The 105738-nt window shown below is 58.6% G+C and carries 95 protein-coding genes and 12 pseudogenes; 71 read left to right on the top strand and 36 right to left on the bottom strand.

Features of this window, described 5'->3' with window-relative positions:
• The 5 genes and pseudogenes from ACSQ36_RS43960 to ACSQ36_RS43940 form a co-directional block, all read right to left on the bottom strand.
• Positions 1-251, bottom strand: a pseudogene (locus ACSQ36_RS43960) (MaoC/PaaZ C-terminal domain-containing protein); the annotation flags it as partial.
• A gap of 28 nt (positions 252-279) precedes the next feature.
• On the bottom strand, positions 280-2067 hold the full coding sequence (locus tag ACSQ36_RS43955; protein WP_436187103.1) for an acyl-CoA dehydrogenase: 1788 nt from the start codon (positions 2065-2067) through the stop codon (positions 280-282).
• A 31-nt stretch (positions 2068-2098) separates the two neighbouring features.
• Positions 2099-2224, bottom strand: a pseudogene (locus tag ACSQ36_RS43950) (electron transfer flavoprotein subunit alpha/FixB family protein); the annotation flags it as partial.
• Positions 2223-2462: pseudogene (locus ACSQ36_RS43945) on the bottom strand (electron transfer flavoprotein subunit beta/FixA family protein); the annotation flags it as partial. The pseudogenes ACSQ36_RS43950 and ACSQ36_RS43945, both read right to left, overlap by 2 nt.
• Before the next feature lie 33 nt (positions 2463-2495).
• The gene (locus ACSQ36_RS43940; RefSeq protein ID WP_436187102.1) at positions 2496-4136 is read right to left on the bottom strand and encodes an acyl-CoA synthetase; all 1641 of its coding nucleotides are present in this window, start codon (positions 4134-4136) and stop codon (positions 2496-2498) included.
• A 521-nt stretch (positions 4137-4657) separates the two neighbouring features.
• Here ACSQ36_RS43940 and ACSQ36_RS43935 point away from each other — a divergent pair.
• Positions 4658-5329 carry a hypothetical protein gene (locus tag ACSQ36_RS43935; protein WP_436187101.1) on the top strand — a complete coding sequence of 224 codons (672 nt, stop codon included), beginning with the start codon at positions 4658-4660 and terminating at the stop codon, positions 5327-5329.
• A 92-nt stretch (positions 5330-5421) separates the two neighbouring features.
• On the opposite strand, the gene ACSQ36_RS43930 is transcribed toward ACSQ36_RS43935, so the two are convergent.
• The 6 genes from ACSQ36_RS43930 to ACSQ36_RS43905 form a co-directional block, all read right to left on the bottom strand.
• Positions 5422-6552, bottom strand: coding sequence for an ABC transporter permease (locus ACSQ36_RS43930; protein WP_436187100.1), 1131 nt, complete (start codon positions 6550-6552; stop codon positions 5422-5424).
• Positions 6553-6558: 6 nt separating this feature from the next.
• Positions 6559-7695, bottom strand: coding sequence for an ABC transporter permease (locus ACSQ36_RS43925; protein ID WP_436187099.1), 1137 nt, complete (start codon positions 7693-7695; stop codon positions 6559-6561).
• Positions 7692-8645: an ABC transporter ATP-binding protein gene (locus ACSQ36_RS43920; protein ID WP_436187098.1), complete on the bottom strand. Its 954-nt coding sequence runs from the start codon at positions 8643-8645 to the stop codon at positions 7692-7694. The genes ACSQ36_RS43925 and ACSQ36_RS43920 overlap by 4 nt, the downstream gene beginning before the upstream one ends.
• A complete protein-coding gene (locus ACSQ36_RS43915; RefSeq protein WP_436187097.1) occupies positions 8642-9586 on the bottom strand; it encodes an ABC transporter ATP-binding protein in 945 nt (314 codons plus the stop codon). The genes ACSQ36_RS43920 and ACSQ36_RS43915 overlap by 4 nt, the downstream gene beginning before the upstream one ends.
• Positions 9583-10596, bottom strand: a complete 1014-nt coding sequence (locus ACSQ36_RS43910) for an HlyD family secretion protein (RefSeq protein WP_436187096.1) — start codon at positions 10594-10596, stop codon at positions 9583-9585. Before ACSQ36_RS43910 ends, ACSQ36_RS43915 begins: the two co-directional genes overlap by 4 nt.
• Positions 10597-10658: 62 nt before the next feature.
• Positions 10659-11837 (bottom strand): alkene reductase, encoded by a 1179-nt coding sequence (locus tag ACSQ36_RS43905; protein ID WP_436187095.1) that lies wholly within the window; start codon positions 11835-11837, stop codon positions 10659-10661.
• Between the two features lie 335 nt (positions 11838-12172).
• Between ACSQ36_RS43905 and ACSQ36_RS43900 the strand changes: the two genes are divergently transcribed.
• The 6 genes from ACSQ36_RS43900 (at position 12173) to ACSQ36_RS43875 (ending at position 15685) form a co-directional block, all read left to right on the top strand.
• Positions 12173-12301: a hypothetical protein gene (locus tag ACSQ36_RS43900; RefSeq protein ID WP_436187094.1), complete on the top strand. Its 129-nt coding sequence runs from the start codon at positions 12173-12175 to the stop codon at positions 12299-12301.
• On the top strand, positions 12298-12828 hold the full coding sequence (locus tag ACSQ36_RS43895; RefSeq protein ID WP_436187093.1) for a flavin reductase family protein: 531 nt from the start codon (positions 12298-12300) through the stop codon (positions 12826-12828). Before ACSQ36_RS43900 ends, ACSQ36_RS43895 begins: the two co-directional genes overlap by 4 nt.
• A 44-nt stretch (positions 12829-12872) precedes the next feature.
• Positions 12873-13469 carry an NAD(P)H-dependent oxidoreductase gene (locus ACSQ36_RS43890; RefSeq protein WP_436187092.1) on the top strand — a complete coding sequence of 199 codons (597 nt, stop codon included), beginning with the start codon at positions 12873-12875 and terminating at the stop codon, positions 13467-13469.
• A 571-nt stretch (positions 13470-14040) separates the two neighbouring features.
• A complete protein-coding gene (locus ACSQ36_RS43885) occupies positions 14041-14190 on the top strand; it encodes a hypothetical protein (protein ID WP_436187091.1) in 150 nt (49 codons plus the stop codon).
• A gap of 94 nt (positions 14191-14284) precedes the next feature.
• Positions 14285-14575: a hypothetical protein gene (locus ACSQ36_RS43880; RefSeq protein ID WP_436187090.1), complete on the top strand. Its 291-nt coding sequence runs from the start codon at positions 14285-14287 to the stop codon at positions 14573-14575.
• A 726-nt stretch (positions 14576-15301) separates the two neighbouring features.
• Positions 15302-15685 (top strand): hypothetical protein, encoded by a 384-nt coding sequence (locus tag ACSQ36_RS43875; RefSeq protein ID WP_436187089.1) that lies wholly within the window; start codon positions 15302-15304, stop codon positions 15683-15685.
• Positions 15686-15919: 234 nt separating this feature from the next.
• Here ACSQ36_RS43875 and ACSQ36_RS43870 read toward each other — a convergent pair.
• Positions 15920-17279 (bottom strand): annotated as a pseudogene (locus ACSQ36_RS43870) (bifunctional enoyl-CoA hydratase/phosphate acetyltransferase).
• Positions 17280-17717: 438 nt separating this feature from the next.
• On the opposite strand from ACSQ36_RS43870, the gene frc reads away from it, so the two are divergent.
• From frc to ACSQ36_RS43840, 6 genes are all read left to right on the top strand, one after another.
• Positions 17718-18968 (top strand): formyl-CoA transferase, encoded by a 1251-nt coding sequence (frc, locus tag ACSQ36_RS43865; RefSeq protein WP_213767668.1) that lies wholly within the window; start codon positions 17718-17720, stop codon positions 18966-18968.
• A 94-nt stretch (positions 18969-19062) separates the two neighbouring features.
• Positions 19063-20775, top strand: coding sequence for an oxalyl-CoA decarboxylase (oxc, locus tag ACSQ36_RS43860; protein ID WP_436187088.1), 1713 nt, complete (start codon positions 19063-19065; stop codon positions 20773-20775).
• A gap of 112 nt (positions 20776-20887) precedes the next feature.
• A complete protein-coding gene (yfdE, locus tag ACSQ36_RS43855) occupies positions 20888-22063 on the top strand; it encodes a CoA:oxalate CoA-transferase (RefSeq protein WP_436187087.1) in 1176 nt (391 codons plus the stop codon).
• A gap of 151 nt (positions 22064-22214) precedes the next feature.
• Positions 22215-22922 carry a YoaK family protein gene (locus ACSQ36_RS43850; protein ID WP_436187086.1) on the top strand — a complete coding sequence of 236 codons (708 nt, stop codon included), beginning with the start codon at positions 22215-22217 and terminating at the stop codon, positions 22920-22922.
• Between the two features lie 72 nt (positions 22923-22994).
• Positions 22995-23495, top strand: coding sequence for a DUF3562 domain-containing protein (locus tag ACSQ36_RS43845; RefSeq protein WP_436187106.1), 501 nt, complete (start codon positions 22995-22997; stop codon positions 23493-23495).
• 188 nt (positions 23496-23683) lie between these two features.
• Positions 23684-24043, top strand: a complete 360-nt coding sequence (locus ACSQ36_RS43840; RefSeq protein ID WP_436187085.1) for a hypothetical protein — start codon at positions 23684-23686, stop codon at positions 24041-24043.
• Between the two features lie 290 nt (positions 24044-24333).
• On the opposite strand, the gene ACSQ36_RS43835 is transcribed toward ACSQ36_RS43840, so the two are convergent.
• On the bottom strand, positions 24334-24669 hold the full coding sequence (locus tag ACSQ36_RS43835) for a CoA transferase (RefSeq protein ID WP_436187084.1): 336 nt from the start codon (positions 24667-24669) through the stop codon (positions 24334-24336).
• Between ACSQ36_RS43835 and ACSQ36_RS43830 the strand changes: the two are divergent.
• The 3 genes and pseudogenes from ACSQ36_RS43830 to ACSQ36_RS43820 form a co-directional block, all read left to right on the top strand.
• Positions 24650-24760 (top strand): annotated as a pseudogene (locus ACSQ36_RS43830) (IS6 family transposase); the annotation flags it as partial. The gene ACSQ36_RS43835 and the pseudogene ACSQ36_RS43830 overlap by 20 nt on opposite strands.
• A gap of 197 nt (positions 24761-24957) precedes the next feature.
• Entirely contained in the window at positions 24958-25227 is a 270-nt protein-coding gene (locus tag ACSQ36_RS43825) for a CopG family ribbon-helix-helix protein (protein WP_436187083.1), read from the top strand.
• Entirely contained in the window at positions 25224-25544 is a 321-nt protein-coding gene (locus tag ACSQ36_RS43820) for a type II toxin-antitoxin system RelE/ParE family toxin (RefSeq protein WP_436187082.1), read from the top strand. The genes ACSQ36_RS43825 and ACSQ36_RS43820 overlap by 4 nt, the downstream gene beginning before the upstream one ends.
• A 784-nt stretch (positions 25545-26328) precedes the next feature.
• Here the strand turns inward: ACSQ36_RS43820 and ACSQ36_RS43815 are convergent.
• A protein-coding gene (locus tag ACSQ36_RS43815; RefSeq protein WP_089165898.1) for an IS5 family transposase occupies positions 26329-27086 on the bottom strand; the annotation gives its coding sequence in 2 pieces (ribosomal slippage) (positions 26329-26771 and positions 26771-27086; 759 coding nt in all).
• A 771-nt stretch (positions 27087-27857) separates the two neighbouring features.
• Between ACSQ36_RS43815 and mdcA the strand changes: the two genes are divergently transcribed.
• The 7 genes from mdcA (at position 27858) to mdcH (ending at position 34642) form a co-directional block, all read left to right on the top strand.
• On the top strand, positions 27858-29516 hold the full coding sequence (gene mdcA / locus ACSQ36_RS43810; RefSeq protein WP_436187105.1) for a malonate decarboxylase subunit alpha: 1659 nt from the start codon (positions 27858-27860) through the stop codon (positions 29514-29516).
• 4 nt (positions 29517-29520) lie between these two features.
• On the top strand, positions 29521-30480 hold the full coding sequence (locus ACSQ36_RS43805; RefSeq protein ID WP_436187081.1) for a triphosphoribosyl-dephospho-CoA synthase: 960 nt from the start codon (positions 29521-29523) through the stop codon (positions 30478-30480).
• 12 nt (positions 30481-30492) lie between these two features.
• The gene (locus tag ACSQ36_RS43800) at positions 30493-30786 is read left to right on the top strand and encodes a malonate decarboxylase subunit delta (protein ID WP_436187080.1); all 294 of its coding nucleotides are present in this window, start codon (positions 30493-30495) and stop codon (positions 30784-30786) included.
• Positions 30783-31646, top strand: a complete 864-nt coding sequence (locus tag ACSQ36_RS43795; RefSeq protein WP_436187079.1) for a biotin-independent malonate decarboxylase subunit beta — start codon at positions 30783-30785, stop codon at positions 31644-31646. The genes ACSQ36_RS43800 and ACSQ36_RS43795 overlap by 4 nt, the downstream gene beginning before the upstream one ends.
• Complete coding sequence (gene mdcE / locus ACSQ36_RS43790; protein WP_436187078.1) at positions 31643-32491, top strand: biotin-independent malonate decarboxylase subunit gamma; 849 nt, start codon at positions 31643-31645, stop codon at positions 32489-32491. Before ACSQ36_RS43795 ends, mdcE begins: the two co-directional genes overlap by 4 nt.
• Before the next feature lie 194 nt (positions 32492-32685).
• On the top strand, positions 32686-33642 hold the full coding sequence (locus ACSQ36_RS43785) for an AEC family transporter (RefSeq protein WP_436187077.1): 957 nt from the start codon (positions 32686-32688) through the stop codon (positions 33640-33642).
• 70 nt (positions 33643-33712) lie between these two features.
• Positions 33713-34642, top strand: a complete 930-nt coding sequence (gene mdcH, locus ACSQ36_RS43780; RefSeq protein ID WP_436187076.1) for a malonate decarboxylase subunit epsilon — start codon at positions 33713-33715, stop codon at positions 34640-34642.
• 110 nt (positions 34643-34752) lie between these two features.
• Here the strand turns inward: mdcH and ACSQ36_RS43775 are convergent, their stop codons facing one another.
• Positions 34753-35451 carry a transposase gene (locus ACSQ36_RS43775; protein WP_436187075.1) on the bottom strand — a complete coding sequence of 233 codons (699 nt, stop codon included), beginning with the start codon at positions 35449-35451 and terminating at the stop codon, positions 34753-34755.
• A gap of 278 nt (positions 35452-35729) precedes the next feature.
• Positions 35730-36449: an IS6 family transposase gene (locus ACSQ36_RS43770; protein ID WP_436187104.1), complete on the bottom strand. Its 720-nt coding sequence runs from the start codon at positions 36447-36449 to the stop codon at positions 35730-35732.
• A 143-nt stretch (positions 36450-36592) separates the two neighbouring features.
• Here ACSQ36_RS43770 and ACSQ36_RS43765 point away from each other — a divergent pair, with 143 nt between their 5' ends.
• Complete coding sequence (locus tag ACSQ36_RS43765) at positions 36593-37546, top strand: IS5 family transposase (RefSeq protein ID WP_436187074.1); 954 nt, start codon at positions 36593-36595, stop codon at positions 37544-37546.
• 1105 nt (positions 37547-38651) lie between these two features.
• Here the strand turns inward: ACSQ36_RS43765 and ACSQ36_RS43760 are convergent.
• Positions 38652-38786, bottom strand: a pseudogene (locus ACSQ36_RS43760) (IS6 family transposase); the annotation flags it as partial.
• Between the two features lie 174 nt (positions 38787-38960).
• Here ACSQ36_RS43760 and ACSQ36_RS43755 point away from each other — a divergent pair.
• The 11 genes from ACSQ36_RS43755 to ACSQ36_RS43705 all read left to right on the top strand — a co-directional run bounded on the left by ACSQ36_RS43755 (position 38961) and on the right by ACSQ36_RS43705 (position 50732).
• Positions 38961-39683, top strand: a complete 723-nt coding sequence (locus ACSQ36_RS43755; protein ID WP_436187073.1) for an IS6 family transposase — start codon at positions 38961-38963, stop codon at positions 39681-39683.
• Positions 39684-40424: 741 nt separating this feature from the next.
• Positions 40425-41123, top strand: coding sequence for a GntR family transcriptional regulator (locus ACSQ36_RS43750; RefSeq protein ID WP_436187072.1), 699 nt, complete (start codon positions 40425-40427; stop codon positions 41121-41123).
• A 44-nt stretch (positions 41124-41167) separates the two neighbouring features.
• Positions 41168-42331: a hypothetical protein gene (locus ACSQ36_RS43745; protein WP_436187071.1), complete on the top strand. Its 1164-nt coding sequence runs from the start codon at positions 41168-41170 to the stop codon at positions 42329-42331.
• 9 nt (positions 42332-42340) lie between these two features.
• Positions 42341-43225 carry a 4-hydroxy-tetrahydrodipicolinate synthase gene (dapA, locus tag ACSQ36_RS43740; RefSeq protein ID WP_436187070.1) on the top strand — a complete coding sequence of 295 codons (885 nt, stop codon included), beginning with the start codon at positions 42341-42343 and terminating at the stop codon, positions 43223-43225.
• 127 nt (positions 43226-43352) lie between these two features.
• Positions 43353-44420, top strand: a complete 1068-nt coding sequence (locus tag ACSQ36_RS43735) for an amino acid ABC transporter substrate-binding protein (RefSeq protein WP_436187069.1) — start codon at positions 43353-43355, stop codon at positions 44418-44420.
• Between the two features lie 32 nt (positions 44421-44452).
• Positions 44453-45634, top strand: coding sequence for an amino acid ABC transporter permease (locus ACSQ36_RS43730; protein WP_436187068.1), 1182 nt, complete (start codon positions 44453-44455; stop codon positions 45632-45634).
• Between the two features lies 1 nt (position 45635).
• On the top strand, positions 45636-46775 hold the full coding sequence (locus ACSQ36_RS43725) for an amino acid ABC transporter permease (protein WP_436187067.1): 1140 nt from the start codon (positions 45636-45638) through the stop codon (positions 46773-46775).
• Positions 46776-46808: 33 nt separating this feature from the next.
• Positions 46809-47555 carry an amino acid ABC transporter ATP-binding protein gene (locus tag ACSQ36_RS43720; RefSeq protein WP_436187066.1) on the top strand — a complete coding sequence of 249 codons (747 nt, stop codon included), beginning with the start codon at positions 46809-46811 and terminating at the stop codon, positions 47553-47555.
• A 119-nt stretch (positions 47556-47674) separates the two neighbouring features.
• A complete protein-coding gene (locus tag ACSQ36_RS43715; RefSeq protein ID WP_436187065.1) occupies positions 47675-48022 on the top strand; it encodes a RidA family protein in 348 nt (115 codons plus the stop codon).
• Positions 48023-48444: 422 nt separating this feature from the next.
• Entirely contained in the window at positions 48445-49644 is a 1200-nt protein-coding gene (locus ACSQ36_RS43710) for a porin (protein ID WP_436187064.1), read from the top strand.
• Between the two features lie 95 nt (positions 49645-49739).
• Positions 49740-50732 (top strand): D-2-hydroxyacid dehydrogenase, encoded by a 993-nt coding sequence (locus ACSQ36_RS43705; protein ID WP_436187063.1) that lies wholly within the window; start codon positions 49740-49742, stop codon positions 50730-50732.
• Positions 50733-50767: 35 nt separating this feature from the next.
• On the opposite strand, the pseudogene ACSQ36_RS43700 reads toward ACSQ36_RS43705, so the two are convergent.
• Positions 50768-50983: pseudogene (locus ACSQ36_RS43700) on the bottom strand (IS110 family transposase); the annotation flags it as partial.
• Positions 50984-51541: 558 nt separating this feature from the next.
• Positions 51542-52459, bottom strand: coding sequence for a LysR substrate-binding domain-containing protein (locus tag ACSQ36_RS43695; RefSeq protein WP_436187062.1), 918 nt, complete (start codon positions 52457-52459; stop codon positions 51542-51544).
• Positions 52460-52580: 121 nt separating this feature from the next.
• Between ACSQ36_RS43695 and ACSQ36_RS43690 the strand changes: the two genes are divergently transcribed.
• Positions 52581-53102 carry a phenolic acid decarboxylase gene (locus tag ACSQ36_RS43690; RefSeq protein ID WP_436187061.1) on the top strand — a complete coding sequence of 174 codons (522 nt, stop codon included), beginning with the start codon at positions 52581-52583 and terminating at the stop codon, positions 53100-53102.
• Between the two features lie 150 nt (positions 53103-53252).
• Here ACSQ36_RS43690 and ACSQ36_RS43685 read toward each other — a convergent pair whose 3' ends face one another.
• The 4 genes from ACSQ36_RS43685 to ACSQ36_RS43670 form a co-directional block, all read right to left on the bottom strand.
• Complete coding sequence (locus tag ACSQ36_RS43685) at positions 53253-53855, bottom strand: hypothetical protein (protein ID WP_436187060.1); 603 nt, start codon at positions 53853-53855, stop codon at positions 53253-53255.
• A gap of 410 nt (positions 53856-54265) precedes the next feature.
• Entirely contained in the window at positions 54266-55381 is a 1116-nt protein-coding gene (locus ACSQ36_RS43680; RefSeq protein ID WP_436187059.1) for a branched-chain amino acid ABC transporter substrate-binding protein, read from the bottom strand.
• Between the two features lie 160 nt (positions 55382-55541).
• The gene (locus tag ACSQ36_RS43675; RefSeq protein WP_436187058.1) at positions 55542-56606 is read right to left on the bottom strand and encodes a proline racemase family protein; all 1065 of its coding nucleotides are present in this window, start codon (positions 56604-56606) and stop codon (positions 55542-55544) included.
• Positions 56607-56784: 178 nt separating this feature from the next.
• Positions 56785-57690 (bottom strand): LysR family transcriptional regulator, encoded by a 906-nt coding sequence (locus tag ACSQ36_RS43670; protein ID WP_436187057.1) that lies wholly within the window; start codon positions 57688-57690, stop codon positions 56785-56787.
• A gap of 164 nt (positions 57691-57854) precedes the next feature.
• On the opposite strand from ACSQ36_RS43670, the gene ACSQ36_RS43665 reads away from it, so the two are divergent.
• The 7 genes from ACSQ36_RS43665 to ACSQ36_RS43635 all read left to right on the top strand — a co-directional run bounded on the left by ACSQ36_RS43665 (position 57855) and on the right by ACSQ36_RS43635 (position 63088).
• Positions 57855-58421 carry a cupin domain-containing protein gene (locus ACSQ36_RS43665; protein ID WP_436187056.1) on the top strand — a complete coding sequence of 189 codons (567 nt, stop codon included), beginning with the start codon at positions 57855-57857 and terminating at the stop codon, positions 58419-58421.
• Positions 58422-58428: 7 nt separating this feature from the next.
• Positions 58429-59238: an alpha/beta fold hydrolase gene (locus ACSQ36_RS43660; RefSeq protein WP_436187055.1), complete on the top strand. Its 810-nt coding sequence runs from the start codon at positions 58429-58431 to the stop codon at positions 59236-59238.
• Entirely contained in the window at positions 59235-60089 is an 855-nt protein-coding gene (locus tag ACSQ36_RS43655) for an aspartate dehydrogenase (RefSeq protein ID WP_436187054.1), read from the top strand. The genes ACSQ36_RS43660 and ACSQ36_RS43655 overlap by 4 nt, the downstream gene beginning before the upstream one ends.
• A complete protein-coding gene (locus ACSQ36_RS43650) occupies positions 60079-60393 on the top strand; it encodes an NIPSNAP family protein (protein WP_436187053.1) in 315 nt (104 codons plus the stop codon). The genes ACSQ36_RS43655 and ACSQ36_RS43650 overlap by 11 nt, the downstream gene beginning before the upstream one ends.
• A 28-nt stretch (positions 60394-60421) precedes the next feature.
• Entirely contained in the window at positions 60422-61363 is a 942-nt protein-coding gene (locus ACSQ36_RS43645) for a 3-hydroxyacyl-CoA dehydrogenase (RefSeq protein ID WP_436187052.1), read from the top strand.
• Positions 61364-61365: 2 nt separating this feature from the next.
• Positions 61366-62709, top strand: a complete 1344-nt coding sequence (locus ACSQ36_RS43640) for an NAD(P)/FAD-dependent oxidoreductase (RefSeq protein ID WP_436187051.1) — start codon at positions 61366-61368, stop codon at positions 62707-62709.
• An 82-nt stretch (positions 62710-62791) separates the two neighbouring features.
• Entirely contained in the window at positions 62792-63088 is a 297-nt protein-coding gene (locus tag ACSQ36_RS43635) for a 3-keto-5-aminohexanoate cleavage protein (RefSeq protein ID WP_436187050.1), read from the top strand.
• 723 nt (positions 63089-63811) lie between these two features.
• Here the strand turns inward: ACSQ36_RS43635 and ACSQ36_RS43630 are convergent.
• The gene (locus ACSQ36_RS43630; RefSeq protein ID WP_436187049.1) at positions 63812-65125 is read right to left on the bottom strand and encodes an MFS transporter; all 1314 of its coding nucleotides are present in this window, start codon (positions 65123-65125) and stop codon (positions 63812-63814) included.
• A gap of 148 nt (positions 65126-65273) precedes the next feature.
• On the opposite strand from ACSQ36_RS43630, the gene ACSQ36_RS43625 reads away from it, so the two are divergent.
• Entirely contained in the window at positions 65274-66182 is a 909-nt protein-coding gene (locus tag ACSQ36_RS43625; RefSeq protein ID WP_436187048.1) for a LysR substrate-binding domain-containing protein, read from the top strand.
• Here ACSQ36_RS43625 and ACSQ36_RS43620 read toward each other — a convergent pair.
• Both ACSQ36_RS43620 and ACSQ36_RS43615 read right to left on the bottom strand, forming a co-directional pair.
• Complete coding sequence (locus ACSQ36_RS43620; RefSeq protein WP_436187047.1) at positions 66179-67936, bottom strand: IlvD/Edd family dehydratase; 1758 nt, start codon at positions 67934-67936, stop codon at positions 66179-66181. The genes ACSQ36_RS43625 and ACSQ36_RS43620 overlap by 4 nt on opposite strands.
• A 249-nt stretch (positions 67937-68185) precedes the next feature.
• Entirely contained in the window at positions 68186-68674 is a 489-nt protein-coding gene (locus ACSQ36_RS43615) for a MarR family winged helix-turn-helix transcriptional regulator (RefSeq protein WP_436187046.1), read from the bottom strand.
• Between the two features lie 101 nt (positions 68675-68775).
• Between ACSQ36_RS43615 and ACSQ36_RS43610 the strand changes: the two genes are divergently transcribed.
• A complete protein-coding gene (locus ACSQ36_RS43610) occupies positions 68776-70185 on the top strand; it encodes an FAD-dependent oxidoreductase (RefSeq protein WP_436187045.1) in 1410 nt (469 codons plus the stop codon).
• Here the strand turns inward: ACSQ36_RS43610 and ACSQ36_RS43605 are convergent.
• A pseudogene (locus ACSQ36_RS43605) lies at positions 70180-70434 on the bottom strand (tannase/feruloyl esterase family alpha/beta hydrolase); the annotation flags it as partial. The gene ACSQ36_RS43610 and the pseudogene ACSQ36_RS43605 sit on opposite strands and share 6 nt — an antisense overlap.
• A gap of 146 nt (positions 70435-70580) precedes the next feature.
• On the opposite strand from ACSQ36_RS43605, the gene ACSQ36_RS43600 reads away from it, so the two are divergent.
• A complete protein-coding gene (locus ACSQ36_RS43600; RefSeq protein WP_436187044.1) occupies positions 70581-70943 on the top strand; it encodes a hypothetical protein in 363 nt (120 codons plus the stop codon).
• Here the strand turns inward: ACSQ36_RS43600 and ACSQ36_RS43595 are convergent.
• Complete coding sequence (locus tag ACSQ36_RS43595) at positions 70937-71449, bottom strand: MarR family winged helix-turn-helix transcriptional regulator (protein WP_436187043.1); 513 nt, start codon at positions 71447-71449, stop codon at positions 70937-70939. The genes ACSQ36_RS43600 and ACSQ36_RS43595 overlap by 7 nt on opposite strands.
• Before the next feature lie 424 nt (positions 71450-71873).
• On the opposite strand from ACSQ36_RS43595, the gene ACSQ36_RS43590 reads away from it, so the two are divergent.
• From ACSQ36_RS43590 to ACSQ36_RS43555, 8 genes are all read left to right on the top strand, one after another.
• Positions 71874-72464 (top strand): carboxymuconolactone decarboxylase family protein, encoded by a 591-nt coding sequence (locus ACSQ36_RS43590; RefSeq protein ID WP_436187042.1) that lies wholly within the window; start codon positions 71874-71876, stop codon positions 72462-72464.
• A gap of 117 nt (positions 72465-72581) precedes the next feature.
• On the top strand, positions 72582-74186 hold the full coding sequence (locus ACSQ36_RS43585; protein WP_436187041.1) for an AMP-binding protein: 1605 nt from the start codon (positions 72582-72584) through the stop codon (positions 74184-74186).
• A gap of 71 nt (positions 74187-74257) precedes the next feature.
• Positions 74258-75439 (top strand): lipid-transfer protein, encoded by a 1182-nt coding sequence (locus ACSQ36_RS43580; protein WP_436187040.1) that lies wholly within the window; start codon positions 74258-74260, stop codon positions 75437-75439.
• Between the two features lie 24 nt (positions 75440-75463).
• Positions 75464-76222, top strand: a complete 759-nt coding sequence (locus ACSQ36_RS43575) for a 3-hydroxyacyl-CoA dehydrogenase (protein WP_436187039.1) — start codon at positions 75464-75466, stop codon at positions 76220-76222.
• 447 nt (positions 76223-76669) lie between these two features.
• Entirely contained in the window at positions 76670-77722 is a 1053-nt protein-coding gene (locus ACSQ36_RS43570; protein WP_436187038.1) for a porin, read from the top strand.
• Between the two features lie 88 nt (positions 77723-77810).
• Positions 77811-78185, top strand: coding sequence for a BON domain-containing protein (locus ACSQ36_RS43565; protein WP_436187037.1), 375 nt, complete (start codon positions 77811-77813; stop codon positions 78183-78185).
• 102 nt (positions 78186-78287) lie between these two features.
• Entirely contained in the window at positions 78288-79121 is an 834-nt protein-coding gene (locus tag ACSQ36_RS43560) for an SDR family NAD(P)-dependent oxidoreductase (protein WP_436187036.1), read from the top strand.
• Between the two features lie 3 nt (positions 79122-79124).
• The gene (locus ACSQ36_RS43555) at positions 79125-80276 is read left to right on the top strand and encodes an acyl-CoA dehydrogenase family protein (RefSeq protein ID WP_436187035.1); all 1152 of its coding nucleotides are present in this window, start codon (positions 79125-79127) and stop codon (positions 80274-80276) included.
• A gap of 14 nt (positions 80277-80290) precedes the next feature.
• Here ACSQ36_RS43555 and ACSQ36_RS43550 read toward each other — a convergent pair.
• Positions 80291-80751: pseudogene (locus ACSQ36_RS43550) on the bottom strand (ABC transporter permease subunit); the annotation flags it as partial.
• Between the two features lie 140 nt (positions 80752-80891).
• Here ACSQ36_RS43550 and ACSQ36_RS43545 point away from each other — a divergent pair.
• The 3 genes and pseudogenes from ACSQ36_RS43545 to ACSQ36_RS43535 form a co-directional block, all read left to right on the top strand.
• Positions 80892-80999: pseudogene (locus tag ACSQ36_RS43545) on the top strand (protocatechuate 3,4-dioxygenase); the annotation flags it as partial.
• A gap of 238 nt (positions 81000-81237) precedes the next feature.
• Positions 81238-81663, top strand: coding sequence for a BON domain-containing protein (locus ACSQ36_RS43540; RefSeq protein ID WP_436187034.1), 426 nt, complete (start codon positions 81238-81240; stop codon positions 81661-81663).
• A 338-nt stretch (positions 81664-82001) separates the two neighbouring features.
• Entirely contained in the window at positions 82002-82394 is a 393-nt protein-coding gene (locus ACSQ36_RS43535; RefSeq protein WP_436187033.1) for a hypothetical protein, read from the top strand.
• Positions 82395-82527: 133 nt separating this feature from the next.
• Here the strand turns inward: ACSQ36_RS43535 and ACSQ36_RS43530 are convergent, their stop codons facing one another.
• The 3 genes and pseudogenes from ACSQ36_RS43530 to ACSQ36_RS43520 form a co-directional block, all read right to left on the bottom strand.
• Positions 82528-82800, bottom strand: coding sequence for a DUF4148 domain-containing protein (locus ACSQ36_RS43530; RefSeq protein WP_436187032.1), 273 nt, complete (start codon positions 82798-82800; stop codon positions 82528-82530).
• Positions 82801-83224: 424 nt separating this feature from the next.
• A complete protein-coding gene (locus ACSQ36_RS43525; protein ID WP_436187031.1) occupies positions 83225-83437 on the bottom strand; it encodes a hypothetical protein in 213 nt (70 codons plus the stop codon).
• A 207-nt stretch (positions 83438-83644) separates the two neighbouring features.
• A pseudogene (locus ACSQ36_RS43520) lies at positions 83645-83849 on the bottom strand (FAD-dependent oxidoreductase); the annotation flags it as partial.
• A 954-nt stretch (positions 83850-84803) separates the two neighbouring features.
• Between ACSQ36_RS43520 and ACSQ36_RS43515 the strand changes: the two are divergent.
• The 4 genes from ACSQ36_RS43515 to ACSQ36_RS43500 all read left to right on the top strand — a co-directional run bounded on the left by ACSQ36_RS43515 (position 84804) and on the right by ACSQ36_RS43500 (position 89196).
• Positions 84804-86069, top strand: coding sequence for a CaiB/BaiF CoA transferase family protein (locus tag ACSQ36_RS43515; protein WP_436187030.1), 1266 nt, complete (start codon positions 84804-84806; stop codon positions 86067-86069).
• A gap of 63 nt (positions 86070-86132) precedes the next feature.
• Positions 86133-87077 (top strand): substrate-binding domain-containing protein, encoded by a 945-nt coding sequence (locus ACSQ36_RS43510; protein WP_436187029.1) that lies wholly within the window; start codon positions 86133-86135, stop codon positions 87075-87077.
• Positions 87078-87145: 68 nt separating this feature from the next.
• Entirely contained in the window at positions 87146-87589 is a 444-nt protein-coding gene (locus ACSQ36_RS43505; protein ID WP_436187028.1) for a MaoC family dehydratase, read from the top strand.
• 11 nt (positions 87590-87600) lie between these two features.
• A complete protein-coding gene (locus ACSQ36_RS43500; protein WP_436187027.1) occupies positions 87601-89196 on the top strand; it encodes a GMC family oxidoreductase in 1596 nt (531 codons plus the stop codon).
• Positions 89197-89218: 22 nt separating this feature from the next.
• Here ACSQ36_RS43500 and ACSQ36_RS43495 read toward each other — a convergent pair whose 3' ends face one another.
• Positions 89219-90322, bottom strand: a complete 1104-nt coding sequence (locus ACSQ36_RS43495) for a LacI family DNA-binding transcriptional regulator (RefSeq protein ID WP_436187026.1) — start codon at positions 90320-90322, stop codon at positions 89219-89221.
• A gap of 276 nt (positions 90323-90598) precedes the next feature.
• Here ACSQ36_RS43495 and ACSQ36_RS43490 point away from each other — a divergent pair, with 276 nt between their 5' ends.
• The 7 genes from ACSQ36_RS43490 (at position 90599) to ACSQ36_RS43460 (ending at position 98236) form a co-directional block, all read left to right on the top strand.
• Complete coding sequence (locus ACSQ36_RS43490) at positions 90599-92092, top strand: sugar ABC transporter ATP-binding protein (protein WP_436187025.1); 1494 nt, start codon at positions 90599-90601, stop codon at positions 92090-92092.
• A gap of 58 nt (positions 92093-92150) precedes the next feature.
• Positions 92151-93587, top strand: coding sequence for an aldehyde dehydrogenase family protein (locus tag ACSQ36_RS43485; RefSeq protein WP_436187024.1), 1437 nt, complete (start codon positions 92151-92153; stop codon positions 93585-93587).
• A gap of 5 nt (positions 93588-93592) precedes the next feature.
• Positions 93593-94414 carry an HAD-IIB family hydrolase gene (locus ACSQ36_RS43480; protein WP_436187023.1) on the top strand — a complete coding sequence of 274 codons (822 nt, stop codon included), beginning with the start codon at positions 93593-93595 and terminating at the stop codon, positions 94412-94414.
• 13 nt (positions 94415-94427) lie between these two features.
• Positions 94428-95414 carry an ABC transporter permease gene (locus tag ACSQ36_RS43475; protein ID WP_436187022.1) on the top strand — a complete coding sequence of 329 codons (987 nt, stop codon included), beginning with the start codon at positions 94428-94430 and terminating at the stop codon, positions 95412-95414.
• Positions 95411-96694 (top strand): CaiB/BaiF CoA transferase family protein, encoded by a 1284-nt coding sequence (locus ACSQ36_RS43470; RefSeq protein WP_436187021.1) that lies wholly within the window; start codon positions 95411-95413, stop codon positions 96692-96694. Before ACSQ36_RS43475 ends, ACSQ36_RS43470 begins: the two co-directional genes overlap by 4 nt.
• Positions 96695-96720: 26 nt before the next feature.
• Entirely contained in the window at positions 96721-97824 is a 1104-nt protein-coding gene (locus ACSQ36_RS43465; RefSeq protein ID WP_436187020.1) for a glycoside hydrolase family 88 protein, read from the top strand.
• A 175-nt stretch (positions 97825-97999) separates the two neighbouring features.
• On the top strand, positions 98000-98236 hold the full coding sequence (locus ACSQ36_RS43460) for a hypothetical protein (RefSeq protein ID WP_436187019.1): 237 nt from the start codon (positions 98000-98002) through the stop codon (positions 98234-98236).
• Positions 98237-99352: 1116 nt separating this feature from the next.
• Here ACSQ36_RS43460 and ACSQ36_RS43455 read toward each other — a convergent pair.
• Positions 99353-99685: a hypothetical protein gene (locus ACSQ36_RS43455; RefSeq protein ID WP_436187018.1), complete on the bottom strand. Its 333-nt coding sequence runs from the start codon at positions 99683-99685 to the stop codon at positions 99353-99355.
• A 704-nt stretch (positions 99686-100389) separates the two neighbouring features.
• On the opposite strand from ACSQ36_RS43455, the gene ACSQ36_RS43450 reads away from it, so the two are divergent.
• Together ACSQ36_RS43450 and mdlC are read left to right on the top strand one after the other, a co-directional pair.
• Positions 100390-101628: a Rieske 2Fe-2S domain-containing protein gene (locus ACSQ36_RS43450; protein WP_436187017.1), complete on the top strand. Its 1239-nt coding sequence runs from the start codon at positions 100390-100392 to the stop codon at positions 101626-101628.
• The gene (mdlC, locus tag ACSQ36_RS43445; protein ID WP_436187016.1) at positions 101625-103229 is read left to right on the top strand and encodes a benzoylformate decarboxylase; all 1605 of its coding nucleotides are present in this window, start codon (positions 101625-101627) and stop codon (positions 103227-103229) included. The genes ACSQ36_RS43450 and mdlC overlap by 4 nt, the downstream gene beginning before the upstream one ends.
• 173 nt (positions 103230-103402) lie before the next feature.
• Here the strand turns inward: mdlC and ACSQ36_RS43440 are convergent.
• Positions 103403-103612, bottom strand: a pseudogene (locus tag ACSQ36_RS43440) (Tn3 family transposase); the annotation flags it as partial.
• A 345-nt stretch (positions 103613-103957) separates the two neighbouring features.
• On the opposite strand from ACSQ36_RS43440, the gene ACSQ36_RS43435 reads away from it, so the two are divergent.
• Positions 103958-104410, top strand: coding sequence for a DNA adenine methylase (locus tag ACSQ36_RS43435; RefSeq protein WP_436187015.1), 453 nt, complete (start codon positions 103958-103960; stop codon positions 104408-104410).
• 95 nt (positions 104411-104505) lie between these two features.
• On the opposite strand, the gene ACSQ36_RS43430 is transcribed toward ACSQ36_RS43435, so the two are convergent.
• On the bottom strand, positions 104506-105420 hold the full coding sequence (locus tag ACSQ36_RS43430) for a LysR family transcriptional regulator (RefSeq protein ID WP_436187014.1): 915 nt from the start codon (positions 105418-105420) through the stop codon (positions 104506-104508).
• Between the last annotated feature and the right edge of the window lie 318 nt (positions 105421-105738).

Below are 105738 nucleotides of genomic sequence, written 5' to 3'. Positions count from 1 at the left end.
CAAATAGATGGTTCCCTGTCCGGCAGCTTGTTGGCAATAGCGGCCCAGATCACGCTGGCGGTCAGAACCCCGTGCGCGATACGTCCACCGAAGGACGTGGTGGCGGCAAACTCTTCGTCGATATGCAAGGCGTTATTGTCAGCCGATACCCCGGCGAACAGCACGATGTCCGCGTCGGTGATCGTCTTGGGGAAGATCGCTGTCATATCGACCGCGAGGTCTTCGATGTCATAGCCGTTGAGCTCGTTCATGGCCTTCTATCCGGTGATTGGGGTTCGCTCAGAACAGCGACTCGTCCAGCGCGAGAACCGAGCCAGCACCGTTGACGATTGCCGCGTGGAAAGCCTGCGCATCTGGCAGCACGTGTTCCGCATAAAAAAGGGCCGTGATCTGTTTGGCCCGGTAGAAGCCATCCTCCGGAGCCTCCCGCTTTGCCGCGGCGACCTGTGCCGCGCGAGCCATGAGCCAGCCTCCCGTCACAGTACCGAGCAGCTTCAGATAAGGCACCGCGCCAGCCGCGGCACTCGCCTGGTCACGCTCGTAGGTCGAAAGCAGCCATCCGGTTGCGCTCTCCAGCGCCTCGGTGCTACCCTGAAGCGATCTAGCGATCACGCGGAGTTCCTTGTTACTCGCCACTTCGAGGGCGGCCGTGGTGGTGTTCATCTGGGCTAGCAGCACATTGACCGCGGCCCCCTGGTCGCGTGCGACCTTCCTGCCGATCAGATCGTTGGCCTGAATCCCGGTCGTACCTTCGTAGATCGTCGTTATCCGCGCATCGCGCATATGCTGGCAGGCGCCCGTTTCCTCGATGAATCCGACACCACCGTGCACCTGAATCCCGGTGGACGTAACATCGACCGCATTCTCCGTACACCACCCTTTGACGACTGGCGTCAGAAGATCCGTCATGGCCAGGCACTTTTGCCGCTCGACGGCGTCCGGATGCGACTGGGCCCGGTCTATCTGGGCGGCGGTGAAGTATGCCAACGCACGCATGGCTTCAATGCGCGCTTTCATATTCATCAGCATGCGCCGGACATCCGGATGCTCGATGATCGCCACGGACCCGCTGCTCGTCGCGCCGATGGGCCGATTTTGAATGCGCTCGCGTGCATAGCCCAAAGCCTGTTGATAGGCGCGCTCGGAAATGGCCACGCCTTCCAGCCCGACGTTGAGTCGCGCGTGGTTCATCATGGTGAACATGCATCCAAGACCTCGGTTCGCTTCTCCCACCAAGTAGCCAATGGCGCCTTCATTCTCGCCGAACACCATGACCGCAGTCGGACTGCCGTGGATACCCATCTTGTGCTCGATCGACGCACAGATGAGATCGTTGCGCGGCCCCAGGCTTCCGTCGTCGTTCACCAGAAACTTGGGCACGACGAACAGCGAGATTCCCTTCGTTCCCTCGGGGGCATCCGGCAGGCGTGCGAGCACCATGTGGATGATGTTCTCCGCCATGTCGTGCTCGCCCCAGGTGATGAAGATCTTCGTGCCGCTGATGCGGTAGTGATCACCTTCGGGTTCGGCCTTGGTGCGGACCGCGGAGAGGTCAGAACCGGCTTGCGACTCCGTGAGATTCATCGTGCCGGTCCATTCGCCCGACACCATCTTCGGCAGGTAACGCCGTTTGTCCCGCTCGAAGCCGTGATGTGCGATGGCCGCCACTGCGCCGAGCGTCAGCATCTGGCAAAGTGAAAACGCCATGTTGGACGCCTTCCACATTTCGAGCACCGCCATGGACACGAGCGAAGGCAAGCCCTGCCCTCCGAAGTCCGGGCTGCCCGGCATTGCGTTCCAGCCACTTTCGACAAACTTGCTGTAAGCCTCCTTGAACCCGTCCGCAGTGGTGACCTCTCCGTCCTTGCACCTGCAGCCCTGGCGGTCGCCTTGGGCATTGATGGGAGCGAGCATCTCCATCGCGAACTTCGCCGCCTCGTCCAGAATCGCTTCGACGAGGTCGGGCGTCACTTCTCCATTGCCGGGCAACGCTGCGATTTCGGCGAGGCCAGCCAGCTCATTCATCGCGAACAGCATGTCGCGCGTCGGTGCAACGTAAGTTTTCATGTTTATGTCCTTTGCAACGAGCCAGTCATCTTCAGTCCAGCAAATCGCATAGTTCGGGTAGGGCCTCGAATAAATCAGCCTCCAGGCCATAGTCCGTCGTCTGGAAGATTGGCGCGTCTCCATCCTTGTTGATAGCAACGATCACCTTTGAATCCCGCGCCGATCGCGAGAACGGTACGCAGCGTCTCCTGACATTTGGCGATACCACATGACACCACAACTACTTCCGTCGCGACGCCGGCCTCTTTTAGCCGTACCGCCTCTTCGACGGCGATCTCGTCGAATGGATTCATCGACATCTTGACGTTGGCGAGATCCACGCGGCTTCCATCTGCATTCACGTGAGCCTTGACGTTGGAATCGAGGACGCGTTTAACGGTCACGAGTATCTTCATGGTTCACCTCACTGTGGTGGCGGGGTCACTTCCTTAGAACGCTTTGGCTTGTTCGCGCAAAGCGAATTTCTGTATCTTGCCGCTCCCGGTTCTTGTCAATGGCCCGAAGACGATTTTCTTCGGTACCTTGAAGCGAGCCATGCGTTCGCGGCAGAACTCGATGAGTTCAAGTTCCGTGGCTTGCGAGCCTTCCTTAAGTTCGACAAAGGCACATGCAACTTCCCCCCATTTCTCGTCGGGGCGCGGCACAACCGCGGCGCCAATTACCGCAGCATGGCGATACAAAACATCCTCCACTTCGAGCGAGGAAATGTTTTCGCCACCCGAAATGATCACGTCCTTAGAGCGGTCCTTGATCTTCACATATCCGTCGGGTTCGACCACCGCCATATCGCCGCTATGAAACCAGCCTCCGGCGAACTCCTTTTCTGTCTCATTTGGATTCTTGAGATAACCCTTCATGATCGAGTTACCGCGGAACATGATTTCGCCCATCGTCTGACCGTCCCACGGTACGGGCAGCATCGTCGCCGGATCGAGTACGGTCATACCCTCCTGCATGGGCGCACGCACACCCTGGCGGCCATTAAGCTGGGCGCGTTGATCCAGAGGCAGTTCGTTCCAGCCCTCCTGTTTGGCGCAAACGGCGGCGGGGCCATAGGTTTCTGTCAGACCGTACACGTGGGTAATGTCGAAGCCGATACGCTCCATCCCCTCGATAACTGAGGCTGGCGGTGCGGCGCCGGCAATACAGCCGCTCACCCTTTGCTCGATACCGACGCGCATTTCATCCGGCGCGTTGATGAGCATACTGTGCACGACCGGCGCAGCACAGAAATGGGTTACCTTATGCGCCCTGATCGCATCGAAAATCGCCTTCGGTTCCACGCGACGCAAACATACGTTGGTGCCGGCGTTTGCCGCCATCGTCCACGGATAGCACCAGCCATTACAGTGAAACATGGGCAGCGTCCACAAATAGAGCGCGTGGTGCGGCATGCCCAATGAAAGGATGTTCGACACCGCATTGAGATATGCGCCACGATGGTGGTAAACCACGCCCTTCGGGTTGCCGGTGGTGCCGGAAGTGTAGTTGAGGGCAATCGCGTCCCATTCGTCTAGTGGCAACGACCACCCGAAGTTCGGATCTCCTTCCAGCAGGAATGCTTCGTACTCTTTTTCCCCGAGAAGCTTCCCGCCTTGATGCCCAGAGTCGTCGATGTCGATGACCAATGGCCGTGCTTCGAGCATCAGCAGAGCGCGTTCGACGATTCCAGAATACTCGCGGTCGGTAATGAGGACCTTGGCTTCGCCATGCTGCAGCATGAAACCGATGGCTTCCGCATCGAGACGCGTATTCAGGGTGTTCAACACCGCGCCGATCATCGGCACGGCAAAATGGGCCTCATACATTGCCGGCACGTTAGGCGCCATCAATGCAACCGTATCGCCAACCCCGATGCCGCGCTTCGTGAGCGCCGAGGCCAGACGCCGGCATCTGTCGTAGCATTCCTTCCAGGTAATTTGCCATTCCCCGTGAATCAGGGCGATGTGATTCGGATAAACCAAGGCAGCGCGTTCGATGAAGCTTAACGGCGACAACGGAACATAGTTCGCGCCATTCTTGTCAAGTCCAAACTTGTATGGGTCAATATGCTTCACAACAGTCTCCATCCGATTCGCTGTCGAGCCACCGGTTGTTTTCAGCAAACACGTGCGACACGAACAACCTTAGTTTGCTGCAGTATGCGTATTCTCTTATCGTTTTATATCGGCCTTGGCGGCGAAGAGAAGAGCGCTCCCTCTAGGCCCGCGTGGGCGCATGATGTGTCGCGTCATTGAGAGATCGAACGGGACTTCCGTCCTACACGGCGGACCGGAGCTATTCTGACCCATCGAGTAGTTTGAGATTAGGCTTGGACGCGCGCAGCACTTTGACGTGGATCAACTTTAGGGCCTCCGCACGTTCCGCGCGATTAACTGGTGCCGTTGATCGCGTAGTTGCCAGCGTGCCTCATCGGAGTAGCATGGTTCATGCAACAATCATCCTGCTCGGCAACGGCCCGAGCCTATCGGGCAATTCGCGATGCTAAGATGCGCCGCTTCGCAGGGGACAACCGGTTGCAAGGCTACGAAAATCGACACACGCTGTTTCACGAGAAGGACATAGTGCGTTTACGCGTTGAGGATCATCTATGAGCAGTCTTCCGACATTGGAGGTCTTTCAAGACCTTTCGTTCACACCGCCAGATAAAAACGCGGCAGCATTGCGTGCAATGTTGGTCGCCAAGGTACGAAAGCCTTGGTATCACGATACCGAGACGGAATCGCGGATCATCGGGACAAAGTCGACAGCCAGCGAAGGTATCATCGTGTTCAAGCGCGAGCGCGATGATATCGCGGAAGCTGCGATCATGACGCTCTGGCCCAACGGGGCGGGTGGCTTCAAAGTGACCAACATCGTCCCACGTGACACGCATTCACTCAATGAGCGAGAGTACAACGCCGTTCTGCGGGACTTCACAGAACGTGTCGTAAGGATTGCTTCCCCGGATAGCACCATCGACTTGTCCCCGGACCGGCAAAGTCCACTCGATTGGACGAGCAAGTCAGCGGCGGACGCGCTCTGGCACTTCAGCATCTCCGCCAATAAGTTGACGGGTTCTGCCCACCCGAGCGATCAGCAGCAGTGGATGCATTTTATTGTCAGTGAGTACAAGACTGGTCATGCGAACCTTACCCCGAGCCGTCTCGCTCATTGGTTGGCGAAAGCAGCAGGCTGGTCAGACGACGTTGCGCAGGATCTCGCAATCGAATTCGAGACCGCTATCGCGCTGCTCAAGTATTACGACAAGCATCGCGAATGAGCCTGTCCGCGTCTATTTCTATACCCTTGGGCGCTCCCTCGCCCTGGATGATGGTTCCATGCGAACTTCGGGCTAATCCGTGTGTTCGCGACTCAGTCAAGAGACTTGCGGAATCGCAGCACGCTGATTGTCAGCATGACCCCGCCCAGTATGCCCATTGCCGCGAGTTGCGGCCACAGCACGGCAAAGCCAACGCCTTTGAGGAACACCGAGCGCAGCACGACGAGAAAATAGCGTAGCGGATTGATCAACGTGATCCATTGCAATATCTTGGGCATGGCCGCGATCGGAAACGCGAAGCCCGACAGGATGAAAAGCGGATTGATCAGAAAGAAATTCAGGGCAAACGCCTGTTGCTGGGTGCGCGAGAAGGTCGACAGCAGCAAGCCGAGACCGAGCGCCGCCAGCAGGAAAAGCGATGCGCCTGCCAGCATGACGAACAGATTTCCGACGAACGGCACGTGGAACCACCAGACGCCGACCGCTGTGACGAGCGCGACGTCGCCCAGGCCGATCAGGAAGAACGGCACGGTCTTGCCGAGAATGAATTCGATCGGCCTGATCGGGCTGACCATGATCTGCTCGAGCGTGCCGATCTCCCGTTCGCGAACCACTGCAAACGCCGTGAGGCTGACCACCTGCATCAGCGAGAGCGTACCAACCACGCCTGGAATGAAAAACCAGCGGTCGTCGATGGCATCGTTGTACCAGGGGCGCTCGCGCAGCGAGACCGCCACGGTGGACGGCGCCGCTCCGGCAGACTGGGGCCAGGCCTCGCTTATCTGATCGGTCTGGAATTGCGTGACTATCTGGCTGATGTAACCGAGCGCGATGAGAGCCGTGTTGGAATTGGTACCGTCCACGATGACCTGCAGCGGCGCGCTGCGGTCGCCGTTCAGATATTGCGAGAACCCTGCATGGATCACGATTGCCATCGTGGCATCGCCGGTATCGATGTCATGGGTGATCTCCGGTTCCGAGCCGGCATTGTCCACGACATAGAATTTGCCGGTGGCGGCGAAGTGCGAGACAAGGCTACGGCTTGCCTGGCTATGGTCAAGATCGAGCACGGCGAGACTCACGTGATTGACCGTGAAGGTCGCAGCATAACCATAGACAATGACCTGGAGCAGCAGCGGCACGATAAGCCGGAACATTGCCCAGCGGTCCCGCTTGAGCTCGAGAAATTCCTTCATCAGCATGACCTGCAGGCGGTCGAACATGACAGGCTAGTCCAGGTGTTTGTGGAAGGCGCGGGCTGCCATCCAGATGATTGCGACTGCATATAACGCCAGTGCGAGGATCGGCACGGCAAGCTCGGCAACGGTGCTGCCTTTCAGGAATACCGCGCGCAAGATGGTGATGTAGTAGCGCGCGTAGACGAGCAGGGTCGCGGCCTGGATCGGTGCTGGCATCTGGTCGATCGCGAAGGTATAGCCCGACAGCATGCTGGTTGGCAGCATTGTCAGCAGTAGCGCAACCTGGCTCGCGCCGAGCTGGCTGCGGATGTGAACCGAGACCAGATAGCCGATGCCAAGCACGACAAGCGTGAAGAGCGCGGTGGTGGCGACCAGCGTGACGATGTTGCCGCGAAACGGCACGTCAAACCAGAAGATCGTGCTGAGCAGGCAGAACGCGGCGTTCGCAAGCCCAATCCCAAAGTACGGCAGCAGCTTGCCGAGCATCACTTCGAGCGCGGTGACGGGGGTCGAGATGAGTTGCTCCATCGTTCCGCGTTCCCATTCGCGGGAGACCGTCAATGACGTGAGCTGCGCGCCGACCAGCGCGAGAATCACCGCGACGACCCCGGGTATGATGAAATTGCGGCTGTCCAGTCCTTCGTTGAACCAGACCCGTGGTTCCAGATCGACGAGGCCGACTGTTTTTGGCGGCAGCCCATGCGCCTGGTTCCAGCGGGACTGAAATGCCGCGGTGGTCTGGGCGATCACACCTTGGGCGTACCCGATGGCGATATTGGTCGTATTGGCATCGGTTGCATCGAACACGGTTTGTACCGAAGCGACGCCGGTCGTAGTGAATACGCGCGAAAAATCGACCGGAATGGTGACTACGCCGGCACAGGTGCCGCGGTCCATCGCGTTGCGCAGCGCACGCTCGTTGTTCAGCGGGTGGACGGCGGAGAACCAGTTCGATGAGACAAAGTTCTGCACAAGTTCGCGGCTGATCTGGCTACGTTCCTGGTCGTCGACGCACAGCGGTATGCGTCTGATGTCCAGACTGACGCCGTAACCTAGCAGCACCATCTGCAGCAACGGCATGAGCAGCGCAATCGCGAGGCTGCGCGGGTCGCGCCAGATCTGCAACGATTCCTTGTAGGCCATTGCCCACAGACGTTTCAGGTTCATCGCGGATGGGCTCCTTTGTCCGTGCGGGAGACAATCTGCACGAATACATCCTCGAGGCTGGGACGTATGGCGCGCGGCGGCGTCGACTCGATCTGCCGTTGCGCCAGCAGGGGCACGAGCCCGGCTTCGGTCACGCCGGTCCGCATCAGCACGTGCAGCCGGTCGCCGAAGATCGCTGCATCGATCACATCCGGCGTCTCGCGTAACGCCGCAAGGGCGGCGCCAAGCGGCGCGCAAACCAGTTCGAACAGATTGCCGCCGAGGTCGTGCTCGCGCAGGGCGCCTGGGCTGCCGATCGCCACCAGTCGGCCGGCGTCGATCAGCGCGATGCGGTGGCAGTACTCCGCTTCCTCCATATAGTGCGTGGACACCAGCACGGTCACTCCGCTCGCGGCAAGCTCGTGAATCAGGTCCCAGAAGCGCCGGCGCGCTTCCGGTTCGACGCCTGAGGTCGGTTCATCGAGAAACAGCACGGGTGGGCGATGCAGGATCGCGCAGCCGAGCGCGAGCCGCTGTTTCCAGCCGCCCGCGAGCGTGCGCACGAGTGTATCGTCGCGTCCCTCCAGCCCCGCCATGGCGATGGCCCGCCGGATCCGCTCGTTGATCTCGGGCCGGGGCACCCGGTAGATGCCGCAGAAAAAGCGCAGGTTTTCGCGGCAGGTCAGGTCCCCGTATAACGAGAATTTTTGTGACATGTAGCCGATGTGCGCGCGCAGCGCCTCGGCCTGCGTACCGACATCGAAACCTGCCACCGACGCCTGCCCGGCGGTCGGCGAGAGCAGTCCGCACAGCATGCGGATGGTGGTCGACTTGCCGGCTCCGTTGGGACCGATAAAGCCAACGACTTCGCCTTTGCTGATGGACAGGTCGAGGCGATCCACCGCGGTGAAGGTGCCGAATCGTTTGGTCAGCCCCGTTGCCTTGACGACGGGATCGCCGAGATCGGTCATGCTGCGCTTCCCGAGCCGACGAGCGCGACAAAAACGTCTTCGATGCCGGGCTCGACGGGCGTAATCGTCGTGTACACGATTGCCTTGCTGGCAAGGAAAGCGCCCAGTTCCGGCGTGCGGCGCGCCGCGTCGTCGACTCGCACATGCACGCGGTCGCCCATCAGCAGTGTTCCCAGCACGCCTGGCGCGTCGACAAGGGCGTCATGCACCGCGCGTGGGTCGGGCGCCATGACGGCGAGCAATGCCCCCGGCATGGCCTGCTTGAGCCGCGCTGGTGTGTCGCATTGACGGATTTCGCCGGCATGCAGCAGCGCCAGACGTGAGCAGCGTTCGGCCTCGTCCATATACGCGGTGGACAGCACGATGGTGACGCCGCTTTCACGCAGGTTGTACAGGATTTCCCAAAAATCGCGCCGTGACACAGGGTCCACCCCGGTTGTCGGTTCGTCGAGCAACAACACGCGCGGTGTGTGAATCAAGGCGCAGACGAGACCGAGCTTCTGCTTCATGCCGCCGGACAATTGGCCGGCCAGACGCTGCCTGAACGGCACGAGGCCCGCGGCCTCGAGAAGCTGGTCGCTGCGCGCGCGTTGTGTCTTGCGCGGCACGCTGAACAGTTCGCCATAGAAAGCAATGTTCTCGGCGACGGTCAGATCCTCATACAGGCCGAAGCGCTGCGGCATATAACTGAGCGCCGCCTTGGCGCGCTCGGGCGCTGCCACGACGTCGATATCCTCCAGCCGGATTTCGCCGGAGTCTGGGCGCAGCACGCCGGCGAGCATGCGCATGATGGTGGTTTTGCCCGCGCCGTCCGGCCCGACGAGCCCGAAGATTTCCCCTCGCGCGATGTCGAAGCTGATACCGCGCACGGCATGCACAGATCCGAAGCTGCGGATCAGCGCATGCGCGTGGATGGCGGGGCCCGTTGGCATGGTGCTCATTTGCCGGGTGCCAACAGCGCGATCGACGCATCGGCGGGCATGCCCGGCAACAGTTCGTGGGTCGGGTTGTCGATATCGACACGAATCCGGTACACCAGCGTTACGCGTTCCGCGTGCGTCTCGACCGTTTTCGGCGTGAACTCTGCCTGAGGGGAAATGAAGCTGATATGGCCGTGATAGGTCTTGCCGGGGTAAGTGTCGGTCGTCACGTCGACAGCTTCGTGCAGACGAACCTTGCCGATATCAGGCTCGTTCACATAGGCGCGCAGCCAGACATGGTCGAGTTCGTCGAGCGTAAAGATGGCGACACCGGCGCCCGCAAGCTGGCCAAGTTCCGCTTCGCGCACGGCGATCACCCCATCAAAGGGGGCGCGTAGCACCGTGTAAGACAGCATCACCTGGTCGAGTTTGAGCTTTGCATCGGCGGCGGCCTGGTTCGCGCGCGCGAGCGCGATGTTGTTGCGTGCGACCTCCACTAGTGCCCGATCGTGCGCGAGCGTGGCGGCGGATTGCCGCTCGGCAGTAAAAGCAAGATCGCGCGCCTGAACGGCGACTGCATTGCCTTTCACGAGGGTTTCGTCACGCGCGAGATCCAACTGCTTTTCGGCAAGGTCGAACTGGTCGCTAATGACGCTGTTATGAGCGGCAGCCAGCGTGCTTTCGTTCGCGCTGATCTGCGCGCTGGCAACGTCCAGGTCGGTGCGGTCTATTTCGGTTTGCTGAAGATACAGGCGATCGTCGAGCCGTGCGAGCACCGTATCGCGTTTGACGGATGCGCCTTCGTCAAACGGCAGATAGACAATCGGCGCCTGCACTTGCGTGACGCTCAGGACACTTTCGTGCGCCTCGATGTTGCCGGATACGATGATCCCGCGGGCGTCCGGAGCGGGACCGAACAGCGTCGGCCAGCGCCACGCGCCGTAGCCGCCGATAGCGACAACGAGAAGCGTGAGCGCCAGCAGAACCTGCAAGCGGTGTGCTGATACAGCAGTGTGGAGTTTATCGAACACGGTTGTTTTATGTTTTGTTGTGACGAAACCGTTGGGTCATCCTCAATATCGGTGCCACCCGATCATCCCGGAGTGGCTGCGTCCTTGCTGCCGCCGCATGAGGCCCAGCGCCTCGCCGTATCGAACTCGGCTGGCGTGAGGGCCGGATAGTCTGTGTAGCCTGCCGCACTGCCACCGAAGAATGTCGTCCGGTCTGGGGCGTTCAGCCGCGCCCCGATACGCAGGCGCTCCACGAGGTCCGGGTTGGCAATGTAGAGCCTACCAAATGAGACGAGATCGGCCAGATCGTGCCGACGCGCATTCAGCGCCAGTTTCAGGTCATAGCCGTTATTCGCCATGTAGAGTCCCTTGAACAACCGCCGCAGATGCTGGAAGTCGAATCCGTCCGGATGCTCGCGCGGTCCCTGCGTCACGCCTTCAATGATGTGGATATAGGCCAGACCGAACGCATTCAGTTGCTCGACGGCGTAGCCGTACGTTGCGGCGGGATCGCTGTCGAGCGCCGCGCCGTTGACCGGGCTGACCGGTGACAGACGAATGCCGGTGCGCTCGCCGCCGCAGACTTCGGCGACCGCTTCGACCACTTCGAGCAGAAAACGCGCACGGTTTTCCCGCGAACCACCGTAGGCATCGGTGCGCCGGTTGGTGCTGTCGCGCAAGAACTGCTCGATGAGGTAGCCGTTGGCCGCATGGATCTCGACACCATCAAAACCGGCTGCCAGGGCGTTTTGTGCCGCACGGCGATACTGGTCGACGATCGCGGGAATTTCCGTCGCATCCAGCGCGCGCGGTGTCGGGCAGGGCTGGAAGCCCGACGCGGTATAGGAGGTGGCCTCCGGTCTGAGCGCCGAAGGAGCGACCGGCAACGCGCCGCCTGGCTGCAACGATGAGTGGGACACCCGGCCGACGTGCCAGAGCTGCGGAAAAATTCGGCCGCCTCGAGCATGGACGCCTTCTGTTACGTGCCGCCAGCCCTCGACCTGCGCATCGTCATGGATGCCCGGCGTCAACGCATAGCCTCTTGCGGCCGGCGAGATGTTGACGCCCTCGCTGATGATCAGTCCGGCAGAGGCCCGCTGCGCATAGTGCTCGGCAATCAGTGGACCGGGGATACCGTGCTCGTCCGCGCGGCTGCGCGTCAGCGGCGCCATGACGATACGGTTTGCCAACTGATAGGACCCGAGTCGAACCGGTTGAAACAGGTCACTGAGTGCCTGGGCCGTTTCTATCCTGCTTCCCATTGATCTCTCCTCGCGTGCAGCCCGACTCGAGGCTGGCTAGCAGTGGCCGGCAGTGCATGCACCGGAACACCACGAGCGTAGACCGTCAAAGGCAGCCCCCTTTGACCTTGGTCAACGATGGAACCCGTCAGTCCACACGGACAGTCGTGCTAATGGGTGTCATCAGCGGTGATTTACCCTGCTGAACACAGTTTGATCCAACGCAAGGTCGCTGCAAACTGTCGAGCGTCTACTTGATGGGTGCCAGATGGGTGCCCGGTTTACGTTTAAGCCATCTGGCCATCGACCGTGGCCGGGAAGCAGGTGCTTTCCGGTAATCCATGAGGAGAGTACCCATGCAGCTCCAAATCACCATGACGGCGCTTGTGGTCGTCTCCACACTGCTTACCATTGCAACGTTCAGCCGCATGGCGGTCGCCCGGCTGATCATCCAAAAAGTCGCGGTGCGGCGTCGGGTGCCGTGAAAGATCTGCCACTTTCCGATGTCTATCAGTTGCTGGAACCGGGTCCTGTAGTCCTGCTTACGACCTTTCATAACGGACGTGCGAACGTTATGACGATGTCATGGCACATGATGGTCGAATTTACGCCACCGCTGGTGGCGTGTGTGGTCAGCCGCGTGGATTACAGCTTTGCCGCGTTACGGGCGACCCGCGAATGCGTGATCGCAGTCCCGGCGGTGAAGCTTGCGCCGAAAGTGGTGAAAATCGGCAATTGCTCGGGACGCGAGATCGACAAATTCGAGACGTTAGGCTTAACGCCATTGCCGGCCGAATGCATCGCAGCGCCACTGATCGCGGAATGCTTCGCCAATCTCGAATGCAGGGTAGTCGAGATGCGGCTAGTGAATAAATATGACCTCTTTGTGCTGGAGGTGCTAAAAGCATGGCGGGATCCGGTTCAGCGCAATCCGAAGACAATCCACCATCGGGGATATGGCGTATTCGTCGTCGACGGCGAAACGATCCGGCTGAGATCACTGATGCCGTAGTGAACAGTCTATCAGGATGCGTTAGGTTAAATTTTGGAGAATATATGAAACACGTGGTCGTGGTGGCACATCCCGTCGAAGACAGCTTTACGATGGGACTCACGCGTGCCTATACCGATGAACTGGAAAAGCTCGGACATACCCAGCGGACATGTGATCTTTATCGCATGGGTTTCGACCCTGCCTTGACTGCACGCGAGTTGACGCCCGCTAGTGCCGGACAGCCGGTCTGCGCCGATGTGGCGCTGGCGCAGGATGAGATTCGCGCCGCCGATGTCCTTGCCTTGATTTATCCGCTCTGGTGGATGTCGATGCCGGCGATGATGAAAGGCTACGTCGACCGGGTCTTCGCCCGCGGCTTCGCTTACGAATCCAGTCAAGGTGTGGTGCACGGCCTGCTAGGAGGGAAGAAGGCAGTCCTGATTACCTGCTCGGGCGCGCCGCTACCACTATTGGTGAAGAGCGGTAACTGGAACGCCGTGCAGGTCCTGCAGGATACCCATATCTTCCGATCAACTGGCTTCGAATTGATCGACCATCTTCATTTCGACGAGATCGCTCCGTCTTTGCCGGAGACCGTGGCCGCGCAGCACATGGAACGCGTCCGGTCCTTCGCGCGGCAGCATTTTTATGGCTGCTAGCTTATGGCTGCTAGCGCGCTTTTACGCTACACAACGATACACACGGTCTGCAATGGAGCATCGTGAATGAGTGCATTTCCGCCAGCTGCTATCGGAACGCAAACTCACGCGCCCGGTCTTCGATTGCTCCAGGACGCGCAGTTTTGTAACCGGTAACGCGCCACAAGCGCAGTGTTGTCACCGGCGTTGATGTGGCGCAATTGCGCGCCGGTATGTCGAACTTATCCTGATATTAGACATTGCGTCAGGATGAGTAAAAGGAGCGGCAGTGATGCGATGCGCGAGTCGACGAAATCGATACCGATGGTTAGTCGTGTCAGTTAATGTAGTAATCCTTATGGTAATAATTGCGATCGGTATGACATGGGCTGGTTCGACTTATGACCATCCAATCGACAGATCGATCGTGGTCGGCATGGGGGCACCAGAGTGCGCCGAAGTTCGCGCGATGCGAGCTGGCTCTCTACTTCTCGCAAGACAGCCGGACAGCGATATTTGCCGGTCCTTTTTCCTTTACCGAACTACGTTCCCGGATGCTGCAGATGATCTGCATTCCTATATGGCGTCTGTCATGCAGGATCGGATTGGTGAATTCCGGCAACTGGTGGGTTACGTTTGCCTGCTTTGGCTCGCCGTCGCAGGTGTCGTCATTGGCTTGACGTACGCCGTTCGCTTTGGATATCAACGGTACTGGCGCGGCACACAGCGGCAAAAAGACTGAACACCCATACGACACGCGTTGTTCCGGGCGAAGCCTTCTATAGCCGCAACACTGCGCAATCTGATATCCCACACGAATTTGAAGGAGATAAGTCATGGAAGCAAGCGATCCGGAACGGCACCACGAATTGCAAACACTGCTTGGAAAGATGCGGCGTGAGATATCCGGTCCCATGACCGGCTTCGAACACCTCCACAAGGAGCCATTGCGGGTGGCTCATTATCGACGAAGCACACAAGGAGCTGATGGCTTTGTCCATAGCGATTGGGTTGCGGTGACTGTATTGCATACCATGCGCATGGCGCACTGCATGTGGGTGCCGCGCAACAGGAGACTCTTTGACACGGTAAGTGTTACCTCATCATGGGCGGCGGCCCCGCGATGATGTATGCGTGGCGATGACGCTGCGGCTTTCGAAACATCTTCTGAAGGCGCTGCGAGGCGAAGTTGGACCAGCTTGCATCGCTCGCGGCGCTCGGTGCAGGCACCGAGCGCCGGGTGTCCGAAGATCCGGCGCACTTTGCCGCATCGACGTTACGTCCGCCTTCGGATCTGGCCTTCATGGCAAAAAATAGGGCGGTTTGTTATCCGACAGTTTGACCCATAAACGTCGACTTGCGATCTGTTGCCTCGCATGCCGACCGATGCACGATCGCGTTGTGGGCTTCCCAACAAGGAATGCCAGATTAGGAGCCTGCCGCGATTCACACCGCAAGAGATTATTGCCAACTTGCTGCCCAATCCGAACGTGCGCGTCGCACAATACGCCAAAACCGGCGACCAAATGATCCTCCGAGACGCGTAGACTTTTTGGTCATATGACACAGATCAATATTGCGACTCTCGTTGCGGTAATAATTTAATAACCAACATTATCGAGCGGGTGGCCGAAGCCACCAGTGCGAAAACGAACCGATGGTCTTAGCAGCGACTCTGAAAGTCGTCGGAGAGAAACGCCCCGATAGATTGAATTGTGAATCTGGTAACGATTGACGCGGAATGCGGTGACCCAATTGGATGCACAGTTACCGTCGTGCGAAGCGGGACACACATGCTGCTGCGTCGTCTTTGTGGCAAACGAGCTAATTACCTTTATCAATGGGAGAGGAACATGTTGTTTTTAACGAAAAAGAAATTTGGGGTACTCGTAGCTACAGCTGTACTGACCGTCTGCTCTATCGCTTCGGCGACAGAACAGACTGCAAGCTCCGGTAGTCATGTCACTGATTTCGCTTCAGATGCGGCTCCAGTCGTCAATGGTGCAACCGTGAAGGCATCTCAAGCAAAGCCGACCAAGGCTGAACGCAAAGTGGCGCGAGAGCAGGCTCGGGAGGAACGCCGGGCTGAGCGCAAACAGGCCCGAGCAAAGCGAAGCGCCGAATTGAAGAAGCTTGAGGAGGCAGGATATCGTCCGGGACAAGACGACCCGAACTATCCAGATGATTTGCAGAAGGCAGAGAAGAAGGCTGGAATAGGTGCGGGCACTAGTCAGTAACTTCCTCAGAATAGCAATGCAGTTGGCCCCTTTGCAGGAATCTAGTGTCTTCGAAAGGTTTTTCGCGGTATCGTCTGAGGCGCGAGAGAGGTCAATATGCAAAGTATTCCTCATATTTCCGGATCGTATAATTTATCAGCGACGCACGGATGGATTCCGCTAGTCCCTTTGATCTGTGCTTTGACGATCACGGGCATAACCTCAATGCTGTACCGCGCAGATCGATGAAGTCACTCATGCCGTTGCTCCCTGAACGTGACGAAGGCTGCGATGCGCGACGTTGCGGGCAAGCGTCACGGACCCGAACCGCGCGCAGGCTGTTAGCCCGGCTGGTCAGGACGATCCGCGGGCGCGCGCCGAGCACTAGGCGGAGTAGATCATCTGCTTTGCCAGCATGTTGCCGGCTTTCAGGTCGGGTACGGGCAGGATGTCCGCCTGCCCGTACCCGGCGAGACGATGCCCAGGTCCTCGCGGCCTCAGGCTGATGGCGTTGTCGAAGACGAGCGGGCGTTGCCCAGCGCCTTGCATCTGGCCTCGCGCCGCCATCACGGTCAGAGCCGCGGCATTCGCGGTCTCCACTGCGGCGAGCACGGCCACGCGCGGCGTTTCGATGCCCCGCAGGTGCAGTAGGTCGATCGTGTTCTGGTAGATATCGCGTTTCTGCTTGAGCAAGAGCGTGACATTGATCGCGGCGTCGGTGACGAACGAGTGCCTTGGATAAGCCTGGACCTCCATCGTATACGCGTGGCTAATGCGCCGTTCGATGCGCAGCCTGAGGTCGTCTCACGATCGCCGCGAGCAGTTCGCTCGTTCGCAGGCTGCTCTTCATTTGCGTGGCCGCCTCGCCCGTGGCGCCCATTTCCACGACACGCGCCGCGGCCGCAAGGCTGTACTCGACCGCGTCGATCGCCACCCCTACGAGACTCATCTGCGCCCGTTCCGTGGCGGCCCTGATCTTTGCTTCCGGTCCGATCTACACGGGGCCGATCATTCCCTCGTTGCGGGCCTCGATCGCGGCTGCGATCGCTTCCGCGGAACAAGGATGCACGATGGCCGTGCGCAGCGAAGGCAGCGCTTTGGCTTCGCGGATGAACGCGGTAACGATCGTGCTGGCGCACCGAGACGTCCGGATGGGCTCTACGCGACCATGTCACAGGCTCGGCCGACGCGATCACCGTGGCCACGCCGAGCAGGACCACGTCGCCGTGCTGGTTAGTGCAACGCGTATCGAGATGCACGATCCGCTTGTCCGCGCGCTTTTCCCTCACGTTCACCGTGGCCGTCACGAGATCACCCGGCACGAACGGATGCTGGAACTGCAACTCCTGGTCGAGGTAGATCCGTGTCCGGTCCAGGCAGTCGCGTGCCCAGCAGCGCCGAGTACAGGTCCGCCGTCCACATGCCCTGCATGACCGCATGGCCAAACCTGTGATGAGCGCCGAACGCGGCATCGACATGTGCGGGATTGACATCGCCCGATATCACGGCGAACAGCTGGATATTTGTCGAGTCCGGCAAGGCGAACGAGCGAGGCCGATTCGCGGATCGCGAGTTCATCGAAGGTGCGGTTGTGAAAGAGGGGCCCTCCATGGATCGCTCTCGGTGCGCAAGCACCGGTGCATTGGCGGTATTGCTCGCGACCGCGCTGCGCCATGAGGACAACGCTAACCGCGCAGCAGCTGCGACGATTGATTGTATCAACTGCGACGGCATCGCCATTCATCGCGACCGGACATTCACGGCTTTCCTTACGAACGCCCGTCGGACAATGAAAACGATAAACAAACAGAAATAAATGCGGGAATCGCGTGTCGACCGATGTTTGATACAGGTCATATTCGCGGCCTCCTACCGCTATAGAGTCGGCCAGGTCCACCCACGCGGCGCCTTCGAAGTCGAAGCAGGCTCCGGGCATAGCTAGGCACTCGTTGGCGTTTGAGACCCGTTCGCGGCCGATCAGGCACGCGTCTTGGGCAGCAGCACCGATGGAGTCCGCATTTGCCATTCATTGCACTTACACCGGAGTTACACCATGAGCTTACCTCTTGCGGGAATCAAAGTTATCGACTTCACGGGCGTACAGGCGGGTCCTGCCTGCACGCAATTACTGGCGTGGTTCGGAGCGGAGGTGCTGAAGGTCGAGCGGCCGGGAGTGGGCGATGTCACGCGCCGTCAACTCCGTGACATTCCCGATGTGGATGCCCTTTATTTCACGATGCTCAACAGCAACAAGAAGTCGCTGGAATTGAATACCAAGACGCCGGAAGGCAAGGAGATCATGGAGAAGCTCATTCGGGAAGCCGATGTGCTGGTCGAAAATTTCGGGCCCGGCGCGATGGACCGGATGGGGTTCACCTGGGAACATATCCAGGAACTCAACCCGAAGATCATCTTCGGCTCGGTCAAGGGTTTCAGCGACAACTCCCCGTATGCGGACATCAAGGTGTATGAGAATGTCGCGCAATGCGCCGGAGGGGCCGCCTCGACCACCGGCTTTTGGGACGGCCCGCCTACCATCAGCGCGGCGGCCTTAGGCGACAGCAATACCGGCATGCATCTGGCAATCGGCATCCTGACGGCCCTGATCGGGCGTCAGAAAACGGGCAAGGGCCAAAAGGTCGCGGTCTCGATGCAGGACGCCGTGCTGAACCTGTGCCGCGTCAAGCTGCGCGACCAGCAGCGATTGGAGCGCGTCGGCTTCCTGGAGGAATATCCGCAGTATCCCAACGGCACGTTCAGCGATGTGGTGCCTCGCGGGGGCAATGCCGGCGGCGGCGGTCAGCCGGGCTGGGTGCTCAAGTGCAAGGGTTGGGAGTCGGATCCGAACGCGTACATCTATTTCACTATCCAGGAGCAGGACTGGGGCCCAACCTGCCAGGCGCTCGGCAAGCCGGAATGGGCCGAGGATCCCGCCTACGCGACGGCGCACGCGCGCCAGCCGCACATCTTCGATATCTTCGCCGACATCGAAAAGTGGCTGGCTGACAAGACCAAGTTCGAGGCGGTGGAGATTCTGCGCAAGTTTGGGGTTCCCTGCGCCCCTGTGCTCAGCATGAAGGACATCGCCTACGATCCGGCGTTGCGTTCGAGCGGCACCGTGGTCGAAGTCAAGCAGAAAATCCGCGGCACCTATCTCACCGTCGGAAGCCCGATCAAGTTCTCGGACTTCACCCCGGAGATCACCGGGTCTCCATTGCTCGGCGAGCATACGGACGAAGTGCTCGCGGGCCTCGGGTATAGCCCGGTCCAGATCGCTAGGATGCGTGAGGCGAAGGTCGTCTGACGGCGCCGTGTCATTGCCGTGAGGACCGAGCCGGACATGGCTTCGCGGTCAAACGAATTCTACGCAATCCAGTCATTGCGAAAGGTTTTTCACGATGGTTATCGAAGCGCAATCTCCACCTGCGACCGACGGGTTTCATCTCGTGGTCGACGCCCTCAAGCTCAACGGAATCGACACTATCTATGGCGTCGTGGGCATTCCCATCACCGACCTGGCCCGCCTCGCCCAGGCGGAAGGCATCAGGTACATCGGCTTCCGGCATGAGCAGTCGGCTGGAAACGCAGCTGCGATCTCGGGCTACCTGACGCAGAAACCGGGGATCTGCCTGACCGTTTCCGCCCCAGGTTTCCTCAACGGCATGGTGGCGCTCGCCAACGCGACCACGAACGGTTTTCCGATGATCCAGATCAGCGGATCGAGCAACCGGGCGATTGTCGATCTGCAGCAGGGCGACTACGAGGAACTCGATCAGATGAATGCCGCCAAGCCTTACGTCAAGGCGGCCTTCAGGGTCAACAAGCCCGAAGATATCGGCATCGGCGTGGCGCGCGCCATCCGCGCGGCCATATCGGGCCGTCCTGGCGGCGTTTATCTGGACTTGCCTGCGGATGTGCTCGGCGCCTCGCTCGACGCGGACACGGCTGCGCAATCGCTGATCCGCGTGGTCGATCCGGCGCCCCGGCAGATCCCGGCACCCGATTCCATTGCGCGCGCGCTCGACCTGCTCGCGAACGCACAGCACCCGCTCGTCATTCTCGGCAAGGGCGCTGCCTACGCGCAGGCTGACGACGATATCCGGTCGTTCCTCGAGACAACCGGTATTCCCTTTCTGCCGATGTCTATGGCGAAGGGGCTCCTGCGCGACGACCATCCCCAGTGCGCGGCCGCGGCGCGATCGTTCGTGCTTGCCCAGGCCGACGTCGTGATGCTGATCGGCGCGCGGCTCAATTGGCTGCTTGCCCACGGAAAGGGACCACAATGGTCACCCACCGTGCGCTACATCCAACTGGACATCTGTCCCACGGAAATAGACAGCAATCGTCCCGTTGCCGCGCCTGTCATCGGCGACATCGGCTCTGCCATGTCGGCGTTGCTGGCAGCGCTCAAGCCGGGGCAGGTTTGCGTCAGCCCCGCATGGCGCGACGCGATCGCCGAACATAAACGGCACAATGCCGAGCGCATGGCGGCGCACCTCGACGCCAATCCGAGCCCGATGGACTTCTACAACTCGTTTCGGGCGATTCGCGACGTGCTCGCGAAAAGGCCGGATGTCTTCGTCGTCAATGAAGGAGCCAACACTCTCGACTTCGGCCGCAACATCATCGATATGCACGAGCCGCGCAAGCGTCTCGACTCCGGGACATGGGGTGTGATGGGAATCGGCATGGGGTACGCCATCGGCGCCGCGATCGTCAGCGGCAAGTCCGTTGTTGCCATCGAAGGCGACAGTGCCCTCGGTTTCAGCGGCATGGAACTCGAAACCATTTGCCGGTACCAGTTGCCGATCGTCGTCGTGGTCTTCAATAACGGCGGGGTCTACCGGGGCGACGATGTCAATCGCAGCGGCCAATCGGACCCCGGGCCGACCGTCCTCATGAAGGATGCGCACTACGAAAGGCTCATCGAAGCATTCGGCGGAGCCGGCCACTACGTCAAGGATCCACAGAGCCTTTCCAAGGCGCTGACCGATGCGCTTGAGTCAGGAAAGCCGGCACTTATCAACTGTGTGATCGACCCTAAAACCGGGACCGAAAGCGGTCATCTCAAAAGTCTGAACCCGCAAAGCGCTGTCGGCGGCAGGAAGTAAGGCGAACCATGCACGAGCGCCGCGATGCAGGTTTCCACGCAGGTCTCGGATACGCGGGTTGCCGGCATGAAGCCATGCGAACCCGCATCACCATTCATAGAGGTAGTCTGCAATGTCATCCGCCCAAGTCGAAAGAGTCGCGGGTCCTTTTTCGGGCCTGCTCGTGATCGATATGACCCATGTTCTCAATGGTCCTTTTGGCACGACGATCCTGAGTGATCTCGGCGCGCGCGTCATCAAGATCGAGCAACCGGGTCACGGTGACGACACCCGTACCTATGGACCCTTTGTAAAGGACCAGTCTCTCTATTTCAGTTTCGTGAATCGCGGGAAAGAAAGTGTTGTGCTCGATCTTAAAGCCGAGGGCGACCGGGAGATTTTCCTGAACATGGTCCGGCAGGCCGACGTGCTGGCCGAGAACTTTCGGCCCGGCACGATGAAGCATCTGGGCTTCTCCTACGAAGAACTCTCGGCGATCAATCCGCGGTTGATCTATGCATCGTCCTCGGGTTTTGGACAGACCGGCCCGCTTGCGACTTTCCCGGCCTATGACACGATCATCCAGGCGATGAGCGGCATCATGGACGAGACCGGCTTTGCCGACGGTCCTCCCACTCGCGTCGGGACCTCCCTGTCGGATCTTTGCGGCGGCGTGTTCATGTTCAGCGGCATTGCGAGCGCGCTCTATGCACGGGAGAAAAGCGGCAAGGGCGCGCATGTCGACGTGGCCATGTTCGACGCTACGCTGGCCTTCCTCGAACACGGATTCATGGCGTACGTCGCCACCGGCCATGCACCGACGAGGATCGGCAATCGGCATCCGTACATGGCGCCGTTCGATGTCTTCGAGGCATCGGACAAGCACTTCGTCATCTGCTGCGGGAACGATCACCTGTTTAGCCGGCTGTGCAGCGCCATTGGCCGTCCGGAACTTGCCTCCGACGCCCGCTTCATAGCGAATCAAGATCGGATGGAGCATCAAGCCGTGCTGAAGGAGGAATTGCAGGTCACGCTGAAGAAGCAGGCGGCGCAATATTGGTTGAAGGTGATCCACGAAGCAGGCGTGCCCGTTGCTCCGCTCCTGAACGTGGCCGAGGCGGCCGAACTTCCCCAGACTGCGGCCCGCAACATGCTGATCGAAGCGGGCGGGGTCCGGATGCCCGGCAATCCGGTCAAGATCAGCGGCTACGAGGATCCGAAAACGAGGGTGGGCGCGCCCACCCTCGATCAACACGGCAAAGCCGTGCGAGCCGAGTTCGCCTCGCGTATTCCCGTGGCACAGAACTAGGCACCGGCGGGCGCCGCGAGCGAATGGCGCGCAGGGCGCGTGTCCTTGTCATTCGTCGCCGGAGCCAAGCCGCGTTCCTTTACGTTTACGTCAGTCGACCTACCGACCGCGAACCGGGCTCTCCCGGGACACGGAAAGCATTGGACATTCTATGCACGCGACGATTCAACCCCCGGCAGATCTGCCACTCGCCGTCTCGCTTCGACGTGTCGTGGTGCTTGCCGCCGTGGCTGGCTATGTGGAAGTCATCGGATTCATGGATGTCGGGGGAATCTATCCCGGCATCATGACGGGCAATACGGTTCAGCTCGGCATGACCTTTGCCAAAGCCCAGTGGGCCCGGTTTGGCCTCATCGCTTTCGCGGTCGGGCTGTTCTTCGTCGGCGGAATCATTTCCAGCCTGATCAAGAGGCACCTGCGGCGTCCCCCGCTCGAGTTGCTCGTGATGGCGGGGATCTTGTCCGTCGCCAGCGTCGTGCGCTTGCACGCGTCGGTGCGCATTCCTGTCGAGTTGCCTTTATTGGCGCTGGCGATGGCGATGCAGGGCGAGACGATCGCCACGTTCGGAGGGGTATCTCTGCAAACCATCGTCGTGACCAACAACATGGTGAAGTTCTCAGACGCACTGGTCGGCCGTTATCTGCCAGGACCCGCGGGACAGCAGTCGCTCAAGGTGCCCGAGCTTAAGGAAGTCCTGATGCCGGGACTGGCCTGGCTTAGTTACAGCGTTGGTGCGGGCGCGGGCGCTACAGCGGCCGCCTGGCTTCAACTACCCTTGCTGGTGCCGGCTGTGATGCTGGTATTTATCGTCGCAGACCTGCTGTTCACGAGGCGCGCGGCCGTTGGCATGGCACGTTGAAGCGCGCATGGCAGAGTCCTACGGACTTCGAGACAGACACGGGCCCTTACAGCCAGAGAGACGAGGAAACCCATACCGTGCGCGGACGTCGGCTTCATCCATTCAATCGCTATCAAAACGCAAACACCGCAGGGTACGGTATCAAGGATGTACGGGACGACATTGGCGGAGATAGGAGAGGGCACCAAGGTGCTCGACTATATCGCCCTGCTTGCGGCGAAGAGAGTGCGTCGAGAACTTCTCATCACGATTGACATCGGGTTGCACGAACTTCGGCTTGTGCCCGCTCACAAGGGCGCCGGCAACGCGGGCTTCCAGGACTTACTCGCGCTGGTGCGCGAAGGACTCGCGTGGGTCAAGCTGTCGGGCACCTATCGAAGCACGGGTGTCTCGGCTACGCCGTACGAAGACACGTGGCCATTCGTCGCTGCATTGATCGATGCGAGTACTCATGCCAGGCGACACCGATCTCGTCGACAGTCGGGCGAATGGGTCGGCGAGCCGGCGCTCAGGCAGGCGATCCTGGCCGACAACCCGGAGCGGCTGTACGGATTTGAGCGACATCTCATTTAGATGGTATCGGATTTGATTGCAAAACGGCCGCGCATAAGCGGTACCACCCGCCTCGCATCGTCGGACAGAGAGGGAACTGCAAGCCATCGCGAACCCGCCGCACACTAACCGAATAATGGACGCCGGCCATTAAAGAAAGGCTCAAGACGCCGTTCAAGAGCCTCGATCCTGTTAGGTTGTTGCAGGAAATGCGAACGGCCCAGCAGATATTGAGCAAGTTCGCGGCCTATGGCGCGAGCGCTGAAGGAGCGCCAAAGGGCGGATCAGATGGTACGGTCTTTCTCGCAAGTCTGTCCTCGGCATGGAAGGAAGGTGAAGCTCGTCTGACCCGTCGAAAGCAACCCAAGGCAAAGCATTGGTGGAGAAGTCGTGCGGATCCGTTTGCCGACGCATGGTCGGTTATTGAAGGTTGGTTGATCGCCGAGCCCGGGGCGTCGGCCACCGAGTTGATGGATCGGTTGCCAAGAATGATTCCGGACGCCGATGCAAAAAAAGCACAGTTAAGACGTTGCAGCGCCGAGTTAAAGCATGGCCCGTCGAGCGAGTGAAAGAAATGGTTCTGGGCAGCTTGCGCAAGCATACTGCCACGCCGACTGAAGCCTGATCTGCGGAAACCCTGAAAGTCGGCGGGGCCGGGCGCTATGTGCCTGGCAAACCAGGAAGAAGAAACAAAACAAACTAAAACGACAATAATCTATCGGGTAACATTCTTTCCTGAGGCAACACGGCCGGACTTGCTGATTGTCGCCGTCCACTTTCGCGCAACACAGACAGAATCGCATCGTTGTGCTCCCGAGTGCCTCAGGACGTCGGAGGCGCCAATACTTCTTTGGGCCACTCACCATCGAAAGTCACAGGCGAGCGGACTGTCCGAAAACGCCCCATGACCGGATGCTCCGTTTCTACAAGCAACCCTAGATGCTTCGGCTGCGGGTCTTCTAGTGCTTCGCTTGCGTCGTAATCGGGGCGTGGGGAACATCATCGGCCTCAAGGCGCACCATTCCTCCCGGTTACGGGTGGTGAAAAACGAACCAAGCACCTTGATAAGTTCTTCCTGATTCTCAATCCGCGCGGCGCGACTCGAAAAGCGCGGGGCTTTGAGCAACTCCGGCGCTTCTATCGGGTGTGCAAGACCAGACCGGAACTTCTCCGGAAAGCGTCGCACTCGGCCCATGCTCGGGTTTAAAACTTTCCGGTGTGCTCGCATCCTACCGAGCAGCATCGAACTGCACATGATCAAGAAGGGGCAGTTGAAAGACAGCTAGAGCAGTCAGACTTCCGCCGAGCGGTTTTATTCACTGGACAAATAAGTTATCCATATTATCTAAGCTCTGCTCGCCTAGACATCCCTATCGCAACAGAGCCACTAATCTCGTCAAACGTGCGCTTCGACATATACTCGCCAAAATCACCTTATTCGTTTAAAATAATTTCTATTTACCGCCAACAAACGAGGTTGCCCATGGTCGCAGAAACCCGAACCCTGACCGCGCAGGTGCCCGTCGAGCTCGCGCAGGAAGTGGACGCGCTTTCGGAGCAGATCGAGCGCCCCAAGCAGTGGATCATCAAGAAGGCGTTGGTTCAGTTTCTCGCGCGCGAAGCGGAAAAGCGCCGCCTGATTCAAGAGGGCCTGGACGACGTAACCGCCGGGCGGTTCGTGTCGATGGAGCAAGCTCACGCTTGGGCGGACAGCATCGGGACCGACCAGGAACTTCCGGTTCCGAAAGCGTGATCAAGGTCATTCCCACCAGCAAGGCGATGTCCGACCTTGGGGGCATCGCGGAGCACGTCAAGAGGTTCAACGACACAGCGACTGCCCGCAAGACCGTCAGCGCACTGCTCGACGAAGCGGAACGCTTGGGGCAAGACCATTTCCATCGCCTGGGCGAAGAACTCGATGGCTACGACGGTCCGCCCGCCCGCGAGGTGCATCGCTGGGTTTGTCTGGCGGGCCGCTACGAACTGCACTACGAAGTCCTGCCGCCCTACGCGGAGGAGCCCACTACCATCGCGATCCTGCGGGTTTGGGACACGCGGCAAGACCGTTGAACCAAAGGCCGCAGGGCCCTTTTCATTCGTGCGTCCAGACCTTCACCCATGTCATCTGAGGCAGTGGGTTGGTCACCAGCGGGTTGTGGACGAGTAGGCCCCGCTGCGATCTGTCGATCATGTTTCTCCCACAGGGCGCCTGCGCCCAAACCGAGCGATCCAGGTGGCGAGCGACGGCATGGTCCTCGCGCAGTGTCAGTTGCAAGTGATCGTCGTGTGTGCCAGCAACAATTCCGCTCGCCCATTATTTCGACCAGATCGCGCAGACTTAGGTTCTAGCGAAAGTACCAGTACACACACAGAAACTTCGTGCCGGCGCGATGAGCTCAGGCGCGGGATCAGCAACGCGATGTTGGACGGGATCAGACCGCGCGATGATAAAGCACGTAAACCGCGTCGTTGTCGATTTCTTCAGATGTTTGTCAGCCGCCTCCAGCATAGGGCCGGCCCAATTTACTCGGCTTCTAGCATTCAAATGCAGGTCCGATAATACGACTTATCAGACCTGGAGCCAGCCGGAAGCAGGGCGGTTTCGGTTTAAAACGGTGGCAAGGTAGATGAAAAAGCAGGGGAGGGCGAGTGGAGCGCAGCGCGACATGCGACGACGCACCAGGTCCGTATCGAGCGAATCTTCGACGCCGGCTTCAACTCGCCCCACGAATGGGGACATAAGCGCGACTCGACGTGACCGGCGAGCAGATTCGCCCTACGGCGCGGAGAGCTGAACAACGCGTGAGACGAAGCGCATGGAACGTCATCGATCACTTGCTAGGGCGTGTTCACACTACCTGAGTCCATCGACGATAAGCGCGAAATTGATGAAAGCGATGAACATCACATCCAGCTTGTCGAATCGCGAGAAGATGCGACGGAAGCCTTTGAGTCTTCGGAACAGTCGCTCCACTTCGTTTCGACGTTTGTACATTTCCCGATCGTATTCCCATGGCTCAAGGCGATTGCTTTTTGGCGGGACAACGGGGATGAAGCCCAGGTCAAGTGCGAGTTGTCGCGTCTCGTTGCCCTCATACGCCTTATCCATCAGCAAGTACAGTGGCCGATTCGGTGGCCCGAGGCTTTGTAGCAAGGCTCGTCCTTCGGGGGCATCACCGGCCTGGCCGGGAGAAAGTGAAAACGTTATGGCTGTTCGAGCATCCGAGGCAACCATATGAATCTTGGTAGTCCATCCGGCCCGGCACTTGCCGATGGATTGCGGTCCGTTTTTTTTAATGCGCCAGTCCCGTCTGGATGCACTTTTACAATCGTGCTGTCCAGCGAGACCGCCTCGATCCTGACACGAACAATCTGGGCACGCTGCAGTTCGGTAAATGCGCGATCCAGCACGCCACTTTTGGACCAACGGTTCATGCGCGTATAGACCGTGTGCCATCGGCCAAAGCGCTTTGGCAAACCACGCCATTTGCAACCATGCTCAGCAACGTAAAGAATCGCATTTAGCACTTGAAGATTCGACATGCTTACGTTGCCACGCTGACGCGGCAAACAATGTTCGATCTTTTGAAATTGGGCTTCGGTAAGTTCCATTCCCGAAGTTTACAGGTAAATTCAATTAGTGTGAACACGCCCTAGTTGTTCATCGTGTGAATCCTCCCCGGATGAGGAATTGATTGGATTCGAATTGCCAGGAACTGTATGGCCGTTTGCGAGGTGCTGCAGCCGTAGGGGCTGTCGATATAATCGGCTAAACGTCATCGCTCAGTATAGCCGCCCATGTCTGGACAATTCGACCGCTCGTGGATTGAAGTAAGCGGGAAGATTTTCGATCCATCCATCGAGGTGGGGTGAAGAAGGTCCGCTTCTGCCGAAGCGCAAGCCCGGCGCAGATTATTTGCCCGCTGTTTTCCTGCCGCGTCCGCCACGCTCGGACGACTCATCGAGGATAAGTTCGAGTCGTTCGAGATGGCATCGCTCGACGCTGACAGAAGACCCATCCCGAGTATCTTCACTTGTCGCTCCGAGTGTTCCGCCCGGGGCATCCGCGTGGCAGCGGCCTTAGCGCGCTGCTCGATGACCCGGCTCTCGCGCGTGAGCGCTACCTCGTGACTGCCCATCCCGAACGTTCATCTTGGATTACGTGAAATTGATCCATATCAACGACATCGGCTTATATGACGCTAGGGTATACCTTAAATACATGCTTCATTTCCGATCTTCATCGGACATCGCAGGTGTTCCCGGAGATGAATACGCATCGAGCGGTGCTCGGCAAAAGCCGCAATCGATATGACCGAGGCGGTTGAAGATGGCCTTCAGCCGCGTAAGCAAGCCAATCAGCCTTTGATCGAGGATGAACTTATGACGGGCAGCACCGACCTAGTTGTACTTCCGCGCTCCTGGTTCCAGCGCAGCGACGCGAAGAAAGAGAGGCTGAAAGCCGCGCGGCCTTTCAGCAGCGGTAAGATTCTCGACTCTGCGCGTCTGGTCGATGCTCTTCAGGCAATCATCAAGCCTGGCGACCGCGTCGCCCTGGAAGGCGACAATCAGAAGCAGGCCGACTTCCTCTCACGTTCGCTGGCAAAGGTCGATCCGGCGGTGATTCACGACGTGCACCTGCTCATTTCGACCATCAGTCGACCTGAACATCTGGACATCTTCGAGACAGGCATCGCCCGCAAACTCGATTTCTCCTTTGCCGGACCGCAGAGCCTGCGCGTTGCCCAACTGCTCGAGGACGGCAAGCTCGAAGTCGGCGCCATTTACACGTACATCGAACTGTATGCCCGTATGTTCATTGACCTGACACCGGATGTCGCGCTGGTCTGCGCGGTTCAGGCCGATCGGGAAGGCAACCTGTACACAGGTCCCAATACCGAGGACACGCCGACGATCGTCGAGGCAGCCGCTTTCCGCCACGGGGTCGTCATTGCGCAGGTCAATGAAATCGTCGACGTGCTGCCGCGCGTGGACATTCCGTCGTCGTGGGTGGATTTCATCGTCGAGGCAGACCGCCCGTTCGCGATCGAGCCGCTGTTCACGCGCGATCCGCGACATATCACTGAGCTGCAGATCCTGATGGCCATGATGGTGATTCGCGGCATCTACGAGCGCCATAGCGTGACCGCGCTCAATCACGGCATCGGCTTCGACACGGCTGCGATTGAACTGCTCTTGCCCACGTACGGCGAGTCACTCGGCCTTAAAGGAAAGATCTGCCGGAATTGGGCGCTCAACCCCCATCCGACGCTGATCCCCGCGATCGAGAGCGGATGGGTGCAGAGCGTTCATTCGTTTGGCAGCGAGGTCGGCATGGAGGAGTACATTCGCGCCCGCTCTGACGTCTACTTCGTCGGTCACGATGGCAGCCTGCGCTCGAATCGCGTGCTGTGCCAGCTGGCCGGCCAATATGGTGTGGATCTTTTCATCGGATCGACGCTGCAGATGGATCCGGACGCCAATTCATCGACCGTCACCCTCGGCCGGCTGGCCGGGTTTGGCGGAGCGCCGAACATGGGGCATGACCCGCATGGCAGGCGGCATAGCAGCACGCCGTGGCTTGAAATGATCACCTCGAAGGCGCCGATCGTCAGGGGTCGCAAACTGGTCGTTCAGACCGTGGAGACGTTCAGGGAAGGCGGGGTTCCGTCGTTCGTCGAGCGGCTTGATGCGATCGAGGTCGGCAAGCATAGCGGAATGGCGGTCGCGCCAGTGATGATCTACGGTGACGATGTCACTCACGTCGTCACCGAGGAAGGCATCGCGTATTTGTACAAGGTCGAAGGGGAAGAACGAAGGGCAGCCCTTGCAGCCGTCGCTGGTGTCACCGACATAGGCCGCCAGGCGGATCCGAAACGCACGGCCGGGTTGCGTGAACGCGGCGTCGTTGCCTACCCGGAAGATCTCGGCGTGAAACGGACCGACGCCAAGCGCTCGCTGCTGGCGGCACGAAGCATCGACGATCTGGTCGCATGGTCCGGCGGACTGTACGAGCCGCCGTCGAAATTCCGGAGCTGGTGAGCCGATGGATTTCGCCACGCAATACCCCAGGTGCTTTGTCTCCGAGACCGAGGGACTTGCTCTTTCCGACCCTGCGCGGGCGAGTTGCCTTTCGCCTGACGCCATGTCGCCGCCGCAGACCGGCAGCAATGCGTCCGACTATCTTGCCCGCACCGCGGTGCGGGCGCTGATCGATGAAGCGGAGCTGACGCCCAAACCAGCCTTGGTGGACCGCATGGGAAACGGCGCGCATGCGGATCTCGACCTGAAGCTGATGGTGCGCTCGGCGCAATCGTTGCACCCCGGGTTCGCTGCGATGGCGATGGCGGCAGCCGCCGAGAGCCCCGCCCAGGCCTTGCGTGAGACGCTGGGTCGAATTGGCCGGGAATCGGAAAACGCCATGCTCGCCGTCACGCACGGCAGCAACACCCACCGCGGTGCGATCTGGGTGCTCGGCTTGCTGGTGGCTGCCGCCGCCCGTGAGCGCACGCGGAACCCGGTCGATGTGGCTGCGTTCGCGGCCAGCATTTCCCGCCATCGCGATCGGTTTGCAACGCTTTCCCTGTCGAACGGCTTGCGCGTCAAGCGCCGGTATGGCGTGCGCGGGGCGCGCGGTGAAGCGGCCGACGGCTTTCCGCACGTCGTGTCCCTTGCTCTTCCGATGCTGAGGCAGTCACGTTCGAGAGGCAACGGCGAGGATGCGGCAAGGCTTGACGCGCTGCTGGCCATCATGTCGTCGCTTGACGATACCTGCCTGTTGCATCGGGGCGGGTACGAAGCGCTGTCCATTGCGAAGCGCGGTGCGACCGAGGCGCTTGCCGCCGGAGGCGCGGGCACGGCGACGGGAAGGGAGCACCTCGATCGCCTCGATTGCGCACTGCTTGCCCGTAACGCATCTCCCGGTGGTGCGGCCGACCTGCTCGCCGCCACACTTTTTCTGGACCGCATCGAGCGAGACGACCCGTCGTCGATATCGCCATCTTAAGGGGAACAGGTAATGGAAGTACTCAACTACGAATATCCGGCATCGAGGACCGTGCAACGCCGCGTCCATGTCGGTGTGGTTGGCTCGGGAGACCTTGAAGTCCTCGTCGAGCCGTTGGGAGGCAACGTCGCGAAGGTCGTGATCAACACCAGCGTGGACGGATTCGGATCGGTATGGAAAGCGGTGGTCGATCGGTTTTTTTCCCGTTTCGACGGGTGCGTGGCCATCGAGGTCAACGATTTCGGCGCGACACCCGGCGTCGTGCTATTGCGGCTCGAACAAGCCGTGGAGGAGCTCGGACAATGAATGCACCGACGGATTGGAAACACTTCCTGGCTCGTAAGAGCTTCATCGAACTCAATGCGCGGGAACGTACCATCGCCGTGCTCGATGCTGGTTCGTTTCGCGAGATCGTGGGCCCGTTCGACCGGCTGAAGTCACCGTGGCTGCCCATGCAGGGCATCGTGGCCGAAGCCGACGACGGAGTCGTGATCGGGCGGGGGACGATCGACGGCGCCCCGGCTGTTGTCGCTGCGATCGAGAGCGCTTTTCAAGGCGGCAGCATGGGCGAGGTATCGGGCGCCAAGATCGCGGGCGCGCTCGAGCGGGCGCTCGTCGACAACCAGAGCGGCATTCCGACCCGCGCCGTCTTGCTGCTCGAAACCGGAGGCGTTCGCCTGCAGGAGGCGAACCTGGGCCTTGCCGCCATCGCGGAGATTCACTCGGCCATCATCGCGTTGCGCGCCCACGTGCCTGTCGTCGGGGTTGTCGCGGGCATGGTGGGTTGCTTCGGCGGCATGTCGCTCGCGGCGGCACTCTGCAGCTACCTGATCGCGACGCGCCAGGCCAGAGTCGGCATGAACGGTCCCGAGGTGATAGAGCAGGAAGCCGGTATCGCTGAAATCGATGCTTCCGACAAGGCGCTCATATGGAGTCTGATCGGAGGCGAGCAACGTTCGCGAGTAGGGATGGTCGACATGCTCGTGGAAGACGACGCGACGCAGATCGCGGAACACGTTCGCAAGGCTTTTCAGTGCGGCATCCCGGGCAAATACCGCAGTGAAGATATCGACACGTATCTGGCGCGTATCGAGAACGTCGATACTGGCACTCAACTCACGGGCGCGCAACTGGTCACGCTCTGGGGCAACGGAGATTCGAAATGAGCAACGAAGTGACGATGCAGGAAGCGTCTGCCGCCAGCCGCGGCCGAACATGGTTCGACGGGTTGACCGAACAGGCTCCGAAGCGCCCCGGCGTGGCGGATTCAGTGCTGGTGGCGGACGCCATGCTGGGCGGGCAGAAAGCGCGCTTCATCGCGGTCGTGCCGGATCCCCGGAACCGCTTTCCCCGCGCGCGCCACGGGGAAGTGGGCCTCGAGCAAGGCTGGGCGCTGGCCAGGCAGGTACGCGAGACGATCGACGAAGCACCGGGAGCCGGGAGCGGTAAGCGTCTTCCGATCATTGCGATCGTCGATGTGATCGGACAGGCTTACGGACGTCGCGAGGAATTGATGGGCATTCACATCGCCTGCGCTGCAGCCGCCAATGCCTATGCCGACGCGCGCATGGCGGGTCATCCGGTCATCGCGCTCATCGTAGGGCACGCCATGTCGGGCGCTTTCCTCGCTCACGGCTACCAAGCCAACCGCATCATTGCTCTCGACGCTCCGGACGTGCTGGTTCATGCGATGGGACAGGCGGCCGCGGCCCGCATCACGCGTCGTAGCGTGGAGGAACTCGTGAAGTTGGGAGAGCGCATTCCTCCCATGTCCTACGACATACGCAATTATCACAAGCTCGGACTGCTCGATCGATTGATTGGAAACGTCGACGCTGATGCTCCAGACGCCGTTGCGTTGGATACGGTGAGACGGGTTCTGACAGAGACGCTCGAGTCGGTACGGGCCGACAACACGTACGATCTGTCGGCGCGTTACCGCTCCAAGGAGGCGCAAACGGCACGGGCCGCTTCTATCGAAGTGCGAAAGCGTCTCGCGGAACAGTGGTAGCGAGGACGTCCGCGTTAGCAAGGGCAGGAAACGCGCCGGGTGCTCCCGGTCCGGGGCCGCAGGCCGCTCCTGCCCTTCGTATTGACCAGTACGAAGAATCCACACAAAGAACCTAAAGGTCCGATGGACCGCAGCGATCATTTGCACGCGCAGGCGCGGTGCGGTCCTGAAAATGTCAAACCAACGGAAATCACGTGCTCAACCTTATCGTCACGGCATTGTTGCCGGTATTTCTAGTATTGGCATTAGGATATTTTGCCGGCAAACGCAAGCTGGTCGACAACCAGAACGTTTCGAGCCTGAATGTTCTTCTGATGCAGTTTGCGCTGCCGCTCACGCTATTCATATCGATCGCGAAGACGCCGCAAACAGTGATACTCGGGAACGGACCGCTTGCCCTAGTGCTGGCATTGGGCCTCGTCATCACGTACGCGATCGTAGGCTGGACGCAGCGCAGGTTCTTTGGACTGTCGCTGGGGGATGCGGCAGTCGAGACGCTCACGATCGCGTTCCCCAACTTCGCGTCGATCGGGCTTCCTTTGCTGCTGCCCATTTTCGGCGCGCAAGCCGCGCTTTCCGTGGCCATTGCGATCGCCGTCGGTTCAGTCACCATCTCACCGATGACCCTGGCGCTTCTCGAACTCGACAAGGCCCGCAAGGCGGATACCGGTCATTCGGTGTCCGCCAGCCGTCAGTTTCTCATCGCACTCGGACACTCGGTGCGCAAGCCGATTTTCGTCGGACCGATGCTCGGTTTGATTGTCGCCCTGCTCGGGATTCACCTTCCGGCGATCGTGGCGACGGCGCTAGGGCCGATAACTGCCGCCACCGCCGGCATCGGTCTCTTCCTGACGGGCCTGATGCTGTCGGCGCAAACGATCGAGATTACCGGGGACGTGGTGTTCGGCACGACCGTCAAGAACGTTCTGCAACCGCTACTCGTGTTCGGTCTCGCGAAACTGCTCGGGCTTCCGTCGGCGATCGCCGCGCAAGCCGCACTTCTCACGGCCATTCCGGCGGGCTTCTTCGGGTTAGTTTTTGGCGCCAGCAGTGGAACGAAAACCCCGGTTGCCGGTGCGACCCTGATCATTTCCTCGGTTTCGGGAATAGTCACGCTAGCGCTTGCCATCATGCTGCTCGCGCCGAAGTGATGCGTTACGATCGATCCTGTGTCGCGCCAAGCCGCAGCCATCAGGCGCATGGCATCGTCAAGGACAGACCATGAACATCGCATTTCTGTTTCCCGGCCAGGGAGCGCAGACCCCCGGCTTCCTGGCGCATTTGCCCGCGCATCGCGCCGTGACCGCCACGTTAGACGAGGCGAGCGATGTCCTCGCGCTCGACGCCCGGGGGTTGGACACCGAAGTGGCACTTGCATCCACCGTCGCGGTGCAATTGTCGGCGCTCATTGCGGGGGTTGCCGTCGCGAGGGCCCTGAACGAAGAAGGGGTGCAAGCGCAGGCGGTTGCCGGTTTGTCCAGTGGTGCCTACACGGCTGCGGTTGCCTGCGGTGCACTGGCGTTTGCAACGGCGCTTTCGCTGATGAAGCTACGCGCCGAGTTGATGCAAGGCGCTTATCCCCATGGCTTTGGAATGGCCGCTCTGGTCGGTCTTGATGAAGCGCACGTGGTCCGCCTGGTGAATGAACTTCATCGCGAAGATCGGCCGCTGTATGTTGCGAACCTGAATGCCCAAAGACAAATCGTTCTCGCAGGCAGTGACCAGGCGCTGGAAGTCGCGATCGAAGCAGCAAAGCGTGCGGGGGCGAGAAAGGCACAGAGAATGGCCGTCAGCGTCCCTTCGCACTGCGCGCTGATGGATGGTGTAGCTGCGAAGATGAGCGAGGCATTTGCGGGCGTTGCCTTGGTGCAACCGCGTATCCCCTATGTCGGCAACGTACGCGCGCGCGTGCTGCTCGACCCGCACGAGATCGCCCGCGACCTGGCAACCAACGTTGCCCACACGGTGCGCTGGCATGACTCGATGACGAATTTGTACGAGAGAGGAACTCGCTATTTCGTCGAGTCTCCACCGGGAAATGTGCTGACGGGGCTTATTCGCGAATCATTCGATGACGCGCAGGCTCGAAGCGTTGCTGATACTCCGATTGCGACCATTGCTTACCTGACTGGCTCGCAAGGTTCGATCTAGTCGCGCAGGAACCCTGAAGATGGAAGCTAATGGGAAGGAAACGGATCACGTCGAAGGCGATCCCGACGGCTTTGTTCGGAAGGGTGAGGATCTCCCCGCTGCGGACGCAACTATGCATTTTTAACGGAAACGGGTCTGCCGAATGAATTCCACAGGTTGATGATGTTGGCGATGACAACGCCTTCACTCTTCTGTGACTCGAGTTTTTGCGTCAGCAGTTTTGCGCCGATGCATCGCTTGATGCGCGAGATCTGCGCTTCAACCAGCGCGCACAGTCCGTAGCCGTACTTTTTGTGAAATGCATAAATGCTGCCTTTGTCCTTGATGTATTGCACCGTCTGGTCATGCAATTTGGTGTTGTCATCGCCATGCACCACAGCGTGCGACGGAGGCGGAATCACGGCAAAGATGCCGCGATCGTTCAGCGCTTCTCCTCGCTCGATGCTGTAGTAGGCACCGTCGGCGATGACCCGATCAATGGACAGGCCCGCTGGCAGGATCCGGTCCATTCCTTCGCTATCAGACACGTCAGTGCCCGTGATCTCGATCGCGTGGATATTCATGTCCGGATCAATCGCCAGGTGCATCTTGCGCCACGGCGTGTGTGCCGCCTTCTTTCCGTACTTCTCTTCGTACCATTGGCTTGCCCGGTCGAAGCTCAGCCCCGTGCTATCGATGGTAACCGTGACGTCTTCACCATTCACGAGCCGTCGGGCCAGCCGCTTGCAGCGTTGTTTGACCGCAATATCCAGCTTCGAAAATAGATCGCTCAAGTGACCGAAGCTCGGCACCGGGATGCCCAGGCCCAAGGTCTTTCAGTAATCTTCCATATAGCCCACGATCTGCCTCATCCCCCAGTTGAACAAACGATAGAACGCTTCCCGCGCTTCTTCAGGCTCTGATTGTATTCGTGGCAGTTCGTTACCCGATACGTCGGCTTCTTACGCTTGCGTTCTTGACCTTCCTGCAATCGGGCTTTATACGGCATCCGCTCGGATCCAATTCTGCTCTGAAGTCTTGCTTATATCGCAGGGCTCTGGTGCAAATAGCCGCTTAAGCCGAGATTCTTCTTATAATTGTGGATACCTTATTGATTGAATAGGACAGCATTCCAAACGGAGGGTGCTGCGGTGTCCTTGAGCCCGAGTGCGCATAGGTCGAACTGCTCCTTGCGAATGCGATGTATCAACTCGATGCCTGAAATCGTGGTCGCGGCACTCCTGAATCGTTTGAAGCCGAGCATCGCGTTTGTTCTGAACTTGATGCTTCGATGATCCTGTTCGATCAGGTTGTTCAGGTACTTCGAGGTCCGGACCTTCGTGTCCTCAGGCAGCAGGCCATCGGCCTTCATCTCATGCACCGCCCGGTGCGTGGCAGCATACCCATCCAGTGTGATCGTCTCCGGCGACTGGCCCTGATGCTTGATGGCCTTGCCGAAAAAGGCTTTAGCCGCAGCCACGTCTCGCTTTGCTCTGAGCATGAAGTCCACCGTCTGGCCGGTCCGATCTACCGCCCGGTACAGATAAACCCATTTGCCACGAATCTTCAGATAGGTCTCGTCAACACGCCAGGACCGGCCCGTGGGTATCCCAAACCGATTCCAGCGCTTGACGAACTCTGGTGTAAAGCGCTTTACCCAACGCATAATTGTCGTGTGCGCCAGCGACAGACCGCGTTCGGTCATCATCTCGACCAGATCGCGCAGGCTGAGCTTGTAGCGAAGGTACCAGCGCACACGGAGAACAATGATCTCGCGATCAAAATGCCGTCCATCGAACATCCCCTTCAGACCTTTTCGCTTGCTCATCACTGGCCACCAGATTGATTGGATAGCTACTTTAACCAATCCAATGAACCTATTTGCACCAGAACCCTTTCCCCTAGGGAAGGTCTGCATAAATCGAGCATATTTGAGTTGCCAAATAGCGCGACGACTGCGACGATTTGGGCATGAGACAAGCTAATCTGGGATTGGATTTGACGACCAAACGAACACGCAAGCGCGAGTTCCTCGACGAGATGAACCGGGTGGTTCCGTGGCGCGAATTGGTGGCGCTGATATCGCCGCACGCACCCGAAGGTAAGCGAGGGCGGCCGCCGTTTCCAGTGGAGACGATGCTGCGGATCCATTTCATGCAGCAGTGGTTCACCTTGAGCGATCCTGCAATGGAAGAAGCATTGCACGACGTGCCGCTGTTTCGAGAGTTTGCTGCATTAGATAACTGGAACATGCGTCTGCCTGACGAGAGCACGATCTTGCGATTCAGGCATCTGCTTGAGAAGCATGAGCTTGCGGCCCAGATGCTCGCAGCGGTCAATGCGGTGCTTGGCAGCAAAGGGCTGCTGCTCAAAGCGGGTACGGTCGTCGACGCCACGCTGATCCCAGCGCCCAGCTCGACCAAGAACGCGAGCGGTGAGCGCGATCCCGAGATGAGCTCGACCAAGAAAGGTAATCAGTGGTACTTCGGGATGAAAGCGCATATCGGCGTGGATGCCGAATCCGGGCTGGTACACACGGTTGCAGGGACAGCCGCGAACGTGCACGACATTGTCAAAGCGGACGCGTTGCTGCACGGCGAGGAGACTGTTGTGTACGGTGATTCGGGCTATCGTGGGATACAAAAACGTACGAGCGCAAAGGCAGTGGAGTGGATGGTCGCGATGTGCCCTGGCAAGCGCGCGGCGCTGGACAAGAATGACGCGCTTGATCGCATCGTCAATGAAATCGAATACCTTAAAGCAAGCGTGCGAGCCAAGGTAGAACATCCGTTTCGGGTGATCAAACTGCAGTTTGGCTTCGCGAAGGCACGCTACCGAGGCCTGAAGAAAAACACCGCTCAACTGACAACGCTGTTCGCGCTGTCCAATCTCTGGATGGCGCGTCGCAAACTGCTGAAAATGTGAGCGGTAGACGCCGCGAAAGCGGCGATCCACAAACATCGAGCTCAATTTTTGGTCCGTATTCATGCAGTTCCCAACGCTAAAACGACTTTCGAGACCTACCAAATTTCGAATGTGGCGAACAGTCAGGCTCAAAATGAGTTGTTCAGACCTTCCCTAGGTCATGCAAGCGGGGCCGAAATAAAACAACCGGAGACATACGATACATGCATTGGTTTCCCATCCCGCAAACAATCCGACCAATCGCACGGTCACACGTGCAATGACGACATGGATCGCGCGCCCAAAATGTATCTGGAAGGCGCTGGGGGCTGATTTTCCTGCCATTATTTAGTTATTCGAATATATATGAGAAGACCTCGTTTACTTCGTTGTACATATTTTATGGAAGCTACGCTGACAACGGCACTTCCGCCTGTCTGGCCGCGTACGGCCCAGCCAATTGCCCCCTATCCGCGCCACACATTGTTGCCGGTTCCGCCGGGTACGCCGATCACAAGCTATATCGTTCCGTACAGCAATGCTCTTCAGTTGCTCTACCGCGTTCCGGCTTCGGGGCTTTTTAATTACGCTGTAGGAGGGTCGACCACCTATAACGGCACAGATGGCTTCACCGAAACAGCGGCCGTCAACGCATTTCTGGCATCCGGGACTCGCTTGAACGCGAGCGACCTCGTCACCATCGAGCCCTTGGCTAACGATCAAAACGTGAATCCGGACGGCACGCCTCCAACTCGCATTCTCGCCAGTGCCCAGGCCGAATCCGCAGCGGATACGGCTTTGATCCCGAAGCTGGTCAACGCGGTCGCCAGAACCTTATCTTTCGTAGACCCTGGCAATCTGGGCCTGAGTGCAGAAGGCGGTCCGAATAAATTTTCGCAATACGCCGCGGCGGCCACCGCAGCAAGCATTAACGATCTGGTGCCGCTCGCACGATCTGGCGTCAGGATTTTCTATTTTCAGAACGAGATATTCCTTCAGCGGCTCAATACCGATCCGCAGCTTTATGGCTTCGCAACCCAAAACGATGCTTTTTCGCCAACCAATGGGCGGGGTTTTGTCGCAGTAAGGAAATTAGATGGAGGTGAGACAGAACGGATAGGAATGCTTATTTCGCGAGATCGTAGAATTGCTCGGCGACTGAACGACGCCGTCCATCGTTACTCTTCTTCTGCCCTTTCGCTATCATGTGCATGAGTTCGATACCGCCTAAAATGATGCGGGCGCAACAAAAGCTCTTAAATCGGTTCTGTCGCAATAAGGCGGCGCGGTATTATTATGTTCGGCACCCAAACGAGGTCTTTGCCCGATGAAACAGAGCCTGACGCCAGCCTTAGCGCGCGTGTTTAAACGGGTTTTGTCGCGTTAAGGCGGGAGAGGTAGCATTCGAGGCTGACAAATAAGCTTTGGCTGGCCGATGAAGAAGACCCAAACACCGCGAAAGACGCTTGCTGCGGGCATCGCCCGAGTGCTAAAGCGCCTTCACTATCCGCTCGATGTGATGTTGCTATGCGTGCGGTGGTACGTCGCCTACTCACTGAGTTTGCGTAATCTCGAAGAAATGATGGCCGAGCGCGGTATTGAGGTTGATCATTCCACGGTGCATCGTTGGGTGATGAAGTTGGTGCCGCTGTTCGAGAAGACGTTCCGTAAGCACAAGCAGCCGGTAGGCAAGAGCTGGCGGATGGACGAAACGTATATCAAAGTCAAAGGCCAGTGGAAGTACCTCTACCGGGCGGTGGACAAGGCGGGCCAAACCATCGATTTTCTGTTCAGAGCCAAGCGCGACAAGGTGGCAGCGCGGCGCTTCTTTGAAAAGGCGATCGCTCAGAACGGTGTACCCGAGACGGTAACCATCGACAAAAGCGGCTCTAATCTGGCCGCACTGCACGCGGTGAACGCCGAGCGAGAGACGCCCATCACGATTCGTCAAGTCAAGTACCTGAATAACGTGGTCGAGCAGGACCATCGGGCCATCAAACGCATCACCCGACCGATGCTGGGCTTCAAGGATTTCCACTGCGCGCGCGTCATTCTGAGTGGCGTCGAATTAATGCACATGATCAAGAAAGGGCAGATGAAATGTCGGGGCGAGACTCCGCTGTCTCCCGCACAGCAGTTCTACTCGCTCGTTTCATAAGTAATCCTCCGCATATCACCACTGATTGACCCGCTGACCTTACTGCGACAGAGCCCGAAATAGCGGCTGACGTCGAATCGGGCCGGCTTGAGGCGCGGGCCCAAACCGGGCGGCGCCGCTACGATGTAACAGCCTTGATCGTGATGGAACCCTTTGTGCAATTGGGGCTCCATTTGCGACGAAAAAGGACCGGGGGCAAGAGGAGGGCGACCGTGGAATTCTCATTCCAACATTAAAATATAATCAATGAGTTAATTGCCTTCATTCGAATCCGCAGTTCGCGACCGGCATGCGAAAAAGCCTGGCGCACGCTGAGCTTTTTTGCTCCGCAATTATCTAGCCGCTCCGCAAAAGCATTTCGCTGGTGGAGAACGGGATATCTTAGGTCGCAACGACACGACGTTATCTTCCCCAAAGTCAAACCTTCTACCCCGGAGCAAGTCGTCGCCGATGGGTCACCTATTAAGCGAGCTATCCCAGAGCGCCGACAATCCTGCCGTCTCTCGCAAGATGGGCAGCCCGAGTGAAGCCACCTCTGCCTGCTCCCTTGGAATGAGGTCGTCCTCTAGCTCTTGAGCCGCCTCACTATAACGAGCTAACTTGCAGCCTCAAAAAACGACTTGACTCCCTGAATTTTGGTTGTATACAGTCGACCCCATACACAGGCACGGGTTTTCACGAGTTGGGTCGAGTTTTTCTCGTGTATACAGTCGACTCCACACAAACTTCGGTGATTAAGCAATGGATGAACTTCCGGTTCGCGCCGCCTTGGGCGCGTCAGTGGCGACTATTCTTCGCAAGGCTATTCTGGATGGATCGTTAAGACCTGGAGAGCCGCTTCACGAGACCACGCTCGCCCGGCAATTGTCAGTAAGTCGTTCGCCGGTTCGCGAAGCGTTGATTCTGCTCGAACGAGAAAGGCTCGTGGTCAGCCATATCAACCGGCCAACAGTCGTCCGGAGGCCGTCTCCGGAAGAGATCCGGCAGATCTTCACAATCCGATCGGTATTAGAGGGCACGGCTGCACGCTGGGCTGCCGAAAAGGCCACAGTTGCTCTTGTTGAGTCTCTCAGGGCTAATGCGGAAGAACTTAACGCTGCAACCATCGCCAGAAAGTCCAACACCGATTCTAGAGTTGTTGCTCTCGCAGTCGACTTTCATACGTCGATCGCGGCAGCGGCTGACTGTGTGGAACTGACTCATCTGCTGGAGAGCATCTGCAACCAAATCAAGCTCGTTATGACGGCTGGGCTTGCGAGCTTACAGACTCGTCGTGCTGAAGAAATTCATGCGGAGCATCTGGACATCATCGCGGCGATTGCCGACCACGACGGTGATCGCGCAGAAAAGCTCGCTATTGCGCACGTTCGCGGCGGTCTGCATCGTCTGATCTGTCTCAGTGACGACGAACTGGGCGCAGGCGCATTAGTAAACCATTGACTGGTTTGAGGTTCGGAAAACAGCGTAGGACCATGAGGAATGTAATGGAACCAGAATATAAAAAGACGCTTGAGCAGGCCCTTCAATATCTCTGTAACGGCGCCGACGCAGTTTGCGATGGCGTATCCCAAACCGGAGGGGTCCCCCGGTTGAATTACATGAACGGGAGTTACAGCTGGGACAACGATTATGTGTGGGACAGCTGGGCCAATTTTCAGTGGGCCGGCTTTCTGGCGGGTCGCATGTGGTTGCTGCATGCATTGACGAAAAACCAACGGTACGCTGACGCTGCGATGCATATATGCGAGCGCATAGGGCCGGTTCTCGCAAAGCACCCGACGGTATTTTCCTCTACCGGACTGGATATGTACTACGCCCTGACGCTCGGCTATAAGATCACCAACGAAAAGATTCTGAAGGATTGGACGCTAGCAGGCGGTGACAATTTCGCGAACATCTTTGACCGCAAAGCGGGCGCTTTTCTTCAGATTGCAAACGCTGACCGTATCGTCATCGATACTGGACTCAATTTGCCGTCGATGTTGTGGGCATCGCAATGGGAGCCGAACCGTGGCACCTTAGCCTATCAGCATCTCGATACTGTGCTTAAAGTCGGGTTGGTGCGTGGCGACGGATCGAACTGCCATGCGGCGGCGCTCGACCCGGAGAGCCGCGCTGTCACTGGCCTCTTCAGTTTGCAAGGATGGACCAACGAGAGCGTCTGGGCCCGTGGGCAAGGTTGGGCAATGCTTGGCTTCGCTCATGGCTACGAGGCAAGCGGTAGATTGGATTATCTCGACGCAGCACGGCGGGCGGCCGATTGGTATGTCGAGAATGCTCCATCCGGTTGGGTGCCGCGGTACGACTACCACGACCCTGAGCGCGAAACGCTTCCTTACGATTCATGCGCAGCTTGTATTGCGACGGCTGTTCTGATGCGTCTGGCCCGATGGCTGCCGGATCGCGCTGAGCAATACAGGAAAGTGGCACAGGAAACTCTCAAGGCTCTAATCGCGGACTTTCTCACGGTTGGCGGAGTCGTGTTGCATGGAACATGGGGGCGGATGCGGCATATCGAGCCCGGGAAGCCCCGCCTGGGAAGGTTCCCTCAGGAAGATGTCATGCCGTATGGCAATTATTGGATCGCCGAATGTCTTTTCCGCGAGATGTCGGGCGATTGGTCGGTTCTTTCACTCAAGCACGAATAAAGGAATGTTATGCAATTCACTCCTGACGGAATTTATACGGCGATTGTTACGCCGTTTACCGCAAATGATGAGTTCGACGAGAAAGCTTTTCGTCGCTTAATCGATTTCCAGGTCGATTCAGGTGCGGCGGGCTTGCTTGTCATTGGCGGAAGTGGCGAGTTCGTCAGCCTCACGCCCGCCGAGCGCCAACGAGTTGTGGAAGTTGCAATCGATCAGACGGCCAATCGTGTTCCAGTGATTGTTGGAGCGCTAGCTCCGGGAACGAGGGAAGTTCAGGAAACCGCTCGCTACGCTGAGAAAGCGGGAGCCAGCGCGGTACTGGTCTTACCGACCTACTATATCAAGGCCAGCTCAGACGGCGTACTTGAGCACTTTGAACGCGTGGCGGACTCCACTTCGCTTCCGATTGTCGCTTACAACAACACCGGGCGCACCGGTATCAACCTTGATGTGCCCCTGTTGGAAAGACTTGCGGCGATCCCGTCCATTGTCGCACTCAAGGAATGCGAGCGCGACTTAGCCATCGTATCGGCGAAGATCAGCGCAGTGGGCGACCGAATCGCCATCATGTCAGGTGACGACGACCTCGGCTTTCCGACTTTTCTTTTGGGAAGCCCCGGCGGGATCTTCATGACGGCCAATCTGATCCCTGCGTTCCATCGCAAACTTTTCGAGGCGGCGATCAGTGGAGACTTGGCTACGGCTCGCAAAGCTCACTACGCGTTGCTTCCTCTGGTTGAAGCGCTATATACAGTTGACCATCCAGGTTCGCTTAAAGATGCCATGGCATTTATCGGGCACCCGGTGGGCCCCGTCCGAGCTCCTCTGCAAAGGGGCCGCGAGGAAAATTTGAAGCGTGCCAAGATCGCACTCGAAAAGCTGAACGCTCTGTAATTCTTGAAGTACCCGGAATTCCAGTTTGAGTGTACATAAATTAGAACTACTAATTGAGTGACATCGACCAACCCGAACTGCATCGCAGCTTGGGTTGGTGCCCCCCTTTTTATGGAGCTTTTCAAGGATGACGAAGCCCCTCTCCCGCATCGCTGGCAGCGCGTTGCTTGCTCTCGGAATATTGGCGTCCATGCCAGCACAGGCCGGGCAAACCCTGAACGCCATAAAGAGTCGTGGACAGCTGAGTTGCGGTGTCAATCCTGGCCTTCCCGGCTTTTCAGCGGCCGACAGCCAGGGCAACTGGGCTGGCCTGGATGTAGATGAATGCAGAGCCGTGGCCGCAGCTGTCCTATCGGACGCCCGAAAGGTCAAGTGGGTACCACTCAGCGTGGCGCAGAGCTTTGCGGCTTTGCAGTCTGGGGAGATTGATCTGCTAACGCGCAACATGACCTGGACTCTGACGCGCGACGCGTCACTCGGGCTTAACTTCACTGGAGTTGATTTTTATACCGGACAGGCGTTTATGGTGCCCAAACCTAAATTGGATCCCAAGACACAGAAGATGATCGGCGTCAACATCACCAGCGCCAAGCAGTTGAAGGGAGCCACGGTTTGCGTCCAGTCGGGCACTACCACTGAAAAAAATCTGTCCGACTACTCCAAATCGACCGGGCTGAACCTGAAGCCGGTGGTCTTCGAGACTCAGGAAGCGGCCACCAAAGCATATTTCTCAGGTCGTTGCCAAGCCTACACCTCAGACGCATCCGGTCTTGCAGCAGTGCGCGACAAGGAAAGCGGCAACCCCGACGACCAAGTGATCCTACCCGAGCTGATCTCGGAGGAGCCGCTGAGCCCGGTCGTGCGCCGTGGCGATGACGAGTTTTTTGCCATCGTCAAGTGGGTGGGATTCGTGTTGATCCAGGCAGAGCAATACGGCATCACTCAGGCGAATGTGGATGAGATCAAGGCAAACAGTAAGGACCCTGCGGTGATGCGCATCTTGGGCACTTCCGAAGACCTTGGAAAGGCGCTTGGACTCGATAAGGAGTGGGCGTATAGGGCAATTAAGGCGACCGGCAACTACGGAGAAATCTACGAGCGCAACGTCGGTTCGAAGTCGAGCTTAAAACTTCCGCGCGGGATCAACAACCTCTCGAGCAAGGGCGGCCTCATCTTTGCGCCGCCGGTGCGCTAAGAAGCTGAAATCCACGTCCATCAAGGATTGTCATGACACCTTCGTCCCATCCAGCAAAGACCAGCTACCTTAGCTGGCGTAGCAAGTCATTTCGTGGGCTCGCCTATCAGGCGATTGCGCTGGTGTTGGTGATTGCACTTGGCGCCTACCTGATGCACAACGTCTCGCTGAACATGCGCGTCCGAGGCATTCACAGCGGCTTCGACTTTCTCAGCCAGTCGGCTGGGTTTTCCATCGGCGAAAGTGTGGTGCCGTTCGACTCGGATGACAGCTACGGAAAGGCCTTCCTTGTTGGGCTATCCAATACCCTGCGGGCGGCTATCGCCTCGGTAGTCCTGGCGACCGTGCTTGGCACGGCGATTGGCATCGGAAAGCTATCGCGTAATTTCCTGCTGCGCACTCTTTGCAGTGCGTACGTTCAGGCATTCCGCAATGTTCCCTTGTTGCTACAGCTGTTCATGTGGTACTTCGTGATGACTGAGTTGCTGCCGCCCGTCACGTCCGCGATCCAGCCAGTCGCTGGTCTGTTTTTGAGCAAGAATGGCCTGCAGTTCCCAATCCCCGTGTGGGCCAGCGGGCAATGGATGACGCTGGCCGGGCTGGTTGCAGGCGTCGTCGGTGCGTGGTTTTGGACTCGTCAAGCGACACGACATCTCTATGCTACCGGCCGGTTGCGGCCAAGTTTCGGGCCCTGCGTGGCTATTGTGGTAGCAGGCACTCTGGTGGGATGGCTGCTCGGCGGCTCGCCGTCGACTATGGATATCCCCGAGAGGACCGCGCTAAGTATAGTCGGAGGCGGATCGTTGACGCCTGAGTATCTGACCATGGTGATCGGACTGGCTATCTACAACGCGTCCTTCGTTGCTGAAATTGTACGCGGGGGCATTCAGTCCGTGCCGTTTGGCCAACACGAAGCGGCTGCAGCTCTCGGGTTATCGGCCAGCAGAGAGATCCGACTCATTCAGTTACCCCAGGCATTGCGGGTGATCATCCCGCCGCTGACCAGCCAGTATCTGAACATCACCAAGAACGCATCGTTGGCGGTGGCCATCGGTTACCCAGACCTGGTCTCGATCTCCAATACATCGATCAACCAGACCGGCCGTGCGATCGAATGCCTCTCCCTGGTAATGGCTTGCTACCTTACGCTGTCGCTGCTGATGGCTGCGTTGATGAACGTCTACAACAAGCGCTCGCTTATCAAGGAGCGGTGAAATGATCAGCCACGCGGAAATAACTCACATCAGCACTAGCGAAACTCAATTCGAGCCTATTGCAAGCCGGCCTCCGCCGCGGTCCGTCGATGGCCCCATTGTCTGGCTGCGAAACAATCTTTTCGACGGATGGCGAAACACACTGGCGAGCGTGCTTGTATTGAGCGTTTTGGCACTGACCTTGCCGCACGTGCTGCAGTGGGTCCTTTTCAGGGCGGTATTCGCGCCGGACAATGCTGCCTGTCGCGCTGCAGCCGGGGTAGGCGCCTGCTGGGGCGTGGTGGCGGAAAAGTACCGTCTGATCCTGTTTGGACGTTACCCCTTCGGCGAACAATGGCGACCGTTGGTAGCCAGTGTGCTGCTGGTTACGCTACTGGTCGCGAGCTGCTATCGCCCGTTTTGGCGGCGTAGCCTGCTAGCAGCCTGGGGGCTGGCCTGGGTCATTTTTTTCACGCTGATGCTGGGTGGCGTTCTTGGATTGGTCCCAGTGGAAACGGCACGATGGGGCGGTTTTCCCCTTACCTTGTTGCTGTCTACCATCAGCCTGGGACTCGCGTTCCCGCTCGCCATATTCGTGGCGCTGGGCCGGCAGTCTCGCATGCCGGGTATCCGTACCTTGTGCGCTGTTTATGTGGAGCTCATCCGGGGCGTGCCATTGATATCGGTCTTGTTCATGGCCTCGTTCATGTTCCCGCTGTTCATGCCCCAAGGCTCCAACATCGACGTTCTGGTGCGCGTGCTTGTAGGGTTGACGCTGTTCACGGCTGCCTATTTAGCCGAAGCCGTCCGTGGTGGGTTGAATGCCTTGCCCAAGGGACAGGTCGAAGCCGCTCAGTCGCTCGGTCTATCGAGCTGGCAGATCGCGCGCAAGATCGTGGTGCCACAGGCACTGCGACTGGTTGTGCCGGCTATCGTCAATATCTTTATCGGAACGTTTAAAGATACCTCTCTTGTTTCGATAGTTAGTCTGTATGACCTGACCGGCGCGTTACAGCTGGCGCTCGGTGACCCGGATTGGCGCAAGTTCTTCCTCGAAGGACAGCTGTTTGTTGCAGCGATCTATTTCGTTTTCTGCTTCGCCATGTCGCGTTACAGCCGTTGGGTGGAAAACCACCTGAATACCGGCACCCGCCGTCAATGACCTGGACTCCATCCGCCTATTCACGGAAACCATATGATTGCTGAAACCCCGATCATAGAATTCAAGAACGTTAACAAGTGGTACGGCGAGTTCCACGTGTTACGTGACATCAATCTCACCGTAGCGCGCGGCGAGCGTATCGTCCTGTGCGGCCCGTCAGGGTCGGGCAAGTCAACACTGATTCGCTGCGTCAACCGGCTGGAGGAGCATCAGCAGGGAAACCTCGTCGTGGATGGTACCGAACTGGTCGATGATCTGAGGGCGATCGAGCGCGTTCGAAAGGACGTCGGCATGGTGTTTCAACAATTCAACTTGTTCCCGCACCTGACTGTGCTTGAGAACCTGACGCTGGCGCCGATGTGGGTCGGCAAGGTCCCAAAGAAAGAGGCCGATGAACGTGCAATGCAGCAACTCAAGAGGGTTCGCATTGGGGAGCAGGCAGGTAAGTACCCGCTACAGCTATCTGGCGGGCAGCAACAGCGAGTTGCGATCGCACGATCGCTATGTCTAACGCCGAAGATCATGTTATTTGACGAGCCAACATCGGCGCTGGACCCGGAGATGATCCAGGAGGTGCTCGACGTGATGGTCGAACTGGCCGGCGCGGGTATCACCATGCTTTGTGTAACCCACGAAATGGCATTTGCAAAAGCGGTAGCCAATCGGGTGATCTTCATGGATCAGGGGCAAATCGTCGAGCAGGCGACTCCGCATGAATTCTTCGATAACCCGAAGAACGATCGCACCAAGGATTTCCTGTCAAAGATTCTGACTCATTGACCGCGTACCACGTCGCGACGATCGATTTCTTTTCCTGTTTAACGTCAACGTATTGATGAGATAACGTGCCGATACGTCAGCTCAAAGTCTCAAAGATGCCATTTTTATAAAGGAGTTCCATGAAAATCCAACGTTTCCAAGCTGGTCCGCGCATGAGCCAACTGGTTGTGTACGGCAACCTCGGATTTGTAGCCGGCCAAACCGCTGACGACACTGCGCTCAATGTGAAAGGTCAGACTATCCAGATTCTGGAGAAGATTGATCGCTTGCTCGAAGTGGCTGGATCGGACAAGACAAAGATCTTATCTGCAAACATTTGGCTTGCCGATTTTGAGACGTTTGCCGAAATGAACGAAGCGTGGGATGCCTGGGTGCCAAGCCAAGACGCACCCGCACGCGCGTGCGTGGAGTCACGCCTCGCGTACACAAAATACACGGTTGAAATCTCTGTGATCGCAGCGGTTTAGCCGCACTCGTTGAGGGGGCGATGCTGACGGTCTTCGCGGCGCAGTGGGATTGTGCGGCCACTTGTATGTGGCGATATTAAGCGAAGTTTTTGAAGGCTGATGATTCTGTTTTCCAAGGGCTATGTGTTGCATCCAACTTATATTTAGCTTAACTAAGTTGTAAAGACGTGGGAAGCCTGTCTGCACCAAGGTACGAAGCTAACTCAAAAGGTGGTCGACCAAGCATCGCCCCGGCAAATCTTGACCGAGTGCGGTTGGCAACTGTTGTACTCAAGCTCCAGCGAGCGCATGGTTTTGGCCCAGATTACGTGCTCATTTTGGTCCCTTGGTTCGTTGTAAAGAAATGGAACAACCAAACCCTTCTGGGCGTTCCGACATTATCAACGAGGCTATGTCCTCTTTTAGACAAGGAAGAAGAGAAAATGAAAATTCAAAAGACCACGGCTGCCATCCTAGCGATGGGAGCATTTGCAGGTGCCGCACACGCTCAAAGCAGCGTGACCTTGTACGGCCTCGTCGACGAGGGAATTCTCTTCAATAACAACGTCAAGGGCCAGAAGCTATACTCGGTAACCAGCGCCAATTCGTCGCGCTGGGGTTTGTTGGGCAGTGAAGACCTGGGCGGGGGCCTCAAGGCGATCTTCGACCTGGAAAACGGTTTCACCCTTGGCACCGGCGCGTTGGGCCAGGGCGGACTGGAGTTCGGACGGAAGGCCTATGTCGGTCTAAAGAGCAATACCTACGGTACGGTCACGTTGGGCCGCCAATATTCCGCAAGCAATGACGCGACATCCTCGTTCGCGTCCGGCGCCGATTGGGCTGCATCCGGCCTCAGCTACGGTACGCGCGCAGGCGACGTCGATAACGTGGATACGTCGAACCGCGTTCAGAACGCCCTCAAGTACACGAGCCCCAATTACCGTGGTCTGACGGTCGGCGTCCTGTACAGCCTGGGTGGGCAGGCCGGGCAGTTCTCGAAGAACGAAGTCACCGACGCGGGGGTTTCGTATGTGAACGGACCGGTTAAGCTTGGCGCGAGCTACATGTTCACAAAGGACCCGTACTACGCGACATTTGGTGATCTGGGCAACTCGTCGTCGCCGTCGTCTTCGGCCACGGGCGCGACCAACAACATGCCGAATCCGATTTACGGCGGCTACGCGTCGGCCGGCTCGCAGCAGATCATTACCGCAGGGGGCTCGTACGTGCTGGGATCGGCGACGATCGCCCTGCTGTACTCCAACACGCAGTTCCAGAACCTTGGCTCAGTCAACGCGGTGGGCAGTTTCGGCACCAAATACAACGGCGGAACCGCTACGTTCAATTCGGGCGAGTTGAACGTGAAGTATGCGCTGACCCCATCTCTTCAACTGGCGGGCGCCTACATCTATACGCATAACAGCGGCGCCGATGGCGTTGGCAGCGCCAGTTACAACCAGGTCAACCTCGGCACCATTTACTTTTTGTCGAAGCGTACGTCGTTATACGCGACCGGGTTTTTCGAGACCGCTTCGGGGACCGATTCGACGGGCAAACCGGCTGTCGCAGACCTCTACGGATCCTCGTACTCATCGAACAAACACCAGTTGGCGGCCATCATCGGCATGACCCACAGGTTCTGAACGGGTGCTGCCTTGGGGGAACCGGTAAGCGCCGAGGCGTTTGGTGGTCCCTAAGGCACATGGTCTGCTCTACAAAACGTTTGACACCGAACCTCATGAAAATTGCCATACTCGATGCCGGAACGCTTCCGATCCCTCTCACCCGCCCCGCTTGGGCCACAGGTTGGGTTGAATATTGGGCCACGGACCCTGGCGAAGTCGTCAGTGCGATAGGCGACGCCACTATCGTGATTACTAACAAGGTCCCGCTCCGACGCGCTGAATTGCTGCGGATGCCTTGGTTGCGCTTCATATGCGTCGCTGCTACCGGCTACGATTGTATCGATATCGGCACTTGTCGCGAGCAGGGGATCGTGGTTTCTAACGTGCCAGGATACTCGGCGCAAAGCGTATCTGAATGGGTTATCGCTTCCATTTTCGCTTTACGTCGGAATCTGTTTGAGTACAACGAACTGGCACTGAGTAAGTGGGCAAAATCTCCATCCTTCTGTGTACATGGGACGCCTATTCTCGACATCGCCGGGACCACGCTAGGCATTGTCGGTCGAGGAGCGATCGGGCAAGCGACCGCACGTCTAGCAACCGCAATCGGAATGCGCGTGATGTTTGCGGAACATCGGGGGCGCGCTGAGACGCGGGACGGTTACTATCCGTTTGAGGACGTGCTTAAACAAGCGGATGTTCTATCATTGCACTGCCCACTCACTGACGAGACGAGCAACCTCATAGGGCAACGCGAACTAGCTTTGCTTAAGCCCGGCGCTATGCTGATAAATAGCGCGCGAGGGGCCCTTGTCGATACATCTCGGTTGCTTGACGCGCTAGCCAATGGACTTCTTGGTGGGGCAGCCTTGGACGTACTGCCAAACGAACCGCCCAAACCCACGGACCCCATTCTAGATCGCTTCAATCAGAACCTGATTTTGACGCCGCATATTAGTTGGGCCGCAACGAACGGAGCAGAGCAACTGAATAAGGGGATCGAGGCGAATCTCAACGCATTTAAATTATTTACGCCCATTAATGTTGTGAACGGAATTACCAAGACGAATTTTGACGACCCCCATGCGATTTACGATCGGACTTGAGCCACTGCCCGTCGCAAGGTGCGTCTTACAATCCAGCGCCCGGTGTGTCCGAGCTTCGTGAGTTGTCGGCCCCAATAATGCGACGAGCCACACGCCTCCATGCCTACCACGCACTGCTCAAGCTTCGCGAAAAACGGCAGCACACCAGCGCGACGAAGTGGCTTGCGTACGACGATATGTCCCTGCGAGTCCACTCCGTGAACCTGGAACAAGGTTTTTGCCAGATCCAGTCCAACTGTCTCTATCTTCATGATGAACGCTCCTCTGCCGTGGAAGTCACGACCTCTCCACTTTGGCATATGCCTACCCTGAACGGAAGGAGTCGTCCATCACATCATAGTCACACGGCGACTGGTTCTCGCGTTGACCGGCGATCTTACTGAGGCAAACATGACCATCGCAGTACAGGCGAGAAAATCGGTGGCTCGCTCGTACTGGACCTACGGAGCCGGGTTGTTTGGTTTGGCACTGGCCGGCCTATCTGTTTTCCTCGTCTGTCGTGAGTTTCTGTCCATCCATGATGCCGTGCAAGTCGTCCCTAGCCAACCGTCGTCGCCCTAATCCGTTAAACAGTCTGCGGCGCTTCACGCGCTGGCGGGCCGAACGAAACACAAACGATCGTTGCCCGTCATCACCACGAGCTGGCATCCACGTCGTTCGCTACCGGTGACAATGCCGACACCTCTTCAGAATAGTAAAACTCGATCGCGACAGTGGTTATGCGATAGAGTCCCATCAGTACATTGCCGCCCGATTTTACTCGTTGATAACTTATATATTATAAGGAATACCAATTGGAAAATAATCGCTCATTCCACGATCCAAGCTGCTGAGGGCTGTGACGCATCCCGCATACCGTTGCGAAAAGCGCAGAGAAACCGCGCGAGAACCTCGGATTCGTTCTGCGGATGCCACGCCAGGGCGAGCTCGACTATTGGAGCATCCTTTTCCAGCGGCACGCCTACGACACCCGAGGGAAAAAGACGTGCCGAATGTTCCGGCAACAGGCATACCGCCCCGACTGTACTGATGAGAGAAAGCGCCAACTGCAGGTTCTCCGACTCATATGTCCATAGCAGTGTTACGTCGTGGCGGGCAGCATAGGCCTGAATCGCCTCGTAAAGCACGGGGGCATGCTCGTGCGTGACGCTGATTAAACGGTCGTCGACAAGCTGGGCAATGTCCAGGCGGCGACTGGCTGCAAGACGGTGAGTCGCGGGCATCGCGACGATAAGACGCTCACGCCGGACCGTGCAGAGTTGCAGGCCATTCGCTTGTTCGGAGGGCCGGATGAACGCGGCGTCAAGACGCCGCTCCTGCAGCGCGGCGATCAGTGCCGGCGACGACCGGCTCTGCATTGCAAGCTCGATGTCCTCAAGCTCTCCATGCAGGGAGTCCATGATCTGCACAAGGTGCTCGACCTCGACGCCGGGCACGAATCCGAGCGTCAGTCGGCCCGCCTGCGCTCGTGCCGCCTCGCGTGCACGCTCTACGGCGCGGTTTGCCTGTGCGAGCACAAGTCGCACTTCGTCGAGAAAGACATGGCCTGCCTGCGTCAGTTGGACACGACGGCTTGAACGCTCGAAGAGCGGCGTGCCGACATGGTTCTCCAAATCCCGGATCTGCCGGCTAAGCGATGGTTGCACGGTGTGCAGGCGCTCGGCGGCAAGCGTGAAGGTTCCCGCCTCGACCACGCCAACGAAGTACCGCAGATGACGCAGTTCCATTGGAATCATCCATACCTAAAAAGTACCATTCTAAAGAAACAAAGCATTGGCGACAGCAAGCCTGATGCCCCTAGAATGAATCGTCGCCTGTTTATTTATTAGCGCAATTTACCGGAGAAAAATGATGACCAAACCTTTCGAGTCCACCCGTCCCGAACAGCTCACCCACTTTCTTGGAAAGCACTTCATCTATACCTACGAGAATGGTTGGCAATACGAGATGTACATCAAGAACGAGCGTACTATCGACTACCGCATCCACAGCGGCATGGTCGGCGGTCGCTGGGTGCGCGACCAGGAGGCTCACATTGTTCGGCTGAGCGATGACGTCTGCAAGATTTCGTGGGACGAGCCTACCGGGACGACGGTTAGCGTGGCAATCAATTTCAGCGAACGCCAGTTGCACGGTGTGATCTTCTTCCCGCAATGGATCGCCCAGGATCCTGAGAAGACCGTCTGTTTTCAGAACGAACAACTGGATCTGATGCGCCAATACCGCGACGCCGGTTCGACCTACCCGAAACTGGTCATCGACGAATTCGCACCGGTCACCTTCCTTGAAGACTGCGGGCTTGACAACCAGAGTGTCATTGCCTGCGCCCCGTCTGAACTGTCTTCCGCCTATGCCACACGGCGCAACTGATCGAAGATGCTTCATGCCGGTCGCAGCCGCACGTCAGTCAATTTTCAGGACCAGACATCGCCATGCATCTGGATCCGCAGGCACGACGGCGGATGGTCTCCGTGGCTGAATGGTCGGATAACGGTTCGCGTCTGGCCTATTTCTTCTTTCCTATACCTGTATCGCTCCGCACGCGACGCTTGCGCCAAGTACAACCAGAGCAACGAACCGGGTTCTTAGATATGCGTGGCGCATATGTTTTCCGAAATCAACCTCTGCGAGCCCAGCGGCTAAGTAGTAGCTGCCGATCATCGGGCTTATTGCGAATCCAACATTTTCCGCGATCATCATTACTCTTGCGACGCTTTCAGGTCTAATGCCGTAGGGTGAAGGATTTTTTATCGTAACAGGTAGTATTCCGAAATAATATGAATCAGATCTACTGCTCATTCCTAACGGCGTGGCGATCACTCCAAGCAAGAGATAAAGGTATCTGCCGATCTCCATTGACATGATACTTTTCATCGCGTCGGTGGGATGATCTATCATCGCGCTCTTGGTCACGATTCCCAGAAAAACGCTCGCGCAGAACAGGATCGCGGCCAAGAGTAATGCTTCGGACGATTGACGTTTGACCATGGCTAATTGTTTCGCCGAAGACGGGTAGTTGATCAGCAAGGATGTCGCCAGACCGACCATGAAAACAATGACGCCAGGTACACGGGGATAAAATAAGAGAGTTGAAGTTACGATTAACGTGAGCGAAAGATTCATTGCATAGCGCCCTGAAGAGGAGCGCGCGCGATAATCGGTGCGGGCGGTGCGGACGCTAAGGCAGAACCGTCGCTGGAGCTTGCGCGTGGCAAAAGGCGGGTAGTCGAAGCGCTTTCTTCTGTTGAAGGCCTGTCGCTGTTAATGACCTCCGGCGCGGCGGTGTAGGTCCGTCCTTCCAGAGATGGATCTGGGAATCGACTATCAGCATTTATGCACCTCAACGCAGTCCAATCTGGACGCGTCGAAATGCTAATCTAAATTGTACAATGTGGTCAATAAAGAACGCCGCATCTGAAGTTTTATGGCGCCCTGGCCGGTGTTGTCCGCGAGGACTCTCTCCATTAGATAGTTTTTTGCTGTCGCTCCCGGCAGTAGCTCAATTGCAGAATAATCGGTGGCTGTTTCATCGATTAGTACGGAATCAGTTGTCCGTCCTTATACCGGTACACAGTTGTGGGCGCATTCTTCATGTTCCCCTGTGCATCGAACGTGTACGTTCCGGCGATTCCGTGATAATCCGTCCTGGCCAGTTCCGCGCGGATCTTCGCCTTGTCCGTTGTTGTCGCCGCGGCCTGCATGGCGCGCGCAATGATCTGCGCACCATCGTAGAAGTTCGCGGCATAAATCAGGACGTCGATTCCATACGCGTCCTTGTAGCGCTTGATAAAGTCGCGTCCCGCCGCGCTTTTTGTCAGCGACGGGCCGCCTTGCGCGCAGTACACGGTATTCGTCGCATCGCCAGCCACCTTGCCCAGCTCCGATGAGCAATACCCGTCGCCGCCCAGCAACTTGGCGGACATCCCCAGTTGCTTGATCTGACGCGCAAGAGGCGCGGCCTGAGTGATGTAGCCGCCGTAGAAGATCGCATCCGGATTCTTCGATTTAATCGACGTCAGGATCCCTTTGAAGTCCACCGCGTTCGAGTTCGTGTAGTCCTGCGCCACGACCTTCAGGCCGATCTCTTCGGCGCGCGTCTTGAACTCGTTCGCCACACCCTGCCCATACGCGGTACGGTCATCTATGACGGCGACCGTGTGCACCTTCAATTCATCTTTCGCGAAGTCCGCCATCGACCCGCCGATCTGCGAATCGCTCGCGCCGATTCTAAAAACGCTGTCATAGCCCTGCTTGGTCACGTCCGGATTGGAGGCCACGGGCACCATCGGCACACCGGCGCCGTTGAGCACTCGTGAGACCGGGATCGCGACGCCCGAATTGTTCGGTCCGAGCATGACTACGGCGCCGGCATCGACTATTTTTTGCGCGACCTGGACGCCGATCTTCGGGTCGGCCTGGTCATCCTCTGAATCCAGTTTGAACGTCACCGGGGAACCCCCGATCAATAGATGCTGTGCATTGAGGTCGCGGATCGCGAGTTTGGCGCCGTTCTCGTTGTCCTTGCCGGTCCCGGACTGGCCGCCGGTCAACGGTCCCGACATGCCAATCAACACGGTCTGGTCCGCTTGCGCAGCGGTGCCGAGGGCAAGCAAACAGCAAAGGGCGGCGAGCTTGAATGAGGTGTTCATGGTTATGTCCTGAAATTGAACGGCAATGTGGATAAACGAATAACGGTTTGCATCGAGGACGTGCGGACGCAGGTGTTCCGGCCTGCCGCGTAGCCGGCGGATTAAGCAGGATTCCTTTTCAAAATATCTGTTAGGGGTCTGGCGACCTTGCCCGCTATCCTTAACCGGTGCGCGAGCGGATCAGCTTGTCGTCGACTGCTTCAAGCCAGGTGTCCGAGAGCGTGTAACCCTCCGGGAAGCGATCGCTCGGATCGAGCCCGTATTGCGACATGGCTGCAATCCAGCCCTGGCCCGCGACGCTCGGTACGACTGCGGGCACGCCGCCTACTTCGGTAAGCGATTCAATCCGGCTGTCGAATACAGAACCGATGATCGACTCATGCAAAAAGGTTTCGCCCGGCGCTATCAGGCCTTTGGCGTGCATGACGGCAAGCCGCGCTGATGTACCCGTTCCGCAAGGCGAGCGGTCGCACCGGCCGGGTGAAACAATGACGGTATTGCGCGACTTCACCACGCCGTCCTCGCGCTGCAGGCGGGTGACAAACTCGGTTTGCGTGATACCTTTGATCAACGGGTTGGTCGGATGCACACAGGCAAGTTGTTCGGCTGCGGCAACCTTGATGATCTGGCCCAGCTCGCATAGCTCGCGCGCCTCGTCACGCGTGATGCCGAAGCCGAGGCTTTCCGCGTCGACGATGGCGTACGTCATGCCGCCATATCCCACGTCCACCTGAATGGTGCCGAGTTTCTCGACTTCGATGGACGCCTCAAGGTGCTGGGCGAAGGCTGGCTGGTTAGTGAACCGTACCTGCGTGACCTTGCCGTCGCGACATTCACAGCGCACCTGGATCAGCCCGGCCGGCGCTTCGAGTACGATGTACGTCACGGGTTCGCTCATCGGCAGGATGCCGGTCTCGAGCAGCACCGTCGCCACGCAGATCGTATTGGAGCCGGACATGACGGGATACTCGGTCGACTCCGCGATCACATAACCCATTTGCGCCGCCGGGTTCGTGGACGGCACCAGGAAATTGACGCTATGCACGGCAGAGCCGCGCGGCTCGAACAGACACAGCTTTCGCAGATCGTCGCGCTGTTCTTCGAGATACAGCATCTTGTCAAAGACGGTCGCTCCCGGGACAGCGAACAATCCTCCGGTGACAACCTTGCCGAGCTCGCCTTCCGCGTGACACTCGACCACGTTCAACACATTCTTCCAGCGCATGGCGTTCCTCGATCCCGGTGTGATATCGCAGCATCCTTGGGCTTTCCGGCCGCTAAGAGCGCTCGATTGAGATCGAGTGTAGATAGACGATTTTTTAATCACAATTCCTATTTTTCAGCTTATATTCCTGAAAAAATCGATGGAATCGTTGCAGCCGCCGCAGCACGTCGTGCCGGCCTCACATCAGCCACGGTGGCACGGGTGTGCATTTAGCGAGCAGATAGTCCACGAGTGCGCGGCACTTGAGCGACTGATTGTCGGTCGTAAGATAGACCAGATAGATTGCGCGGCCATCGTCGGGAGAAAAATCCTTCAGGACTTCCACAAGGCGCCCGGCACGGATATCCGGCGCGACCAGAAAGTTGGGAATGCGCGCAATGCCCAGACCCGCCAGCGCAGCCGTATGAACCGCCGTGCCAATGCTTCCCAGATTCCCCTCGACCCATACCGAATAGCGACGCTGCCCGTCGCGAAACATCCACTCGGCCTGCGTGACGCCGCGCGCGTCCATGGTGAGGCAGTTGTGCACGGCCAGACTTTCGGGGCGCTCCGGACGGCCGTGCTTCTCCAGATAGGCGGGCGAAGCGCAAATCACCAGCGGATTAGGCGCAAGACGAATGCTGACGTGATCCTCCGATGGCGCTAGACTCGAGCGGATTGCTACATCGGCACTGCGATCGTCGGGCGTGGCGGGCACGTCGCCCACTACGATCTCGACCTTCAACTCCGGGTACAACCCGAGAAATTCGGGCATCAGCGGCACGAGATGCTTGTCCACGAACGCTGCAGGGCAACGAATTCTCAGGACGCCATGCGGCACTTGCGGCTGCTTGGCGGTCGCCGATTCAGCCGCCTCGATATCCGCAATCACCTGCTTGATCTTCGAATGGAAGAACTCGCCCTTGGCAGTCAGCGATAGCCGGCGAGTCGTGCGCACGAACAACTTCACGCCCATCCGATCTTCAAGACGCGAGATCTTGCGGCTGACACCGGAAGGCGTCAGCCGGCATTTTTCCGCTGCCGAGACAAAATTGCCATGCGCGACGACCGTGGCGAACACGTATAGCTCGCTGCTCTTGTCCATGACGGCTCTCTCGTGATTGCGAAGAATTTGTCAGGAATATAAGCCGAAATTTAAGAATTGTTCGCAAAAATTCGTCTATCTACAATGAATCCAACGGTGAGTGGTCAGTCAATAGTCCCTGAGTTGTCCCTGAGCGCCGCAGTTTCATTTCGAGGGAATCCGACATGCATCAAGAGGCAAGCGAACACACGGCCGACGTCGACAGCCGCGGAGCCGGTTTTTTTATTGCCGAGGAAGGGCCCAGCTTCTGGCAGCCGGTCCCGGCCAATGGTTTTGTCCGGTGTTTGTTGAACGGCGCAAAGCTCGGCACCACGACGCCGTTTTCGATGGGCACGCAAACCGTTGCGCCAGGCGGCTGCTATGTGCGCGAGCACGCCCATGACCGCAGCGAAGAGGTGATCTTTTTCTACGCGGGCAGCGGTGGCAGCGTGGTGATTGACGACATCGAGTATCCCGTCAAGCCGCAGACTGCTGTGTATCTCGGCATGAACTGCCGCCATAAGTTCGTGAACAACGGCGCTGATGACCTGAGCTTCATGTGGTTCCTGATGCCGGGCGGTATCGAGGAATTCTTCGAGTCGGTCGGGCGCGTGCGCCGTCCGGGCGATCTCGCGCCCGAGCCTTTCGCGCGGCCGGACAACGTGCGGGAAATCGAAGCACGCACCGTTTTTGCAAGCGGTGTAAGCGACGTGAGCGACGCGAACAATACCAGCGGCGCGGCCAGGGACTGAGCGGCCGATGATCTCGACTATCGATTATTGCACCGCCGCCGACGGCGCGCGGCTCGGCTTCCAGTGCGTGGGAGAAGGAAACGGGCCACCCATATTGTTGATCGCGGGCCTTGCGGGGGAAGCGAAGTTCTGGCGGCCGGTGATGGACGATCTCGCGAGCCGGCACAGCGTGATTGTCTTCGATCAGCGGGGCTTCGGTGTGAGCGGCACGACCGGGAGCATCTGCACGATCGATCTGCTTGCGGCCGATGCGCTCGCTATCATGGACGCCGCGGGCGTGGAGCAGGCAATTGTCGCGGGCCATTCGACTGGCGGCGCCATTGCTCAGACGCTTGCGCTCGATCACCCGTCGCGGGTGTCAAAGCTCGTGCTCAGTTCGACCTGGGCGAAGGCCGACGCTTATATGCGATATCTATTCGCATTACGAAGCAATGTGATGCGCGTGGGCGGCAAGCGGCTTTACGCGGACCTCACGCGTGTCATCGGCTATCCGCTTGCGTGGCTGCGCGAGCAACCTGAACGGCTCGCATTGTCTGATAACGACGCAAGCATAGAAGTGGACGATCGTGTGTTCACGCGGATCGAAGCGCTGCTCGAATTCGATCGCACAGCCGCGCTCGCCACGATCCGGCAGCCTACGCTTGTGCTCGGCGCGCGTGACGATCAGATCATCCCGAACTATCTGCATGTGGAACTACAGGAAGCCATTCCGGGCTCTACCGCGCGATTCTGCGCGGAGGGCGGCCACTTCTTTCCGGGCATCAGGCCGAAGACGTTTGTCGAGCCGCTGCGCGACTGGCTGGAGCAGCAGGCATGACAACGAGCAAGCGGGTGCTGTTGATCGGCTACGGTGCGATCGGCCGGACGGTCAGGCAGCAACTCGATACAGCCGGTGGTTATGAGATCGCGATCTGGTCTCGTACGGCAATATCTGAAGGGCGCTCACACTGCGCCGTGCATTCCCATGAAGAAGCGCGCGCTTTCAATCCGCAGCTTGCAGTCGAGTGCGCGGGGCAGGACGCCGTGCGCACGCTGGCGCCTTTGTTATTGGCCGATGGCGTGTCCGTGCTGCTCGCCTCGGTTGGCGCGCTGGCGGATTGCGCCACTCACGAAATGCTGCGCCTGGCGGCGCGTGGACGCGCTCGCGTGGTCTTGCCGTCGGGGGCGATAGGCGGCCTGGATTATCTCGATGCCGTCGCGAATGAGACCGGGCTCGAGGTCGAATACCTGTCGACGAAACCGGTGCACGCGTGGCGCGACGAACTGGCTCGTCAAGGTATCGACGCCGATGCGTTGCGCGAACCGTACACGCTCTTCGAAGGCTCGGCGGCTGAAGCCGCGCTGCGTTATCCGCAAAATCTCAACGTCGCGGCGACGCTGGCGTTGCGCGGCGTTGGCATGGAGAAAACGCGTGTGACGGTGCGCGCCGATCCGCGTATCGCGCTCAACACGCACGAGATCCAGATGCGCAGCGCGGCCGGAACAGCGACGTTCCGCTTTCAAAACGCGCCCTCCGCCGATAACCCCAAAACGTCCGCGCTGACCGCGTTGAGCCTGGCAACGGAAATCGCACGCTTCTTTCGCGATAACGCGGCCTGTCAACACTGCATGAGCACCGCTGCCCCATATGCCCGGCAAGATAGAGACCCTCACCGCCATGATCATTGAAGAACGTGACTACCGCATCAAGCCCGGCAAGACGCAGACCTTTGTTGCGCTCTATGAGGAACACGGCCTGCCGATCCAGAAAGCCTGTCTCGGGGATCTGCTCGGGTACTTCGTGACGGAGACCGGTGAGCTGAATCATGTGGTCGCATGGTGGAGCTTCACGAGTCTCGATGACCGCATGGCGCGACGCACACGCATGCTCGCCATGCCGGAGTGGCAGTCCTATCTCGATCGCGTGACGGATTTCATCGATGTGCAGAACACGCGCATTCTCAATCCGATTCATTTTTCACCTATCCGATAACCTGTCCGACCGCGCCCGGAGCGTCGTAATGAACACAATGAAGGTAGCAATAGTGGGTGCCGGAATCATCGGCTGCTCGTGGGCGATGGTCTGGGCGAGGCGAGGGCACAGCGTGGCTATCTACGACGCGGACCCGGCTACGCGTGCACGCGCGCTTGACACGCTGGCCGCCTACGCGGAGGACCTCAATCGTGTTGGCATGACCGTGCCTGCGGATTCGCTCACCCGTGTGCGCATCGCGACGACGCTTGCCGATGCCGTCTCACACGCCGATTACGTGCAGGAGTCGGTGCCGGAGAAACTGGACCTCAAGCGCGCGCTGTTCTCTGAACTGGATGCGCTCGCACCGCCCGGCGCGATACTCGGCAGTTCGACTTCCGCGCTCGGCATGTCACGGTTCTCGGCTGAACTGAGCGGCCGTGGGCGCTGCGTGATCGTTCATCCGGCTACGCCGCCGCACATGATGCCGGTTGTCGAAATCGTGCCGAGCCCGTGGACCGATGCACCCGTGGTTGAACGCATTTTCGCGTTGATGGAGTCGCTCGGCCAGACGCCCGTACTCGTGAACAAGGAAATCGCCGGCTTCGCGATGAACCGGATGCAGGGCGCACTGCTCATCGAGATGTTCCGGCTGATCGAGGCGGGTGTCATTTCCGCCGATCACGCCGATAAACTCATCAGCGACGGCTTCGGTCTGCGTTGGGCTTTTCTTGGACCACTCGAAGGCGTGGACCTGAACGCGCCGGGCGGGATTGCCGACTATCTGCATCGCTTCGGCCACATGTTCGACGACATGGCGATGGAGGTTCGCGAACCCGGTCCGGTGCTGAACCCGAACCTGATCGCGCGGCTTGATGCGGAGATGCGGGCCAAGCTGCCGCTGGAGGGTATTGAGGCGAAGCGCTCCTGGCGCAACCGCCGCATGGCTGCGCTGCAAAAGATGCGCCGCGACATGCAATCGGAAGCGTGAACGTGGTCGATGCCAGCCTTGATCCTTCTCTTGATCCGTCCCGCATGCCGCCTTCGCTATGGGCCGACACAGCGTTTGCAGCGCCGTTATTCGACGCCCTTGCTCCCGGCGGCCACCATGCCGATCTGATCGTGATTGGTGCGGGTTTCACGGGCCTGAGTACGGCTCTGCACGCGGCGAAACGCGGCGCGCGCGTGGTCGTGCTGGAAGCTGCGGAGATCGGTTGGGGGGCGTCGGGACGCAACAATGGTCAGGTCATTCCGGCGATGACCCGGGCCGATCCCGACGTGATCGTGAATGCGTTCGGTGCAGAGAAGGGCGAGGCGCTGGTGAGTCTTATCGGCGGGTCGGGGAACGCGTTGTTCGAGCTTGCGCGCAAGCATCGGATCGAGTGTGCGGCGGTCCAGAACGGCTGGATCCAGCCCGCGCATCGCGCCAGCCGGATGGCACTTGCGCAAAGCCGCTTTGAGCAATGGAAAAAGCGCGGCTTCGACGTGGAGCTGGTCGATCGCGAACGCGCGTGGAGTCTTATTGGTTCAAACTTCTGGTTTGGCGGATGGCAGAACCTGACGGGCGGCCATATCAATCCGCTGGCGTTCGTGCGCGGTCTGGCGCGCGCGGCGCAAGCTGCCGGTGCGAGCATTCATGCGCGCTCGCCGGTGACCGGTATCGCGCGCGTGGGGGATGCCTGGCGTGTCAGCACGCCGCAAGGTCACGTGAGCGCACCGCGGGTGCTGATCGCGACGCATGCTTATAGCGGTGCATTGGCTGAGTTGGGTGCAGCGTCGCCGTGGCCCAAGCTGCCGAACACGCTGATTCCCATGCGCTCCTATCAACTGGCGACCCAACCGCTGCCACCCGAACTGCGCGCGACGATCCTGCCTCATGGTCACGCGATGTCCGACACGCACGGGGACCTGCATCTTGCCCGCTTCGATGAAACCGGACGGCTGTTGACCGGCGGCGCGCTGATCGTTCCGTTCGGCTATGAAAGCCGGCTGCGCAAACGGCTGGCGGCGAGACTCACGCGTATGTTCCCGCAACTCGAAGGCTTGCCGCTGCGCTTCGATTATCTTTGGCACGGTAACTTCGCGGTCACGCCCGACGGCTTGCCGCGCTTCGCCACGCTTGACAACGGCCTCTTCGCATGGATGGGTTGCAACGGGCGGGGCGTGGCCTTATCGACGGCGTTGGGACCGGCCCTCACAGAGACGCTGTTCGCCAACAATCCCGCTCATTCAGCTTTGCCGTTCGAGCCGATGCGTTGCATCGCCGCTCATTCGCTGGTCAAGCGAACTGCTATCGCGGCGATGATGGTGTATAGGTGGCGAGACGCGCGCGATTGATGTGCTACTGCAGCGCTCGGCCAGTGGAAGCAGGCAGCGTTACATTACCCGCCAGTGACGCTTTGGTTTTGAACACCCCTGAGTGCGTGCGCCGGATTTTCTTCGTCATCTTCTGGTTTCAGCTACAGGCAATGCTATCTCACATCTCAACGCCCCCGCTTTACCGACTTCCAGACTTCCGGAGCCCGAAGCTGGCGCGGCCATCGTTCACCTGCACGCGCGTAACCCCGTGGACCATCCCCAACAGACACCTGGAGGATCCGAGCCCTTCCTGAAGGCGATCAGGCAGCCCAGCGACTGCTTGGGGAACATTACTACGGGGCCCTACTTATGGGCCACGTGCATCGACCAGTGCATTACTGGTGGCCCCGTCGCTTGAGAGTGTAGTTGAGTTGACTGAATCGCCGCCCCTAGTCCGAACGCCGTCGATTTTTGTCGAGCTACTGCAACGCAGCCATGCATACTATTCATAGGACGAGCGCCGCAATGCGGTCCGTTTGATAAGAGGCGCTAACGAGTTCGAAGAGGTGTATGGGAACGCGGATCGAAGTATATGAGGCGCAAGATCCGCAGGGTTTGTAGGCAGGGTGTTGATTGCACTATGTGGCCGTTACCCACCACCTTCGCTTTTTCGGCGTTCTCATATCCACTTGTCCAACAGTCTCCCTTGCAGGTCGCCTGCGATAACCAGACCCTGGCGTGGGCGAACAATTGGGCTTAGCGTGTTCTAAATAGAAGACAAGCGCCGGTTAGGTTCTGCCTCTTGGCCCGCACTCATATTTGTCCGCGTACCCCGAGTGTCAAACAGAACATCTTGTCAAGCTGCTCGTTGAGCCGTTTCAACGCTTCGTTGACCAGCCGTCGAAACGGTCTCAGCGAGTGATCCGCCGGACGAAGCCGCCAGCTTGACCGTAGAAAATGAGGGTTTCTTGCATTACATCCATTCCGCGCATCGCAGCCATCGCCAGAGATTATGAAGTCAATATCTATAACGCTTGTCCCTCAAACCTGTGTACCCAGACCTGACTTCAATAGCTTGCTTGATAGGCAATCCTGGGAAGTCTTCGGCCGTTCGCGGAATGTGATTGAGACGCAAGCGACCTCAGCGGTTCACCACCCGCGCCGGAATGAACGCCCAGACCAAAAAGGCGGACAGGGTCAGCGTACCGGCGACCAGGTAAAGCCCGGACGACAGCGTGCCGGTCTGGCCTTTCAACCAGCCAATAACGGTCGGACTGACGAACCCGGCCAGGTTCGCGGTCGAATTGATCAGCGCGATTCCGGCGGCGGCGCCCACCCCACCCAGAAACGACGTCGGCAAAGCCCAAAACATAGGTAAGGCGCTGATAATGCCTACCGCCACCATCGTCAGCCCCAGCATTGACAGCACCGAGCTGCCGCCCACGTTGGCGCACAACACGAAGCCGCACGCAGCGAACAGGGTGGGCACGATCACGTGCCAACGTCGTTCGCGCCGCTTGTCCGCGCTGCGGCCAATCAGCAGCATGCCAACCAGCGCAGCCGTGTAGGGGATCATCGTCATCAAGCCGATCAGCGCCGGACTCTTGATGCCAGTGCCCTTGATGATGGTCGGTTGCCAGAAGCTCAGTGCATACGAGCCCATGATGATGCCGAACAGGATCAGCGCGAGCAGCCAGACGCGGCCGGAGCGGAACACCTGACTCACTGAACCATGCGTCCTGGTTTTGCCTTCCATGTCGAGGTCTAACTGGACCCGTGCGCGGTCCTCCACGCTGAGCCAGGTGGCGTGCGCGACCTTGTCGTCAAGCCGGCGGTAGACCATTACGCCGAGCACAATGCCCGGCAAGGCTTCCAGGATGAACAGCCACTGCCAGCCATGCATGCCGGCGAAGCCCGCCGTCGCGGTCATGATGTAGCCCGACAGGGGGCCTCCCACGATGCCTGACACAGGGTTGCCCGCGGTCAGCAACGCCACCATCCGGCCGCGCCGGTGCGAGGGGAACCAGTAGGTCAGGTAGAGCAGCATGCCCGGATAGAAGCCGGCTTCGGCCAGGCCAAGGAAGAAGCGCAGGATGTAGAACTGCAGCGGCGTACTCACCCACGCGGTGCACATCGAAAGGACCGCCCAGGTGATCATGATGCGGGCGATCCAGCGCCGCGCGCCAAGCTTGTGCAGCAGCAGGTTGCTGGGCACTTCAAAGAAAAAGTAGCCGATGAAAAACATGCCCGCGCCGAGACCGTATACCGCCTCGCTGAGCTGCAGATCGTTCAGCATCTGCAGCTTCGCGAAGCCGACATTGACGCGGTCCAGATAGGCCACCACGTAACACGCGAACAGGAGAGGCAGGAAGCGCCATGCGATGCGCCTGTAGACCGCGTCGGCGGACTCGGCAATGCTCGCGCCGGCCGCCGCGTTGTGGGGGTGGGTATTCAAGTGTTGTCTCCGGTTTATTGATTGCAGTCGCGGCGGTATCCGTGGCTGCAGTGTCACTTTTTCAGAGCATGAGAAGAAGCACCTTCCGGTGGGTTCAGACCATAAAATATTTTCTGTTTGAGAGATCTTCATCAGTTAAGCTAAAACGATGAATACCGACTATCTGGAAAGCTTCGTGGCTGCCGTCGATTGCGGCTCGATGGCGGAAGCGGCGCGCCGCCTTGACGTGACGGCGGCCGCGCTGGCGGCCCGCGTGCGGGCGCTGGAAATGGACCTCGATATGCAGCTTCTCAAGCGTGCCGGCCGGGTAGTCAAGGCGACAGAAGCCGGCCTCAAGCTTCTTGAACCGGCACGCGCGCTGTTGCGCGACGAGCGCAACTTGCGTGTGATCGCGAGCGACGGTGCGAGGGTGGGTGAGCTGCGGCTCGGCGCGTTCGTTTCCGCGCTCACCAACGTCCTGCCGCCCGTGCTCAAAAAACTCTATGCGCGCTATCCGGAGTTGGCTTTGTTCATTACCCCGGGCGCATCCGTCGAGCTTTGCCGCAAGGTAGGCAGCGGCGAGCTTGACGCGGCGGTGGTGGTCGAGCCGCAGTTTGCCATTCGCAAGACCTGCGAGTGGCGCCCCTTTCTGGATGAACCGCTGGTGGTCGTGGCGCCCGCCTCGATGGCCGGCCGCGACGCGCACGAGGTGCTGCGCAACGAGCCGTTCATTCGCTACGAGCGCTCGGTGTTAGGCGGTCAGTTGGCCGACCGCTACCTGCGCGATCATCAGATTCATCCCCACCAGCGGCTTGAAATTGATGGCTTGCTGGCGATCGCCGCGCTGGTCGACCAGGGCATTGGCGCATCGCTCTTGCCGGACTGGGTGTCGCTCTGGTCGAGCGGCATGTCGCTGACGCGGCTGCCGTTGCCGGGCCGCGCTCCCGTGCGGCGCAGTGGGCTGATCTGGGCCAGCAACGGGCCGCACGCGTCCCTGGCTCGCGATTTTTTTAAGGAAGCGCAGGCGATTTTCGGAGCCGCCCGGCCCGTGTCACGTGGTAAAGCACGGCGCGGCTAACCCTTCGGTGTCGTATCGTGAATGTTGGCGGCGCGCAAGAAATTGAAATCGACGCCCTGGTCGGCCTGCAGCACCGTATCGAGGAACAGTTTCAGATACCCGCGTTCCGCTGTCGGTGCCTCCACGGGAGCGGCCGCCGCGCGGCGTGCCAGTTCCGCGTCCGATACGAGCAGGCTGATTTCACGGGCGGCCACGCTTAGCCGGATACGATCGCCGTTTTGAACATAGGCCAGCGGGCCGCCAATGGCCGCTTCAGGCGTCACGTGCAACACGATGGTGCCAAAGGCGGTGCCGCTCATGCGGCCATCGGAAATACGCACAATGTCTTTGACGCCGGCGCGCGCCAGCTTTTTCGGGATCGGAATATAACCGGCCTCAGGCATCCCCGGCGCCCCTTTCGGGCCGATGTTCTTCAGCACCAGAATATCGTCGGCTGTCACGTCGAGGTCGTCCGAGTCGATGCGCTCGGCCAGGTCCTTGCCGTTCTCGAATACCACGGCGCGGCCCTCGTGCTCCATGAGTCTGGCATCGGCGGCGGATTGCTTGATGATCGCGCCGCCAGGGGCGAGGTTGCCCTGCAGGACAGCAATGCCGCCTTGCGGATAGATCGGGTCGGCGATCGTGCGCACCACGTCCTGCTTGAAGCCGGGACCAGCCAGTTCGATCTCCTCGCCCAAGGTGCGGCCGGTGACGGTCATCGCGTCGAGCTTGAGCAGGGGCTTGAGTTCGCGCAGCAACGTCGCCATGCCGCCGGCGTGGTGGAAGTCTTCCATGTAATGCTGGCCGGATGGTTTCAGGTCCAGCAGCACGGGTGTATCGCGACCCATGCGGTCCAGCGCCTTCAGGTCCACATCCAGTCCCATCCGTCCCGCAATGGCGGTCAGGTGCACGATGCCGTTGGTCGAGCCGCCGATCGCCAGTAACACGCGGATGGCGTTCTCGAATGCATCCGCGGTCAGTATCTTGTCGATGGTCAGGCCGCTGCGCGCCATCTGCACGGCCTGTGCGCCGGTCTGCTCGGCAATCCGGATACGATCGGCCGTCACGGCAGGCGGCGATGCGCCGCCCGGCACTGTCATCCCCAGTGCTTCGGCCACGCACGCCATGGTGCTGGCGGTGCCCATCACCGAGCACGTGCCGACGCTGGCCACCAGTTGGTTGTTCACGGCGGCAATCTCCGTGCTGTCGATTTCGTCGGCACGGAATTTCCCCCAATAGCGGCGGCAGTCGGTGCACGCACCGACGCGTTCGCCGCGGTGCGAGCCGGTCAGCATGGAGCCCGTGATCAACTGGATGGCGGGAATATTCGCCGATGCAGCGCCCATCAATTGCGCCGGCACGGTCTTGTCGCAGCCGCCGATCAGCACGACCGCGTCCATTGGCTGGGCGCGGATCATCTCCTCGGTATCCATCGACATCAGGTTGCGCAGGTACATGCTGGTCGGCTGCGAAAAACTCTCGTGGATGGAGATGGTCGGGAAATCCATCGGCAAGCCGCCGGCCAGCATTACGCCGCGCTTGACCGCCTCAATTAGTTGCGGCGCGTTGCCGTGGCACGGGTTGTAGGCGCTGCCGGTGTTGGAGATGCCGATGACCGGGCGATCCAGTGCTTCATCGGTGTAGCCCGCCCCTTTGATGAAGGCTTTGCGCAAGAACAGGGAGAAACCGCTGTCGCCGTAATTGGTGAGACCTTTGCGGATCCCGGTGACCGGCGCGGGGAGTGAATCTTCTGGCTTGGACTTGGGCGTGGACATGGAGAAACCCGGCGTAGTAATGAGTGAAAAAGGCATGGCAAGCGCGCGGAGTGGCGCGGCGCACCTGCTTTGCAGGACAACGTTCAGCTTCATTATGGGAAAGGGCGGACAATAAAAAAAGCTGCTTTGAATATCTTCAAACAACAAAAATTTTTCTATTCAGCCAAATCCTGATTGCGCGCCAACGCGGGCTGACTCTGATTGCAACAGAACCGCTGGACTCGCCAATAGGCGCTTACCGCTTACCGCTTATCGCTCGCCGGGAGCGTCACCTTCGATGTCTGCCGCAAACTTCTGCAAGAGCCGCACCAACTCCTCGAAATCCCGCTCTTCCCACCTCGCGAATATCGCCCGCCCGAGCCGTTCCCGTGCGGCGTCCACGGCATCGGTCATGGTCCTGCCCTTCGGCGTCACGACCGCTTCCCGCACGCGGCGGTCCTCGGCGCCTTCCTGACGCTGGACCAGGCCTATCCTCTCCAGTTTCGCAACCTGCCGGCTGACGGTCGTGTAGTCGCGTCCAACCCGGTCGGCAAGATCGACCACCCCGATCGGCCCGAGCCGCTCGATGCCCACCAGCAGCGGAAACAACGCGCGGTCGAGCGATATGCCGGCTTCCCGCACCATCGCCTCGTCGCGCTGCGGGCGGTTCATGACGCTGACAATGCTGATCAGCGCACCGTGCAACGCCCGCAGTCGCGCCGATATATGTGTATCTTGCACATTTTTCTTTGATGACATAGTATTCACTCCGATTGCGTGCATATTACACATATTGGAGCCCACAATGACACAGAACTTTTCCTGCGACGTACTCATCTGCGGAGCCGGCGCGGCGAGGGGTGTCCTTTCGCCTTATCGAGAAGATGGAGGGCCCTTTCCGTGGCTCGCGCGGCAAGGGCATCCAGCCGCGAACGCAGGAAGTCTTCGAGGATCTGGGCATCATTGACCGGGTCGTCGCGGCCGGCGGCCTGTATCCACCCCAGCGGGAATACCGCGCCGACGGCAGCTTCGCCGAGTCGCTTGTCATGGCGAATGAAGCGCCTACGCCGGCAGAGCCTTATCACCTCCCGCTGCTGGTGCCGCAGTTCCTGACCGAGGGCGTGATGCGCGAGCGGCTGGCCGAACTCGGGCATCGGCCAGTGTTCGGGTGCGAACTGGCCGGCTTCGAGCAGGATGAGGGCGGTGTCACGGCGCGGCTGGCCGGCCCGGCGGGCGAGGAGATAGTTCGTGTGCGTTATCTGGTCGGCGCCGATGGCGGCCGCAGCTTCGTGCGCCATGCGCTGGACATCGGCTTTCCGGGCAAGACGCTGGGCGTGCGCGCCGTGGTGGCCGATGTTGTCCTGACAGGGCTGGCGCGCGACGCCTGGCATCGTTTCAATGAAGGCGCGATGGACGCGCAGATGTCCCTGTGCCCGCTCGCCGGAACGGATCTGTTCCAGTTACAAGCGCCGATTCCACTGGAAGGCGACATTGACCTCACCGCCGAGGGACTTACCGCCATGGTGGCCGCGCGTACCGGCCGCGGCAACATTCACATCCACTCGGTCACGTGGGCGTCGGCGTTCAGCATGAACGCGCGGTTGGCGGATCGCTACCGCGTCGGTCGCGTGCTGCTGGTTGGCGACGCTGCGCATATTCATCCTCCCACCGGCGGCCAAGGCCTCAATACCAGTATTCAGGACGCCTACAATCTCGGCTGGAAATTGGCGGCAACTGCGCACGGCGCATCCGGGACATTGCTCGACAGCTACGAGGAGGAACGGCGGCCGGTTGCGGCGGAAATGCTCGGTCTTGCCACGATGCTGCTCGACGCTGCAAAGCGGGGCGACATGCGGCGCGGGCGCGAGGTTCATCAACTCGACATCGGCTACCCTGAATCGCCGCTTGCGCTGGAGAAACCCGAACGCGCCAACGTCCTGCTGGCAGGCGACCGGGCGCCGGACGCGCCGGTGATGGGCGCCGCCGGTCAGCCGAGGCGTCTGTTCGAACTGTTCAAGGGCACGCACTGGACGCTGCTGGGCTACGACGTCCAGCGCCATCTCGTGCCACCGCGGCCGGGGCTGCACATCCATACCTTCGGTGCGCACGGCGATCTTCTCGACAATGGCGGGCACCTGCGCGAAGCCTACGCGATGGTGTCCGGCGATTGGGCGCTGGTGCGTCCGGATGGCTATGTCGGTGCGATCGTCGCTTCCGGTGATATCGAGGCATTGGAGCGCTATCTGTGTTTCGTTGGTCTCAGCTCATAAGCTTTTGCATACGAAATTGACCTCGTCGTCGGGATTGCCTGATCCAAGGTCGTGTGCAGATTGTGGATAGGGGCACAAAGGGCGAGACATGCCGGGCTGCAGCTTCGCGCCGGATTGCTGGCCCGCACGCGCCGTGATCGAATCAGGCGCTTTCCCCTGTTCGACCCACGCGACGAGCGCATCAAGGGAATCGAAGCTGTCCAGCGCGTAGTCGCCGCCGGTGCAGTGATTCGTGCCCGGTACGAAGTTGTGGAAGAGGCGCTGGCCTGCACGAGTGTGATGAGGGCAAGCTTATGCGCGAGATTAGGGAGGCCATCCGCGACCATGACCATACGCATTTGATCGAGAGCCGGCTGCTGCGATGGGGAAGCATCTCACGCGCAGGCCCGGACGGGTTGAGCACGCAGGATCTGCACGAATACGAGTTGATTACGAAGGCCTGGCGGCGCCTGGCGATCCCGCATTGCGACATCATCAAGATGGTCTACGTCGGGCGTGCACATCGCGAGATCGTGTGCCGCCGTCTGCGCCTCGCACGATCCCATACGTCGATCTATGACCTGGCGCTGGCAGCCGCCAGGCGTGCATTGATCGGTGAAATCAGACAACAGCTTGCTGATGCGCGCGACCTTGAAGTTCGTCAGTCTATTTGTGTAGCCTCATTCGGCTTCATGCCACCGTTTGTTGGACCGAGCTTAACTCCGGTCGCCATGTTTAGTTCGCTTGCGGCAAATGGAGGTCGGAACGGATGCTATTGACCCGGTTGCCGGGCCGCCGCAAGCCGGTCGATCCATTGCTGATCATTGCTGTCAATCATCTTGCCAAGCACGGCGAAGAAGCCTTCGACATCGCGTGGCGAGCACTGCTCATACGCCTTGGTGATCCGTTCGCGTTGATGCGTCGTTATCACGTCCAGGAGCTGATCGCCCTTCGGGGTGCTGTGAAGCAACTTCAGGCGACGATCCTCCTTGGAAAGCTTGAATTCAATTAAGCCCTCTTGATCCAGCTGTCTCAGAGCGCGCTGCGCGTTCTGGTGCGTCATGCGCAGCACGGTCAATAGTTCCCCTACGCTGATGCCGGGCGCGAAATGGGCGAGATAGAGAATGCGATGGTGAACGCGGCCAAAGCCGCGTTCCGTCAGCGGGGCGTCAGCATCAGCTGCCAAGCCCATATGGGCGAAAAAGTGCAAAAGCAGGCCGAGCCTCCAAGGCGGTGTCGCCTCAGAAACATCGATGCTCGCCTCGCGGGCGAAAGCATGATTCAAGGTCTGATCCTCTGCGTGCAGATTTGGCTGGGAGCGCTTGATTTTACGTGACACGCGTGATTGGGACATTCCATCAGCTTACCAACAACAAACAGCGGAATTGTAACCATATCGAAGTCACAGGGTAATCACCATAAGATTATAGTGCAATAAGCTTGTACAATCACCAAATGAGTACAAGTTATGAGGGCGTGCGTCAAAAAGCCAGGTGGGGACGAGCGAGGGAATTCGCTTGTGTGAGCAAACCACAGTGGATGTCATCGAGTGCGCGCGTCGGGGCTGTCTGATTCAGCGCTTCGCGCTGATTGATGTTGGCCGCATCGCGTGGCAGGGCCGGCGGGGTATCGCGGACGAGTGGGAAGAAGTGCTCTCTTGGCTGTATGCCTGAGTCCCGCGCAACCCAATGTTGACACAAAGGAGCGATATGGCAGCCAGAATCGTGCCCCTCAAGCGTGCCGAGGGTGAGGCAAATGATCAGTTAAACGAATTGATGTCATTCGTGGGCTACCGGCCCAATGCACTGTTCACCATGGCACGCAAGCCGGGCCTCCTGCCGGCTGTACTCCAGATGGTGAACGTCGCTTTGCGCGACCCAGGGCTGCTTGATCCAAAGCTGCGCTTTCTTGTGGCCTGCGATGCCTGCCGGGTCGCGCAGTGTTTTTACAGCACCGCCCACATGGTGCATGCGGCTCACCAGCAGGGCATTTCCTGGGAAAGGCTGGCGGCGCTCGATCACGCCGCGGACAGTGGGCTGTTTACGTCGGCCGAATTGGCGGCGCTGGGGTTGGCTGCTGCGGGCGCCACCCTGCCGGTAGGGTCGGCACAGGCCGCGTTCGATGAGGCCGCCCATTATTTCAGCGAGGACGAACTGCTGGAAATCGTGAGCGCAATTGCATTGTTTGGCTGGTTTAACCGCTGGAACGGCCTGATTGGATCGGAACTCGAGCGGGAGCCCGCCACAGTGGTAGCACATGTGCCATGGCTGGCGCTGATGCGGCATCAGCTGGGCTTTTGATGAAAACCGATTTTGCGCGTATGGAGCCAGCGCGGGAAGTTATTCATTCAATAGAGAAATGGGCAACGGGAGCGTCCCTTGATCGGGCGTGTTGCTGCCAGGTAAAGGAGTCAAGCTATGTTCACGGGTCTGCATGATTCATCCCGCTGGGTATTGCCAGCGGTGTTGGAGGAGATGGCGCAGAAGAAGCCCCACGCCCTTTGGGTCGGCACTACTGATGGCGATGAGGCCAGTTTCGGCGCGATGGCCGACGATGTGCGCAGGATGGCCGGGTACTTCGCGGGCCTGGGTGTGAGGAAGGGCGATTGCGTCGCGGTGTGGATGCACAATGGGTTGGACTTCGTGCGGGTCTGGCTCGGACTGGGGCGCCTGGGCGCTGTGGCTGTACTGCTTAACACCGAACTGCGGGGCGCATTTCTGGAGCATCAATTGAATAACTCGGGGGCTCGGCTCGCAGTGGTCGACGTCAGCCTGCAACCCGCACTTGCCGAAGTCGTACCGGGGTTGACGCAACTACGCCAACTAATCGTAGTGGGGCGACTTGGCAACATCCAGGCCCGGCTGCCATTGCTTGACTGGAATGTCTGGCGTTCGGCCGCACCGTGGGAAGGGCCGATGCCGCAGGCCTATGACATGGCCTGCGTGATGTACACCTCGGGTACCACTGGGCCGTCCAAGGGCGTACTGATGCCGCATGCGCATTGCGCGCTGTACGGCGTAGGGGCCATCGAATGCCTGCAAATGCAACCGGATGATAAGTACTACATCTCGCTACCGCTGTTCCATGCCAACGGGCTGCTGATGCAATTGGGTGCGACCTTGCTGGGGGGCATTCCGGCTGTGTTACGGCAGCGGTTTAGCGCTTCGGCATGGCTTTCGGATCTGCAGCAGTACGGCGCCACAGTGACCAACCTGTTGGGATCCACGGCCGCGTTTATCATCGCGCAGCCGCCCACCGAGGGTGATCGCAATCACCGCCTGCGCGCTGCGTTGACTGCCCCCAATCTGGCTGTGCATGAAGCGGTCTTCCGCGAGCGTTTTGGCGTGCGCGACGTGGTGTCGGGGTTCGGCATGACGGAAATCAATATCCCCATCTGGGGACGGCTGGGTGTGTCGGTGCCAAACGCGGCTGGCTGGGCGCACGAGCAGCATTTCGAGGTCGTCATTGCCGACTCACAAACTGATGCGCCGGTGCCTCCCGGCGAGCTGGGTGAGATCCTGGTTCGCCCCAAGGTGCCGTTCGGGTTTATGGCTGGCTACCACGGGATGCCTGAGAAAGCGGCCGAGGCCTGGCGCAACCTATGGTTCCACACTGGCGATGCCGGCACGATGACCGCGGATGGACTAGTGACCTTCGTCGACCGGATCAAGGACTGCATCCGGCGGCGAGGCGAGAACATCTCCGCCGCCGAGGTCGAACTGGCAGTCGGCAGCCTCCCCAGCGTGGCAGAAGTCGCCGCATACGCCGTGCCGTCGGATCTTCCTGGGGGCGAAGACGAGGTCATGCTGGCGCTGGTTTTGGCCCCTGGGTACGAGATGACGTTGGAGGCAATCGGCGAGCAGGCCGATGCCCTGCTGCCGCGGTTCGCCAAGCCTCGATTCCTTCGCCGTATGGACCAATTGCCCAAGACCGCCACTGGCAAGATCCAGCGGGCTGCGCTTAAGAAGGAGGGAACGCGCGTCGCCCTCGACAGAACAACCGGTCTGCGGGGTGAGGGGTAGGCACCGCACTATTCGCTTGCAGTCTCGGTGTCGACCGAGGTCCTACTATTCTTTTTATCGATGGGGTTTCCATGAGCTGTGATGTCTTCGTTAGCGGGGTCGGCATGATCCCTTTCACCAAACCCGGTGCTCATGCACCCTATCCACAGATGGCCGCCCAAGCGACACGCCATGCATTGTCCGATGCAGGCATCGGTTATGAGCTGGTGCAGCAGGCCTACGTGGGCTACGTTTATGGCGACTCCACGGCGGGTCAGTGCGCGCTATACGAGGTCGGCATGACCGGCATCCCTGTTGTCAACGTGAACAACAATTGCTCCACGGGCTCGACCGCGCTGTTCCTAGCTCGCCAGGCGGTCGCCAGCGGCGCCGTCGACTGCGTGCTGGCGCTGGGCTTCGAGCACATGAGCCCTGGCGCTCTCGGCGCGGTGTTTCAGGACCGGCCCACTCCCTTCGACCGTTTTGACGAAGCGACTAACGCGTTGGTCGACGTTGATTTGCCCTTGGCGCTGCGCTACTTCGGCGGTGCGGGCCTAGCGCACATGAAGGAGTTCGGCACCCGCGTTGAAACCTTCGCGAAGATCCGCGCCAAGGCCAGCCGCCATGCCGTCCACAATCCGCTGGCGCTGTTCCGTACCGTAGTCACCGAAGAAGAGGTGATGCAGGCACCAATGATATGGCCCAGTGTGATGACGCGCCTAATGGCATGCCCTCCCACCTGCGGTGCCGCAGCCGCCATCGTCTGCTCTGAAGCCTTCGTCCGGCGGCATGGGCTGAACCGTGACGTGCGCATCCGTGCCCAGGCTATGACCACCGACAGGCCTATCACCTTCGAGGCTCGCGATATGCGTGAGGTGGTCGGATTCAGCATGGCGCGTGCCGCCGCGCAGCAAGTGTACGAGGCCGCTGGCATCGGTCCGCAAGACATCGACGTGGTCGAGATGCACGACTGCTTCGCGCATAACGAGTTGATCAGTTACGAGGCGCTGGGCTTCTGCCCTGTGGGAGGTGCCGAGAAATTTGTTGTGGACGGCGACAACACCTACGGCGGCCAAGTCGTGACCAACCCTTCGGGTGGCTTGCTGTCCAAGGGCCATCCGCTGGGTGCGACCGGCCTGGCGCAGTGTTACGAACTGACGCACCAGTTGCGCGGCACGGCCGACAAGCGGCAGGTCGAAGGGGCGCGTCTCGCGCTGCAGCACAACCTGGGCCTGGGCGGCGCATGTGTGGTCACGCTGTACGAGCGCGCGTAAGTTTTTTCTGAACGAGGACTGAAGATGAACATCGAAGGGAAGGTATTCGTCGTGACCGGTGGCGCCTCGGGCTTGGGCGAAGGCGCGGCGCGCATGCTAGCCGCCGGAGGCGGTAAAGTGGTCATTGCCGACATGCAGGTGGACAAGGGCGAAGCCGTGGCCAAGGAGATTGGTGGTGCCTTCGTAAAATGCGACGTGAGCAGTGAGGCGGATGGCCGGGCCGTGGTGGCTGTAGCACTGTCGCTAGGCAAGATAATGGGCCTGATCAATTGCGCCGGCATTGCTCAGGCCGAGAAGACGGTCGGTAAGAGCGGCCCGCACACGCTGTCTCTGTTTGCCAAGACCGTTACGGTGAACCTGGTCGGGACCTTCAACATGATCCGCCTGGCCGCCGACGCAATGAGTAAGAATGAGCCCGAGCCCACCGGCGAGCGCGGCGTGCTGATCTCCACCGCCAGCGTGGCCGCCTACGACGGCCAAATCGGACAGGCCGCCTACGCGGCCAGCAAGGGTGGCGTAGTCGGCATGACACTGCCGATCGCCCGCGATCTGGCCAAGAATGGCATTCGCAACATGACCATTGCCCCCGGCATCTTCGGCACGCCCATGGTGTTCGGTATGCCGCAGGCGGTGCAGGACTCGCTGGCCGCTGGCATCCCCTTCCCCAGTCGCCTCGGTACGCCGCAGGACTATGCCAAGCTGGTCAAACACATCGTCGAAAACGACATGCTCAACGGTGAGGTGATCCGCCTGGACGGCGCGGTGCGCCTGGCGCCGCGCTAAAGGTCAGCGTGCGCCTGAGGCCCCATCGTTTTCATACTTCCCATGCAAGAAAGGAAACCTCATGTTCGAATCCACCGTCATCGTGGGTGCCGTGCGCGCCTTCACGGGCAGCTTCCAGGACGACTTCACCTCGTTGGCCGCGCACGACTGACGCATTTTGAACCTCGAGCCATGATTTATGTCCCTGCTGCCTTCGTGTTCATGGCGATCATCCTCACCCCCGTCGCAATCAGGCATCGCAAACCACCGGCGTTTCATGCGTAGGGTGGTGTCGATTGGAGTGCCAGATGTAAGTGACCGGATCCGTCGTTCGTCGTAAAGGGCTGTAAGCGTTGTGAAGCAGAGATTTGCATAACGCCGGCTGATTGGCGCAGGCATATGACGACGAGCGAGAACAATTCATTGCATGTCTTATGTTAAGAACTACTACATAAATATGGAGACCGAATGAAAAAACTGCTTTGGATTATGGCCTTCGCCGGGATTCCGATGGTGGCAAGCGCACAGTCGAGTGTCACTTTGTATGGTGTCGTCGGTGACGGGATTAAATGGGTCAACAATACGAAGGGAGGGTCGACTGTCAAGTCCACAGCGACGCGAACACCCGATCGGTTCGGGATTGTGGGCGCCGAGGATCTTGGTGGGGGAGTGACGGCGATTTTCCGTCTCGAGAATGGATTTAACGTCTCCAATGGAGCAATGACAGGTAATCTGCTTTTCTACCGCGCGGCCTACGCGGGACTCGACAGCAAGTATGGTCGCCTCACGTTGGGACGGCAATTCACAGCACTCGAAGATCTCTCCATTTCTCTTGACCCGGATGGTGTCGCCGGTGCGGACGCATCCACCACACCGGAAGCGCTCACTGTCGGCAATGTCTTCACGGGAGATACGCGATTCAACAATGTCATCAAGTACATTTATGCGTTCAATGGTGCCAAGCTGGACGCGAGCTATTCACCCGGAGGCGTGGCAGGCAATCAGCGGGCGGGTTCCAACTATGCGATACAACTGTCCGCGCAGCGAGGCCCGTTGCTTGGAGGCATCGGGTATCAACGAACGTATAACGCAGATGCGACCCAGATGGCGCAGAACTTTCAAGCAGGCGCAACCCTGCAACTCGGTCAGGCCCGCCTATATTTGAATTATCTGGAGTTGTTGATTAGTGGATCGAAGAAGTTACCTGCTGAGCGACGCGACAGCATTCCTCAGGGTGGCGTGGTATATCAGATTACTCCATCGTTATCGTTGACCGCGGCATTTTATTACGACATCGCGCGTAATCTGGGCAATATCAACGGAGCAGGCGGTCACAAGACGACAGCCTATTTGATCGGAGATTACTTCATCTCAAAGCGTACGGAAGTCTACGTAGAGGTTGATCGCAACAGCTTCTCCGGTGCATATAAAGCGGACCCGGAAAACGTGGCGGCCTTCAATCTCAATCCGGGATCTCAAGCTACGCTGGCTGCTTCCGTGGGTCTGGTAACCCATTTTTAACTTAAAGATATAGACCTGTCGGGACGCAAGCGCGACACACCTTATCCATGGAATACAAACGGCTCGATATGAGTAACGGGGAGAAGTCATGAAAGTGATCAAGTTAAATTGCGCCGCTTTTGCCGTGGTCGGGATGCTGGCCGCGTCGTGGAGTTGTGCCCAAGGGGGAAATGCCGTCGACGAAAAGGTTGCGAGTACTAGCGCGGCCGCGATGTCTTCGCGGGCGAAGGCCGCAAAAGCAGCCAACCGGGCGCTCGCCAGGAAAGTTTTGAAAGCCTTGGTTCGAACCAAGGGGATTGATGCCACGCGGATATTTGTCAAGGCGGTAGACGGGGATATTACGCTTTCAGGAACGGTGCCGAGTGAAGAGCAGACTCCGCTAGCCATCAAGACTGCACAAGCTGTCGAAGGTGTGAAGTCGGTACGCGACGTTCTGCGATTGTCAACGCAGCCGACCGAGTAAGTCTCCGTAACCGTGCAAAGCATCAATCAGTTTGGCTAACTAAAGATTGCGGGCGAAGCGCTGGGTCGCGCTGCCCTGAACCTGTTCAAGGAGAACACCCACATGGCTCGGAAACTCGATGGCAAGGTCGCCCTCATCACTGGCTCGGGCCGCGGCATTGGTCGCTCGATTGCCCTCAAACTGGCGGGCGAAGGCGCGCGCATCGTCGTCAACGATCTCGATGCCGAGCCGGCACAGCAGGTGGTGCAAGCCATCCGCGATGCCGGCGGCGAAGCGATAGCTTGCGTCGGTAGCGTTACCGCCCCGGATTTTGCCGAGCGTTTCATTGGCGCGGCCGTCAATGAGTACCAGGGTCTGGACATCATCGTCAACAACGCCGGCTACACCTGGGACAACGTGATCCAGAAAATGACCGATGAGCAGTGGTATGCGATGCTCGATTGTCACATGACGGCGCCGTTTCGCATCCTGCGCGCAGCGCAACCGGTGATGCGCGGACTTGCCAAGACCGGAGCAGAGTCTGGCCAACGCGCCATGCGCAAGGTGGTAAACATCTCGTCAATGGCTGGACTGTTCGGCAACGCCGGTCAGATCAATTATTCCGCAGCCAAGGCCGGCATCATGGGCATGACGCAGACCCTGGCCAAGGAATGGGGCCGCATAAACGTGACCGTCAATTGTGTGGCCTATGGGCTGATCAAGACTCGCCTGACGGATACCCCGGCGGGAGAAGGCGGCACCGCGAATATCGAGGGACGTGAGATCAAGGTCGGCGTGAATCCGGACCTGCTGGCCGCAATGGAAAAAGGCATCCCGCTGGGTCGTGCCGGCACGACCGACGAGGCTGCCGGCGCGGTATACCTGTTCTGCATCCCGGAGTCGGATTATGTGAGTGGCCAGACGCTGTTGTGCAGCGGCGGCCTGACGGGGATCTGAGCCATGATGCCCCAACTGTACCGCCATCAATGGATGGACTCTGACATCGAAGCGTTCCGCGAGCAGGTGCGCCGCTATATCGCCGGGGAATTGTCACCGCATCTGGACGGCTGGCGTCGCCAGGGCTATATCCCGCGCGAGATCTGGAGGCCGTTCGGGCAGATGGGCTTTTTGCTGCCCGAAATAGGTGAAGCCTATGGCGGTGCGGGAGCCAACCTGGCGTACCAATGCGTGCTCCAGGACGAGATGGCTAAGGCGGAGCTGCCGGCCAACACAGCGGTGCACACGATTGCGGCGCACTACATTCTCGACTACGGCACCGAAGCGCAGAAGCAGCGCTGGCTGCCCAAGCTTGCCAGCGGCGAAATGCTGGCCGGCATCGCGATGACCGAGCCCGGTTGCGGCTCCGACCTCCAGGCGCTGCGCACCCGTGCGCGGCGCGAGGGCGACGAGTATGTGATCGACGGAGCCAAGACTTTCATCACGAACGGATTTACGGCGAATCTGCTGGTGGTGGTCGTCCGCACCGGCGAAGCCCGTAGCCGAGGGTTGTCGATGGTCGTGCTGGAAACCGAGAGTCTGGCCGGTTTCCAGGTAGGGCGGCGGCTGGAGAAATTGGGTCAACATGCCTCCGATACTGCGGAGTTGTCATTTGACGGCGTGCGCGTCCCGGTTGATCATTTGCTGGGCGGGGACGAAGGCAACGGCTTCGTCCAGTTGATGAGCCAGCTCCCGTACGAGCGGATGCTGCTCGCCGTGCCCGCTGCCGCTGTGATCGAACTCGCGGTGCAGTTGACATTGGAATACACCCAGCAGCGCAAGGCGTTCGGCAAAGCCTTATACGATTTCCAGAACACGCGCTTCAAGCTCGCCGAGTGCGCAACGCTGGCTCATGTGGTACGCAGCTTTGTCAACGACTGCATCCAGCGCCTGCTCGACGGCACCCTCGACGATGCCGCGGCCTACATGGCCAAGTGGTGGACCACCGAGCAGCAGGGCCGGGTGACGGATGAATGCCTGCAATTGTTCGGCGGCTACGGCTACATGGCCGAGTACCCGATCGCCAGGCTGTATGCCGACGCGCGCGTGCAGCGCATCTATGGCGGGACCACCGAGATCATGAAGGAACTGATCGCCCGCAAGTTGTCGACATGAAGCCGCCGCTGACCGCCTTGTCCCATCCCGGCGCACAGATAGCCGCTGCCTCCCAGCACTGCCGCCGTGAACGCCTTCAACCTGGGATGAAGCCCATGTAGAAGGGCGCGTTGCCGTGTTCAGTGGCGATCATCACGCCGGCGAGAGCGGCAAGCGCCGAGCCGATCATGAAGTCGCGGAGATCACGAAATCGGGTTCGCCCCCATCAGACTCGTGACTCCCGGATTTCCGGCGATGGCGCGCATCGCGCGGCCGAGGCTGGTCTTGTGTACGAGCAGCAGCAAGCCGCCCATCACGATCACCCCGGTCACAATGATCATGATTTCCAGCAGCGCCAGACGCGGCGCTTTGCGCAACGGCCGGTAAGCCACGCGTTCGATCGTATAACAACCACCGCGCAGACAAATGCGGCGACCAATAGTGCGATGACCAGCATCAGCGCGTGATTTCTACCTGGGAAGCGATTACTCACGACGCGGTGGCGGACAGCGCGGATGCCGATCGCCGCGTATTCCTGCGATTGCTGATTGGCGCCCCCGGACCCGTACGAACCAATTGACGCCTGCGCAGCGACGAGGCCTGAGCCATCGGCAGCCCTCACCGGTGAGGCAACACTTGGCAAGAATCATCGGCGGCATCGGAACTTCCCACGTTCCGACCATCGGCGTCGCGTATGACAAGGGCAAGCAAGAGGATTCAGCCTGGGCTCACCCGTGGAATGGTAACGGAGGTTTCGGTAGCGGTCCGGGCCAACTGGGTGGTGCGCAAGGGCGATCTGCCGGTGTCAAGGCAGAGTACAACGCGTCGAACTTCGGGGTCCTGGCCATCTTACGACGAAATCCTCGATCCGAACGGCCAGTTCAGTAACGTGTCGTGGCATCGCGTTCCGTCCTGGGCGGTGGAAACGTCACACTCGGCCCCGTCAAGATTTACCTGGGTGCTCAACATCGGAGCGCACCCGATGCGTCTGTTGCCGGCTACTTCGGCACGGCAGCCGGCAGGTGTCTCGTTGCCAACAGTTGTCAACCACGTATGGCTTGGTGCTGCGTGGCAAGTTTCAACGGCTTTCGGCCTGAACGCTGCGGTGTATCACGCCAATACGAAAAACGGTAACGGCAATGCGACGATGTACACGCTGGCCGGGCAATATAATCTTTCGTTGACGTTAAGTGGGTCCGTAGAATCGCAAAGCCAGATGGATCTGGCTACTAAGGCTGCGCAAGGCGTGGACGGCGTCACGTCAGAGCACAACAACCTTTCGTGCGCCGACTTAATTGAACTCATTGAATGGTCGGGCGCGAACCGGTGCTCGATGACGCAAGTTCTGAGCGGCACCAGTTCTTACGCCACAATCGGAATCCAGAAAGGGGACGAAGCTCTCGTCTGACTTTATCTGCATGAACTTTCGCTAGGCAGAAAGGGTTCGGCTGTGCGTATTGGAGACAGTCAATCTGCTGGATACTTCGACGTAAAGTATGTGACGTCTTAGAAGGTCGACTGGTTTGGCTCGCTGAAGCTTACGCCCCAGCGACTGACAACCTCAGACCAGATGAGACGGGATCCCAACAGACAATTTTCACATAGAGGCCACAAGCATCAGATTGAGGCGCCGAACAAGACCGGACTTTACGACTTGCCGACTAACATCGTGCGTTCGAACGTCGCGAAGGCAGCTACGAGGGTGCGTTCGGGCGGCTACGAGTCGGTGGGGGTAGATCATCAAGGATGTCGGGCGGCGCACAGAAGCGGAAGGCATTCTACTGGTTCGACCATATCCCGACCGAAGACCCCGGCATTAAGAAGATGAACGCCGACTTCGAACGCCTGATGAAGCGTCCAGCGCCAGACAGTGTGCTCTGGGTCAACCAGCAGATTTCCGCTGAACTGCTGCTCAACGCAATCTCGGCCGCCGGAACCGACCAGGACGGCACGAAGATTGCCACCGCGCTGCGCAACCTGACACGCGAGTCGCGCTACCTGGGCAAGGCTGGCTGGCGTGGCATGGCCCAGTATGAAATTAATCAGGAGCTCTCGTTCCCCGTGGCCGTGAACTTTGTCGTGTATGGAAAAGCTGAGCCGCAACGGAAGATTGAAATTCCCACCGAGCCGCCCAAGTGATTGGCAATTCGACATCCAGACAGTTGCAGTCAACCGCTCCAGCGGGCGCTGCAAAATTGTGATCGCGGCCCCGGATGAAAAGCGGCCGGGCGCAGTATAGTCACTCGCTCCGGCGGAGAAACAGTCTGCTGCCTTACTGGGCAACTCCGGCATTACCGTGCTGCGACGAACCACCGTCTACGCCGCCTACCGCAGTGTTCTGGACGGCAACGCGAGCTTCAGCAGCTTGGATGTTCTCCGGGTATTCGTCCGGGTTCGACCTGAAAGGCATGTAGCCGACCTTCTCGAGTTGAACCAATTCTTCGCGTACTTGGGCCCGTGTTAACGGTCCGTTGGACTGAGCGAAGACGGCAACCGGAGCAGCAAGAGCGGCCGCAACAACAACGGCTTGAACCAGTGACTTCATTATCATTACCTCAGGGATTATTTTGTTCGAGGCCGCAAAAAACGCGGGTACACGCTGTTGAATCTCTTCGGGTCGCATTCCCCGCCGCTTGCGGCGCACGCCGGTTGGAAACCGGCTGCTTGGGAAAGCGCACTTCATACCCCGCAGCTTGCTGCGGGGAGCTTGGTTAGAGTTTAGGGGCATGGGAGACTAGGGTAAATACCTAATTTACGAATTCACTATCCGTAAAAATATAACAATAGGGGCGAGCTCGATTCGTTGCGCTGGTCAATCGAGCGTGTGCAAATCGCGGTTACTTGCGCAGGACCCTAGCGCGTGGTTGACAAAGTTCATGAAATCCCCTGCGTCAGCCGTTGTGCAATGCCTAACTGCCTCGGAAAATATGACGAGGAGCGCTCTTAGGCGAGTCTGATGAGTGGCAACTTCATGCGGTGAGTTTGTGCGGACCTGATCGATCGTTTTCCATTGGTTCGTCTTCACTGAGGGCGATGGCGTCCGGTGCAACAGCCTGGTTTTTCCGAGCATTCAGGGCGTGCCACGCGCCGGGCAGGCAGGCGACGAATGATGATGATAGAGGTTCGCGATCATGCGCCCGAAAGGGATTTCTCACCGGCGCATCGACGATGTCTTCGCACATCGACCCTTCGGATTTCCGCTACAAGGTGTCCGCGTCCAGACCCTCAATGGAAAAGCTCATCCATCACTGAATCGCATCGTCGCTTCTCGCACGGCGGCCTGTCAGGACCAGACAGATCTGAATATCAACCGTCGACGGCAACACGTCGCGGCGTAAACGAAAAGGGCCAGTGGCGAAAATCCCCTTCGTCGAATCAATAGAATTTACCTTGAACTTGAAATACGTTCTCACGTGCGGTAAGAACCAGGCCCTTCCAGGATTGCCCGGAATCGCTGGTCAATCAAAGGAGTGCCAAGGATTCGCCGAGTCGTTCCCGGACATGATGTCGGCCATTGCCTGGCCCATATGCGTGGCCATTTGTGTACTGTGGTCACAGTAACCCATTGAGTAATAAAATCCCATCATGTTGACCTGGCGTCACTTCAAAACGGTCACTGATGCTGAGCTTGATCAGCTAATTGCCGCCACGATATCGCTTCGTGTCCTGTTGAGTTGAAATTCTCTGGCTTTAGAGCTGAACCCCCAAGTGAGTGCGGCCGTATTGAAACGACGATTCCTGCTCGCTGCGCCCGCCGCCGGCTATGACGAATTGTTGCCGACAGGGGAGCAAGGTCGAAACGATCTCATTCAATTCAATATCGCCCGGACCAGTTCCATAGAACTCCGCCATTATCGGTTTCACCGTTAGTTATGCAGCAACTGGGTATCAGGTCGCGGTCACTTCGCCTCTGTCCTCGATGCGGAACCCAACTAGGACGTTTCGAGCTTGAGGATAAAGTTAGGAGAACGCGTACATCGCTGTTTCCTATTGATCCCACGGGCGTGCGCTCGACATTGACCGCATTGCTATAGCTCGCGGGTCATTGCCCGCTGCAGTCGCAAGATCCTCGCTAGTCCAAACTCTTCCACCGTAGGCGGCGGCCGTCGTCGGGCGGCTGCCACTTCTGATGCAAGGCGAAGTGCCCGAGACCGCTCGAGCAATAGAAGTGACAAACCCTCCGTGATCAGCGCCCGATCTCGCGTCGTAAGTGATTCAAGCATGGAAAAGTCGGATGCTGGCTTTGCCGCAACAAAGTCATCGGAACGATCATTCATCTGAGTTTCCAATATTCCTCCCTAAGTCGGCGCGCTGATAGAACCAGAAAGAAGCAAATTTTTGTTGTCCGTCGAAAACGGGAGGCGCCGTTACGTAGGAATGATAGCGCGTCGGTTTCATAAATATCGCAACACGGTGTAAACGTTATCTTGATAGGGAAAACCATGAATCTCAATATGTTGACTGACTTCGGTGGGAGTCGTAGTATCCGTGAAAACGTTATCACATTATTAACAACTGCATATTACGACTTGTCTAGAGGAACCGCATATGACAGAGACCACTGCCTCGCCACGCGGCGACGCACCCAGCGCGGCCGATCCGCTGCCTTTAGCGGGCGTTCGAATCGTGAGCTTTTGCCACTTTCTGCAGGGCCCCGCTGCGGTCCAATACCTTGCCGATCTTGGCGCTGAAGTCGTCAAGATCGAACCGATCACAGGCGCCTACGAACGCCATTGGTCAGGTGCGGATCTCTACGTTGATGAAACGAGTGTTTTCTTCTTGTCGGCCAATCGCAACTCCAGAAGCCTTGCTGTAGATCTGAAAACGCAAGAGGGCAAGGACGTTGTCGCGACGCTAATCGCAGGGGCGGACGTGGTCGTTCAGAATTACCGCCCGGGAGTTCTGGAGCGGCTCGGTTTCGGACTCGACGACTGCAAGGCACTTCGTGCCAACATTATTTACGCTGCGGCAACTGGCTATGGCTCCTCTGGGCCACTCGTTTCAAAGCCGGGTCAGGACTTGCTGGTCCAGGCGAGGTGCGGACTGGCTGCGGCCACAGGCTCCTCACCAACGCCAGTAGGGGGGGCCGTGATCGACCAGCATGGCGCAGCGCTTCTGGCGATGGGCGTGCTTGCTGCGTTGGTAAAGCGGGCCGCCACCGGCAAGGGAGGACTGATAGAAGTCAGTTTGCTAAATGCCGGCATCGATCTTCAAATGGAGGGCATCACCAGTTTCCTCACCGGAGGATTTGGGAAGGATCGCTTTGCGCGTCATCCGCGCCTTGCGACTTGGCTACACGAGGCCCCATACGGCTCATATCAGCTCACAGACTGCTCCATCGTCATAGCACTGACCGATGCAGTGACTTTAGCAGAGGCGCTTGACAGCGAGGTACTTCGTCAAGTTGTCCACCTCGACTTATACAAGGCACGCGATCGCTATGCGCAGGTGCTTGAAGATGTTCTGGCCACGCTGTCATACGAGGACGTTGCAGCCGGGTTGGACAGGCACGGTGTCTGGTTTGCCAAGGTGCAAACCTACGCAGACCTCGCGTCGGATCCGCAGCTTCAACACAACCAAGTGTTTCGTGCTGTCGAAATAAACGGGGCTGAGGTGACGCTCGTCAACCATCCTGTCCGATATGACGGGGCGGTGCCCCCACTCAGACGCTTCGCGCTGCGCCCCGGACAGGATACCAAGGAGATCCTGCTCGAACTCGGCTACAGCGATACGGACATCGAAACGTTTGCCAGCAACAAGTCGATCGCGATCGGCGAAACCAGGCCATGGAGTGAAAAGCAGTCGAAGGATTGATTTAACCACAACAGGTAGACAAGCGGCCTTTTCTCGAGGCCGCGTACACAAAGGAGGAGCGCCATGAAAGTCTCAACCATCGTCCGTACAGCGTTGTCCCTCGGAGTTTCTGCCAGCATTCTGGCGTATTCTCCGGTTTCATCAGCCGCTGATCCCATCGTCATCGGCTTCAGCCAGTCCACCCTCAATCATCCTTGGCGAGTGGCGCAGACTGAGGGCAACGAGAAGTACGCCGCGGAGCACTACAAGGACGTGAAGCTTATTGTCACGGACGGACAAAACAACGCCTCCAAGCAAACATCAGACGTCGAAGCGTTGATGGCGCAGGGCATCAAGGTCTTGATGATCAGCCCGTTGACAAGCCAGGCACTGACGCCGGTGGTTAAGGAGGCAATGGACCATGGTATCAAGGTGGTGACGCTGGACCGACGTGTTAACACGCCGGTCACCGTTCATGTTGGACCTGAAGATCTTCCGATTGGACGTTTGGCTGGAGAGTACATCGCCAAGCAGTTGAACGGGCAAGGACAGATTATAGAAATCGGGGGTACGGCAGGGGCTTCCGTCGCAATCGATCGCGATAAAGGCTTTCGTGAGGCAATCGCCAAGTACCCTGGTTTAAAAGTGATCGCTTTTCAAAATTGCGACTTCCTCCGCGAGCCAGCAATGAAGTTCATGGAGGATCAGATTCAACGCTTCAAACCGGGCGAGATTAAGGCTGTCTACGCTCATAACGATGAGATGGCGCTTGGGGCTGTGCAGGCTCTTCAAGCGGCGGGACGCCTTGATGGCGTAGCGGTCGTCGGCATTGATGGGCAAAACAACGCGATCCAGGCTGTTGCCGATGGAAAGATGTCCGCCACCTTCATCTATCCTTTCGTTGCGCCGGAAGGGATTCAGACGGCGTACAAGGTCGCGAAGGGAGAAAGCGTACCGAGTGAGATCAAGCTCAAGTCCACTATGATCACCAAGGATAACGCTAGCCAGTACATCGGCAAAGGCTTCTAAATCACCGTTGCCGGGCATGCGGCGCCCTTGCCTGCGGCGCATGCCCAGCAGATTTAATGGACATAACGATGCCCGATTTCTACCTGTCCGTCGGCGATAGTGTCGAATTTAGCAAGACCGTATCGGAAACCGACGTTTATCTTTTTGCGGGCATCACTGGTGACTTCGCTCCGATTCATGTGAATGCCGAAGTCATGAGCAAGTCCGCCTACGGACAAAGACTTGCACATGGCGCGCTTCTCATTGGGTTCATGTCGACAACGTCGACGATGATGGTGGCTTGTGCCAAAGAAATGCCTGGTTTGAACGAGACGCCCGTCGCGCTTGGGTACGACCGCATAAGGTTCATTCGGCCAGTCTTCTTTGGTGACACTATCACTGTTCGATATAGGATTGACGAGGTCGACGTAGAGAAAAGACGCACGAAGGCGTCGATCGAAGTGACGAATCAAAGGGCAGAACAAATTTGTGTTGCCACAGGTCTGTTGAAATGGGTAACGAGAAAGGAATAGCTAAGGTCCATATGTTCGACTACATAATCGCCGGCGGGGGGTCAGCCGGCTGCGTCCTCGCAGCACGCCTGAGCGAGCGCTCAGATGTTAAGGTGTTACTACTTGAGGCGGGGCCCAGCGACTGGAATCCATACATTCATTTTCCAGTCACCTATTACAAAACGGCCAAGGGATCTCTGACCTGGGGTTTGGAAACCGCGCCAAGCCGTTCTCAGGACAACATTGTTATGCCTTATGTGCAGGCCCGGGTGTTAGGCGGCGGAAGCTCGATCAACGCGCAGGTTTATACGCGGGGCGTTGCGGAAGACTACGACAGGTGGGAAAACGAGTACGGCTGCGCTGGATGGTCGTACGAGGACGTGCTCCCTTTCTTCAGAAAGGCGGAGCGCAACGAGCGCTACGCCGACGAATTCCATGGAACCGATGGACCGCTGGGCGTTTCTGACCAGCGCCATACAAGTCCGCTCACGAAGGCTTGGGTCCAAGCGTGCCAACAGGCTGGCATTCGCTATAACGCCGATTTCAATGGGGCGTCTCAGGACGGGTGCGGTCTGTACCAAATTACCAATCGTGACGCGCGACGTTGTAGCGCGGCCGTCGGATATCTTCGTCCGGCTCGCTCGCGACCTAACCTAACGGTGATAACGGGCGCCAACGTTACGCGGGTGCTTCTTGAGGGTAAGCGTGCTACAGGCGTCGAGTATCTGAAGAACGGAAGGCTGGAGACAGCGCGAGCCCAGTCCGAGGTGATCGTCTCTTCAGGCGCCATCGGCTCTCCTAAGTTGTTGATGCTCTCGGGCATCGGCCCAGCACGGGACCTTGAGGAAAGCGGAGTTCGGGTGCAGCACGAGCTCCCCGGCGTCGGGCAAAACCTACATGATCATCTGGATGTTTTCATGATCTATGAGCTTGCGGGAGCTCATGGCTACGACAAGTATAAAAAGTTTCGTTGGCAACTTGCTGCAGCCGCGCAGTACGCGCTATTTAAATCGGGGCCCGTCGCGTCTAACGTTGTGGAAGGCGGAGCGTTCTGGTGGGTGAACAAGACGCAAAGCACCCCGGATGTGCAGTTTCATTTTCTCGCGGGAGCGGGGATTGAGGCCGGCATTCCAGACGTACCTGGCGGTAACGGATGTACGCTCAACGCATACTTGACCCGTCCTAAATCGCGAGGCAGTGTCACACTGCGATCAGCAAATCCGACGGATGCTCCGGTGGTAGATCCGAACTTTCTAGACGATCCAGACGACCTCGCGTACACAATCGAATGTGTCAAGCTTGGCCAGGACATCATGCGTCAATCAGCGCTGTCCAAGTTTGTGCGCCGCGAGCACTTTCCTGGAGACGCCCTTAAGGGTCCCGGAGGATATGAGCGCTTTGTGCGTGAGCAAGCAAGAACCGGATATCACCCCGCCGGTACATGCCGCATGGGGATTGACGATAACGCCGTAGTAGATCCCTCGTTGAAAGTGCGCGGTATAGAAGGCCTCCGGGTTGCAGACTGTTCGGTCATGCCGCAGTTGATTTCCGGTAACACGAACGCGCCGACCATCATGATCGCCGAAAGGCTAGCCGCGTTAATCACAGAAGGTAACAGCAATAGCTAAGCGGTGCTCGCGCGAGGGATCATCACTCGCGCGAGACTTTCCGATGCGCGCGCGGCGGTGCCGAGGTACTTCCACGGATCACGAGTGACGCGTCAAGCCGGACTTGACGCGAGTCTGCCTGCCCCGCCAGCAACCGGGAGACCGCCTCTGCCGTCATTTTGCCCATCTCGGCCCCGGGAACGTCGACCGTAGTCAGCGCGGGCTTTAAATACTCTCCGAACTCTAGGTTGTCGAAGCCAACGAGTGACATTTCTTCGGGACACCGCACGCCCGCTTCATCGCAGGCTTTCAAGGCGCCCGCTGCGAACACGTCACTGCCACAAAAAACCGCCGTGAAGTCGTGAGGCGACTGCAGTTGACGTTGCATGGCTGCGTATCCGGCCGCCATCGAATACTCTTCCTCTACAACCGTAACGTCACTTGAAGGCACGCCTAGCGCGCCGAGTTCGCTCAGAAAACCTAGCTTCCGGTCGCGCACGCGATCGTTGTGTCGCGACACCCCAGAGATCATGAGAAATTTCCTGTGCCCCAACGAATGGAGATGCTGCGCGACTGCGCCTGCCGCGGTGGCATTTCCAAATCCTATTGAGGGTACGGTCGAATCGTCCGAATTGCTGTAGGTCAGCACCAGGCTAACCTTTTGCTCCCTAAGTAAGGTGACCGTGTCCGGTCGCTGCGCATCTCCTACCAGCACGACCGCATCCACGCCTCGCTCAATGAGAACGCGAGTTTCACGATACTCGGTGTCGATCGAATATCCGGATGAATTGAGGATCAGGGAAATCCCTTCCTCGGACAGGCGTTGCTGAAGCGCCTCGGCCATCCGGGCGTAAATTGCGTAATTAAGCGTTGGGATGATTGCACCTACCAATCGCGCCTTGGTCGAGCGCAGTGCCCGAGCAGCGCCGTTCGGCACGAATCCGAGGCGACGGATGGCCGACTCGACGCGCGTGCGGATTTCGGTACCGACCTTGTCTGGATTGTTTAGGACTCGGGAGACCGACGCGATCGAGACCTCTGCCAAACGCGCGACATCAACGAGGGTGACGCTCGCGTCTACCCGCGTGCTACGCACACGGGACCGAGTCTCTTTTGCCGTCTCTGATACGTTGGCCTTCACAGTCATGCCTCTTTCATCAAGTTAAGAAAACGTTATCTGCTAGCCATCAGCGGAATGTCTTGTCCGCAGAAATTATACTAGCACACGACATGATGGCCATTACCGCGGTTTTGTAATCGTAGATGGGGTAGGGTTGGCACTAATTGTGAAAACGTTATCACGATAAGATGATGACGCCTACCAATAGTAAATCACTCAATGATTTTTAGCGCGACAGACACAGGGTGTTAGAGCTACCCAAGGTCCGTCCTGACTAGGTGGTAGCACTTTCGAGGAGGCACAGTGTCAGAAAATCTGCTTGAAATGAGAGGAATTCACAAGCGCTTCGGCGGTGTGCACGCCCTACGAGGTGTGTCGTTCGCCGTTGCCCACGGGGAGATTCATGGTCTTGTGGGGGAAAACGGTGCGGGCAAGTCGACGTTGATGAAGGTGCTTGCCGGCGCCTATACGGCGGACGAAGGGGAGATGTCGATCAACGGGAATATGATGCGTCAGACATCGACGCATGCCATGCGTGAACACGGGATTGCGGTCATCTACCAGGAGTTAGCGCAGGCCCCTCATCTGACCGTTGCTGAAAACGTATTCTTGGGTCGTTTGCCAAAAACGAGGATCCGCACAATTGATTGGAAAAAGCTCAATTCAGACGCATCTGCCGTTATATCTCGCATTGGTTTTCGCCTGGATCCTCGTGCACGCGTAGCTGATTTGAGTGTTGCGCAGCGGCAGATAGTCGAAATTGCGAAGGCGATCTCGCAGAACGCAAAGCTCGTAGTGTTGGATGAACCATCTGCGGTATTGGCAGACAGTGAGCTGCAGAGCTTATTTGCCATGATGCGTAAGCTATCGAGTGAGCAAGGCGTATCGTTCATTTACATTTCGCACCGGTTGAACGAGGTGTTCGACATCTGCCATAACGTCACCGTCCTACGCGACGGGGCGGTGATTGACACGCAGCCAATCGAAGCCGTAACCCCTCAGGATCTGATCCGCAAGATGGTGGGTCGTGAACTGAGCGAGGTCTACCCGAAGAGGACCGGTGCCCTCGGCAACGTCGTGCTGTCGGTGAAGGGGCTGAATCGGCGCGGCGTCCTCAGCGATATCTCCTTCGACCTACGCGCTGGCGAGATCGTCGGTCTATGTGGGCTGGCAGGCTCGGGGAGAACAGAGGTATTACGCGCGATTGCAGGTGCTGACGCTCTGGACGGCGGTCAGATTGAGCTTTTCGGACACGAGGTGTCAATCCGGTCGCCACGACAGGCACGTGCCCTTGGCATTGGTTTTCTTTCCGAAGACCGAAAGGTCGATGGGCTATTTCTTGATCAAAGCGTTTCCTTCAACGTAACGATTGGCGATCTCAAGACTATCGGCGGCCCGAGCGCACTCCAGCTTCGCAGCGAAAGTGCGCTCGCACAAACATATGTGCAGCGACTGAGGATTAAGACGCCATCGGTCAAAGCGCACGTTCGGAATCTGTCTGGCGGCAATCAGCAGAAGTGCGCGATCGCCCGCCAACTCAACGCCGGAACGAAAGTCTTCTTGATCGATGAACCCACGCGTGGCGTAGATGTCGGCGCACGCAGAGACATTTACGAGGTGCTCCTCGAGGTCCTGCGATCGCCAGATCGGGCAATCGTGATGGTGTCGTCCGAACTTCCCGAGATACTGGGTATGTGCGACCGAATTCTTGTGATGAAGGAGGGGCAACTCTCGGCTGAGCTGTCGCGAGAAGCGGCTAGCGAAGAAATCATCATGCAACACGCAACGCGACATTAAGGAGCTTTTCATGGTCCGAGAATATGGCCACTTCATCGGCAACCGCTTTACGAGCGTTGTGTCGCGCGCACTGATAGAGCGCCTCTCTCCAACGAACAACGAGATTGTTGCTCGATTTGCAGAAGGGACTGTAGACGACGTCAACGATGCCGTCACCGCAGCAAAGATAGCCTTTGATAAGGGAATGTGGCCGCGGATGGACGCGGGTGTGCGGGCGCAGTTTCTCCGATTGTGGTCCCGCAAGATCGCGGAGAACCGCGAGCGGTTGGCGCGTATCGAAGTTGAGGAAGTCGGAAAACCTCTCAAATACGCCCGCGCAGATATTGATACCGTTTGCGCCCTGGTCGACTATGCTGCGGGCCTGGGGATGCAATCACACGGACTTGCATACTCGTCGATCGGCGCGAATCGGACGGGCATTGTTCTTCGTGAGCCGGTTGGCGTAGTTGGTGTCGTTATCCCGTGGAATTTTCCGGCAGAGACGTTTGCGAAGAAGGTGCCCTTTGCGCTGGCCGCCGGGTGCACATGCGTTATCAAGCCGTCCGAGTTCACGTCAGGGACTGCGCTGGAGCTTGCAAAGCTCGCTGCCGAGGCAGGGATTCCGCCGGGCGTCGTCAACGTTGTAACCGGATACGGCAACGTCGTGGGCGATGCGTTGTCTGGAAATCCTGGAGTGAGTATGATGTCGTTCACTGGATCGACGCGCGTTGGAAAGCAGATCATTGCGAGAGCAGGCGAGCATGTGGCCCGTACTGCTGTCGAACTCGGCGGAAAGGGTGCGACGATCGTTTTCGCCGACGCAGACATCGAAGACGCAGTTCGTGGAACCTTGACAAGCATCAGCTTCAACCAAGGGGAGTGCTGCGTTGCGGGCTCGCGTCTCCTTGTACATGCGGATATCGCAGAAGAGTTTCTTCAGCGACTAGCGACGGCGATGTCTAGTCTTCGGATCGGTGACCCGTTTGACGAAGAGACCGACCTGGGATCGATGATTCACCGCGAGCACTTTGACAGTGTGTTGCGCCACATCGAAGAAGCACAGCTCGAAGGCGCCCGACTAGTCTGTGGCGGGATTGAAGCTGCGCGACGGGACGGGCTTCATATTGCCCCTACCGTACTCGATGACATTCGACCTTCCATGTCGATCTTCCGCAGAGAGATATTTGGTCCGGTGCTTGCGGTTACCCGTTTCCGATCCCTTGAAGACGCTGTTGCGCTCGCAAACGACAGCGAGTATGGCCTCGCCAACAGCGTCTGGTCGAAGAATATTGATGTCGTTATGACTGTCGCGAAATCGCTCCGGTCGGGCATTGTATGGGCGAACACTGCGCTCGATGGTGCGCTGCAGTTGCCATTCGGCGGAAACGGATCGTCGGGATTCGGCCGTGAGCTGGGCGAAGCAGGGATCGAGGAGTACACCGTATTGAAGTCCATTCTCATCCATACCGGAAAGCGAAACGATACCTTTGGCGTCGCTCCCGCGGCATCACAATGATTAGATTGCTCTTCAGCGATGTCGACCGGACGTTACTAACCCACGGCTATGAGTTGCGCCCTGAGGTCTGTAGCGCTGTCGAAGCTGCGCGAAATGCAGGGATCCAAATTGTCCTGGCGACCGCGCGTCCACCTATGGCCGTCCGACCTTACGCCGCCGCACTCAAGCTAACCCAAACCTGCATCTGTCTCAACGGCGCATGGGTCGGAAGCGTAGATGAGGACGACGGGCATTCGCTTGGATACCTCGAGCCGGACATAGTCGAGCGGATTTTAGGTCACGCGTTGGCAGACGGCATCGACGCGTTGCTTTATACCGCGACCGCAATATACGCATCAACGCTCACACCTCGCATCGAAACGCACAGCCAGCGTACCGGTGAGATCGTTACCGTTATAGATGGATTGAACCGGATTGAATGCCCCGTCCTCAAAGTCCTTTGCATCAGTACCCCCGAAGCAGCACCGGTGGCATTTCGCGGCCTCATGGCTATCGGCGGGCCGACGGTGAGTGCGGCGCAGTCGCGCGACGACCTTCTGGAAATAACCTCAGCAAACGTTTCGAAGGGCTTTGCCGCGGCCAATGTGGCACACCGCCTTGGCCTCTCGCATTCAGAGTGTGCGTCAATTGGTGACAGCGAAAACGACTTGTCGCTGCTGGCCTTCTCCGATCTACGCATGACGGTCGCGAACGCAACGCCAGCAATAAAGCGTATGGCGTCGTTACATTTCGCGTCTTGCGACGCAGGCGGTGTTGCTGAAGCACTGGCTTACATCAAAGCTCGGAATGCCGCTGAAGCATTTGGTTCTGCGGAAATTGACAAGTAATCAGGAGACGGACATGACCATCACAGTTCAAGCACATCCGGCGGAACAATCCCGTCGCCACGATATAGTGACAGTGTTTAAAAGCCTCGGCCTCGTATGGGTTTTGATCGCGCTCGGGGTTATTGCGACGTCGCTGTCGCCCAGCTTCCTGGGAGCGATGAATCTGCTTAACGTCCTGCGACAGGTCGCGTTACTGGGCATCGTAGGCGTGGGCATGACTTTCGTCATTATCACGCGCGGCATCGACCTCTCGGTCGGATCAATCGTTGGTCTGGTCGCCGTTTGCACCGCGATGATGCTTACGCATGGCTACCCGATCTACCTTGTGCTGATTGCCGCGACGCTTCTCGGTGTGGCCCTCGGTGTCGTCAACGGGTTAGGCATTTCGTTCGGACGCCTTCCGGCATTCATCATGACCCTCGGTACGATGGTGATGTTTCGCGGTATGGCGTTGTCGTTAGCGAACGGTGAGCCGATTAATGTTCCCGATACGCGTGGCTTCGATTTCATCGGGACCGGGTACATCGCTCAAGTCCCTGTCCCGGTTTGGATTTTCGCCGGAATCGCGTTGATCGCGTTTCTTGTCCTCAGATATACATCGTTCGGAAGGCAGGTGTACGCCGTCGGGAGTAACGCCGAAGCAGCGCACCTTGCCGGCATCAACGTCCGTCTCGTGACCTTTGCAGTCTACGTTATTTCCGGCCTTGCGGCGGCAATAACGGGAGTTATCTACGTTTCACGATTGACTGTCGGAGAGCCGACCGCGGGCACCGGCTTAGAGTTAGAAGCCATTGCGGTCACCGTGATCGGCGGTACCAGTCTTTTTGGTGGTGAGGGAGGCGTGGTCGGCACCGTGCTTGGCGCGGCGATCATCGCGGTGCTGGCGAATGTGCTGAACTTACTGGGTATCAGCCCTTTCACTCAACAAATCATCAAAGGCGCGATCATCATTGCGGCCGTTTTGTTTGAGGCCTATCGCCGCAAGGGGAAACGGGCATGAATGCCTCCGTTCAACCGAATAATGACCGTCAACTTAGCTCGGGACAGCTTCCTCTGAGCGGCATCACGATTGTCAGCCTCTGTCACTATCTTCAGGGTCCGGCTGCGGTCCAATACCTTGCGGACATGGGTGCTGACGTGATCAAGATTGAGCCTCGCAAAGGCGCTTTTGAACGTCACTGGTCTGGGGCGAACGTTTTTGTCGATGGTGTGAGTGGCTTCTACATCTCCGCCAATAGAAACTGTCGGAGCATAGCGCTCGACCTGAAGTCCACTCAGGGTCGGGACATTGTCCTGCAACTAGTAAAGGACGCTGACGTTATCGTCGACAACTTCAGGTCGGGGGTAATGGATCGATTGGGGCTGTCAGAAGCAGCGCTGCGCGCTGCCAATCCAACGCTGATCATCGCCTCGGCCACGGGTTTTGGTTCTTCCGGTCCGCTCAAAGACAAGCCCGGCCAAGACCTCCTTGTTCAGGCTCGAACAGGCCTGATTGCAGCAACGGGCCATCTTTCGACGCATCCATCTTCAGTCGGTTGCGCTCCGGTGGATCAGCATGGCGCCGCCCTTCTTGCGATGGGCATCCTTGGGGCCTATGTCAAGAAATTGCAGACTGGTGAAGGGACGCGGGTTGAATCTAACCTTTTTAATGCCGGCGTTGACCTGCAGCAGGAAGCACTCACAAACTATTACTCGGGTGGATTCGAGAGAGAAAAACTGGACCGGGCACACCAACTGGGCACCTGGTTCCATGCCGCACCCTATGGCGTCTATCGGCTACAAGACGACAGGTTCATTGCGATTTCGAATGTTGATCCGATTCAATTTGCGAAGGCGTTGGGAAGCGATGAACTGCTTGAACTCGCGAGCATCGACCGCCACGCGGAAAGAGATCGCTACGCCGAGCTAACAGCGAGAGTGCTTTCAACGTGGAACTACGTGGACATTTCGGCCGCGTTTGATACGTTTTCCATCTGGTACGCGCCGGTACAAACGTACGACGATCTCGCGGACGATCCTCAGGCGATAAATAACAATGTCTTTAGCCAACACGCGATCAGGGACAGCATCGCGACGCTCGTGAACCACCCCATTACCTATGATGGCAGCAAGCCTGGACTGCGCTTCATCGCTCTGTCGTGCGGGCAGCATAGCGAGGAGATATTGGACGAGTTAGGGTACGCGGCAGAAGACATCGCCGAGTTGCACCGAACCGGCGTCATTGCAATTGGAACGTTAGAAACTGAACCGCGGGCTGAGAAAAGCTCGAACGAAGCCTGACCAACACATCTCTACATAATCACATCATGACGACTCAGCAATTTTCCCTGATCGACCAAGCCATCCACTTCGCTCTCAGCAAGATTGAGCTTCAGTTGTCACGTCAGCCGGATTTTCCGCACATAACGGAGGGCGGAAAATGGGTGTACACCAAGGACGGGGTGTGGACCGGCGGCTTTTGGGCCGGATCTCTTTGGCTAGCGTACTCCGAGACTAAAGACGAGAAGTTCCGTGTCGCTGCGGAGAGTTTTACCGAAAGACTGCTAGAGCGCGCGGGCGATGATCGGAACCACGATCTCGGGTTTATGTTTTATCCGAGTGCTGTCTACGGCTGGCGGATCGCGGGGCACGAAGAATACGTCAGGGCCGCCGTGAAGGCAGCGCAGAGTCTTGCTGGACAATTTAACCCTGCGGGCAACTTTATTCCCGGCTGGGGCTTCTTCGGAGGTCACGATTGGTCGGGATCAGTACTTGTCGATACTTTGATGAACTTGCCCTTGCTTGTTTGGGCGTCGGAGAACGGCGGTGATCCTCATTTGCTTGAGGTTGCCGTTGCGCATGCTACGACTGCCATAAGACATCATCTTCGCGACGACGGGTCCGTTTATCACGTGTTCAAGTTTGACGCGACGTCCGGCGCGCCCATTGAAGGTGACACTTATCAGGGCCTATCAGCAGAAAGCGCTTGGTCACGCGGACAAGGGTGGGCTGTTGCGGGACTGGCTATGCTCGCCGGGATGACAGGTCGCACTGACTTTCTGGAAGCTGCAAAAAGAGCCGCGAGCTTTGTTGAGAGCAAACTGGCGAGCGACCCCATCCCACCGTGGGACTATGACGCCGTCGGGCCGGATGTGCCCCGGGACTCGTCTGCTGGCGCCATCACAGCGTTTGGTCTGGTGCGCTTGGCCACCGTAACGGGTGAGAAACGATACCTGCAATTAGCTCGCTCTCTCCTGGAAGCGCTCTCAACTCGATGCTTGTCGTCAGAAGATCAAGAGTCAGTGCTCGCACACGCAACCGCGGACCTCCCTCACGGCCTTGGGATCGACGAGTCGACGGCCTATGGTGATTACTACTTCTTGAAGGCGCTGCTTGCGTTCCGCGACGTCGACTCCCGGGCCACGCGCTAGTGTCATGAGTTAGAAATTCGCATACAAAACCTACGCCCTAGCAACCATGGATGCGTTGTCGCGATAACTGCTTACGGATTGTCCGGAGAGACCGAACTCCTTGGGTACTACTTGCGAAGTGGAAGAGGGAACGTCGGCCGACCCTTAAGCAGAGCCGAGTTCGAAGGAGAAGCAAATGGAAACGGCTGAAAGGTCATTGCGATTCATGGTGGAAAAATGGCTTTTGATGGTTCCTTCGGTGTCGGTTCGGGTGACACGAGGAAGTGGCGCACGCTCGAATCAGAGGCGCTATGTCTGCGTCGAGGCATTGCAATCGGCAGGCACGTTTGCATTCTATTTATTCCGTCAACGCGACGGTACCTGGGATGTGTTCGCGCCTGACGCCGAACGCCCGGCGATGAGTGTTTTTTGATGTGCGGCGCGATTAGGATATCCACGCATGCGACCGAACGCCGGTCGCGTATACAACCGAGAAGGGGTTCGCTGTGTTTAACGAATCAAACCAACTACCATGTGAGTACCTGCGAGATCTGGACGAGTGGACATGTGCTTGGTACGACGCAGCCGTTGCAAGGGACTTTGTCAGATCGCCCTACCGGCCCGACGCCGCGACCGTAATGCGTCTTCAAGGCTACTTCCACGCCGGGCTGTTACCTGCGGAAGCTGCTGAAGCATGCTTCGGTCGAAAACACTGAAAAGGCGTTGCCTTATCGTATTGTTGTTCGAGCAGGTCCCACTCTGCAAAAGACAAACAACGACCTAAATAATGTCATGAATTTTCAACTCATGACACTAGCGATGGCAGCCCTCCACCACGTTGTCCCGTCCGAAAGGTCGTGCACAGGGGTTGGAAAGTATGTTCTTGGCCACGATGCACCCATGAGTAGTTACATAAGTGATGTACAGGCTTTCCCTGTCGCGCTATAGGGGCAGTCGTCGATACGAAGCCATTACCAGGCCGGCGACCGGATTTCCTCCATTCGCCGAGCAAATGCACGCTTCGCGGTAAGACTGAATTGCCACATGTTGCAAAACTTAATCTGGACCAGCCTGCTCGACGCCCACACCTGGCCTGCCGCTGAGTTCGGTGCCCTCTACCATCAGCGCTGGCGGGTGGAGGGGGCGGTTCGGCGCGTCACGCATCGCATTGACCTTGAAAGTGGCTCAGGCTGAGCTGGCTCGCGCATCAGCAGGACCTCGCTGCCAAAACCATCAACGACAGCCTCAACCCGCTGGTGTGTCTTGAAGCGCTCTACGAGCGCGATGGCCACATCAGCGAAGGGGCGCCGGCCGTGCTCCAGTCGCCTGGCAGCGCGCAGCTCAAGATCGACCGCACACGCGCGATTGCGCATATCCGGCCGTGCCTGCCCCGTTGGCTGTCCGACGGGATCACGCCTAGCGATTTACCCGTCCGCTTCGTCATATCGCGGAGAACGTCATCCAATTCGTGCACGGGCGAACACGGCCTCGACCGCCGCAACCCAAGCCACACGGGACCCTTCGCCGCCAAGACATTACGTAGACATCCTTAGCTTGTGAGGATTGACCAGTTCCCCGAATTGTCTCGAGACTCGGCTCCGGAAGCTATCAATCCGCGGCCGGTATATTCCAGGCCTCTATGAAGTCTTCGCATATATTCACGCGGATGGATTCCGGCGAGCAGGATGCCTTGAAAAAGCAGTTCCAGCGGAACGCCTCTTTTGTAGATGGCGGCAAAATCATCATTTAAGAGACTTAGCCGTTCCTCTTCGGTCAGATCGTACCGTGCGACGGCATCCTCGCGATTTGCTTTGTACCGCTCCATCGCTTCATCGGAGAGAATCAGGTCACGCCAAAACTCTATGAGTGCCACCTTCGACATTTCAAGCCCTCCTTATCGAGCAAGCGCTTCGAGTCGGTGATCATCTTCCACGACAAGGCGCCGCGAGCTGTTCCGGCGACAGAGGCCCCACCTAGATAAGGTAGGTGATATTCTCTGTGATGGTGATAAATATAATTATCGAATATTGATAATTATATAACTTTGTATGGTTGGACCATGCACGGACCGGCCTGTATTCAGCTCGCATGGCTGGGGAGCGAAGGACCTAGGGGAAGCGATGAAATGCCAGATCGTGAATGGACGGGAAATGCTTAGTCAGTATGAATCTAATTGGTTAAGCATTGCGGCGGTGGCTCCCAAGTCTGACTGGTCGACGAGCTCTAGGAATGGTCGGCCGCCCGAGAGCGGGGCAGCAGTCCGGAGAGGGCGAAGCACGCGAGATCGATTGACACAAATGTCATTTTATGAGAATTTATAGGCTGCATCGGCGGAGTGCCTCTAGGCGGTCCTGCTGGTTGAGAAGCTAGGGCATGAAGACGCCTCAAAACTAGCATCGTGTACGAAAGCCCCCTCCGAGGAGGACCCGTGCACAGTTGCTTGGTTGCCGAAGGCATAAAGTTGTCGACCGGAGCGTGATCGGCGCGTACTCAGAAACCCTTGTTTCGATTTGAATATTTCAAACGCCCGAACCGCATTCGCGCTCGGGCGATGAGTGGGGACAGTTTGGCTACGAGGAGAGCTCAATGAGAAAGGAAGACAACGAATACCTGACCAAGGTTGGCCCTGGCACGCCCATGGGCAATCTCCTGCGTCGCTTTTGGATGCCGATTCTCCTCGAACATGAGGTGCCGGGGCCCAACGAAGCTCCGGTCCGGGTGCGTGTGGTGGGTGAAAACTTCCTCATCTGGCGAGATGCCCAGGGCGGTATCGGGCTATTCGAGGAATATTGTATGCATCGCCGGGTTTCGCTGTCGCTCGCCCGGTGCGAGGGCGACGGCCTCCGCTGTATTTTTCACGGGTGGAAATTCGACGTCAAAGGCAATGTCCTCGATATGCCGAACCTGCGCGATCCGAACCTCGCGCGCAAGGCACGCGCTCCGGTTTATCCTGCGCGGTTAGGCGGCGGCTTGTTGTGGGTGTATCTCGGCCCGGCCGATAAACAACCCGACTTTCCCAGTTACGAGTTCATGCGGCAGCCCAAGGATCATTCCTACGCCTTTCGTCAGATCTGGAACGTCAACTTCGTGCAGGGTCTCGAATCGAACTTGGATTCCTCCCATATCGGCATTCTTCACAACGACTCCGCTTTCTTCGGCGAGCGCAAGGAACGCGCGACGCCAGAAATGCGCGATGTTGTCATTTGGGACGATGATCGGCCCACCATTCTCGTGAAGGATCATCCCGGTGGCTTCTTTACGACGGCGATCCGCGATGTGGATTTGAACGGCGAGAAGCTTCGCTACGCCCGCGTGCATAACTACGTCATGCCGTTCGGGACGTTCGTTCCCTTCCCGATCCTGGCTCAGCACGTCCCGATCGATGACGAAAACACGATGTCATTTGGCATCCTTTATGGCAAAAAGCCGATCGACGCGGAGTTTTGCAGAAAAATATTTGAACTGCCGCCTTTTCTGGCCGAGAACGTCGCGCCAAGGGTTCAGCGTTACCTAGGTACGGCTGAGAACAACTGGTGCCAGGATCGAAGCACGATGGACCGCAGCTTTAGCGGGCTGCTCAATCCCATCGCCGAAGACATGGCCGTGTTCGCCTCGATGGGGCCCATCCCCGATCGGGGCAAAGAAGCCGCGGGCGGAAGCGATGCCGCCGTAAGCCGCATGCGCACCATGTTGATCGACGCGGCACGCGCCCTGGAAAGGGGCGAGGAACCGATAATGATGAGCGGCCAACAAAGCGCGACCATGGGCTGTGGCGAAGGCATCCTCGGCGAGGACGAGCGTTGGCCCGAACTCCTCCCTCAATGAATGCAATCAAGATGTCGAATGGAGGGCAAGCGGGTATGGACACCAGTTGTACAGTCAGGGACGCGACGATGTCGCTGCTTCGTGAAGCAGGGATGACGACAATTTTTGGCAATCCAGGTTCGACGGAATTGCCCTTTTTGCGCAACTTTCCGGCCGATTTTCGTTATATTCTCGGGCTCCAGGAATCGATCGTTCTGGGAATGGCCGATGGCTACGCCCAGGCGACACGCAAGGCCGCACTCGTCAATCTTCATTCTGCGGCAGGCGTCGGGCACGCATTGGGCAACTTGTTCACGGCGTTCAAGAATCAGACGCCGCTCGTCGTCACGGCTGGTCAGCAGGCGCGTTCGATGCTGCCGTATGAGCCGTTTCTCTTCGCCGAGCGAGCGACGGAATTCCCGCGGCCCTACGTCAAATGGGCGATCGAGCCTGCGCGCGCCGAGGATGTGCCCGCGGCGATCGCACGCGCCTATTACATCGCGATGGAACCTCCCTGCGGTCCGACTTTCGTGTCGATTCCGATCGATGATTGGGACAAGGAGTGCGAGCTGATCGTGCTGCGCTCGGTTGTTACCGGCAATCCTGGTAACCCTGAGGCCATAGCAAACGTCGCCACGCGGTTGGCGGCGGCGAGAAACCCTGTTCTTGTCGTCGCTGCCGGGGCGGCACGAGACGACGCCTGGAACGAAACGGTGGCCTTGGCGGAGCGCCATGAAATGCCGGTCTGGGTCGCGCCGGTTTCTGCGCGATGCGGATTTCCGGAAGACCACAGGCTCTTTGCGGGTTTCCTGCCGGCGTTTCGTCAGGCGATCTTTAAAGCGCTTGGCGGCCATGATCTGATCTTGGCCCTCGGCGGCCCCTTGTCGTTCTATCATGCTGAAGGCTTTGGGCCTCACTTGCCCGATGGCGCGGATCTGATCACGATCGGAGATAACGTCGCTCATGCGGCCTGGTCTCCGGTGGGTGACGCGATCGTCGCCAATGTGAAATCAGCGCTCAAGCAGCTGCTCGGTGCCCCTGCCTCGGCGTCACCCGCCGCCAAGACGGTCAAGGCAGTGAAACCGGCGGTCTCGGGCAGCCATTTCAACGTTGCGTATCTTTTCCAACAGATCGCTCAGCTTCGTCCCAATGACAGCATCATCGTCGAGGAAGCCCCCTCGAGCCGGGATGCGATGCATGATTATCTGCCGATCCGGAAGCCCGATAGTTTCTTCACCTGCGCCAGCGGGGGCCTTGGGCACGGGCTTCCCGCCGCGATCGGTATCTCGCTTGGTCAGCCGACGCGGAAAACGATCGCTGTTCTGGGTGACGGTTCAAGCATGTACGCCATCCAGGGGCTATGGACCGCGACGCAGCTCAATCTGCCCGTGAGCTTCGTGATCGTGAACAATCGTCGCTACGAAGCGCTCGAAAGCTTCGGCCGGCTGCTCGGCGTCCAGCAGCCTGTTGGAACGAAGCTCGAAAACATCGACTTCTGCGAACTCGCTCATGCTCAAGGGATGCAAAGCCGACGTGCGACGGAGCCACGGCAGCTGGACGAGGCGCTTCGCTGGTCCTTCGCTACCCAAGGGCCGACTCTGGTCGAAGTGATGGTGGACTAGGGTAAGGACCCGTAAAAAGTGTGGCGGTGGCAGCCTGATTTTGAATCAAGGATTCCGAAAGGAGCCCTTGAAGGGGGCGTTTGACGAACGGGGCGCCCATAGTACAGTAGGCTGTTGGACGGGAGGAGCGTGGCGGGCGGAATCCGCCCTTCTTGACACGCTTGTTTTGCCGCCAGAAGTAACTTCAGGGCCAGGTAATGCTTCGCATCATCGGGCACGTGGAGTCGCTTTTCCCTGAGATCGTGAATGCGCGGTGCGAACCGGAAGCCGAGCGCGTGACACAGCGCGAAGATGTGATCGGTGAATCCGTGGGTGTCGGTGTAGTGCTCGGCGATTCCAAGCTCGAACTCGTGATAGAGCAGCCCGTCCAACACGTACGTCGCAGCGTGCGTGGTGGAGACGATCGGCGCCTAGCGACCGGACACGTGTGTCTAGAGCGTGACGCCGAGGCGTGTGCCATATCGCAGATTGACCTGTCTGACGTGTTCGTCGATGCCGCCGACGGGGTAGAACTGGCCGTCTGACGACAAGGTGTTGCCGGCGCCCCAGCCGGCGGCAAGGGCAGGCCGCGCTGATAGTTCACCGGTTCGGCCAGCGCTTTGGAACAGATTTCGTCCCGCACGTACCAGCCGCTCGGTGTCGAGCTTGCTGAATTTGAGCAGGGCGAGCCGCTTCCGCAAATAACGTTCGCTGTCCGTGTCGATGAAAAGCGGTAATTCGCCCGCCTCATGCTGCGCGACAAAGCGTGTCGGCGGCTAATCGAACCGTTCGTCGGCGGCGGTTCGGTTTTTCTCGGAACCAGCTTCAAGGAATACGTGCTCGGTGACACCAACGCCCATCTCATTGAGCTATATCGGGAACTCTCGCAACGACGTGACGAGTTCATAGGTGTCGCACAGACATCTTTCGATAAGAAGTACCGTTCTTCCGAGGCGTATACCGAAGTTCGCGCGGCGTTCAATCAAGGTTGCGACCCGTGGACCAAAGCCGCCAAGTTCTTATACCCCAATAAATTCGGTTCGACGGGTTATGTCGGTACAACAAAACTGGCTCCTTCAATGTTCCATAGGTGGCCGCGATGGAGTGACCGAGGTCATCGCAATGCCCGCGAAACGAATGGTCGAGGCGTGCTCTTGCGGCATCAGCGGTGTTCGTTACGGCTTGCTGTTTCGCGAGGTTGAATGGCAACAAGTCACTGATGTCGTCGCTTGTCAGCACGCTGCGGCAACTCGGTGAGGACCTTGAGTAGATAACCGCCGTACCGCACGCCAGTTAGCTAGCCCTTGCGCAGAGACCCCGTGAGATGGCGTAATTCGTCGAGCAGTTTGACGGCGGGCGTAGGCATAATGCCTTGCCGGCGTCGGAACGCGGTCAAGGTCCGCTGCGCGTCAAGGCCTTCGATGTCCAGAGCATCTACGACGCCGGCTCTGCTTTCAGTGTCGTACATTGATTCGGCCATCCATGAGACAAAACCACAACGTGCTACGAGGCTCTTGAGCACGGTTACCGAACGCGTCTCGACTGCGATGACCGGCATCGGGAGGCCGCGCGCTTCGAAGTTTTCCTTCATATGGGTGTAGGGCCCTGTTCCCATAGGTGTGAGGGCCCACCGCTGTGTCAGCGTGTCGTCGAGTTGAAGCTTGCCCTTTGCGCGCAAGGGGTGATGGGTCGCCGCGACAACATAACTCCTGTCCGTCCACGAACAGTCGGAGATTGCGGCGACGTCTTCGGTTTCGATTCCCGACGTACAAAGCGCCAAATCGATTTCATGGGTAAGCAAGCCTTCCACCAGACGATCCCACACGCCTTCAATCACCTCAACTCGCAAATTCGGCCATTTCTCGAGCACGCAAGCGACGGACATAGGTAGTACGAGACTCGCTATGCTGCCCACCGCGCCAACCTTGATTACCCCTTTGGCAAGCCCACGCATCGCGTCAAGTTCCTCGCGCGCCTGTTCGGCTTTTCTCTGCAGCGATACAGCATGCGGCATCAGCGCCTCGCCAAGCGGTGTCAGATGCATCCCTTTTGTATGGCGCTCAAAGAGCGGGGCACCTACCGACTCCTCAAGCCGCTTTATCGACCTGCTTAGCGCGGGCTGGGTCATGTTCAACATGGTCGCAGCTCGGCCCAGACTACCTGCGGAGACGATCGTAGTGAACACCATCAGTTGCTGCAGATTGAAACTCATCGGAGCGGTCCAGATTGACTGGGCGTTAAGAAATGATCGGGAAAAGAACCCGCCTTCTCAGCTGATAGGCGTCTTCCCTAAAGAGGCCGCCGCGTTCGCTGTTCCAGAAAGCTAAAAAGACCGGTCGAAACAGCGGGGAACAATACCCAGCAATCCGGCGTGCGGATGTAATGATGGCCTGCGTCGCCGACTTTCGCGGCACCGGCGAGCCGGACTGGGGCATCATCGATTCCAGCACACCGCATTGCCTAGGTCGTAGCGGCCTGCGATGTGTCGCCAGTCAGTATCCGCGCACAGAACCCACGTTGATCCTTTAAC

The sequence above is a fragment of the Caballeronia sp. LjRoot34 genome (assembly GCF_964253815.1).
GTDB lineage: Bacteria > Pseudomonadota > Gammaproteobacteria > Burkholderiales > Burkholderiaceae > Caballeronia.
This window is presented reverse-complemented; position numbering and strand designations above follow the sequence as displayed.

Coding starts and splice junctions, on each gene's coding strand:
- ACSQ36_RS43705 (WP_436187063.1), top strand. CDS start 49,740: ATGAAAATTGCCATACTCGATGCCGGAACGCTTCCGATCCCTCTCACC.
- ACSQ36_RS43655 (WP_436187054.1), top strand. CDS start 59,235: ATGACAACGAGCAAGCGGGTGCTGTTGATCGGCTACGGTGCGATCGGC.
- ACSQ36_RS43925 (WP_436187099.1), bottom strand. CDS start 7,695: ATGAACCTGAAACGTCTGTGGGCAATGGCCTACAAGGAATCGTTGCAG.
- ACSQ36_RS43465 (WP_436187020.1), top strand. CDS start 96,721: ATGACGACTCAGCAATTTTCCCTGATCGACCAAGCCATCCACTTCGCT.
- ACSQ36_RS43530 (WP_436187032.1), bottom strand. CDS start 82,800: ATGAAGTCACTGGTTCAAGCCGTTGTTGTTGCGGCCGCTCTTGCTGCT.
- ACSQ36_RS43475 (WP_436187022.1), top strand. CDS start 94,428: ATGACCATCACAGTTCAAGCACATCCGGCGGAACAATCCCGTCGCCAC.
- mdcE (WP_436187078.1), top strand. CDS start 31,643: ATGAGCAACGAAGTGACGATGCAGGAAGCGTCTGCCGCCAGCCGCGGC.
- ACSQ36_RS43715 (WP_436187065.1), top strand. CDS start 47,675: ATGAAAATCCAACGTTTCCAAGCTGGTCCGCGCATGAGCCAACTGGTT.
- ACSQ36_RS43800 (WP_436187080.1), top strand. CDS start 30,493: ATGGAAGTACTCAACTACGAATATCCGGCATCGAGGACCGTGCAACGC.
- ACSQ36_RS43905 (WP_436187095.1), bottom strand. CDS start 11,837: ATGGGAAGCAGGATAGAAACGGCCCAGGCACTCAGTGACCTGTTTCAA.
- ACSQ36_RS43940 (WP_436187102.1), bottom strand. CDS start 4,136: ATGGAGACTGTTGTGAAGCATATTGACCCATACAAGTTTGGACTTGAC.
- ACSQ36_RS43885 (WP_436187091.1), top strand. CDS start 14,041: ATGCAGGATCGGATTGGTGAATTCCGGCAACTGGTGGGTTACGTTTGC.
- ACSQ36_RS43770 (WP_436187104.1), bottom strand. CDS start 36,449: ATGAGCAAGCGAAAAGGTCTGAAGGGGATGTTCGATGGACGGCATTTT.
- ACSQ36_RS43920 (WP_436187098.1), bottom strand. CDS start 8,645: ATGACCGATCTCGGCGATCCCGTCGTCAAGGCAACGGGGCTGACCAAA.
- ACSQ36_RS43725 (WP_436187067.1), top strand. CDS start 45,636: ATGATCAGCCACGCGGAAATAACTCACATCAGCACTAGCGAAACTCAA.
- ACSQ36_RS43645 (WP_436187052.1), top strand. CDS start 60,422: ATGAACACAATGAAGGTAGCAATAGTGGGTGCCGGAATCATCGGCTGC.
- ACSQ36_RS43570 (WP_436187038.1), top strand. CDS start 76,670: ATGAAAAAACTGCTTTGGATTATGGCCTTCGCCGGGATTCCGATGGTG.
- ACSQ36_RS43890 (WP_436187092.1), top strand. CDS start 12,873: ATGAAACACGTGGTCGTGGTGGCACATCCCGTCGAAGACAGCTTTACG.
- ACSQ36_RS43435 (WP_436187015.1), top strand. CDS start 103,958: ATGCTGCGCGACAAAGCGTGTCGGCGGCTAATCGAACCGTTCGTCGGC.
- ACSQ36_RS43540 (WP_436187034.1), top strand. CDS start 81,238: ATGCGTCTGTTGCCGGCTACTTCGGCACGGCAGCCGGCAGGTGTCTCG.
- mdcH (WP_436187076.1), top strand. CDS start 33,713: ATGAACATCGCATTTCTGTTTCCCGGCCAGGGAGCGCAGACCCCCGGC.
- ACSQ36_RS43650 (WP_436187053.1), top strand. CDS start 60,079: ATGATCATTGAAGAACGTGACTACCGCATCAAGCCCGGCAAGACGCAG.
- ACSQ36_RS43915 (WP_436187097.1), bottom strand. CDS start 9,586: ATGAGCACCATGCCAACGGGCCCCGCCATCCACGCGCATGCGCTGATC.
- ACSQ36_RS43430 (WP_436187014.1), bottom strand. CDS start 105,420: ATGAGTTTCAATCTGCAGCAACTGATGGTGTTCACTACGATCGTCTCC.
- ACSQ36_RS43695 (WP_436187062.1), bottom strand. CDS start 52,459: ATGGAACTGCGTCATCTGCGGTACTTCGTTGGCGTGGTCGAGGCGGGA.
- yfdE (WP_436187087.1), top strand. CDS start 20,888: ATGTCATCCGCCCAAGTCGAAAGAGTCGCGGGTCCTTTTTCGGGCCTG.
- ACSQ36_RS43675 (WP_436187058.1), bottom strand. CDS start 56,606: ATGCGCTGGAAGAATGTGTTGAACGTGGTCGAGTGTCACGCGGAAGGC.
- ACSQ36_RS43555 (WP_436187035.1), top strand. CDS start 79,125: ATGATGCCCCAACTGTACCGCCATCAATGGATGGACTCTGACATCGAA.
- ACSQ36_RS43850 (WP_436187086.1), top strand. CDS start 22,215: ATGCACGCGACGATTCAACCCCCGGCAGATCTGCCACTCGCCGTCTCG.
- ACSQ36_RS43625 (WP_436187048.1), top strand. CDS start 65,274: ATGAATACCGACTATCTGGAAAGCTTCGTGGCTGCCGTCGATTGCGGC.
- ACSQ36_RS43660 (WP_436187055.1), top strand. CDS start 58,429: ATGATCTCGACTATCGATTATTGCACCGCCGCCGACGGCGCGCGGCTC.
- ACSQ36_RS43580 (WP_436187040.1), top strand. CDS start 74,258: ATGAGCTGTGATGTCTTCGTTAGCGGGGTCGGCATGATCCCTTTCACC.
- ACSQ36_RS43930 (WP_436187100.1), bottom strand. CDS start 6,552: ATGTTCGACCGCCTGCAGGTCATGCTGATGAAGGAATTTCTCGAGCTC.
- ACSQ36_RS43495 (WP_436187026.1), bottom strand. CDS start 90,322: ATGACTGTGAAGGCCAACGTATCAGAGACGGCAAAAGAGACTCGGTCC.
- ACSQ36_RS43710 (WP_436187064.1), top strand. CDS start 48,445: ATGAAAATTCAAAAGACCACGGCTGCCATCCTAGCGATGGGAGCATTT.
- ACSQ36_RS43690 (WP_436187061.1), top strand. CDS start 52,581: ATGATGACCAAACCTTTCGAGTCCACCCGTCCCGAACAGCTCACCCAC.
- ACSQ36_RS43825 (WP_436187083.1), top strand. CDS start 24,958: ATGGTCGCAGAAACCCGAACCCTGACCGCGCAGGTGCCCGTCGAGCTC.
- ACSQ36_RS43685 (WP_436187060.1), bottom strand. CDS start 53,855: ATGAATCTTTCGCTCACGTTAATCGTAACTTCAACTCTCTTATTTTAT.
- ACSQ36_RS43935 (WP_436187101.1), top strand. CDS start 4,658: ATGAGCAGTCTTCCGACATTGGAGGTCTTTCAAGACCTTTCGTTCACA.
- mdcA (WP_436187105.1), top strand. CDS start 27,858: ATGACGGGCAGCACCGACCTAGTTGTACTTCCGCGCTCCTGGTTCCAG.
- ACSQ36_RS43590 (WP_436187042.1), top strand. CDS start 71,874: ATGGCAGCCAGAATCGTGCCCCTCAAGCGTGCCGAGGGTGAGGCAAAT.
- ACSQ36_RS43750 (WP_436187072.1), top strand. CDS start 40,425: ATGGATGAACTTCCGGTTCGCGCCGCCTTGGGCGCGTCAGTGGCGACT.
- frc (WP_213767668.1), top strand. CDS start 17,718: ATGAGCTTACCTCTTGCGGGAATCAAAGTTATCGACTTCACGGGCGTA.
- ACSQ36_RS43535 (WP_436187033.1), top strand. CDS start 82,002: ATGTCGGGCGGCGCACAGAAGCGGAAGGCATTCTACTGGTTCGACCAT.
- ACSQ36_RS43735 (WP_436187069.1), top strand. CDS start 43,353: ATGACGAAGCCCCTCTCCCGCATCGCTGGCAGCGCGTTGCTTGCTCTC.
- ACSQ36_RS43455 (WP_436187018.1), bottom strand. CDS start 99,685: ATGTCGAAGGTGGCACTCATAGAGTTTTGGCGTGACCTGATTCTCTCC.
- ACSQ36_RS43805 (WP_436187081.1), top strand. CDS start 29,521: ATGGATTTCGCCACGCAATACCCCAGGTGCTTTGTCTCCGAGACCGAG.
- oxc (WP_436187088.1), top strand. CDS start 19,063: ATGGTTATCGAAGCGCAATCTCCACCTGCGACCGACGGGTTTCATCTC.
- ACSQ36_RS43880 (WP_436187090.1), top strand. CDS start 14,285: ATGGAAGCAAGCGATCCGGAACGGCACCACGAATTGCAAACACTGCTT.
- ACSQ36_RS43755 (WP_436187073.1), top strand. CDS start 38,961: ATGAAGAAGACCCAAACACCGCGAAAGACGCTTGCTGCGGGCATCGCC.
- ACSQ36_RS43620 (WP_436187047.1), bottom strand. CDS start 67,936: ATGTCCACGCCCAAGTCCAAGCCAGAAGATTCACTCCCCGCGCCGGTC.
- ACSQ36_RS43795 (WP_436187079.1), top strand. CDS start 30,783: ATGAATGCACCGACGGATTGGAAACACTTCCTGGCTCGTAAGAGCTTC.
- ACSQ36_RS43720 (WP_436187066.1), top strand. CDS start 46,809: ATGATTGCTGAAACCCCGATCATAGAATTCAAGAACGTTAACAAGTGG.
- ACSQ36_RS43765 (WP_436187074.1), top strand. CDS start 36,593: ATGAGACAAGCTAATCTGGGATTGGATTTGACGACCAAACGAACACGC.
- ACSQ36_RS43525 (WP_436187031.1), bottom strand. CDS start 83,437: ATGTGCGAAGACATCGTCGATGCGCCGGTGAGAAATCCCTTTCGGGCG.
- ACSQ36_RS43665 (WP_436187056.1), top strand. CDS start 57,855: ATGCATCAAGAGGCAAGCGAACACACGGCCGACGTCGACAGCCGCGGA.
- ACSQ36_RS43505 (WP_436187028.1), top strand. CDS start 87,146: ATGCCCGATTTCTACCTGTCCGTCGGCGATAGTGTCGAATTTAGCAAG.
- ACSQ36_RS43670 (WP_436187057.1), bottom strand. CDS start 57,690: ATGGACAAGAGCAGCGAGCTATACGTGTTCGCCACGGTCGTCGCGCAT.
- ACSQ36_RS43510 (WP_436187029.1), top strand. CDS start 86,133: ATGAAAGTCTCAACCATCGTCCGTACAGCGTTGTCCCTCGGAGTTTCT.
- ACSQ36_RS43460 (WP_436187019.1), top strand. CDS start 98,000: ATGGAAACGGCTGAAAGGTCATTGCGATTCATGGTGGAAAAATGGCTT.
- ACSQ36_RS43840 (WP_436187085.1), top strand. CDS start 23,684: ATGCGAACGGCCCAGCAGATATTGAGCAAGTTCGCGGCCTATGGCGCG.
- ACSQ36_RS43515 (WP_436187030.1), top strand. CDS start 84,804: ATGACAGAGACCACTGCCTCGCCACGCGGCGACGCACCCAGCGCGGCC.
- dapA (WP_436187070.1), top strand. CDS start 42,341: ATGCAATTCACTCCTGACGGAATTTATACGGCGATTGTTACGCCGTTT.
- ACSQ36_RS43900 (WP_436187094.1), top strand. CDS start 12,173: ATGCAGCTCCAAATCACCATGACGGCGCTTGTGGTCGTCTCCACACTG.
- ACSQ36_RS43450 (WP_436187017.1), top strand. CDS start 100,390: ATGAGAAAGGAAGACAACGAATACCTGACCAAGGTTGGCCCTGGCACG.
- ACSQ36_RS43680 (WP_436187059.1), bottom strand. CDS start 55,381: ATGAACACCTCATTCAAGCTCGCCGCCCTTTGCTGTTTGCTTGCCCTC.
- ACSQ36_RS43565 (WP_436187037.1), top strand. CDS start 77,811: ATGAAAGTGATCAAGTTAAATTGCGCCGCTTTTGCCGTGGTCGGGATG.
- ACSQ36_RS43745 (WP_436187071.1), top strand. CDS start 41,168: ATGGAACCAGAATATAAAAAGACGCTTGAGCAGGCCCTTCAATATCTC.
- ACSQ36_RS43500 (WP_436187027.1), top strand. CDS start 87,601: ATGTTCGACTACATAATCGCCGGCGGGGGGTCAGCCGGCTGCGTCCTC.
- ACSQ36_RS43730 (WP_436187068.1), top strand. CDS start 44,453: ATGACACCTTCGTCCCATCCAGCAAAGACCAGCTACCTTAGCTGGCGT.
- ACSQ36_RS43470 (WP_436187021.1), top strand. CDS start 95,411: ATGAATGCCTCCGTTCAACCGAATAATGACCGTCAACTTAGCTCGGGA.
- ACSQ36_RS43585 (WP_436187041.1), top strand. CDS start 72,582: ATGTTCACGGGTCTGCATGATTCATCCCGCTGGGTATTGCCAGCGGTG.
- ACSQ36_RS43835 (WP_436187084.1), bottom strand. CDS start 24,669: ATGGGCCGAGTGCGACGCTTTCCGGAGAAGTTCCGGTCTGGTCTTGCA.
- ACSQ36_RS43615 (WP_436187046.1), bottom strand. CDS start 68,674: ATGTCATCAAAGAAAAATGTGCAAGATACACATATATCGGCGCGACTG.
- ACSQ36_RS43575 (WP_436187039.1), top strand. CDS start 75,464: ATGAACATCGAAGGGAAGGTATTCGTCGTGACCGGTGGCGCCTCGGGC.
- ACSQ36_RS43955 (WP_436187103.1), bottom strand. CDS start 2,067: ATGAAAACTTACGTTGCACCGACGCGCGACATGCTGTTCGCGATGAAT.
- ACSQ36_RS43560 (WP_436187036.1), top strand. CDS start 78,288: ATGGCTCGGAAACTCGATGGCAAGGTCGCCCTCATCACTGGCTCGGGC.
- ACSQ36_RS43875 (WP_436187089.1), top strand. CDS start 15,302: ATGTTGTTTTTAACGAAAAAGAAATTTGGGGTACTCGTAGCTACAGCT.
- mdlC (WP_436187016.1), top strand. CDS start 101,625: ATGAATGCAATCAAGATGTCGAATGGAGGGCAAGCGGGTATGGACACC.